This is a genomic window from Paenibacillus arenilitoris, from assembly GCF_014705655.1.
GTDB lineage: Bacteria > Bacillota > Bacilli > Paenibacillales > Paenibacillaceae > Pristimantibacillus > Pristimantibacillus arenilitoris.
On record NZ_JACXIY010000006.1, the window covers coordinates 57,672 to 153,598 of the forward strand.

General features: G+C 54.2%; 83 protein-coding genes, 3 tRNA genes and 2 pseudogenes (1 of these 88 only partly in view). 69 read left to right on the forward strand and 19 right to left on the reverse strand.

Annotated elements, in window-relative coordinates; translation table 11 throughout:
- From IDH41_RS31210 to IDH41_RS04890, 6 genes and pseudogenes are all read left to right on the forward strand, one after another.
- Window positions 1-716: pseudogene (locus tag IDH41_RS31210) on the forward strand (DUF2087 domain-containing protein); its annotated part reaches 49 nt to the left of the window's first position; the annotation flags it as partial.
- A gap of 553 nt (window positions 717-1,269) precedes the next feature.
- Window positions 1,270-2,532, forward strand: a complete 1,263-nt coding sequence (locus IDH41_RS04875; RefSeq protein WP_190858818.1) for an MFS transporter — start codon at window positions 1,270-1,272, stop codon at window positions 2,530-2,532.
- Between the two features lie 265 nt (window positions 2,533-2,797).
- Window positions 2,798-3,748 carry an S-layer homology domain-containing protein gene (locus IDH41_RS04880; protein WP_190858820.1) on the forward strand — a complete coding sequence of 317 codons (951 nt, stop codon included), beginning with the start codon at window positions 2,798-2,800 and terminating at the stop codon, window positions 3,746-3,748.
- 30 nt (window positions 3,749-3,778) lie between these two features.
- On the forward strand, window positions 3,779-5,038 hold the full coding sequence (locus IDH41_RS04885; protein WP_190858822.1) for an S-layer homology domain-containing protein: 1,260 nt from the start codon (window positions 3,779-3,781) through the stop codon (window positions 5,036-5,038).
- An 85-nt stretch (window positions 5,039-5,123) separates the two neighbouring features.
- Window positions 5,124-5,891, forward strand: a pseudogene (locus tag IDH41_RS32105) (Athe_2463 domain-containing protein); the annotation flags it as partial.
- 228 nt (window positions 5,892-6,119) lie between these two features.
- Entirely contained in the window at window positions 6,120-10,718 is a 4,599-nt protein-coding gene (locus IDH41_RS04890; RefSeq protein WP_190858824.1) for a hypothetical protein, read from the forward strand.
- Window positions 10,719-11,349: 631 nt separating this feature from the next.
- On the opposite strand, the gene IDH41_RS04895 is transcribed toward IDH41_RS04890, so the two are convergent.
- Entirely contained in the window at window positions 11,350-12,510 is a 1,161-nt protein-coding gene (locus IDH41_RS04895; RefSeq protein ID WP_190858826.1) for an ROK family protein, read from the reverse strand.
- Window positions 12,511-12,758: 248 nt separating this feature from the next.
- Here IDH41_RS04895 and xylA point away from each other — a divergent pair, with 248 nt between their 5' ends.
- From xylA to IDH41_RS04915, 4 genes are all read left to right on the forward strand, one after another.
- A complete protein-coding gene (gene xylA / locus IDH41_RS04900) occupies window positions 12,759-14,072 on the forward strand; it encodes a xylose isomerase (RefSeq protein WP_190858828.1) in 1,314 nt (437 codons plus the stop codon).
- A 19-nt stretch (window positions 14,073-14,091) separates the two neighbouring features.
- Window positions 14,092-15,588, forward strand: a complete 1,497-nt coding sequence (xylB, locus tag IDH41_RS04905) for a xylulokinase (RefSeq protein ID WP_190858829.1) — start codon at window positions 14,092-14,094, stop codon at window positions 15,586-15,588.
- Window positions 15,589-15,697: 109 nt separating this feature from the next.
- On the forward strand, window positions 15,698-16,108 hold the full coding sequence (locus IDH41_RS04910; RefSeq protein ID WP_190858831.1) for a hypothetical protein: 411 nt from the start codon (window positions 15,698-15,700) through the stop codon (window positions 16,106-16,108).
- Between the two features lie 203 nt (window positions 16,109-16,311).
- Entirely contained in the window at window positions 16,312-17,427 is a 1,116-nt protein-coding gene (locus IDH41_RS04915) for a chymotrypsin family serine protease (protein ID WP_190858832.1), read from the forward strand.
- 79 nt (window positions 17,428-17,506) lie between these two features.
- On the opposite strand, the gene IDH41_RS04920 is transcribed toward IDH41_RS04915, so the two are convergent.
- Window positions 17,507-18,766, reverse strand: coding sequence for a BaiN/RdsA family NAD(P)/FAD-dependent oxidoreductase (locus IDH41_RS04920; RefSeq protein ID WP_190858834.1), 1,260 nt, complete (start codon window positions 18,764-18,766; stop codon window positions 17,507-17,509).
- A gap of 62 nt (window positions 18,767-18,828) precedes the next feature.
- Here IDH41_RS04920 and IDH41_RS04925 point away from each other — a divergent pair, with 62 nt between their 5' ends.
- Together IDH41_RS04925 and IDH41_RS04930 are read left to right on the forward strand one after the other, a co-directional pair.
- A complete protein-coding gene (locus IDH41_RS04925; protein ID WP_190858836.1) occupies window positions 18,829-19,665 on the forward strand; it encodes an alpha/beta hydrolase in 837 nt (278 codons plus the stop codon).
- A gap of 126 nt (window positions 19,666-19,791) precedes the next feature.
- On the forward strand, window positions 19,792-21,477 hold the full coding sequence (locus IDH41_RS04930) for an ATP-binding protein (RefSeq protein WP_317890682.1): 1,686 nt from the start codon (window positions 19,792-19,794) through the stop codon (window positions 21,475-21,477).
- A 170-nt stretch (window positions 21,478-21,647) separates the two neighbouring features.
- Here IDH41_RS04930 and rsgA read toward each other — a convergent pair whose 3' ends face one another.
- The gene (rsgA, locus tag IDH41_RS04935) at window positions 21,648-22,766 is read right to left on the reverse strand and encodes a ribosome small subunit-dependent GTPase A (RefSeq protein ID WP_223829455.1); all 1,119 of its coding nucleotides are present in this window, start codon (window positions 22,764-22,766) and stop codon (window positions 21,648-21,650) included.
- Window positions 22,767-23,177: 411 nt separating this feature from the next.
- On the opposite strand from rsgA, the gene IDH41_RS04940 reads away from it, so the two are divergent.
- The 7 genes from IDH41_RS04940 to IDH41_RS04970 all read left to right on the forward strand — a co-directional run bounded on the left by IDH41_RS04940 (window position 23,178) and on the right by IDH41_RS04970 (window position 26,314).
- Entirely contained in the window at window positions 23,178-23,318 is a 141-nt protein-coding gene (locus tag IDH41_RS04940; protein WP_190858841.1) for a hypothetical protein, read from the forward strand.
- A 17-nt stretch (window positions 23,319-23,335) separates the two neighbouring features.
- Complete coding sequence (locus IDH41_RS04945) at window positions 23,336-23,737, forward strand: DUF3905 domain-containing protein (protein ID WP_190858843.1); 402 nt, start codon at window positions 23,336-23,338, stop codon at window positions 23,735-23,737.
- A 78-nt stretch (window positions 23,738-23,815) separates the two neighbouring features.
- The gene (locus IDH41_RS04950; RefSeq protein WP_190858844.1) at window positions 23,816-24,250 is read left to right on the forward strand and encodes a BrxA/BrxB family bacilliredoxin; all 435 of its coding nucleotides are present in this window, start codon (window positions 23,816-23,818) and stop codon (window positions 24,248-24,250) included.
- Between the two features lie 15 nt (window positions 24,251-24,265).
- Window positions 24,266-25,075, forward strand: a complete 810-nt coding sequence (gene nadE, locus IDH41_RS04955) for an ammonia-dependent NAD(+) synthetase (protein ID WP_190858846.1) — start codon at window positions 24,266-24,268, stop codon at window positions 25,073-25,075.
- A gap of 96 nt (window positions 25,076-25,171) precedes the next feature.
- Window positions 25,172-25,573, forward strand: a complete 402-nt coding sequence (locus IDH41_RS04960; RefSeq protein WP_317890681.1) for a ribosomal maturation YjgA family protein — start codon at window positions 25,172-25,174, stop codon at window positions 25,571-25,573.
- 54 nt (window positions 25,574-25,627) lie between these two features.
- On the forward strand, window positions 25,628-26,026 hold the full coding sequence (gene acpS, locus IDH41_RS04965; protein ID WP_190858850.1) for a holo-ACP synthase: 399 nt from the start codon (window positions 25,628-25,630) through the stop codon (window positions 26,024-26,026).
- A gap of 60 nt (window positions 26,027-26,086) precedes the next feature.
- Complete coding sequence (locus tag IDH41_RS04970; RefSeq protein WP_190858851.1) at window positions 26,087-26,314, forward strand: hypothetical protein; 228 nt, start codon at window positions 26,087-26,089, stop codon at window positions 26,312-26,314.
- Window positions 26,315-26,368: 54 nt separating this feature from the next.
- Here the strand turns inward: IDH41_RS04970 and IDH41_RS04975 are convergent, their stop codons facing one another.
- On the reverse strand, window positions 26,369-26,704 hold the full coding sequence (locus IDH41_RS04975; protein ID WP_223829457.1) for a c-type cytochrome: 336 nt from the start codon (window positions 26,702-26,704) through the stop codon (window positions 26,369-26,371).
- A gap of 169 nt (window positions 26,705-26,873) precedes the next feature.
- Here IDH41_RS04975 and IDH41_RS04980 point away from each other — a divergent pair, with 169 nt between their 5' ends.
- The 6 genes from IDH41_RS04980 (at window position 26,874) to IDH41_RS05005 (ending at window position 35,467) form a co-directional block, all read left to right on the forward strand.
- Complete coding sequence (locus IDH41_RS04980; RefSeq protein WP_190858853.1) at window positions 26,874-27,755, forward strand: helix-turn-helix transcriptional regulator; 882 nt, start codon at window positions 26,874-26,876, stop codon at window positions 27,753-27,755.
- Window positions 27,752-28,966 (forward strand): A/G-specific adenine glycosylase, encoded by a 1,215-nt coding sequence (gene mutY / locus IDH41_RS04985; protein ID WP_190858855.1) that lies wholly within the window; start codon window positions 27,752-27,754, stop codon window positions 28,964-28,966. The genes IDH41_RS04980 and mutY overlap by 4 nt, the downstream gene beginning before the upstream one ends.
- A 30-nt stretch (window positions 28,967-28,996) precedes the next feature.
- Window positions 28,997-29,629, forward strand: a complete 633-nt coding sequence (locus IDH41_RS04990) for a bifunctional 4-hydroxy-2-oxoglutarate aldolase/2-dehydro-3-deoxy-phosphogluconate aldolase (RefSeq protein ID WP_190858857.1) — start codon at window positions 28,997-28,999, stop codon at window positions 29,627-29,629.
- A gap of 19 nt (window positions 29,630-29,648) precedes the next feature.
- The gene (locus tag IDH41_RS04995; RefSeq protein WP_190858859.1) at window positions 29,649-30,575 is read left to right on the forward strand and encodes an alpha/beta hydrolase; all 927 of its coding nucleotides are present in this window, start codon (window positions 29,649-29,651) and stop codon (window positions 30,573-30,575) included.
- A gap of 979 nt (window positions 30,576-31,554) precedes the next feature.
- Window positions 31,555-33,972 (forward strand): RNA polymerase recycling motor HelD, encoded by a 2,418-nt coding sequence (gene helD, locus IDH41_RS05000; RefSeq protein ID WP_190858860.1) that lies wholly within the window; start codon window positions 31,555-31,557, stop codon window positions 33,970-33,972.
- A 328-nt stretch (window positions 33,973-34,300) separates the two neighbouring features.
- The gene (locus IDH41_RS05005) at window positions 34,301-35,467 is read left to right on the forward strand and encodes a transglutaminase domain-containing protein (RefSeq protein ID WP_190858862.1); all 1,167 of its coding nucleotides are present in this window, start codon (window positions 34,301-34,303) and stop codon (window positions 35,465-35,467) included.
- A gap of 134 nt (window positions 35,468-35,601) precedes the next feature.
- Here the strand turns inward: IDH41_RS05005 and IDH41_RS05010 are convergent, their stop codons facing one another.
- Complete coding sequence (locus tag IDH41_RS05010) at window positions 35,602-36,747, reverse strand: virulence factor (protein ID WP_190858864.1); 1,146 nt, start codon at window positions 36,745-36,747, stop codon at window positions 35,602-35,604.
- A gap of 278 nt (window positions 36,748-37,025) precedes the next feature.
- Between IDH41_RS05010 and IDH41_RS05015 the strand changes: the two genes are divergently transcribed.
- The 7 genes from IDH41_RS05015 (at window position 37,026) to IDH41_RS05045 (ending at window position 46,226) form a co-directional block, all read left to right on the forward strand.
- Complete coding sequence (locus IDH41_RS05015) at window positions 37,026-38,105, forward strand: MBL fold metallo-hydrolase (protein WP_190858865.1); 1,080 nt, start codon at window positions 37,026-37,028, stop codon at window positions 38,103-38,105.
- Between the two features lie 111 nt (window positions 38,106-38,216).
- On the forward strand, window positions 38,217-39,284 hold the full coding sequence (locus IDH41_RS05020) for a Gfo/Idh/MocA family protein (protein ID WP_190858867.1): 1,068 nt from the start codon (window positions 38,217-38,219) through the stop codon (window positions 39,282-39,284).
- A 271-nt stretch (window positions 39,285-39,555) separates the two neighbouring features.
- Window positions 39,556-41,175 (forward strand): ABC-F family ATP-binding cassette domain-containing protein, encoded by a 1,620-nt coding sequence (locus tag IDH41_RS05025; RefSeq protein ID WP_190858869.1) that lies wholly within the window; start codon window positions 39,556-39,558, stop codon window positions 41,173-41,175.
- 209 nt (window positions 41,176-41,384) lie between these two features.
- On the forward strand, window positions 41,385-42,389 hold the full coding sequence (locus tag IDH41_RS05030) for a LacI family DNA-binding transcriptional regulator (RefSeq protein WP_190858870.1): 1,005 nt from the start codon (window positions 41,385-41,387) through the stop codon (window positions 42,387-42,389).
- Window positions 42,390-42,559: 170 nt separating this feature from the next.
- Window positions 42,560-43,963, forward strand: a complete 1,404-nt coding sequence (locus IDH41_RS05035) for an ABC transporter substrate-binding protein (protein ID WP_190858872.1) — start codon at window positions 42,560-42,562, stop codon at window positions 43,961-43,963.
- Window positions 43,964-44,051: 88 nt separating this feature from the next.
- A complete protein-coding gene (locus IDH41_RS05040; RefSeq protein WP_190858873.1) occupies window positions 44,052-45,134 on the forward strand; it encodes a carbohydrate ABC transporter permease in 1,083 nt (360 codons plus the stop codon).
- Window positions 45,135-46,226 carry a carbohydrate ABC transporter permease gene (locus IDH41_RS05045; protein WP_190858875.1) on the forward strand — a complete coding sequence of 364 codons (1,092 nt, stop codon included), beginning with the start codon at window positions 45,135-45,137 and terminating at the stop codon, window positions 46,224-46,226.
- A 45-nt stretch (window positions 46,227-46,271) separates the two neighbouring features.
- Here the strand turns inward: IDH41_RS05045 and IDH41_RS05050 are convergent, their stop codons facing one another.
- Genes IDH41_RS05050 through IDH41_RS05060 form a run of 3 tightly spaced genes read right to left on the reverse strand, consistent with a single transcriptional unit; the run spans window position 46,272 to window position 49,201 of the window.
- Window positions 46,272-47,087: an ABC transporter ATP-binding protein gene (locus IDH41_RS05050; RefSeq protein ID WP_190858876.1), complete on the reverse strand. Its 816-nt coding sequence runs from the start codon at window positions 47,085-47,087 to the stop codon at window positions 46,272-46,274.
- 52 nt (window positions 47,088-47,139) lie between these two features.
- Window positions 47,140-48,192: a FecCD family ABC transporter permease gene (locus IDH41_RS05055; RefSeq protein ID WP_190858878.1), complete on the reverse strand. Its 1,053-nt coding sequence runs from the start codon at window positions 48,190-48,192 to the stop codon at window positions 47,140-47,142.
- Window position 48,193: 1 nt separating this feature from the next.
- On the reverse strand, window positions 48,194-49,201 hold the full coding sequence (locus IDH41_RS05060) for a FecCD family ABC transporter permease (protein ID WP_190858880.1): 1,008 nt from the start codon (window positions 49,199-49,201) through the stop codon (window positions 48,194-48,196).
- A gap of 187 nt (window positions 49,202-49,388) precedes the next feature.
- On the opposite strand from IDH41_RS05060, the gene IDH41_RS05065 reads away from it, so the two are divergent.
- The 3 genes from IDH41_RS05065 (at window position 49,389) to IDH41_RS05075 (ending at window position 52,865) form a co-directional block, all read left to right on the forward strand.
- Window positions 49,389-50,399, forward strand: a complete 1,011-nt coding sequence (locus IDH41_RS05065) for an ABC transporter substrate-binding protein (RefSeq protein ID WP_190858882.1) — start codon at window positions 49,389-49,391, stop codon at window positions 50,397-50,399.
- Window positions 50,400-50,600: 201 nt separating this feature from the next.
- On the forward strand, window positions 50,601-51,503 hold the full coding sequence (locus IDH41_RS05070) for a cation diffusion facilitator family transporter (RefSeq protein WP_190858968.1): 903 nt from the start codon (window positions 50,601-50,603) through the stop codon (window positions 51,501-51,503).
- A gap of 342 nt (window positions 51,504-51,845) precedes the next feature.
- Entirely contained in the window at window positions 51,846-52,865 is a 1,020-nt protein-coding gene (locus IDH41_RS05075) for a C40 family peptidase (protein ID WP_190858884.1), read from the forward strand.
- A gap of 47 nt (window positions 52,866-52,912) precedes the next feature.
- Here the strand turns inward: IDH41_RS05075 and IDH41_RS05080 are convergent, their stop codons facing one another.
- The 4 genes from IDH41_RS05080 to IDH41_RS05095 all read right to left on the reverse strand — a co-directional run bounded on the left by IDH41_RS05080 (window position 52,913) and on the right by IDH41_RS05095 (window position 57,906).
- Window positions 52,913-53,605 carry a YqaA family protein gene (locus IDH41_RS05080; protein ID WP_190858886.1) on the reverse strand — a complete coding sequence of 231 codons (693 nt, stop codon included), beginning with the start codon at window positions 53,603-53,605 and terminating at the stop codon, window positions 52,913-52,915.
- Window positions 53,606-53,829: 224 nt separating this feature from the next.
- Window positions 53,830-54,486, reverse strand: a complete 657-nt coding sequence (locus IDH41_RS05085) for a PDDEXK family nuclease (RefSeq protein ID WP_190858888.1) — start codon at window positions 54,484-54,486, stop codon at window positions 53,830-53,832.
- Window positions 54,487-55,291: 805 nt separating this feature from the next.
- Entirely contained in the window at window positions 55,292-56,707 is a 1,416-nt protein-coding gene (locus IDH41_RS05090) for an NAD-dependent malic enzyme (RefSeq protein WP_190858890.1), read from the reverse strand.
- Between the two features lie 83 nt (window positions 56,708-56,790).
- Window positions 56,791-57,906 (reverse strand): MGDG synthase family glycosyltransferase, encoded by a 1,116-nt coding sequence (locus tag IDH41_RS05095; protein ID WP_190858892.1) that lies wholly within the window; start codon window positions 57,904-57,906, stop codon window positions 56,791-56,793.
- Between the two features lie 203 nt (window positions 57,907-58,109).
- On the opposite strand from IDH41_RS05095, the gene kapB reads away from it, so the two are divergent.
- The 6 genes from kapB (at window position 58,110) to IDH41_RS05125 (ending at window position 66,287) form a co-directional block, all read left to right on the forward strand.
- A complete protein-coding gene (kapB, locus tag IDH41_RS05100; protein WP_223829458.1) occupies window positions 58,110-58,508 on the forward strand; it encodes a kinase-associated lipoprotein B in 399 nt (132 codons plus the stop codon).
- 340 nt (window positions 58,509-58,848) lie between these two features.
- Window positions 58,849-63,453, forward strand: a complete 4,605-nt coding sequence (gene gltB / locus IDH41_RS05105) for a glutamate synthase large subunit (protein WP_190858894.1) — start codon at window positions 58,849-58,851, stop codon at window positions 63,451-63,453.
- A gap of 229 nt (window positions 63,454-63,682) precedes the next feature.
- Window positions 63,683-64,114, forward strand: a complete 432-nt coding sequence (locus tag IDH41_RS05110) for a PilZ domain-containing protein (RefSeq protein WP_190858896.1) — start codon at window positions 63,683-63,685, stop codon at window positions 64,112-64,114.
- A gap of 185 nt (window positions 64,115-64,299) precedes the next feature.
- A complete protein-coding gene (locus tag IDH41_RS05115; protein ID WP_190858898.1) occupies window positions 64,300-64,437 on the forward strand; it encodes a hypothetical protein in 138 nt (45 codons plus the stop codon).
- 133 nt (window positions 64,438-64,570) lie between these two features.
- A complete protein-coding gene (locus IDH41_RS05120) occupies window positions 64,571-65,491 on the forward strand; it encodes an ABC transporter ATP-binding protein (RefSeq protein ID WP_190858900.1) in 921 nt (306 codons plus the stop codon).
- Window positions 65,484-66,287, forward strand: a complete 804-nt coding sequence (locus IDH41_RS05125) for an ABC transporter permease (protein ID WP_190858902.1) — start codon at window positions 65,484-65,486, stop codon at window positions 66,285-66,287. The genes IDH41_RS05120 and IDH41_RS05125 overlap by 8 nt, the downstream gene beginning before the upstream one ends.
- A gap of 153 nt (window positions 66,288-66,440) precedes the next feature.
- Here the strand turns inward: IDH41_RS05125 and IDH41_RS05130 are convergent, their stop codons facing one another.
- The 3 genes from IDH41_RS05130 to IDH41_RS05140 form a co-directional block, all read right to left on the reverse strand.
- Entirely contained in the window at window positions 66,441-66,890 is a 450-nt protein-coding gene (locus IDH41_RS05130; protein WP_190858903.1) for a bactofilin family protein, read from the reverse strand.
- Between the two features lie 5 nt (window positions 66,891-66,895).
- Window positions 66,896-67,909 (reverse strand): M23 family metallopeptidase, encoded by a 1,014-nt coding sequence (locus IDH41_RS05135; RefSeq protein WP_190858905.1) that lies wholly within the window; start codon window positions 67,907-67,909, stop codon window positions 66,896-66,898.
- Window positions 67,910-68,091: 182 nt separating this feature from the next.
- The gene (locus tag IDH41_RS05140) at window positions 68,092-70,350 is read right to left on the reverse strand and encodes an O-antigen ligase family protein (protein ID WP_190858907.1); all 2,259 of its coding nucleotides are present in this window, start codon (window positions 70,348-70,350) and stop codon (window positions 68,092-68,094) included.
- 321 nt (window positions 70,351-70,671) lie between these two features.
- Between IDH41_RS05140 and IDH41_RS05145 the strand changes: the two genes are divergently transcribed.
- From IDH41_RS05145 to IDH41_RS05235, 19 genes are all read left to right on the forward strand, one after another.
- Window positions 70,672-71,919, forward strand: a complete 1,248-nt coding sequence (locus IDH41_RS05145; protein ID WP_190858909.1) for a glycosyltransferase family 4 protein — start codon at window positions 70,672-70,674, stop codon at window positions 71,917-71,919.
- A gap of 1 nt (window position 71,920) precedes the next feature.
- Window positions 71,921-72,997 (forward strand): mannose-1-phosphate guanylyltransferase, encoded by a 1,077-nt coding sequence (locus IDH41_RS05150; RefSeq protein ID WP_190858911.1) that lies wholly within the window; start codon window positions 71,921-71,923, stop codon window positions 72,995-72,997.
- A gap of 25 nt (window positions 72,998-73,022) precedes the next feature.
- Window positions 73,023-73,982, forward strand: a complete 960-nt coding sequence (gene gmd, locus IDH41_RS05155) for a GDP-mannose 4,6-dehydratase (RefSeq protein WP_190858913.1) — start codon at window positions 73,023-73,025, stop codon at window positions 73,980-73,982.
- 6 nt (window positions 73,983-73,988) lie between these two features.
- Complete coding sequence (locus IDH41_RS05160; protein ID WP_190858915.1) at window positions 73,989-74,939, forward strand: GDP-mannose 4,6-dehydratase; 951 nt, start codon at window positions 73,989-73,991, stop codon at window positions 74,937-74,939.
- Window positions 74,940-74,988: 49 nt separating this feature from the next.
- Window positions 74,989-75,717: an ABC transporter permease gene (locus tag IDH41_RS32110; RefSeq protein ID WP_223829466.1), complete on the forward strand. Its 729-nt coding sequence runs from the start codon at window positions 74,989-74,991 to the stop codon at window positions 75,715-75,717.
- Between the two features lie 72 nt (window positions 75,718-75,789).
- Complete coding sequence (locus tag IDH41_RS05170) at window positions 75,790-76,551, forward strand: ABC transporter ATP-binding protein (protein ID WP_190858919.1); 762 nt, start codon at window positions 75,790-75,792, stop codon at window positions 76,549-76,551.
- Window positions 76,552-76,574: 23 nt separating this feature from the next.
- Window positions 76,575-77,747 carry a glycosyltransferase gene (locus IDH41_RS05175; protein WP_190858921.1) on the forward strand — a complete coding sequence of 391 codons (1,173 nt, stop codon included), beginning with the start codon at window positions 76,575-76,577 and terminating at the stop codon, window positions 77,745-77,747.
- 3 nt (window positions 77,748-77,750) lie between these two features.
- Window positions 77,751-78,758 carry a hypothetical protein gene (locus IDH41_RS05180; protein ID WP_190858923.1) on the forward strand — a complete coding sequence of 336 codons (1,008 nt, stop codon included), beginning with the start codon at window positions 77,751-77,753 and terminating at the stop codon, window positions 78,756-78,758.
- Window positions 78,759-78,829: 71 nt separating this feature from the next.
- Window positions 78,830-79,429: an adenylyl-sulfate kinase gene (cysC, locus tag IDH41_RS05185; RefSeq protein WP_190858925.1), complete on the forward strand. Its 600-nt coding sequence runs from the start codon at window positions 78,830-78,832 to the stop codon at window positions 79,427-79,429.
- A 27-nt stretch (window positions 79,430-79,456) separates the two neighbouring features.
- Window positions 79,457-80,200: a sugar phosphate nucleotidyltransferase gene (locus IDH41_RS05190; RefSeq protein ID WP_190858927.1), complete on the forward strand. Its 744-nt coding sequence runs from the start codon at window positions 79,457-79,459 to the stop codon at window positions 80,198-80,200.
- Window positions 80,201-80,215: 15 nt separating this feature from the next.
- Window positions 80,216-80,773 carry a dTDP-4-dehydrorhamnose 3,5-epimerase gene (rfbC, locus tag IDH41_RS05195; protein WP_190858929.1) on the forward strand — a complete coding sequence of 186 codons (558 nt, stop codon included), beginning with the start codon at window positions 80,216-80,218 and terminating at the stop codon, window positions 80,771-80,773.
- A gap of 9 nt (window positions 80,774-80,782) precedes the next feature.
- Complete coding sequence (gene rfbB / locus IDH41_RS05200; RefSeq protein ID WP_190858931.1) at window positions 80,783-81,805, forward strand: dTDP-glucose 4,6-dehydratase; 1,023 nt, start codon at window positions 80,783-80,785, stop codon at window positions 81,803-81,805.
- An 8-nt stretch (window positions 81,806-81,813) separates the two neighbouring features.
- Entirely contained in the window at window positions 81,814-82,653 is an 840-nt protein-coding gene (gene rfbD, locus IDH41_RS05205; protein WP_190858972.1) for a dTDP-4-dehydrorhamnose reductase, read from the forward strand.
- An 8-nt stretch (window positions 82,654-82,661) separates the two neighbouring features.
- Entirely contained in the window at window positions 82,662-83,600 is a 939-nt protein-coding gene (locus IDH41_RS05210; RefSeq protein WP_190858932.1) for a glycosyltransferase family 2 protein, read from the forward strand.
- Between the two features lie 111 nt (window positions 83,601-83,711).
- Complete coding sequence (locus IDH41_RS05215) at window positions 83,712-85,118, forward strand: undecaprenyl-phosphate glucose phosphotransferase (protein ID WP_190858934.1); 1,407 nt, start codon at window positions 83,712-83,714, stop codon at window positions 85,116-85,118.
- A gap of 19 nt (window positions 85,119-85,137) precedes the next feature.
- Window positions 85,138-86,103 (forward strand): glycosyltransferase family 2 protein, encoded by a 966-nt coding sequence (locus IDH41_RS05220; RefSeq protein ID WP_190858936.1) that lies wholly within the window; start codon window positions 85,138-85,140, stop codon window positions 86,101-86,103.
- A 121-nt stretch (window positions 86,104-86,224) separates the two neighbouring features.
- Window positions 86,225-87,655 (forward strand): cardiolipin synthase, encoded by a 1,431-nt coding sequence (gene cls / locus IDH41_RS05225; RefSeq protein WP_190858938.1) that lies wholly within the window; start codon window positions 86,225-86,227, stop codon window positions 87,653-87,655.
- Window positions 87,656-87,749: 94 nt separating this feature from the next.
- Window positions 87,750-87,932: a hypothetical protein gene (locus IDH41_RS05230; RefSeq protein WP_190858940.1), complete on the forward strand. Its 183-nt coding sequence runs from the start codon at window positions 87,750-87,752 to the stop codon at window positions 87,930-87,932.
- A gap of 45 nt (window positions 87,933-87,977) precedes the next feature.
- Window positions 87,978-88,166, forward strand: a complete 189-nt coding sequence (locus IDH41_RS05235) for an H-type small acid-soluble spore protein (protein WP_190858942.1) — start codon at window positions 87,978-87,980, stop codon at window positions 88,164-88,166.
- A gap of 36 nt (window positions 88,167-88,202) precedes the next feature.
- Here IDH41_RS05235 and IDH41_RS05240 read toward each other — a convergent pair whose 3' ends face one another.
- The gene (locus IDH41_RS05240; RefSeq protein WP_190858944.1) at window positions 88,203-88,514 is read right to left on the reverse strand and encodes a dehydrogenase; all 312 of its coding nucleotides are present in this window, start codon (window positions 88,512-88,514) and stop codon (window positions 88,203-88,205) included.
- A gap of 73 nt (window positions 88,515-88,587) precedes the next feature.
- On the reverse strand, window positions 88,588-89,037 hold the full coding sequence (locus IDH41_RS05245) for a cupredoxin domain-containing protein (RefSeq protein ID WP_190858946.1): 450 nt from the start codon (window positions 89,035-89,037) through the stop codon (window positions 88,588-88,590).
- 158 nt (window positions 89,038-89,195) lie between these two features.
- Here IDH41_RS05245 and IDH41_RS05250 point away from each other — a divergent pair, with 158 nt between their 5' ends.
- From IDH41_RS05250 to IDH41_RS05270, 5 genes are all read left to right on the forward strand, one after another.
- The gene (locus IDH41_RS05250; RefSeq protein WP_190858948.1) at window positions 89,196-89,804 is read left to right on the forward strand and encodes a DedA family protein; all 609 of its coding nucleotides are present in this window, start codon (window positions 89,196-89,198) and stop codon (window positions 89,802-89,804) included.
- A 77-nt stretch (window positions 89,805-89,881) separates the two neighbouring features.
- A complete protein-coding gene (locus tag IDH41_RS05255; protein ID WP_190858950.1) occupies window positions 89,882-90,448 on the forward strand; it encodes a thioredoxin family protein in 567 nt (188 codons plus the stop codon).
- 22 nt (window positions 90,449-90,470) lie between these two features.
- The gene (locus IDH41_RS05260) at window positions 90,471-91,124 is read left to right on the forward strand and encodes an MBL fold metallo-hydrolase (RefSeq protein WP_190858952.1); all 654 of its coding nucleotides are present in this window, start codon (window positions 90,471-90,473) and stop codon (window positions 91,122-91,124) included.
- Between the two features lie 22 nt (window positions 91,125-91,146).
- Complete coding sequence (locus IDH41_RS05265; RefSeq protein ID WP_190858954.1) at window positions 91,147-93,402, forward strand: Tex family protein; 2,256 nt, start codon at window positions 91,147-91,149, stop codon at window positions 93,400-93,402.
- Window positions 93,403-93,606: 204 nt separating this feature from the next.
- Window positions 93,607-94,278 (forward strand): nitroreductase family protein, encoded by a 672-nt coding sequence (locus IDH41_RS05270; RefSeq protein ID WP_190858955.1) that lies wholly within the window; start codon window positions 93,607-93,609, stop codon window positions 94,276-94,278.
- A gap of 79 nt (window positions 94,279-94,357) precedes the next feature.
- Here the strand turns inward: IDH41_RS05270 and cmpA are convergent, their stop codons facing one another.
- Window positions 94,358-94,504 carry a cortex morphogenetic protein CmpA gene (gene cmpA / locus IDH41_RS05275; RefSeq protein WP_190858957.1) on the reverse strand — a complete coding sequence of 49 codons (147 nt, stop codon included), beginning with the start codon at window positions 94,502-94,504 and terminating at the stop codon, window positions 94,358-94,360.
- A gap of 79 nt (window positions 94,505-94,583) precedes the next feature.
- Complete coding sequence (locus IDH41_RS05280) at window positions 94,584-94,946, reverse strand: hydrolase/acyltransferase (RefSeq protein WP_190858958.1); 363 nt, start codon at window positions 94,944-94,946, stop codon at window positions 94,584-94,586.
- A gap of 110 nt (window positions 94,947-95,056) precedes the next feature.
- On the opposite strand from IDH41_RS05280, the gene IDH41_RS05285 reads away from it, so the two are divergent.
- The 4 genes from IDH41_RS05285 to IDH41_RS05300 all read left to right on the forward strand — a co-directional run bounded on the left by IDH41_RS05285 (window position 95,057) and on the right by IDH41_RS05300 (window position 95,916).
- Window positions 95,057-95,536, forward strand: a complete 480-nt coding sequence (locus tag IDH41_RS05285; protein ID WP_190858961.1) for a SprT family protein — start codon at window positions 95,057-95,059, stop codon at window positions 95,534-95,536.
- Between the two features lie 27 nt (window positions 95,537-95,563).
- A tRNA-Asn gene (locus tag IDH41_RS05290) sits at window positions 95,564-95,639 on the forward strand.
- A 5-nt stretch (window positions 95,640-95,644) separates the two neighbouring features.
- A tRNA-Ser gene (locus tag IDH41_RS05295) sits at window positions 95,645-95,735 on the forward strand.
- Between the two features lie 106 nt (window positions 95,736-95,841).
- Window positions 95,842-95,916 (forward strand) — tRNA-Glu (locus IDH41_RS05300).
- Window positions 95,917-95,927: the final 11 nt, after the last annotated feature.

The window sequence follows — 95,927 nt, forward strand, 5'->3', positions numbered from 1 at the left end:
GGGGCTATGCTCACGATGAAGCCGAAGGCGTCTACTACTGCCTCGTATGCGGGGAAGGCTTTGAGGACGGGGAAGTGTTCCGGCACGAGCCGACAGGGCGTTGGTATGAGGCGCGCAAATACGCGGCCTATCATTTGCGGCAGGAGCACGGCTCCATGCTCGCCTTCCTGCTCGAGCTGGACAAGAAAGCGACCGGGTTGACCGACCTGCAGAAAGAGCTGATCGAAGGCTTTGCCGCGGATTTGTCGGACAAAGAGATGATGGCCCGCACCGGCGCCGGCAGCGCCTCGACGATCCGCAACCACCGCTTCGTGCTGAAGGAGAAAGCGAAGCAGGCGAAGCTGCTGCTGGCCATTCTGGAAATGATGGAGGCAGGAGCGCAGACGGCTCCGCGGTTCGTGCCCGTGCACCGCACGGCGACACGCGTCGACGAGCGTTACGCGATCACGCAGGAGGAGTACGAGGAGCTGCTGAAGCAATATTTGCCGGATGGGCCGGACGGTCCGCTCGCCGCGTTCCCGCGCAAGGAGAAGCGGAAGGTTGCCGTGCTTCGCCATATCTCTTCGTACTTTCGCAGCGGCGTCCGGTACTCGGAGAAGGAAGTGAACGAGCTGCTGAGCCGCTTCTGGTCGGAGGATTACGTCGCGCTGCGCCGCTATTTGATCGAGTACGGTTTTTTGGATCGCAAGGACGACGGGAGCGAGTACTGGGCGAAGGAGCCGGCCGGCGCAAGAGGTTATCATGAATCGGCATCAGGTGACGGAATTTCGGAGAAGAACGGCAGGGCACCAGGGAAGGAAGAGCCGCAGGACGTGGAGAACGGTGAAGGTCGAAGGGACGAGGATAGGTTGGATAAGGCGGACCGCAAGCGGCTGACGGCGGAATATCGGGAACACGAGCGGAAAATGGGCGTGTACCGGATTAAAAACGACGTCAACGGCAAGGTGTATATCGGCGGCTCGACGAATTTGGATCCGGTCTGGGGAAAGGAGCGGTTCGCGCTCAATCTGGGCAGTCACCGCAACGCGGAGCTGCAGAAGGAATGGAAGCAATTCGGCGGCGAGAATTACTCGTTTCTCATTCTCGAGACCGTTCAATCCGATCATCGGGTCCGCTATGATGATAAAGACGTGTCTGACCCGGAGGGGCGCGAGCTTGCGGATGCGGTGCGTCAATATAATCGGGAAGTAGCCGACTTGACGGAGCAATGGATCAAGAAGCTCCGGCCTTACGGGAATAAGGGCTATCATAGGGAGAGTGTAGAAGGAAATGTCGACTGAAGCAATGAAGGGAGCGGGCGGAAGCCTGTTCCGAAACAAGTTTTACCAAACGATTCTGTTATCGAACGTCCTGCTGCAAATCGGGATCTGGGTTCGCAATTTCGCGATCCTCATGTACGTGACGGACAAAACGAACGAGGATCCGTTCGCGATCAGCCTGATGGGCTTCGTTGAATTTTTGCCGATCTTCGTGTTCTCCTTCATCGGGGGCACGTTCGCGGACCGGTGGAAGCCGCGGCTGACGATGATCTGGTGCGACTTTTTATCGGCCGCGTCCGTCTTCATCGTACTGATCACGCTCATTTACGGGTCATGGCACATGGTCTATTTGGCCACGTTCGTATCGGCGATATTGTCGCAATTCTCGCAGCCTTCGGCGATGAAGCTGTTCAAGCAGCATATCCCGGCCGAGCAGCTGCAGTCGGCCATGGCGATGTTCCAGTCGCTTATCGCGATCTTCATGGTGCTTGGGCCGTCGCTAGGCGTCATTTCGTACCAAAAGTTCGGCATCGAAATATCGATCGGCGTTATGGGCGTCGCGTTCCTGCTGTCGGCGCTCGTCTTGTTCCGGATTCCGCGCGACCGCGAGGCGGAGAAGGCGGAAGCCGCAGTCGAACGCCGCTTCTGGCAAGAGCTGAAGGACGGGTTCGCCTACGTATGGCGCAGCCCGGTGCTGAAGTCGCTCGGCGGCACGTTCGCGCTTGCCGGTACGGCGGTCGGCATCGCGCAGACGCTCGGCCTGTTCATCGTGCTGGAGCGGCTCGGCCAGCCGAAGGAATTTTTGCAATTCATGCTGATGGTCAACGGCATCGCGATGCTGATCGGCGGCGGAGCGGTCATGGCCATCGCCAAAAAAGTAGCGCCGCAAAAGCTGCTTGCGCTCGGGATCTTCCTCAGCTCCGTCTGCATGGTCGGCGTCGGGCTATCGACGAGCATCCCGCTTACGCTGGCCCTGCAGTTCATTAGCGGGCTTGGCTTCCCGCTCATTCAGATCGGCATCAGCACGATGATCCTGCAATGGTCGGAGGAATCGTACGTCGGCCGGGTGAACGGCGTGCTCAGCCCGATGTTCATGGGCATGATGGTCATCATGACGCTCGTGGCCGGCCAGCTGAAGCTCGTCTTCCCGCTCGTCGGCATCTATTGCACCGCAGGCGTCATCATGTTTATCGGCATGCTGCTGCTTATTCCGCTCTTCAAGCATAAGCCGATCGCGGCGCAGGCGCAGCAGCAGCTCGCTGGAGGAGATTGACAGATTTCCCGGCATGAAGTAACATCTATTGTAGTTGATACGAGAAAAGCGAAGCACGCTTATTCCCTCGGAAGAGGGGGAAGTGTGCTTTTTTTGTTGTTCTGTTGCAGAGAGTCGGCCGGGAAGGGGATTTTCAAAGCCCGGCTTATTTCGCGACGGTTGTTCGTTATTGTCGAAAAGAGCAGGTTTTATTTCGTTTATCCAGAAATGGTATGAAGTTCCTGCGAGAAACGGCCGAAATAAGGAATAGGAGAGAAGGATCGTTATGCGCACAGGGAAGCTATTTGGTGTTTTTTTGCTCATTTTGGCAATCGCCGGCCTGCAGCCGGCAGCGTCGTATGCCGCCGAGAGGGCGGTTGTGACGAAAACCTACGAAATGAATGCGGCGGCCGACTTGATCGCGTTCCGGCTGGAGGGCTACGACGGCGAATTTTCGTCGACCTTGACGCTGCCGGACGGGCATGTGATCAAGACGGCGAGGAGCAACAAAATCAACGATGCCGGGAAGGCGGTCTGGACGAACGAATATACGGTCAAGCCCGCTCCGAAAGGGAAATACACCTTTACGATCGATGCGCCGAAGCGGGCGTATTACAATCTGCAAGCAACCGTTCCGTTATTTTCCGACGTTTCGAGCCATTGGGCGGAGCCGGCCATTAACGACTTTGTCCGTCGAGGGATCGTCGCGGGTTACGGCGACGGCCGATTCGGGCCGAACGATCTGGTATCGGGCGAAGCGTTCGTGAAGATGGTGGCGCTGGCGCTGACCGAGGAGCAGCCGAACGGGAAGCGGCAATGGCTGAAGACCTTCCGCTGGAAGGTGAAGGACGAGGAGCTAGGCAGGGCATTAGGCTTGCAGGAGTACAGCTTTGTTGCCGACAAGGGCGAGCCGTGGGCGAAGACGTATTTGGCGGCGGCGGGGGATCTTGGCTTGACGGGGAGCTGGACGGAGGAGGAGCTTGCCGGTCCGTTCAAGCGGAAGGACGTCGCGCTCATGGCGGCAACGGTGGTCGGCTTGACGAAGCCTGCTGCTCCGGAGCCCGCCGTCTTTCAAGACATCGGGCACTTGCCGGACCAATATCGGAAGGCGATCGATCTTGTCTGCAATTATGGCTTGCTCAGCGGCTATCCCGACGGCTTGTTTAAGCCGGAGAACCACGTAACCCGAGCCGAAGCGGTCAAAGCGTTATCGCGGCTCGTCGATTTTTTGAAATAGGCAGAGAGAACAACTTTGGGAGGAAGAACAATGGTTAAAAAAATGATCGTTTCCATGCTTGCCGTAACTTTGATGATCGGAGCGCTCGGGTTTACGGGACCGGGCGGCAAGGAGGCAGTGTCCGCGGCTTCCGAGGCGCCATTTTCCGATATCGAGAAGCACTGGGCGAGGGAAAATATTATAAAGGCGAGCGAAAGCGGCCTTGTCGACGGCTTCCCGGACGGCACGTTCCGCCCCGACGCCGTCGTAAGTGCGGATCAGTTCGTGTCGATGATGCTGCGTGCGTTCTCGGATGGGAATGGGAAGTTTGATCAGGGGTGGTTGGATGCTCTCTTTTATTTCCAACCTGCTTTTGCAGGGGATATTAAAACAGCAACTGAAAAACTGGGATTTAAATTTGAGAACGCCAAGACCGGCTATTGGGCCAAACCGTACATCGATATGTTGTATGAAATGTCACTTTTAATGACCTTTGATGATGTATACCCGAAGAAGTACGACATTTATAAAAAACAGCTTAAACGGGAGAATGCTTCTTATCTTTTGGGAGAATGGTTGTTCGATTACGAAGGAAATGAAGATGTTCTTTACTCTGAGTTCGTGGAGAACAATAGTGGCTTAAAGGATTTCAATTCATTTACAAATTCTACAGTCAAAATCTATAGAAGCAGCGTACTTATTGCAGGCGTTATGAATGGATACCCCAACAATTATTTTTATCCGCATCGATATGTGACGCGTGCTGAAGCATTAACAATGGTACAGCGCCTGCGTGATAAGAGCTTACGGACACCATTTAAACCTAATCTGACAGGTAAATATTATTCTGAAGTAGATGGGAGAATCACTCTATTTAGTGATAAAACAAAATACGAGTACTACATCAACTTTCTTAAACTTGCAAATCAGCATGTCACTACTGGATATAAAAGAGAACTAAGAAATGGTGTAGCTATTTGGGATAGTAAAGATTCGTTTGAAAAAAATGATTTTTTAATCCGGATAGGGGATTATGAATCGGCTCCCTTACCAGAATTCTCAATTGTTGTGCTACCAGGGACTGATCGTACAATTTCGATTATGTATCCTAAAGTCAAATCAACAAAAAACAGTGGTGCCTTTCAAAATGCAATATTTGATTTGCTTGTTGGCGCAGGTAAAGGGGACGATCTGAAATCAAAGCTTACTAAATATGAAAAAACAGGAGATTTAATTAATTTTAAATTCAACAACAAAAGCTTCAAATTTTACGGTACAGGCAAGCAATTCATATTACAAATGACTTACTAATATGAGGTGAAAAGGGTTGAAAAAACGTTACATGCGATGGGCATCAATCCTGATGATGCTTACGATGATTCTATCGCTAATAGCGATGTTTGATTATCCTTCAACTAGTAGTGCTGCTACATTAAAACCACCAACTACTATTAATGGCTTTCAAAACAAATGCGGATACGTCCCTGAAAGCGACGGTAGAATACCGACAGATGTTAGACCGTGTTCTGATCCGACTTCTTCAAAGAGCGTTGGATATAAGTTTAACTCAAGCTTCTATTACAGTAAGACGTGGGGGAATTTGGGCGTAAAAGAACGGAACCTTATCGTTTACGGTACGCCACAATCTGTTCCATCCAGAGTACAGGATTTTAAAAATGGTTGGCAATCTGCCGGACCAGAGACGGCGAAGAAAGATCAAGGTCATTTTTATGTTAATGGGCAGTACGGAGAATATCGTTACTTAGGATACACGCAAGACGGAAAGTTATTTTCAAATATTCATTTCATAGTCGATTCAAATTCAGGAAATGCTCTATCAGGGAAGCATTGGGTCATTGAACCATGGAAATACCTTCCTAATTCATATCCCTACAAACCGAGTGGACCAGGAACAGCATATGGAAGCAGTAATCAAGTTGATGTCATGTTGCCTGTATACAATAATTATAGAGATAATATTACTCGGTCTATAGGTTTTTCCATAACGCAAGGAGTAGCTTTCGCAGATAAATATGACGTTTTATCGCGAACACCATTTAACATGGACCCACGTAATTATATGTCCATCGACCAAGCCCCAACCGCCCGCGAAGGTGGGTTTGGCAACATGTATCATTATTCCTGGGATGCGCATAGCCTCTATTATCATACTTATGCTCTAAAAAAATTCGAACCGGATGAAAAGAATAAACCACCTGCCTCTTGTGTTGCGACTCCTGTAGGAAAGCAGCCACTTGCGCTCGGCAAAGAAAGCAAAGTAAAAGTACAACTTAAAATAACAGGAACAATAAAAGACGATTTATTCATTGGTAGCACAAAGGCAGAAGCCCTATACTACACCCGCAAAGACGTCGCCTTCTGGGACCTCAATTTGAAAAATCAAAACAACCAGGTGCAGACGATTTCCTCGCGAAGCCCGTCTCACGGCGTCTCAATCAACAAAAATACAGCCTCGGGCATCATCACGCTGGAAATCGATACGAACAAGCTGGATAAATCGGACCCGAACGTATGGAAGTACGAAAGATCGGCAAGAGAGGGAGGGGCGGGATTCGTTGCTTACTTTAATAACCACACCTCTGCAAAGCCGTCCAGCCTGTCCGTAAACTGTGATGTCGCCATTACCTTCGACGGGAACGGCTATAAAGGTCCGATGCTCAGCGATTTCGGCGTAGTTCCGGAAATTCATTTTGAGAAAAAGTCTGCTTTCGTGAAGGAACAGCTCGGCTATGAGGATTACTCTTACGGCAAAGAAGTCGACTCCTATACGTTCGAGATTATGGACGACAACGATAAAACAAAGGCCACGAAAACGTTCGATCCGGCCATACCGGAAATAAAGGCGCCGAAGCCCGGCTACTTGGATCAGAACGCGGTAGCGGCCTTTTTGCATTCGTTCATCGATTCGAAGTTTCCGACCGAGTCCGTGTCCGAAGCCGTCGTAAAAACGTTCCATATTAAGCAGACCATCATCGATAAGGATTCGACGGTGAACAACACGTCGGTCGCCTTAAAGACGGTCGTCGTCGTTCAAGTGCCGCGGCTCGTAGCCGGATGCGGCACGGTCAACGATTTGCAGCCGCCGGTGCCGGCGTATATTTCGCCGAAAACGACGTGGGTCTATGATTGGTACGACGTCGTGCCGTTTCCCGTTCAAGAAGCGGAGCCGGACCTGATTCCCTCCAAAATGTGCGACACGCCGCCGGACTATGACGAATTCGAAAAGCGGGTATATATTGACGGGGCGGAAATCGACGCCGATCAATTTTTTAATAGTCAATATACATTCGGCGAGGATGCGCAGGGTGTCCGCGAAGTGACGGTTACCTATACGGCGCCCGACGGTACGGTGTCGCACAAAACGCAGTACGTCGTCATTCACGAGTCGAAGCCTCGGGTCGCCATCAAGCTGGACGGGCTTTTCAAGCAAAACCGGACCATGAAAGCTTATGATCAGTCCGCCGAGAGCAACGACCCTTGGACGGAGCAGCATGCGCCGCTCGAAGTAACATCGTTCAGCTATGTGGACGCGGACGATCCGAAGCTCAAATGCAGGACCGGCTATTGCGAATCCAATCTTGCCGAGAAGCAGTACATGTACAAGGAAGTCGGCGTTTATAAGATAAGCATCGCGGCCAAGCGCGTCATTCGTTACCCCGGAGGAGAAATAACGAGATATTCGGATCCGTACGGGGTGGAATACGAGATTCTTCCGGATCATGAGCCGGCGATTATCGCGCATGCCTACAATTCGCAAATTAGCCGTTTGGACGAGCTGCAGCTGAATTATCAGGTTGAAAGCACGGACGGCGACTTCATTTCCGAGAAAAACATGGAAATTTTTTACGATGCCGATAACGATGGGACATTCGAAACGAAAGTTTACGAAACGAGCGAGAATGTTGCCGCCTTGCCGAAATTCGGCAAGCTGGGGCAATACAAAATCGTCGCGACCGCCAAGGAGGGAACGAACCAGGAGCGTTTGACCGAATTCGCAACGCCGGAAGACGACCGGACGCGTACTATCGAAGCTTATTTTTTCATCGATAATTACGCGCCTTCAAGCGATCTCTACCTCGACGTTCCGGTCGAAAAGCCCGATTTGGACATTTATTTTTTATTGGATTCCGCACTGACGCAAGCGAAGACGGATTACGTGAAAAATAATAAAGTGGCAATCACCAACCTGTTCACGACCGGCAATATGCTTGCAAACGTGGGCATCTGGGATATGAAAACCTACACGTACGAACAGCCGGGGAGCACGGCGAGAAACACGGGAACTTCGTATCCGCCGAGCGCAACGACGTATACGAGCCCCGACGGGTATTCCGGCACGCTCACTTTAACGTCCGTGTCCAACTCGCCCTATTCCAGGGATGAAGGGAGATATGTGTCCGTAACGGACAGCAAGACGGCGACCGACTCTTGTTCGAATACGGTTGTCACCTCGTATGGCCCGACAGGCTCCATTAGCAGCCAGACCTCAACAAGCGTCTGTCCGTCGAGCAAGTCCTATTCCGATGGAAAATATTCCGGGACGCTGAGCCGGTCTGGAGAATCTCCAGGCGGCAGTTGTCCGGGAACAAGCACGCCGAATAGTTCGTGCTCCAACACATGGACGGCGAATTATAGCGGAACCGTCCGCTGGACGCATGATGTGTGGGAACCGAAAATGGTCAGCTACGACAGCTACACCGGCTATTACAGCGGTACGATTTATAAGGACATCCGGCAGCCGTACGACGCTTCCTTCTTGAGGGCGGTCCAAGGAAGATATGTCGTTTACGTCTCGGACAATGTCGTGTCGCAGCTGTCGGACCTGCAATATGTCATGTCCAAGCAAAACGCCAAACTCATTCTGCTCGGCCAAGACGGCATTCGGTCGCAAATCGGCCATGACCGCTATATGACCAACGACAAACCAATCGAAGAGATGATCGGCGCCGTCATCTCCTATATCTCGGAGAGCAACCCGGCAATTCCGAAAGTGCTGAAGCTGGTCGGGGAGACGGTCGAAACGAGAACGGCCAGCTTCGATTACGAGAGCGACCCTATGCCGGCGGAGTCGGATGACATGCAAATGACGCAGGATGCGGACTATTACGATAATTCGATGGGCTACGATACTTTTGCGGGCAAGCTGCTATCATCGGTCAAGAGCGAAGCGAACTGGACGGCTTATCGGTCCGAAGCAACCTTGAACAAGCCGGGAAAATATATGATTTTCCGCAAAATTAAAGACAGGCCGACGACGGATCCGAATTTTCCGGGGTACGGTTATTATTCGAATGAAAGCGCGGTTGAAGTATTCGTCCATCGCAAGCCGATCGCGGACGTTACGCTTGATTTCGATTATGTTCCCGCCTCGAACACCTACCGGACGACATGGGTGGATCTATCCTACGATCTCGATCATAACGTGACGAGGGCGGATTCGGATCGCGGGATACAGGACCGTACGATTAAGTTCACGAATCAAGGGACGGGGGAAGCTTTTACCCGTATTCCGGACACGCTGCCGCCAGGCATTTATATGCTCGATTACATGGCGCAGGATATCGAAGGCGCATGGAGCGATCCGGTACAGCGGACGTTCGTCCTGCCGGATACGGTGCCGGTGCAGTTCAAAAGCAAGCTTAAGACGGAATTCGACGGCTTCTCGCTGGCGAGCGTCCCGGCAAGCGAAAATCTCGTCGCGTACGACATGTGGACAAGATACCCATATGCGGTATCGCTCGCCTTCTCGATGGGCGGTCATCTCTCCAGAACCGTCCCGTATTATGCGGGCGTTAAAAGCGGAAACGACGTTTCGTGGAGCAACGAGCATTTTACGATTCCAAGCACGACGCCGGACGGATTGTATACGTTCTCGATCGCGGCTAACGGTTCCGTTGCCGGCTCCAAAGCGGTGCAGTCGTACGCGGTTCGCGTCGCGACTCCGATTCAGCTGAGCGGCCGGATCGACAGCGCGGGCGGCAGCTCAAGCAACGTGTCCACCCTTGTCGTGAACGATGCATACAGCTTGAAGGCTGCGACGACAAAATATCCGAATGCGACGACCGTTACGGCGTTTAAGGGTACCGCGTATCAACGAACGATTACGCTTGCCTCTTCTACTGCCAGTACAACCGGGTATGGGCGAAAAAATTGGGCCGGCAGCTTGACGGTCGGCGGAATGCCGGATGGGAACTATATCTTCGAGTGGCGTTCGACGACACCGAACGGCAACGTCGAGACCGTGACCCAGACGGTTGCGGTCATCAATAACCGGCCGCCTAGCGCAGACTTTACCTGGCTGCCGGACCCGGTCTATGAAGGCGATAGCGTGCGGTTCAAATCCACGGTCAGCGATGCAGACCGGGACGTGCTCCGCGTTGCGTATGAAATCACTTCGCCGTCCGGCGCTAAGAGCAGCTTTGACTATACGATGGCTTATCCGTATCCGGATACGGGGCCATCCGTGAAAATGACGGTGCCAGGCAATTGGGTGGTGAAAATGACCGTCTCCGATGGAAAAGCACCTGCCGTTATCGTCAATAAAACGGTGCAGGTTCGTCCGCTCCACGTGGACGGGTTCGTAAAGCATACGGAGCTGTGGGATCAGCACCGCCGCAGCTATAACGTAAAGCAAACGGGAAATACCGATTCACCGCGCGGCTATTCGGTTTTCTGGGCGGGGGAGAAGTTCCTGCTGGAGGCGGATACGACGCTAACGGGCACGCTGACGAAGGCGGATCGGGTCGACGTACGAATGGGCGATTACTCGGTAACGCTCGCGAAGAGCGATCAGGCCGGAACGAGGTGGAAGGGCGAGCTTTGGGACGAGACGTTCTCGAAGCTGCCTGAAGGCGCGCTGTCCTTTACATTTACGGCGTATTACAGCAACGGAACCGTCAAGGTCGTAACCGTCCAGGTGACGATCGAAGGGGAGACGCTGGAAATCGTCGGCGTCCATCGCGTGCAGTAGTCCGCCAATTGTGGAAGTTCACGATGGTTACCGTAGTCAGATGAATGAAGTGATTTCGCTCGTGTTACGGTGTCCGTTGAATGAGGCGAATTCGCTCATGTTAGAGTAGACCGTTGAATGAGGCAAGTTCACTAGTGTTACGGTAGACCGTTACATGAGGCAGGTTCACTAGTGTTACGGTAGTCCGTTAAATGAGGCAGGTTCACTATTTAGTGAGCCTAGCCTCATAGATACTTCGAGCAAATTCGAGTAATTTACAAATAATGAGGAAAACCTCACTTGCCGTGAACCTAAGTTCATAGGTAGTGAGGTTTTCCTCATTATTTCGCGCATATGCGGGATAGAAGGCGGAAAGAGTGAGGTTCTCCTCATTTATTAGTGAGGTTGCCTCACTAATAAAGCTTGCTTGGCTCACTAAACTCAGCTTATGTGCCGCCAGAAGCTGATTTTAGTGAGCCTAATTCTCAGCTCATGCGCCGCCAGAAGCCCGCACTAATCACCTAGCACTCAGCTTATGTGCCTTCTAAAGCTCCGCACCGCTCGCCAAGCTCTCAGCTTATGTGTCGCTTGATGCGCCGCACTAATCGCCTAGCTCTCAGTCTACCTGCCGCCTAAAGCGCCTCACCCTCGCCTAGCTCTTAATCTTCGAAAAGAACTTGCTGATCGCGTAATAAGCGGCGCCGCGGACGGCCGATTGCTCCCGGAGCTCTGCGAACAAAACGCGCACGCGCTCACGGTGGTAGGGCAGCGCGCGCCGGTCGACGGCCGCTTGAATCGCGGGTTCCAGCCATTCTGCCGCGAGACTCATCCGGTTGCCGATTATGACGACGTTCGGATTGAACACGTTGACGATATTGGCAATGCCGGCGCCCAGGTAGTCGCCGATCGAGCGGAAGAGGGCGAGCACGCCTTCATCGCCGGACGCGGCGGCGGCCAGCAAGCGTTCCAAGCTGTCATGGCCGAGCGCGGCCGCACGTTCGAGCAGGGCGTTCTCCGAGGCGTACAGCTCCCAGCAGCCGCGATTGCCGCAGCTGCATGGCTTGCCGTCGTATTCGATCGACAAATGCCCAAGCTCGCCGGAGAAGCCGGAAGCGCCTTTGTACAGCTCCTTCTTCAAAACGATGCCCGTGCCGATCCCGATTCCGACGCTGACATAAATCTGGTTCGGTATGCCCCGCCCGGCGCCGTATTTCTGCTCGCCCTGCGCGCCTGCGTTCGCTTCGTTGTCGATCGTGACCGGCAGCCCGAACCGCTCTTCCAGCAGCTGCTGCAGCGCGACCTCGCGCCATTTCAAATTCGGCGCAAACAAAATCGTGCCGCGATCGTCGACGATGCCCGGCACCCCGACGCCGATGCCGACGATGCCGTAAGGGCTGCCCGGCGCTTCCCGGATGAGCCGCTCGATGCAATCCATAAGCTGGCCGAGCGCGAATTCGGCGTCTTGCCGCTTCAGTCCGCGTTCGAGCTCCGCGATGACGTTGCCTTCCAGATCGACGAGAAGGCCACGAATATAGTTTACGCCCAGGTCGATCCCGACCGCGTAACCCGCCGTGCCGTTGAACAGCAGCATGACCGGCTTGCGTCCGCCGCTGGACTCGCCGGGCCCGATCTCCAGCACGAGGTGGCTGTCGATCAAGTCCTGCACGAGACTCGATACCGTCGCCTTGTTAAGCCCGGTCAGCTCCGAAATTTGCGCCCGCGAGAGCGGCGCATGCTTAAGCACGGCTTCCAGTACGATCGATGTGTTTATTTTTTTGATGAGCGCAAGATCTCCCGTTGCTTTCTGTTTCAAAAGTCAAGCCTCCGTCCGATTGGCAATTCACTATTATTTTAACACGAATTAAGGAATAGCGAGAGTACTCCTACCGCATACTGTATACGGCGCAAAACGGTGTAATAATTATTTCTATTCTAACATAAAATCATTAGTTTGTTTAATAGACAAACTAAGTCCCCTCGTGTTATCCTGTGTATAGCGTCACCCGAACACGAAAGTCATGACAACCATTACGAAAACCGTGAAGGAGGATTTTTTTACTTATGAGTTACTTCAAAAATGTAAGCGCAATCCAATTCGAAGGCAAAGGCTCGGACAACCCGTTCGCGTTCAAACACTACGATCCGAAGCAAGTCGTGCTGGGCAAAACGATGGAGGAGCATCTCCGCTTCGCCGTTGCTTACTGGCACACGTTCAATGCGAACGGCACGGATCCGTTCGGCTCGGCGACGATGGTTCGCGGCTGGGATCAATTCAACGGTCTGGACCGCGCGAAAGCGCGCGTCGAAGCGAATTTCGAATTTATGGATAAGCTGAACATTCCGTTCTACGCATTCCACGACGTCGACATCGCGCCGGAAGGCGAGACGCTGCAGGAGACGAACAAGAACCTCGACGTCATCGTCGCGATGCTGAAGGACAACATGAAGCAATCCGGCAAAAAGCTGCTCTGGAACACGGTCAACATGTTCTCGCATCCGCGCTTCGTGCACGGCGCAGGCACGACTTGCAACGCCGACGTATACGCCTATGCAGGCGCGCAATTGAAGAAAGGTCTCGAGGTCGGCAAAGAGCTCGGCGCCGAGAACTATGTATTCTGGGGCGGCCGCGAAGGCTATGAGACGCTGCTGAACACGGACATGGGCTTCGAGCTCGACAACCTTGCACGCCTGTACCATATGGCGATCGCCTACGCGAAGGAGATCGGCTTCGACGCGCAGTTCCTGATCGAGCCGAAGCCGAAGGAGCCGACGAAGCACCAATACGACTTCGACGCGGCTACGACGATCGCGTTCCTGCAAAAGTACGGCCTGAAGGACCACTTCAAGCTGAACCTTGAAGCAAACCACGCGACGCTTGCCGGCCATACGTTCGAGCACGAAATCCGCACGGCCGCGATCAACGGCATGCTCGGCTCGCTCGACGCGAACCAAGGCGACCTGCTGCTCGGCTGGGATACCGACGAATTCCCGACGGACTTGTATTCGACGACGCTGACGATGTACGAAGTATTGAAAGCCGGCGGCCTCGGACGCGGCGGCGTCAACTTCGACGCGAAGGTCCGCCGCGGCTCGTTCGAAGCGGAAGACCTGTTCCTCGCGCACATCGCGGGCATGGACAGCTTCGCTTGGGGCCTGAAAGCGGCAGCGAAGCTGATCGACGAGAACATCCTCGACGGCATCGTCGAGAACCGTTACCGCAGCTTCAAGGAAGGCATCGGCGCGGATATCGTCGCCGGCAAAGCGACGCTTGCTTCGCTTGAGCAATACGCGCTGCAGAACAACCCGATCAAGAACGAGTCCGGCCGTCAAGAGCGTATCCGCCTCATGCTGAGCGAAGTTATTTTCAGCGTTTAATTCGGGAGGCGCCAGGCACATGAGCTATGTTATCGGGATAGATTTAGGAACGAGCGCGGTCAAGGCCTTGCTGGTCGACCGCAATGGCACGGTAGCGGCGGAAGCATCCCGCAGCTACCCGCTGTTCCACGAGCATTCCGGCTGGAGCGAGCAGCGGCCGGATGACTGGGTGGACGCGACGATCGAGGCGCTGCGCGAGCTCGCTTCCGCAAGCGGCATCGACGCCGGCGCCATCGAGGGCATCAGCTTCTCCGGCCAAATGCACGGCCTCGTGCTGCTGGACGGCGAAGGCAATCCGGTACGCAACGCGATACTGTGGAACGACACGCGCACGACGGAGCAGTGCCGCGAGATCGAGCGGACGCTCGGCGAAACGCTGCTGCGCGTGACGCGCAATCCGGCATTGGAAGGCTTCACCCTTCCGAAGATTCTGTGGGTTCGCCGGCATGAGCCGGAAGCGTTCGCGAAAGCGAAGCTGTTCCTGCTTCCGAAGGATTACTTGCGCTATCGCCTGACCGGCGAGCTGCACATGGATTATTCCGACGCGGCGGGCACGCTTCTGCTGGACGTGGCGGGCAAGAAGTGGAGCGGCGAGGTGCTCGAGGCTTTCGGCCTGCAGGCCGATTTCTGCCCGCCGCTCGTCGAGTCGCACGGCTTGGTCGGCACGCTGCTGCCGGCGGTTGCCGAAAGCACGGGCTTGCCTGCATCCGTGAAGGTATTCGCGGGCGGGGCTGACAATGCTTGCGGCGCGATCGGCTCCGGCATTTTGTCCGAAGGACTGACGCTTTGCAGCATCGGCACCTCTGGAGTCATCCTCTCCTACGAGAACGATAAGACGAAGGATTTCGCCGGCAAGGTTCATTTCTTCAACCATGGCAAAGAAGACGCGTTCTACGTCATGGGCGTTACGCTAGCGGCGGGCTACAGCCTGAGCTGGTTCAAGAAAACGTTCGCGCCGGGCGAGTCGTTCGACCAATTGCTCGAAGGCGTTGGCGACGTGAAGCCGGGCGCGGGCGGCCTGCTGTTCACGCCGTACCTCGTCGGCGAGCGGACGCCGCATGCCGACTCGGTCATCCGCGCGAGCTTTATCGGCGTCGACGGCGCGCACGAGCGCAAGCACTTCGCCCGCGCGGTTATGGAGGGCATCACCTTCTCGCTGAACGAGTCGGTCGACATGTTCCGCCGCGCCGGCAAGACGGTCGATACGATCATCTCGATCGGCGGCGGCGCGCAAAATCCGGTCTGGCTGCAAATGCAGGCCGACATCTTCGGCGCGACCGTCGTCGCGCTCGAGAACGAGCAAGGCCCGGGACTCGGCGCCGCCATGCTGGCCGCTTACGGGGCCGGCTGGTTCGACAGCCTCGAGTCGTGCGCGGATAAGTTCGTCAAGCATGCGGACTCGTATAAGCCGCAGCCGGAGGCGGTTGCCACATACGAGGGCATTTTCAAAGTGTATCAGCAGGTCTATGAGCAGACCCGCGGATTGAACGAGGCGATCGCGCCTTATCGCGGGTAAATCGCAAATGGCAGGTCCGGATCGAACCGGGCCTGCTTTTTTTATTGCATGAAACAGAGAGGCAACTGGCATCCTATAGCCTAAAAGGGATAGAAAGGAAGTTTGGCTTATGGCTTACAGCTCAGCCTTGCTGTTTGATTTCAACGACGACCAAAGCGCGGCGCTCGCCTGCGAAACGCTGCGGGAGCTCGGATATGAGACGGTGCTTCACGACGGGAGCCGGATGCATATTCATTTGGAGGGCGGCGATCTTACGTCGGCGCTCGAGATCGCGCAGGCGCACGGAGGCCAGCTGGTCGAGCAGGCGCCGATCACGTCGGACGCGCTGAACGGCAGCGCCTATTCGCTGGACGCGATTCCGATTCCGGCGCATCTCGTGAACGAGGAATGGTCGTCGGACTTTGGGGAACGGGAGGAGGGCGCCGGGCTGCGCAACCGAGACGAAGACGCGGATTACGGCGACGACTTCCTTCCCGATCCCGGCACGTACGACCATTTCTCCGGAGACGTCCGCATTTAACCGAGACGGGGACCGGCACCTTCCAAGAAGGGCCGGTCCTTTTTTCGTCAAAGCCCCGCACAAGCTCGCCACCCATCTTCTCCTTCCTGGGTTATTGTAATCGTCACATCAGCCTCCATCGTCATAGGATGTACCGTTCGGACACACCAGCGGCTACCGGTATTGCGAAATAGACATGCCTGCCGGGGAAAAGGAGATGGATAATGGCGACGTTTCTCGAAGCCTTGCAGCACAAAACGAAAATCGCCCCGGCTTTGCTGAAGCAAGCCGGCGTATCCGCGATCGGGGTCGGGTACGCGAGTCCCGACCGGCCTTCGCGCGGGGCGGCGGTTACCGTATACATGCAAAAAGCGATGCCGACGACCGCGTTGAGCGGCACGGTCAAAGCGTTGACCGGGGGCGGCATCCCGATCCGCATCATCCGCTCGGAGCCGTTCCGCCGGCATGCCGAGGCCGCTCCCTCGCCCTTGCTCGTGCATCAGAAGAAGGGGCGGCTCTCCCAAAGCCGCATTCGCCCGGTGCCGGCCGGCGCGAGCATCGGAACATTCGGCCCTCCTACGACCGGGACCGGCGGGCTCGTCGTGACGAAGAACGGCGCCCTCTATTTGCTCAGCAATAACCACGTCTTAGTCAAAGCGAACAGCCCGGCTTACTCCGAGACCGTTCAGCCGGGTCCAGCGGACGGCGGAGAGAAGGGCGTTGGCCGGATCGGGCAAGCGTTCGAATACGTCCCGCTGAATCCGGGCGGCGTCAACTTCATGGACGCGGCCATCGCCTCGCCGCTGAAGGAGAGCCTCCTGAACCCCCGCTACCTGGTGAGCGGAACCGGCCGGCTCGCGACCGTCCCGGGCTATTTGAACAGCTTCGGCATCGGCGAGCAATTCGTCAAATTCGGCCGAACGACCGGCTTCGCGTCGGGGACGGTCGAGTCGATCAACGTCGACGTCGAGATCGGCCCGTATGGGGAGCTGAACAATGCCGTGCTGCTGTTCCGGAATCAGACGGTTATTGCCGGTCAGGCCGCCGTCTCGCTGCCCGGCGATTCGGGCGGCGTATGGCTGAGGCAATCGGACCGTTACGCCGCCGCGCTTAACTTCGCGGGCAGCGGCAACCGCTCGATCAGCACGCCGATCGCGGCCGTCATGCAAGCGTTCGGCGTCCAAGTCGCCGTTCCCGCGGCGGGCCGCGCCTTCAAGCGCGGGAAGGCCAAGGGCGCGGTCGGCAGCGCCAATTACCGGTTCACGCGGACGCTTACGACGAAACAGCGGAAGCAGGTTCGCGTCGTACGGGTGAAGCGGCGGCGCCGCGGCCCGAAATAAAGGCTTTCGCGTCCTTGCGTCTCGCAAAATAGAAGGCTGACGCCGAAGTCGTCCCGACTTCCGGCGCCAGCCTTTTCGTTTACGTATTGTGTACGGCGTGCTCGCCCGCCGTGTATCCCGTGGAGAAAGCCGCGGTAATGTTGTAGCCCCCCGTATAGCCGTGAATGTCCAATATTTCGCCGCAGAAATAGAGCCCCCGCATCAGCTTTGACTGCATCGTCTTCGGATCGATCTCCTTCAGGTTGACGCCTCCGCCTGTGACGAACGCGTCCTCGATGGACAAGGTTCCGTATACGCGGATCGGAAAATGCTTGATGAGCCGTCCGAGGGCTAACCAATCCTGCTTCGGAATATGGTCATAAGTAAGACCTTCCGGCAGGCTCGCTTTTTGCAGGAGAAGCGGAATCATTTTGTCGGGCAAATAGCCCTTCAGCACGTTTTTGACCGACTTCTTCGCGTCCTGTTCGGCCAGGCCGAGCGATTCCTTGTACACCTCGTCGAGGCTCGCGTCGGGCTTTAAATCCACGGCGACCTCGATATTGCCCGTGCCGAACTGCTTCAACGCCTTCACCACGAACTGGCTGCAGCGCAGCGCGATCGGACCGGATAGGCCGAAATGGGTAAAGATCATGTCGCCCCTGTGCTCGATCAGCTTTTTGCCCTTCGGATTCCACACGGACAAGGCGACGTCGCGAAGCGATAACCCTTGCAGTTCTTTGCTCGTTATAAAAGGCTCGTTCGACGTCAGCGGCACCTCCGTCGGGAACAGCTCCGTAATCGTGTGCCCGGCCTGCTCGGCCCAGGCGTAGCCGTCGCCGGTCGAGCCCGTATGCGGAACGGATTTGCCGCCGGAGGCGACGATGACGCTTCTGCCGCGAATGACGCCGCCCGATTTCAGCCGAACGCCGGTTACGCGGCCGTCTTCATACAGGATGCGGTCGACGGGGGCGTTCAGCATCAGCTGCACGCCTTGCTTGCGCACCTGGCCGACGAGCGTATCCACGACCGTCTTCGCTTTGTCGGAGACGGGGAACATGCGGCCGTTATCCTCTTCTTTTAAAGCGATGCCAAGACGCTCGAAGAAGGATATAATATCTTTATTATTGAAGTTAGAGAAGGAGCTGTGCAGAAAACGGCCGTTGCCGGGTATATGCTTGATCAGCTCGTCCTGCTCCTTATTGTTCGTGACGTTGCAGCGGCCTCCTCCGGAAATGCCGAGCTTGCGGCCAAGCTTGTCCCCTTTGTCGAGCAAAAGCACGCTTGCGCCTTGCTTGCTCGCGGCGATCGCGGCCATTAATCCGGCGGAACCGCCGCCGACGATAATTGCGTCATATTGCATGTTTATCCACCTGTTTAATTAATAGTGATACCATCATACCACAAAAGAAAGGCGGTGTTCCGATGCAGCGAGAGGAATGGGGAATCATCGGCGCCAAGGGAACGGAACTTTTTGTTCGGGAATGGAATCCGGACGACCTTGAGGCTTCGGCGGTCGTATGCATCGTGCACGGCATAGGCGAGCATGGCGACCGCTACAGCCACGTCGCTTCGCTTCTGACGAAAGCGGGCATGGCGGCCATAGCGCTCGATCAGCACGGGCACGGCAGGTCTTCGGGCAAGCGCGGCCATATTCATTCGTTGGATGCCGCCGCGAGCGACGCCGCGCTCATTGTCGAGCAGGCAAGGACCAAGCATCCGGACGCTCCCGTCTTCCTGTACGGCCACAGCATGGGCGGGAACGTCGCGCTGAACTGCGCGCTGCGTCTAAGGCCGCGGATCCGCGGGCTGATCCTGTCGAGCCCGTGGCTCAGACTCGCCTTCAAGCCGAACGCCGCAGCGGAATGGCTCGGCAAGAAGCTGGTGCGGGTCCTGCCGGGTCTTCAGCAATCGACGGGCCTCAATTCCGCCGATCTGTTCCGGCCGGGCTATTCGGTCGCGCCACCCGTTGCGGGCGATCTGTTCTGCCATACGAAAATCACGCTCCGCACCTACGACGAGATCACCTCGGGCGGCGAGTGGGCGCTGGCCGAGTGCGGCCGGCTCCAGGTGCCGACGCTGCTCATGCACGGCACAAGCGACCGGATTACTTCCATCGAAGCGAGCAGGCAGCTCTCCGACAGCCTCGGCCCTTTGTGCGAACGGGTGGAAATCGAGGGGGGCTACCACGAGCTTCACAATGATCTCGGCGGCGAAGACACGATTTTAAAAATGATCGGCTGGATGAAGCGACAATTGTAAAAAAAGGTCGTTTGTGATTTAATCGGAGTAACAGTCCCATAGATTCGGCATCGGCGTGGAAGAACATAACAACATAGGTGACAGGTGACATGCATTCGGAACGCGAGTAGGGGGAACCGATTGTCCGTGTTAAAGGAGATGCTGCTGCAATTCATTTTGTCCTTGCTGCCTGTATTCGCCTTCCAAATTTGGTACGACAAAGATCAGGGGCGCCTGCGTATGTCCCTGTTCATGTGCATATTCTGCAGCATATCGATGGTGCTTTGCATGATGACGCCGTCAAGTATATTCGGGTACGACACGGATTTCCGCCTGATCCCATACTTGCTCGGCGCTTTGTACGGGGGAGCGCCCGCGCTCAGCGTCATGACGATTCTCTATGTCGCGATCCGGCTTCCGATGCTTGACGGCATATGGGAGACGATCAGCTTCGCGCTGTTTCTGGCGCTCTCCGTCCCGCTTATCGCGATGGCAATACGCCCGTTTCAAAAGGCGCGAGCCGTCGTAAAGGAACGTTACGCCATGCTGATTATGGCGATTATGGTGCTATATTTCATCATTTCGATCGTCGGTTACGCCGCTTTCCAGGGGGCGACCTGGACCACTCTCATGGCGACATCGCTCATGCTGGGCGCTTCGGCCGTGCTGTCGGGCACATGGCTGTCGGTCTTCATGGTCGAGTCCGTGAAGGAGAAGCAGCAGCTGCACAGCGAGGTGCTGCGCGTGTCGGCCGACTATCGGGACGAAGTGACGAAGCTGCAGCAATTCATCGACGAGACCGCCTTCGCCGTCATCGTAACGAACGGAGAAGGAACAATTACGCATGCGAACGAGATGGTGACGAAGCTGCTTGCGTTGAGACCGGAATACGCGGATGCGGGCAAGCTGGGCGGCGTGCCGTTCCTGCACGCGTTCCAGCCCGAGCCGGGCGATGTGTGCGTCGGCATGTTGAGTCAAGCGCTTACGGGGGAGAAGGCGAGCATGGTGCCTTACGAGAGCCGGGAGAGGATGCTTCTGCTCACGGCCTTCACGCTTCGCGGCGAGGCCCATGGGCAAATTGCTGGCGCCGCGCTTATTGCGCACGACGTAACGGAATTAAGCCAGCTGAGGAACGAGGTCGGCCGTATGGAGAGGCTCAGCCTGGTCGGTCAGATGGCGGCGAGCATCACGCACGAAATCCGCAATCCGATGGCGGTCATCCGGGGATTCGTTCAGCTCATCCAGGAGCGGAGCGCGAAGAGCGAGAAGGAGTACTTTCGCATTATTATGGATGAGCTGGACCGGGCGAATATGATTATTAGCGATTTTTTGTCGCTTGCCCAGAACAGGGCCCTCACGATGCAGCCGTCGTCGCTGCACGATATTATTAACGAGCTTATCCCGTTGATGAGCGCGGACGCGAACATGCGGGGGCAGACGATCGAGGTGGAATTATGTTCCGATGCGCCCCCGCTCATGCTGAACGACCGCGAGATCAAGCAGCTGCTGCTCAACCTCGTCCGCAACGGTATGGAAGCGATGGGGGACAGCGGGGTGTTGCGAATCAGCACCGGCTTGCTTGACGGCGCCGTCGAGCTGCGTATCGCGGACGAAGGCGCAGGCATTCCGGCTGAGCAGATGAAGCATCTGTTCGAGCCCTTTTTTACGACGAAGACGCGCGGAACGGGGCTCGGCCTGCCGCTGTGCCTTAGCATTGCCGAGCGCCATAACGGGCGGATCGACGTGGAATCGAAGGAGGGGGAAGGAACGACGTTCGTCGTTTCCTTCAACCTGCCGGAGATGGCGGGCGGCAAACCGGCGGAAAGCGCTTGAATGCGGCGCGGCAACCGGATCGAGAACGGCGCGAAGCGCGAATATGGCTGAGTATCGCCGTATAAGGACATAAAATGCACCATAACCGGCGCGGATCGGAGGATCGCGCGCAGGTCAGGTGCATTTTTGCTTTTACGTTTATGAAGAAAATGCTGTAGCGGGCTTGCCGCCTATTCCAGCTCAAGCAGGCGGACGCGCTTGCCGTCGCGAGCGTTCCGTCCCGCCTTGGCGCCCGACTGCTTGCCGGCCCTCTTCTCGTTTTTGCGGAGATGGGCCTGCTCCTTGCGGGCAAGATGGGCAAGCTCCCGCTCGGTTTTCTTATAATTCCCGTAGCGCCGGGCGTCAAGCGCGCCGCTCTCGAGCGCTTCCTTCACGGCGCAGCCGGCCTCCGATTCGTGCGAGCAGTCGTGGAAGCGGCAGTTCGCCGCCAATTCGGCGATGTCGGAGAACGTCGTCTCCCAGCCGTCGGCCGCGTCCCACAGCTGCAGCTCCCGCATCCCCGGCGTATCGATCATGATCGCGCCGGACGGCAAGAAGAACAGCTCGCGATGCGTCGTCGTATGCCTACCCCGCGAATCGCTCTCCCGAATGCCGTGCACCTGCTGCAGGTCGTCCTCGGCCAGCCAGTTCAGCAGCGTCGACTTGCCGACGCCGGACATGCCGGCGACCGCGACCGTCCGGCCGGGCCTAAGATAAGGGGCAAGCGCCTCCTTGCCCTGGTTCTTGTGCGCGCTGACGGCATGGACCGGCACACCCGGCGCGATGTCCTGCACCGCGGATACCTTCTCCTCCGCATCGTCGCACAAATCGGCTTTCGTCAGCAGGACGACGGGCCTCGCTCCGCTTTCCCAAACCGCGATCAAATATCTTTCGATTCGCCGAATGTTAAAGTCCTGATTGAGCGCGTTCGTAATAAACATCGTGTCGATGTTCGCGGCAATTACCTGCTCGTCGACGACGTTGCCGGCTTCCTTGCGCGTCATGGCGGAGAGGCGCGGCAGCAGCGAGTGAATGACGGCCCGCTGCTCTCCTTCGAGCGGCTGCGCGGCCACAAAGTCTCCGACGGCGGGAAAGTCGCTCCGCCCGCCGGCCTCGAACGCGTATTTCCCGCTGACGGCGGCGATTTTCTCCCCGCCTGCGGTCATGATCTTGTACTGCTTCGAATATTGCGCGACGACGCGAGCCGGTTCATAGGCCGCGTTCCCGCAATGCGGGTTATCCCGCCAAGCGGAGTCCCACGCGTCGTTCCATCCATATGCCGTTAATGCCGAAGATCGATTATTTTCCAAGAAAGGATATCCCCTTTTATTCATGTGATTTGAAAATACAAAAAAACCGCAGGCCAATAGCAAACAGCATGCGGTTCTACCCATAAAAAAACCGCAAGCAACCAATTGCGGTCGCTTGCGGAAAGCAGCCAAACGGATAACGTCCCCTGCCGGGCGTTACGCTGTCGTTATGGCGGATGCTTGTTCCGTAGAGACCGACGAACATGTAATCTTCCGAATCGAATGGTATCGCATATTACATCAGCCTCCTCGTAGTAAATGTTATCCGTATTATATGCATTTCCGCGTCAAGTGTCAAATGCTTCTAATAAGCCTGCCGCCTCCGGCGCATACTATCGACGTGGCAACGGGCTGCCGAAGGCTTGCCCGGGAAGCCGCCGGCAGCGCATGAAGAGAAGGAGGGGATCGCGGGTGACGCAGCATAGCGAAGACAAAAACCGCTCGGCCGAGCAGGCGAAGCAGGCGGAGCGGAACGCGGCCGGTACCGGCAAGGCGCCGGAAGCCGAAGGCTTCGACAAAAAGCTGGACGGACCGAACCGTCCGTCCATATAGAACGAGGGTGACCGAGCATGGCTGACGACGGTCGGAAGGAAGCGGCGGAGCTTCCGAAGGACGATCCGGCCCTCGATCCGTACGAGATCGAGTTTTTGCCGCAGTTCCGGGAAGGGCGGGGCGGCCGTGCGCCGTTCGTGAACAAGCACGGCGTCGTGATCGGCGATCATGAGTACGAATCGGCGCAATCGCCGCTGTCGCAGTGGAGTACGGAGACGGACCCGGCGGTCATGGCGGGCGACGAATGGGTGCATCCGTTCAAGGACGTGGGCTTTCTGACTGCCGAGAACCGCGCCGTTTTCGAAGAAGGACGCCCGCCGAAGGGCGGCATTTTTATGCATCCCTACAAAAACACCGCCTACCGCGCAGAGGAACCGGACAACGAGCCGGATTCGGCGGAAAAAGAGCAACCGGAGTGACTTCGCTCCGGTTGCTTTATTTTGATAACGGACGGTATAATAGTAGCTAAAAATAAGTAATTGAAGGAGTGTATTTCGATGTCGATGTCATTCGAACGATACATGCTGGATATGGTTCAGCCCATGCGCGACGATCTTACCCGCATCGGTATTCAGGAGCTTCGCACGGCGGAGGAAGTGGAAGCGAGACTGCCGAACGCAAGCGGTACGGCGCTAGTCGTCGTGAACTCGGTTTGCGGCTGCGCGGCCGGCCAATGCCGTCCCGGCGTGGCGCAGGCGCTTAAGCACGACTCCGTGCCGGATCATCTGTACACTGTGTTTGCCGGACAAGACAAAGAAGCGACGGCGAAGGCGCGCGAATATTTTGCCCCGTACCCGCCTTCTTCCCCTTCGATCGCGCTCATGAAGGACGGCGAGCTGGTGCACTTCATCGAACGCCACCAAATCGAGAACCGTTCCGCGGCGGAAATCGCGGCCGACCTGACCGACGCCTTCGATCGGTTCTGCCGGTAACCGGGGCGGTTTGCGATGAGCCTACAAACGGAGATCATTGAACGCCTCGGCGTGAAGCCGACGATCGATCCGGAAGCGGAAATCCGCCGGCGCGTCGATTTTTTGAAGGAATACGTGAAGAAGTCCGGAACGACCGGGCTGCTTATCGCGATCAGCGGCGGCATCGACAGCGCCGTGGCGACCGGCCTGTGCAAGCGCGCGACAGACGAGCTGAGCGAGGAGACCGGCCGCGAATATATGACGCTCGGCGTGTTCCAGCCGTACGGCGAGCAGCCGGATATCGCCGACAGCTACGCGGTCGCCGAAGCTTTCCAATTGAAGTACAAAGTCGAGACGAATATCGAGGAAGCGGTCGACGAGATCGCGCTCGAGGTCGAGCACGGCTTCAAGTCGATCGGCATGCCGCGCCATTTGAGCCGCGGCGGCAAGGGCAACATTAAGGCGAGGACGCGGATGGTCACCCAATACGCGCTGGCATTCGACCTGAACCTGCTCGTCGTCGGCACGGACCACGCGTCCGAGGCGATTACCGGCTTCTTCACGAAGTGGGGAGACGGAGCGGTCGATATTACGCCGCTCAGCACGCTGAACAAACGGCAGGTCCGCCAGCTGGCTTCCCATCTCGGCGTGCCTCAGAGCGTGCTCGATAAGGCGCCGACCGCCGGCCTCTGGGACGGTCAGACGGACGAAGGGGAGCTCGGCATCACGTACGGCGATAACAGCGACTATCTAGAAGGCAAGACGATTAGCGACGAAGCGTGCGAGAAGCTGGAGAAGCAGTATTTGAAGACCGAGCACAAGCGCTCTCCGATTCCGGGCATTTAAAGGCCGCCGCCATGCGCCATAGCAAAGACTGCCAGACACGCCTGGACGATGGCGGATGGCGGTCTTTTTTTTGTTTCATGCCAATACAGAAAGAAGGTGACGCGGTTGAAGGAGAGAATCCGTTATGCCGCCGCTGCGCTTGCCGTAATGGCGCTCGGCTTCTGTTCAAGAGAATTCGCGGAGCGGCTGCCCGCCTTCTTCGCGGAGCATGCCGGCGATGCGCTCTGGGCGGCTATGGTTTATTTTATCGTTCGCACGCTCTTCGCGCGGAAGGGCCTTATCTGGTCCGGACATGTCAGCGTCATTTTTTGCTTCGGCATCGAGTTCAGCCAGCTCTATCAGGCGGAGTGGATTGCCGGTATCCGGAGCACCCGGCTCGGCGCGCTCGTGCTCGGAACGGGATTTGTGGCGATCGATTTGGCAAGATACGCCGCAGGGATCGGCTTGGCGATGCTAGCGGACAAGTGGCCGAGCGGGCGCCTTCAAACACGCGCTTGACTTGACCTGCGCCTTCTGCTAATCTCACCTTCATAAGAAAAGGCGGGTGTTAGCGTGATCATCGGCATCGGGCACGATTTATCGGACATTGCGAGAATCGCGAAAATCGTGGAAGGCAGGACGGGCCGCAAGTTTCTCGAGCGGGTGCTTTCGCCCGGCGAGCGCGGGCTTGCGTCGCAGTACGCGGGCGAGCGGCTCCATCAATTCGCGGCGGGGCGGTTCGCGGCGAAGGAAGCGGTCGTGAAAGCCTTTGGCTGCGGCATCGGCAATATCGTCGGCTTTGCGGATATCGAGATCGGGCGGGGAGATTGCGGGAAGCCGGAATGCTTCCTCTCCGAAGCGGCATGGAGCCGCCTCGGCATGAGCGGCGAAGCCGTTCGGATCCACGTCACGATTACGCACGAGCGTGGACTTGCTTCCGCGTTTGCCGTTGCCGAGAGGATAACGTTGTAACCTTTGGCCTATACTTGGAATGTAATATACCAAGCCTATAGGCGAAAGGGGATGGCGGAGATGAAGGAGCGCGGACGGCAGACGGGAAAGCGCAGGTTCAGGTCGGGGCAATGGGTCGAATTCGACGGCCTTTATTCGGATGATTGGGGAGGCGATCTGATGCTTCTGCAGGGCGAGTCGTTCCCGGTTCATCCCGTAATGGGCGATACGCGCTGGACCTATGCGGGCCAGCCGGTCCACCGCTTCGCTAAGCCGCCGAAACTGAACGGACATCACATCAGCAATTAGTCTGGAATAGAGAAAAAATGCCGGGGGGCAGCAACGTCTGCTTCCGGCATTTTTTCATTTTTTGGCGGATAGCCATTCGGCGAGGCCCGCAATCTCCTCTTCGGTCAGCTTGTCTTCGAACGGAGGCATCGTCCTTCCCCCGTGCTCGATTTGGGCGCGCAGCTCCTCGGCGCTCATCCGGCCGCCGACTTTTTGCAAATTCGTGATTTGGCCGATTCGCCCCTGCAGCTCGGACCCGTGGCAGTTGACGCAATTCGCTTTGTAGACGGCCATCACCTCCGGCGGCCCGTCAAGCGCGGTTCCTCCGCCGCCGCAGCCCGCAAGGGCGAGCAGAAGCGCCGCAAACGCGGCAGCCTTGGCGCCGGCGCGCATCATTATCCGGCCAGTCATTTTTCCGGACCCTCCCTTCCAAACATTATTGTGGAAAATATAAGAATCGGCAGATTCATAGGACGTCCATATGCATCCGGGCTTTTAATCCGTATAATAGAATGGGCGGCATGCCTAAAACAGTGGACATGGACAACATTATACAGCAGTTTCGACAACAGGAGACATCATGAATACGACATTAGAGCGAATTTTGCAAAACCAATTGAACCACATTCACGCCGAAGTCATCATGTCCGCGTATACCGAAAGCTCGCCGGGATGGTCCGAGCATCGGGCGGAGCCGGATTTTTACCGGTTCTGCTATACGGACAAGGGGATGGGCTGGCTCGACATAAACGATAAGAGGCATGTTTTTAAGCCCGAAACGCTGTACCTGCTGCCGGCGCGCACGATGCAATCGTTCGGGACGGAAGGCGGCGACCCGTTCTGCTTCTATTGGTGCCATTTCCGCATGGAGCATTCGGATACGCAGTTCATTCAAGCGCTGCAGCTGCCGCCGTTCGTCTGCGTTCGGAACGGGCTTCCGATCCGCCAGCTGTTCGCCAAAATGATCGACGCGCAGCAGAGCAGCGCCATAACGAGGGAGCTGAGGCTGAAAGCCGTCCTGCTCGAGCTGATCGCCTTTTATTTGGATGAAAGCAAAATACAGCACGGCAAGCTGACCGAGCCTAACTTCGGCGTGAAATGGGACGAGCTGCTCGACTATATCGAGGAAAACCTGCATACCGGCATGCAAGTCGAGGAGCTCGCGAGGTTCGCGTACCTGCATCCGAATTATTTTATTTCGACCTTCAAGAGCGTTATGGGGTGCTCGCCGATCCAATACGTGACGAACCGCAGAATCGCGGCCGCGAAGCGGCTTCTCGCGGAGACGAAGCTGCCGGTTGCGGCCGTCGCCAAGCATGTCGGCATGCAAAATCATTATTTATCGCGCTTGTTCAAGCGGTATACCGGCATTACGCCGGTGCAATACCGCCGGATCGCCTGCCTCGGGCAGGACGAAGCGATTCGGGCATTGCGGAACGAAGAGGAGGGGAGAGGGCATTGACCGAACGGGAGGCGAAAGCTTTTTTTAGCGAAGAGTTACTTGCCTGGTATCGGCTTATCAAAAGAGAGCTTCCGTGGCGGATGAACCGCGATCCTTACCGGGTGTGGGTTTCGGAAATCATGCTGCAGCAGACGAGGGTGGATACGGTCATTCCGTATTACAACCGCTTCATGAATAAGTTTCCGACCGTCGGGGCGCTTGCCGAGGCGCCCGAGACGGAGGTGCTCAAGTGCTGGGAAGGGCTCGGCTATTATTCGCGGGCGCGCAATTTGCAGGCCGGGGCCAAGGAGGTTGTGGAGAAATACGGCGGTATCGTGCCGGACGACAAGGCGGCCGTCGCCGGGCTGAAGGGCGTCGGCCCTTACACGGCGGGGGCGATCATGAGCATTGCCTTTAACCGTTCGGAGCCTGCGGTGGACGGCAACGTGATGCGCGTCCTCTCGCGCTACTTCTGCCTGGAGGACGATATTGCGAAGCCCCGGACGAGGGTCGGGATCGAGAAGCTGGCGGCATCGCTCATTCCGGAAGGAGCCGCGGGTGATTTCAACCAGGCGCTGATGGAGCTTGGCGCTCTCGTCTGCACGCCGAAGTCGCCAAGCTGCCTGCCTTGCCCGGTAATGGAGCATTGCCTTGCCCGGCTGGAAGGCCGCGAGCATGAGCTGCCGGTGAAGACGAAGGCGAAGAAGCCGCGTCCGGAGCTTAGGGCGGCGGTCATTATTGCCGGAAGCGGCGAGCATGCCGGCAAGATGCTCGTGCGGCGGCGCCCGGATACAGGGCTGCTCGCGCAGATGTGGGAGCTGCCGCATCTGCTGCTTCCGCCTGAGCAGGAGCATCTGCTTGACGAGCGCGCGCCGAAAGAGAATGCGGAGCTCGCCATGCTGCTTGGACGAATGGTGCGCGAGGAGACGGGACTGCTTATCCGTCCGCGCGGATGGTTCATGGACGCGGATCACGTGTTCAGCCACATTCACTGGAAAATGCGCTTTTATTTGGCCGACTTGGGCGAAGGGCTGGACGCAGCTGCGGCTTCCGCTGCAAGTATGGAATCGGCGGTCGCCGAAACGGCCGCGGCTTATGATTCCGGTGCTTCCGCAAGCGCCGCTATAGCGGAAGGGCTGCCTCCCGATTACCGGTGGATCGGGAAAGAAGATAGGAACGTATTGCCGTTTCCGAATTTATTCGTACGCATGTTCAAGCAGTATTGGGATTAATTAACCTTAAGAGAGCGGAGGAGAATGAGGATGAGCGATATGCTGGAGCTGTTAACGGAGCACAAGATCGTTGCGATATTAAGGAGAATTGAGGACCGTCACGCGGACGACGCGGCGCGGGCGCTTATCGACGGCGGCATCCGCATAATGGAAGTGACAATGAACACGGACGGGGCGGCGGCGATGATCGAGCGCTGGCGCGGCAAGTTCGGCGGAAAGGCGGCGGTCGGAGCGGGCACGGTGACGGATATGGCGCGGGCCGAGCAGGCGGTGGCCGCAGGCGCGCAGTTTCTTATTTCGCCGAACTTGGACGAAGAGGTGATCGCCTATGGCCGCGAACGCGGCTTGTCCGTGTGGCCGGGCGTCATGACGCCGACGGAGATCGTCAAGGCTTGGAAGGCGGGCGCCGATGCGGTGAAGATTTTCCCGATGGGAACGCTCGGAACGGGCTACTTGAAGGAAATTCGCGCTCCGCTGGACGACATTCCGATGATCGCGACCGGAGGCGTCGATTTACATAACATCGCCGATTATTTCAAGGCCGGAGCCGTTGGGGTCGGCATGGGCGGCAAGCTCGTGAATCTGGAGTGGATCAGGGACGGCCGCTTCGATCTGGTGACGGAACGCGCCCGGCAGTTCGTAGACGCCGTGCAGACTTTGTAGGCGACTAGGAGGATCGGCAATGAGTGCAATCGGCTGGAGTCTGACCGCTGTTATCTCCGCCTCGCTGCTCGCGGCGCTTACGTGGCAGGCCGGCGCGCGCAGCCAGAGGCCGCGCAAGCTTGCCAACCCGGACGTGCCCGACATCGAAACGGCCTGGGAGCCTTATTCGTTCATGAGCGGCGGCTCGAAGCTGGAGGCCTGGCTGATCTGGCCGGCTGCCGGCTCTTCGGCGGAGAGGGAGAACAGCCCGGTCGTCGTCGTGGCGCACGGATGGGGTTCCAACCGGACAAGAGTCCTTCGCTATGCCCGCCCGCTCTATAAAGCGGGCTTTGCCGTATTGATTTACGACGCGCGGAGCCACGGGGACAGCGAGTCGATCAAAGCGCCGTCCGCGCTCATGTTCCGCGACGACGCGATGGCCGCCGTCGGGGCCGCGAGGCGGATTCCCGGCGTTGATCCGGAGCGGATCGCCGTGCTCGGCCATTCGCTAGGCGGCTTCGGCGCGGTGCTGGCGCTCGACCTCGGCATGAAGGTGCGCGCCGTCATCACGGATTCGATGCCCGTCCGCTTCGAAACGATGGTGCGGGCGGAGCTGAAGCGAAGGCGCATTCCCGCCCTTCCGCTCGCCTACCTGATTCCGCCGGTCTGGCTGCTGCGCGCCGGCATTACGTACGCTCAGTTCAAGGCGGCCGATATTCGGAGCGTGCTGTCAAGGCATGCGGGAGAGCCGCGGCAAGGCCGGACGCCGGTGCTGATGATCCATTCGGAGCGGGACGATTTCATAAGAGCGGAAGATTTGAGACGGCTGAAGGAGCAGCTCCCGGAAGGCACGATCGATACGCTGTTCGTCCGGACGGAGGGCCACAGCTCGTCGGAGCGGGAGCCCGCCTTCTGGGACAAAGTGATGCCGTTCCTGAACAAAAGCTTGCGTGGGCGCGGGGACTAGCTTCTAAAAGCAAGTATCGTTCTCGATTAAGCCGTGCATCCGCGCTTATTTATTCATTCGTCTGCCGCGATCGCTTACGGCCCGGCTCGAACCGGCGGTTTCCGAGGCTGACAGGGTCGCGTCACCAGCCCGTGCGGCTCCTGCCGCATGCTAACGGACACAGATGCCCTTATTTCGATGAATCGGACACCTTCACATTTCTTACGGACATGATAGACGTTATTAGTTCGAAATATCGGATTTCACGCCCCAATTAGGCGGAATAAAGTCCCTCATGTCCGTTACATTTTCCCACAGGCCATATGCGGACAATTAACGGCTTCTGTGTCCGTTAGAGTAACGCGAATGGCTAGTTGTCCAAAAAAAAGGGCCTGCGGCGCGAGGCTGCAGGCTGCAAGAGAGAATATATAATAAAGGGGGGTCATGAGTTCAGTATATAAGCGCAAGATGAAAGCAAGATGAGAGAAATATTACAGTTTGATTACAGGGATGTACCAATTTATTTCCAAACCGTGCAATGGTGATGCAGGCCATTCGTGGAATACGCGATTCTATTTCCCTCCGTTTGATTCTCCTTTGGTTCAACATGCTCAAGTGTTTTCATTCTTTTGCCTAAACAAATTAAGTTAACCATCCCCCATGAAAGAGTTCGAACGTTTCTCCGCTTACAACCTAACCAATTGCAATTCAGAGCCCACGGACATAAAAAAGACGACACCTGATGTATTCAAGGGTCATCTTCTGCAGGCTTAACTCCGCAATGGTTTGTATAAATATCCGCATCTGGGACAGCGCTCAGCGATGCCGCAGAAAAAAAGATTGAACACAAAATAACGCCATGATATAATCAATAGCGTTATTGACAAATTGAATAATGGATGTATCCAATTTTATTCCCACTTTAATTGTACATCTAGAATCTTGATTTGTCAATGCTCTTTTTTATCCCTAAAAACCCGGAAAAAAGGAGAGTGTTGAGATGGATACGAACGATTGGCTGCAGGAAGAGGAGCGGCTGGAGAGGGTCAGGAACAAGCTGGAGGCGAGAATCGCCGAACTGGAGCCGGAGGTTGCCGGACTGGGCGATCAGGCTGCGGACATCCGCAGGCGGTTCTGGGAAGAAGTTACGATCAACACCAGCACGCACGAAGATTTCGAAGAAACCTTCTATACGATTAACCAGCAGTCCGCGCTGCTCGCCGAACGGGAGCGCGGGCACAAGCTGCTCAAGCAGCAATGGAAGAACATGAACCGTCTGCTCCCTTCTCCGTATTTCGGACGCATCGACTTTCGGGAGGATGGCTTGGATCACCGCGAACAGATCTATATCGGCGTATCTTCCTTCGTCGACGAAGACGGATTGAACTTTCTGATCTATGACTGGCGTACGCCGATCGCGAGCATGTACTACGACCATTCGCCCGGCCGGGCGTCTTATGTCACGCCGGCCGGACGAATCGAAGGAACGATGGAGCTCAAGCGGCAGTTTCAGATTCAGAACGGGCAAATCCGCAACCTATTTGACGCGAACGAAACGATCGGAGACGAAATTCTGCAGCAAGTGCTCGGCAAAGGCGCGGACTCGCAAATGAAGAGCATCGTGGCCACCATCCAGAAGGAACAAAACGCCATCATCCGCAATGACAAAAGCCGGATGCTTATCGTGCAGGGGGCGGCCGGCAGCGGCAAAACTTCCGCGGCATTGCAGCGGGTGGCTTACTTGCTGTACAAACACCGCCAGACGATCAAAGCCGATCAGATCGTTCTTTTCTCGCCGAATCCGATGTTTGGCGGTTATATTTCCTCCGTCCTCCCGGAGCTCGGCGAAGAGAATATGCAGCAGACGACTTTTCAAGAATATATCGACTATTGGCTAGGTTCCTTGCTGCGGCCGGAGGATCCCTTTGATCAGATCGAATATGTACTGACCGAACAAGGAGCGCCGGGGTATGAGGCTCGGATTCAGGGGATCGGATACAAAGCTTCCGAGGCTTTCCTGCAAGCGCTGCAAAACTATGGGAAGTGGCTGGGACGGGAAGGCATGCGGTGGAGCGGTATTCGGTTTCGGGACCGCGATTTGATTACCGCGGAGCGAATGAGAGCGGAATTTTACGGTTATGACCGTTCCCTGCCGTTGTTCAATCGTGTCGTTCTCTTGCAGGAATGGCTGCTGAAGGAACTGGCATCGCTGGAACGGATGGAACGGGAAGCGGATTGGGTAGAGGAAGAGTTAAGTTACCTCGACGCCGATCAGTACGCGGAAGTGTTCGGAATGCTGCATAAAGAGAAGGAAGTATTCGACGTTGCGGAACAATACGCCGCAGTTCGCGAGAAGGTGGGCAACAAGCGACGGGAAGACGAAGGCGACTTCGACTTCGCCCGGAAGGAGGAAGATCTGCTCCGCCGCAGGATCGTGAAAGAAAGCTTTAAACCGCTAAGGAAAAAGGTGAAGAAACACTCGTTTATAGATATCAAAGCCATATATGGCCAATTGTTCGAGGGCGAAGCCGCTTATCGGGAGAAAACGAATGAGGCCGTCATCCCCCCGCTGTGGCCTGAAATATGCAGGCAAACCAACGAAGCGCTGCTCCGGAACGAATTGTTCTACGAGGATGCGACTCCGTATTTGTATGTTAAAGAACTGATCGAAGGCGTCCGGACGAACACGGAAATCCGGTATGTGTTCGTCGATGAGGGTCAGGATTATTCGGCGTTTCAGTATGAGTATCTTAAAAAGCTGTTTCCCCGTGCCCGGATGACGGTGCTCGGCGATTTCGGGCAAGCGATCTTCATGCAGGCCACAAGCCTCGACGCGGCCGATTCCCCGCTGATCCGCCTTTTCGGCGAAGCCGAAACAAGCCTTGTCCGACTGGTACGCAGTTATCGTTCAACCAGGGAGATCGTTGAATTTACGAAATCGATGCTTCCGGGCGGTGAAGAAATCGAACCGTTCGAAAGGGAAGGCCAGAAGCCCCTTTTGACGAGACTGGACGGCGGGGAGAAGCGCGATGCGCAAATTGCGGCGGACATCGCGGCGCTAAGGGCCGAGGGCTACGATTCCATCGCCGTCATTACGAAGACCGCAGCCGAAAGCCGGGAGGCCCATGAATCGTTGCGGATTCATGGAGGCGAGGCTCTGCAGCTCATTACGAAGGAGACGCCGGGTTTTGAAAAAGGAGCGATGGTCATTCCCGTGTATCTCGCCAAAGGCGTCGAATTCGATGCAGTCTTGGTCTACGATGCTTCGCCCGAAGCTTACGGCAGGGATAACGAACGCAAGCTTCTTTATACGGCGTGCACGCGGGCGATGCACCGGCTTCATCTTTACGCGACGGGCGATTGGTCGCCATTCGTGCGGGCATTGCCTGCGAATTTGTACGAGGAAGCGCCATATTGACGGATCGTAATCAACCATTGGAAAGAACCGCCGGGGGAACACCCCGAACCCGGTTACGACGATGGGGCGCTATTCGCGAATCGGCTGCGATTCGCCCGTATGCAAGCAGCCTTGGCCGTAAGTCGGCCAAGGCTATTTTTTTAGATGCGTAATAAAATGGTACGATTCGAGCGAGAACCGATTTCGAAATCCGATGTCTATGACGGTGCCGGGATGAATATACAATAAAAAGCGATATGCTCTTGCATTTGTTTCATTTGCTGAAAAAATGTTGATTTTAATGTACGATTATGAAAAGAACGATAGTATCGGAGGTCGGAGGTCAGTCATGCAAAGAGTAGCCTCGAAGTTGCTGTTGGCGGCCGTCATTGTCGCAGCCGCCTTTGTTCTCGATTTGAAGCTGGACTTATTTCCGGCCGCCGCGGAATCGGAAGAGGCGGCTGCCGTGAAGCAGACGAATCGACTGGAGCAATTGGAGCTGGCAATCGCGAAGGAATTCCAGCTTCGGTCCGAGAAAATTTCCGTCTCCTATACGGGGGACAAGCAGGAGCTGGCCGATCGGATGCCGGACGTGATCAAGGCGGCTTTGACGCATGACGACTATTCGGCCTATATCCTCGATTCCTATATTTACACGATCAGAAGCTGGGGGAACAAATCGAACGTGACGATCGACGCCAAATACCGCGAATCGAAGGAACAGACGGCGCTCGTCGACCGGAAGGTAGCGGAAGCGCTGGCGGAAGTCGTCGAGCCGGGCATGAACCCTCACGAGAAGGTCAAGGCGATCCACGACTGGATCGTCACCCATGTCGAGTACGACCAATCCTTGACCCGCTATACGGCGTACGAGGCCGTAACGACTGGCGAAGCGGTCTGTCAGGGCTATTCCCTGCTCGGGTACAAAATGCTGAAGGCAGCGGGTATACCGGTGCTCATCGCGGAAGGAACGGTCAATACCGGCGAGCATGCCTGGAATATGGTGCAGCTGGACGGCGTGTGGTACCACCTCGATCTCACCTGGGACGATCCGGTTATGAAGGATGCAAGCGGCAAGACGATCAAAGACGGCGGCGCGATCCGGTACAACTATTATTTGAAGACGGACGGGGAGCTGCGGGCGGACCACGGCTGGACGAAGACGTATCCGGCCGCCGTCGCGAATTACGCGGATGCCATCGGGGAGCTCGAGCGGCAAGGGTCGGAGAAGGAACGCGAGCGCTACGCCAAGCTGAAGCTGGCGCTTGGCTTGCACTGGCTCGATGCCGCGAATACGGTGACGGGTCCGGAGCAGCTGCAGGGCGTCATCGCCTCCGCGCTCGATTCCCGGACGGCCAGCCTGGAGTTCCGTTATGAGGATAGAGAGGGGTTCCCCGAGGCGCTGAAGGCCGCTTTCCGGGACGCCAAGGTCGCTGCCGGCTACCGGGCGAGCTACGAGCCGTATGCCGGCGGCAGCTCCCTGCTCGTGCGCATTCAGCTGGAGTATGCGAAGTAGGCGGAGCGTTGCGGGCGCTCCAAACGAACCGGATAGGATGCGATCGACAAGACAAAATAGCGAGGAAAATCTCTCCGCCATGAGCCTTGCTCTAGGGGGATGAGGTTTTCCTCGCTTTATTTTGCGGCTGCCGTCTACTGCTCGCGGCTCCGGGCAGCCGTCATCTGCTGCCAGACGGAACCGGCGGCTTCCTCGCCGCGCTCGATTCGCTCGAGCGCCATCTTGGCCTGCAGCTGGATTTCGAACTCGCCGTCCTGCGCGGCTTCGCGCAGCGCCTCGACGGCCGTCTCGTCGCCGGCTTCGTACAGGAAGCGGGCCGCGCGCCAGCGGACGAGCTTGTTCTTGTCGCGCAGCGCCTCGATCATCGGACCGATCGCGGCGGGATCGCCGAGATCGGACAGCGTGTCGCCGGCCGTGCGCCTGACGGACGCCGAGGAATCGCGCAGGGCGGCGAACAAGTACGGCATCGCTTCGGGCGACCTGAGGTCCCCAAGATAGACGACGGCGAGCCTGCGGATCGAGGCGTTCTCGTCCTTAAGCGCTGCGGCGAGCAGCGGAACGCCTTCGATGGCCGCGGTATAGCGCTCCAGCGCGGCGTATCGGATCTGCCATTCGGGCGAGCGGAACTGTTCCTGCGCTTCTTCGAGCGACAGCGGGGCGGGCCTGACCGCCGGCTGCGCATCTCCGCCGGCATCGGGGCCTAGCGCGATCGCCGCCTGCACGAGCGCATCGAGCCGCTCCTCCGTGTAGGTGGCTTCGAGCTCGCGGACGATCTCGGCCGCGATTTCCTCCGGCTCGCCGTAACGCACGCCGAACTCCTCGAGCTTGCGTTCGCGGATCATGCTCGAGCCCGCCGCCTTCAGCGCCGCGTCGCCGAACTTCTGCGGCAGCGCCGAACGGACCTCGCCGTCGCCCATCCTCACGCGTACCTGGATCGGGATGCCGCGGTACATTTGCACGAATACTTGCGCTTCGCCGTAGCTTGCCGAAGGCCCCTTGTCCGCTTGCCCGACCGCGTCCCGGTCCTTCTGCAGCAGCTCCCCGGCTTCCGCCAGAATGGCGGCCCAGTCGGCTCCCGGCATGCGGTCGAGCGCGATAAAGTCCGCCGTGCGGAACAGGCCGCGCACGCCTTTGATCTGCAGCAGCTTCCCGAGCAATTCGGGCGCATCCGCGGCTTCGCCCGCTTTATAAGTGAATCTCCGTCCGCGCGGCAGCGTCTCGTCGACGTTCAGCTTCATGGAATTCGGGCTCGGAGTAGGTTCGATCGATAACAGCTTCATGGGACACCTCCGGAATAATGGGTTCGAACGGGCCTAATTTGAGGGGAAAGGCCGTCTTTGATTGGCTCCGCGGTAACGTCGGCCGTTTCGGGAGCGTACTTTTAGTGTAATGCGTCTATAGCTTAGTGTACCTGATTTCGGGCATGGATGCGAACATCTTGCGGCCGCGAGGCCGTCATGAAAGGAAGTCAGCCTGGAGGCATGGCCGATTTGCAAAATACGTCTTCCGCTTGGTATCTTAATAAAATAAAGGCAAACTACGAGGGAGGAGAAGGCGGTTGAGGTTAAAACGATACGCCAACATCGATCCGGTCGAGCAGCATACGTCCTTGAAGCAGTTCAACAGATGGCGGCAAGAGCGCATCCGCAGGCAGCGGACGAAGGATTACTCGTATACCGTGCCGAACGTCCAGCCCGATCTCGATTATTTGACGGATAACCGGAAATGTCCATCCCTTACCTGGATCGGACATTCGACGTTTTTTATACAGCTTGGCGGCGTGAACATCATTACCGATCCCGTATGGTCGTCCCAGATGGCCTTTCAGAGAAGATTGACGCCGCCCGGCATTCCGATCGACGACATGCCTCCGATCGACGTCGTTCTTATTTCCCATTCGCATTACGATCATTTGAATATCGGCTCGCTGCGCAGGCTCATCGGCCCGAGGCAGCTGCTCGTGCCCGCGGGCCTCAGCCCGAAGCTGCGCAAGAAGGGCTTTATCCGCGTCAAGGAACTGCATTGGTGGGAATCCGTCACGCTGAACGGCATCAAGTTCACGTTCGTGCCTTCCCAGCATTCGACGCGCCGCAACCCGTGGGATACGAACAGCTCCCATTGGGGGGGCTGGGTCATCGAGCAGCAGACGTCCTTAAGCCGGAAGACGGTAAGCGGAACATTCGGGCAAACGGCGCAAATCGCCGGTGTGGCTGCCGGCGAAGCGGACCGGGAGACCGCGCGGCCGGATGACGGGGCAGCCGATGCGCGCGGCGCGGGCGAGCCATACGTGTCGGAAACGCCCACGATCTATTTCGCCGGCGACAGCGGCTACTTTCAAGGCTTCAAGGAGATCGGCTGCCGCTTCGCGATCGACGTCGCGCTGCTGCCTATCGGCGCTTACGAGCCGGAATGGTTCATGGGCCCGCAGCATACGACGCCCGAGCAGGCGCTGCAGGCTTTCGAGGATACCGGGGCCAAATGGTTCGTTCCGATGCATTACGGCGCGTTCAAGCTTGCCGATGATACGCCGCGGGAAGCGCTTGACCGGCTGGAGGCCTGCAGAATCAAACGGCGCATGGAGGCGGAACGCATCCTTGTTCAGCCCCTTGGACGGACATGGCGTTTATCGGGCAAATGACAAACGAGTACAAGAGCCGGCCAATTGCGTACAATGACGGCCGCAGCCGAAAAAGGTATACTGAGCTAGTCTAACCGCTTGATTAAATCGACCTTGAAGGAGGCAGCGAGAATGACTCAAACGAACATCCGTCTTGGCGTTATCGGCGCGGGCGCGATCGGCAACGTACACCTGAAGACGTTTCATCAAATCGAAGGCATCGAAGTCGCCGCCGTTGCGGACGTCTATGTGCCGCTGGCCGAGCAGCGCGCGGAGGAGCACGGCATTCGGACCGTCCATGCGAGCCCGCAGGCGCTGCTCGAGGACCGGTCGATCGACGCGGTCGTCGTCGGCGTGCCGAACCGGTTCCACGCGGAGCTGGCGATCGAGGCGCTCAGGCAGGGCAAGCACGTGCTGCTCGAGAAGCCGATGGCGATCGACTCCGCCGCGGCCAAGTCCATCGCGGAGGAGGCCGAAAGGTCGGGCAAGGTGCTCATGATGTCTCATCAGATGCGCTGGTCCGGACTTAGCCGGGCGATCAAGCAGCGCATCGATAACGGCGAAGTGGGCCGCATCTATAACGCCAAGGCGGGCTGGTTCCGCAAGAAAGGGATCCCCGGCTGGGGCTCCTGGTTCACGCGCAAGGATCAGTCCGGCGGTGGCCCGCTCATCGACATCGGCGTCCATATGCTCGACCTGTCGCTTTACCTCATGGGCAACCCGAAGCCGGTGTCGGTATTCGGCTCCACGTACGCGGAGTTCGGCCCGAACCGGCAAGGGATCGGCACCTGGGGGACGCCGAACTGGGACGGCTATTACGACGTAGAGGATCTTGCCTCGGCGCTGATCAAGCTCGACAATGGCGCGACCTTGTCGCTCGAGGTGAGCTGGGCGGCGCATTCCGCGCTTCTGTCCGAGGACCCGTTCATTCATTTGATGGGGACGCAAGGCGGCGTGGCGATGGTCGGCGGCAGCGGCAAGTACGTCACGCATGCGGATGATCAAGTCGTCGAGAGCGACATCGCGCCGCTGGAAGGGGACGAGGACCGGGTGCTGATGGGCAGCCATTTCGTACAATGCATCCGCGAAGGGAAGCAGCCGATTACGTCCGCCTTGTCCGGCTATACGAACAACCGGATCCTCGACGCCATCTACGAGTCGTCCCGCACCGGCAGCGAAGTGAAGCTGCGCTGGGACTAAGGGAACGAAAGGGAATTTCACGCAGCACAGCTTTAAGTAACGAGCCAAGCGATAGCCTCCGACGCCGCAATGACCAAGACGATTCGCCGGCGGGAGGCTATCGTTATTCGTGCGTCCTGCTAGATTGGGAGGCGGCCCCGGCGCCGCCAAGATCCGGCTTCCCCGCGGGCACGCGGCTTTCCGGGCAAAAGAAGGTTCGGATTTGCGGCCATCCTGTGATATAATAGTTCGAGATTAAGCGATTTTGTAGTGAAGGACGGGATTAAACGACATGATTAGTACGAGCGGCATAACGCTGCGTTACGGAAAGCGACCGCTTTTCGAAGACGTCAACATTAAATTCACGCCGGGCAACTGCTACGGTTTGATCGGCGCGAACGGCGCGGGCAAATCGACGTTTCTCAAAATATTGTCCGGCGAGGTCGAGCAATCCTCCGGCGAGGTTCATATTACGCCTGGCGAACGCCTTGCCGTATTGAAGCAGAACCATTACGAGTACGACGAGTTCGCCGTGCTGGAGACGGTGATTATGGGCCACAAGCGTCTCTACGAGGTTATGAAAGAGAAGGACGCGCTCTACGCGAAAGCCGACTTCACGGACGAGGACGGCATGCGCGCGGGCGAGCTCGAAGCCGAATTCGCCGACATGAACGGCTGGGAGGCCGAATCCGAAGCGGCCGAAATGCTGAACGGCCTCGGCATTACGCCGGATCTTCACGACAAGAAGATGGCGGAGCTGTCGGGCAACGAGAAGGTTCGCGTCCTGCTTGCGCAAGCGTTGTTCGGATCGCCGAACATCCTGCTTCTCGACGAGCCTACCAACCATCTGGACATCGAATCGATCCGCTGGCTGGAGGATTTTCTGGCGGGCTACGAAGGTACCGTTATCGTGGTCAGCCATGACCGGCACTTCCTGAATACCGTATGTACGCATATTGCGGACATCGACTTCGGCAAAATCCAGATGTACGTGGGCAACTACGACTTCTGGTACGAGTCCAGCCAGCTGGCTCTCCAGCTGCAGCGCAGCGAGAACAAGAAGAAGGAAGACAAGATCAAGGAGCTGCAGGCGTTCATTCAGCGCTTCAGCGCGAACAAGTCGAAGGCGAAGCAAGCGACGTCCCGGCAGAAGCTCCTCGACAAAATCACGCTCGACGACATTCGCCCGTCGAACCGGAAATATCCGTTCATTCTCTTCAAAGGGGAACGCGAGGCGGGCAAGCAGCTGCTCCTCGTGGACGGGTTGACCAAGTCGCTTGACGGCGACAAGCTGATCGACAATTTGACGATTGCGATCAACAAGGGCGACAAGGTCGCTTTCGTCGGGCCGAACAGCCTGCCGAAGACGCTTCTGTTCCAATTGCTCGTCGGCGAAGCCGAGCCGGATGCGGGCAGCTTCTCGTGGGGCGTAACGACGACCCGCGCCTACTTCCCGAAGGATAACTCCGAATACTTCGACGGCGTCGAATTGAACCTGGTGGAATGGCTGCGCCAATATTCGAAGGACCCGGACGAAACGTTCATCCGCGGCTTCCTGGGCCGCATGCTCTTCTCCGGCGACGACGCGATGAAGAAGGCGAGCGTGTTGTCCGGCGGCGAGAAGGTGCGCTGCATGCTGTCGAAGATGATGCTCGAGGGCGCGAACGTATTCATCCTCGACGAGCCGACGAACCACTTGGACCTCGAGTCCATCACGGCGCTGAACAACGGCCTGATCGACACGGACTGCACCGTGTTGTTCACGTCGCATGACCATCAATTCGTGCAGACGATCGCGAACCGCATCGTCGAAATTACGCCGAACGGCGTAATCGACCGGATGATGACGTACGACGAGTATTTGGAAAGCGACGAGATCAAGGCGCTTCGCGAGCGCATGTATGCGGTATAAGCGGCCATACATGGAAGGGAGCACCGCTCCGCCTGGGGAAACCTTTGCGGAGCGGTGCTTTTTTTATTTGCGTTGCAGGACCTTGCGCTTATTCGACCGCTTGTTGGAAATTATAGGTTGAAATGAAGCGGGAGTGCGGCTATAATAGCCTTGAAAAGGTTTTCTGAAAACCTTTTCAAATTACATTCTCACAGAAAGGCGTGCCGTTCATGAAACCGACAATCCGCGACGTTGCCAGCTACGCGAACGTATCCATCAGCACCGTATCCCGCGTCATGAACGCGCCGGAGACGGTGGCCGAGGAGAAGCGCGTCAAGGTGCTGGAGGCGATCGAAGCGCTCCAATACCAGCCGAACGCTTTCGCCCGCGGGCTCATTTACAAAAAATCCGACACGCTCGGCGTCATGATCCCCGATATCGAAAATCCGTACTACGCGGGCCTCATCCGAGGCATGCAGGATGCCGCCGTCGTGCTCGGCCACAGCCTCATGATCTGCAATACGGACCGCGACAAGGAGCGGACGCTCGCGTACGTCCAGAGCTTCTTCGAGAAGCAGGTGGACGGCATCGTGTTCGCAAGCGACTCCCTTCATAAGGAATATTACGAGGAGATGCAGCGTCTCCGGCTGCCCTACGTCCTGGCCTCGACCAACGCGCCGGAATACGAAATCCCGTCCGTCGACATCGACGACGAGCAAGGCGCGTACGAAGCCGTAAAGCACTTGATCGATTCCGGGCATCGCCGCATCGGCATGATCTGCTTCCCGCTCGATAAGACGATATCGGGCCAGCCCCGCTACGACGGCTTTGCGCGCGCGCTTCGCGAGGCGGGGTTGAACAAATTCGTTTCGTGCGTAGCTTATGCCGAGCACCGGTTCGAGGATGCCTACGAGGCCGCGTCGCAGCTGTTAGCCCGTCACCCGGAGCTGACGGCGGTATTCGCGGCGTCCGACGAATTCGCGATGGGCTTGATTTCGTATTTGCGCGACCGGGGCAGGTCCGTGCCGGAGCATGTGTCGGTCATCGGCTTCGACAACATCCGAATGGCGCATATGTTCATCCCGAAGCTGACGACGATCGAGCAGCCGACGTACGACATCGGCTACCGCTGCGTCTGCAAGCTTCACGAGCTGATTACGACGGGCGAGGTGGAGGTGCTGAGGGAGAAGCTGCCACATCGGCTCATTATTCGAGAGTCGACGAGGCGCCGTTAAGCGATTTTGGAGAGCGACTCCCGCCTTTTTGAAAGCGCTGTCTCGGGCTTGTCTCGAGCTGTTCGCCCGGTCAAGGCATAAAAAACGGCTGTAATGGCATTTTAAAGGGGGTGGTAGCTGCAACGCGTTATCCGGATTATTCATGGCTTCGAAACCAAACTACCGAAAGGATGAGGTCTGTGCGTACAAAAAGAGGAAAACAGGTATGGACAGCATTTATTCTGTTGCTGACGTTCATCATGCTTCTGACGGCATGCGGAGGCGGCGCGGGCAATACTACGACGAACGAGCCGTCTCCGACGGCCGCTGAGGGCGAAGAGGGCGAAGGCGGCGCGGCCGAGGGGGATACCGCGCTGGCCAAAGCGATGAACGGCGAATATAAAGGCAAGAAGGTGACGATGTTCGGTCCGTTCACGGACGCGGACGAAGTCAAGTTCAACGAAAGCATCAAGGCATTCGAGGAGCAGACGGGCATCGACATCTCCTACGAAGGCTCCAAGGAGTTCGAGGCGACGATCTCCGTCAGGGTGAACGGGGGCAACGCCCCGGATATTGCCGACTTCCCACAGCCGGGGCTGCTGAAGGGATTCGTGAAGGACGGCAAGGTCGTCGACGTGAAGACGTTCCTGAGCGACGAATATTTGAAGAAGCAGTACAACCAAAGCTGGCTCGACATGGGCACGATGGCAGGCCCGAGCGGCGACGTCATGGCGGGCGTGTGGGCGAGAAGCAGCGTGAAGAGCCTCGTCTGGTACAACAAGAAGGCGTTCGAGGAAGCGGGCTATACCGTTCCGGCCACCTGGGATGAACTGATGGCTTTGACCGAACAGATCGCCAAGGACGGCGATCCGGCCTGGAGCATCGGCATCGAGAGCGGCACGGCGACCGGCTGGCCGGCAACCGACTGGATGGAGGACATCATGCTTCGCACGACGTCTCCGGAAAACTACGACAAATGGGTAGCCGGCGAGCTGCCGTTCACGGATCCGATCGTGAAGAACGCCGCGCAAAAAATGTCCGACATCTGGTTTAACGAGGATTACGTATACGGCGGCCGGAAATCGATCGCCACGACTTCGTTCGGCGATGCGGTCAAGCCGCTGTTCGACAATCCGCCGAAAGCGTGGCTTCACCGTCAGGCCGGATTTATTACGACCTTCTTCCCGGAAGGGTTGACGGCGGACGACTATGACTGGTTCCCGCTGCCGCCGATCGACGAGCAATACGGCCAGCCGGCGCTTATTTCCGGCGATATCTACTCGATGTTCAACGATCGGCCGGAGGTACGCGCCGTCATGGAATTTTTCACGACCGGCGAATCGCTCAAAACGTGGATTCAATCCGGGGGCGTGACGGCGCCGATGAACGACGCCGATCCGTCGTGGTACGCGAACGACCAGGAGCGACGCATGGCCGAATTCATCCAGCAGGCGGACGCGATCCGCTTCGACGGGTCGGACCTGATGCCGGGCGCCGTCGGAGCGGGCACGTTCTGGAAAGGGATGACCGATTACGTAAGCGGAACGGTCGATCTGGACACCGCGCTGGAAGAAATTCAAGCCGGGTGGAAGTAACTTCAGCCCCGCAGGCGGTACTGCGGCCGGGATGGCCGCAGTACCGTCCGCCGGACTCGGCCTATGCTGACGAAGGAGGTTATCGGTTATGGAAATGAGGGCGAGCGGCGGCAATGCGCTGCGGCTTCTGTTGATTACGCTGCTGGTGCCGACGCTCAACATTGCCGTTCAATGGGTCATCTTCTTGTTTTTCCGCGACGCGGACCTGCATCCGATCGTCAAGGCTATACTTGCCGTGGCGTGGGGAGCGCTGGGCATTTACTTCATTTACTACTCGCTCAACTGGGTCGTCGAGCAATATCCGGACCGGTGGAAGCGTAGAATATTGCCGTTCGTCTTCATCGGCCCCGCCGTGCTGCTGCTCGGCTGGCTGCTTGTGTTTCCGACGCTTCGGACGCTTTATTTAAGCTTCTTCGATGCCGGCTCGGCGAATTTCGTTGGGCTGGCGAACTATGCGGCAGTTTTTACGGACCGGCTGCTCGTCATGGCGCTGCGAAATAACCTGCTCTGGGTATTTTTCGGGACGCTCGCCTGCGTCGGCATGGGGCTGCTGATCGCGATTCTGGCCGACCGGAGCAGCTTCGAGAAGCTGGCGAAAGGACTTATTTTCATGCCGATGGCGATTTCGTTCGTGGCGGCCGGCGTCATCTGGAAATTCATCTATTATTACCAGCCGGGCCAGGAGCAGATCGGCCTGCTCAACGCGATCGTCGTCTCGCTCGGCGGGGAGCCGCAGGCTTGGCTCAGCATGGTCCAGCCCTGGAACAACCTGTTCCTGATCGTCATTTTGATCTGGATGCAGACCGGGTTCGCGATGGTCATCTTCTCGGCGGCCATCAAGAGCATTCCGGACGATATTTTGGAGGCGGCGCGCGTGGACGGGGCGGGCGAGGTGCGCATTTTTTTCAGCATCATGATCCCGTATATTTCCGGCACGCTGCTCTCGGTAACGACGACGATCATCGTGTTCACGCTCAAAATTTTCGACGTCGTCATGATCATGACGGGCGGGCAGTACGAGACCGACGTAGTGGCCACGCAATTCTACCGGCAGCTCTTCATGTACCAGAACGCCGGCTACGGCTCGACGCTCGCCATCGTGCTGCTTGTCGCGGTCATCCCGGTCATCGTCATCAATTTGCGGCAGTTCCGCAGGGAGGGAGGCTTCTAAATGCGTGGAAGGAAGGGCATGCGCAGGTCCAAATGGCTCGTCAACACGGTGCTTGCGATCATCTGCGTCATTTGGACGATCCCGACGCTCGGACTGCTCGTCTCGTCGTTCCGTCCGGCGGCCGACATATTGGCTACGGGCTGGTGGAACGTTTTGCCGCATCGCGATTGGCAGACGACGGAGCAGCTGCAGCTGCCGAAGGACACGGACCTTCGGCAGCCGATCGAGGTAAGCGGAGCGACGTACACGGACGACCAGCTGCGGGCCGGCGTCGTCGCGGACGGAGAAAGGCTGATCTGGGAGAACCGCCGCGCGCGAACGATTAACGTGCAGGAGAAGAGCTGGACGTTCATCTCGCGCTTTACGACCCAGAACTACGAGACGGTGCTCGGCGGGAAGACGTATTCGATCACGATGCCGGACGGCAGCACGAAGACGGAGAAGGGCAGCGGCATGTCGCGCTCGTTCTGGAACACGGTGGCGGTAACCGTACCGGCAACGGTCATCCCGATCTTCATCGCTTCCTTCGCCGCGTACGCCTTCGCCTGGCTGCGGTTTCCGGGCCGCAAGACGCTGTTCGTCGTCATCATCGCCCTGCTCGTCGTGCCGCTCCAGGTCGCGCTTATCCCGATATTGCGGGATTACACCTCGCTTGGCCTGAACGGCACGTACTTCGGCATCTGGCTCGCCCATACCGCCTTCGGCCTGCCGCTCATTACGTACTTTATGTACACCTCGATCAGCCAGCTGCCGAAGGACCTGTTCGAGTCGGCGTTCATGGACGGGGCAACGAACTTTACGATCTTCAGCAGGCTCATCCTGCCGCTGTCCGTTCCCGCGCTTGCTTCGATCAGCATTTTTCAGTTTTTGTGGGTATGGAACGACTATTTGGTGTCGCTTATCTTCCTCGGCAGCCAGCCGGAGGTTCAGGTGCTGTCGATGAACATCGCGAACCTGGTCGGGTCGAAGGGGAACGATTGGCATTTGCTGACCGCAGCCGCGTTCGTGTCGATGCTTATGCCGCTGGCCGTATTTTTCGCGCTGCAAAAGTATTTCGTCCGCGGCTTGCTCGGCGGGTCGGTCAAAGGTTAAAAAAAGAAGAAGAGCCGTTCCCTTGCCGGGACGGCTCTTCTTCCGTTAGAAGGCGGCGACGGCCGCTTTGGCGATTTTGCGGCCTTTGCCGTACGGGATGCACAGCGGCGTGCCGAAGATCGGATCGTACGTCACCTGGCATTCCATATCGAACACGCTGCGGATGAGCTGCTCGTTCATGATGGTCTCCGGCGCTCCTTGGGCGTAGATTTGGCCGTCCTTGACGGCGACGATCTGATGGGCGTACCGGCAGGCAAGATTAATGTCGTGCAGCACCATGACGACGGTGCGGTTCTCCTGTTCGTTGAGGTCGAACAGCAGATCGAGCACTTCGATTTGATGCGTCATGTCAAGGTAGGTCGTCGGCTCGTCGAGCAGAATGGCCGGCGTGTTCTGGGCGAGCGTCATCGCGATCCAGGCGCGCTGCCTCTGACCGCCGGAGAGCGAATCGACCGGCCGGTTCGCCAGCCCGTCCATATCCGTCACTTCAAGCGCGTTGTTCACCATTCGTTCGTCCTCTTTCGACCATTGCTGAAGCCAGCTTTGGTACGGGTAGCGGCCCTGCTTCACGAGCTGGTGCACGGTCAGTCCTTCCGGCGCGACCGGTCCTTGCGGAAGAATGGCGAGCCGTCTGGCGATTTCCTTGCTCGAGAGCTTGGCCATCTCGGTGCCGTCCAGCAGGATTGAGCCCTCCTGCGGCTTGAGCAGCCTGGCGAGCGAGCGCAGCAGTGTCGATTTGCCGCAGCCGTTGCTGCCGATGAGGACGGTAATTTTGCCCGGCGGAACCGATAAGTCGAGCCCGGAGAAGACGGGCTTCTGCCCGTAGGACAAGGTGAGGCTTTTTGCTTCGATGACGGACATGAGGTCCACTCCCTTTTGATTAGTCGAATATAGGCAGAGATCAGGCTATCCGTTAAGATGCGCCGTTGCGGTGACGATACAGCAGATAGATGAAGAACGGCGCGCCGATCGCCGCCGTAAAGACGCCGGCCGGAATATCGAGCGGGATGAAGGCGACCCGCGCGACGAGATCGGACAGCAGCAGCACGAGGGATCCGATCAGGGCGGAGACCGGAATGACGCCGCCGTAGGCCGGACCTACGAGCTTGCGGGCAATATGCGGTGCCATCAGGCCGATGAAATTGATCGCCCCGCCGATGGCGACGGCCGCGCCGGCAAGCGCGACGCTGATGAACAGCAGTATCGTGCGTTTCGCTTGAACCCGGCTGCCGACGCTGGCGGCCACGTCGTCGCCAAGCTCCTGGACGTTCAAGTGTCTGGCGTAAAGAAGCGCGACCGGCATGAGGACGACGAGCCAAGGCAGGAGCGTCGCCACGTCCCTTTCCCAGGATACGCCGTAAATGCTGCCCGTCATGAACGTGAACGCCTTAACCGCCACGGCGGTAGGCGTGAATGAAGCCGTAAGGATAAGCATGTACGTGAATGCCGTTATCGCGGTAGCCATGCCGATGCCGATCAGCACGAGCCGAAGCGGCGTAATGCCGCGGCGGTAGGCGAACAGATAGATGAGGAACGCCGCGGCGAACGCGCCGGCAATGGCGCTGACCGGCATGAACCGGATGCTCACATGCGAGAAATACAGGATGAACACGACCGTGCCGAGCGAAGCGCCGCCCGAGATGCCGATAATGTCCGGCGATGTAAGCGGGTTGCGGACGATGCCCTGGAGCAGGGCGCCCGATACGGCAAGCGCCGCGCCGACGAGGACGGCGATCGCGATGCGCGGCATGCGAAGCGACATGACGATCATGGATTCGGACGGATCCCCCGCGCCGAATATCGCACGTATGACGCCGAGCGGGCCGATCGTCTGGCTGCCGAGGCCGACGCAGACGATGATAGCGGCCAGATTGGCCAGCATCAATAGCGCGATCACGGTAAGCGTTCTCCGGCTTATTTGAAACGAATGCTTCCGTCCCCTTATCGTAATTTCAAGCTTGCTCATGTTAGGATCGGCCTCCTCTTCTGGCGATGTACACGAAGAACGGAACGCCGATGATGGCGGTCATGACGCCGACGGGCACTTCCTGCGGAAACGATATGTACCGGGAGCCGATGTCGGCCGCCAGAAGCAGATTGGCGCCATACACCGCGCAGTACGGGATGCCCCAGCGATAGTCGGTGCCCACGAGATAACGGGTCAGGTGGGGAATGATGATGCCGACGAAGGCGATCGGCCCCGCCATCGAGACGGATCCGCCGGCGAGCAGAATGATAACGATGCCGGCCGCAAGTTTAATGTAGATCGTTTTCTGGCCGAGGCCGGAGGCCACGTCCTCGCCGAGCGCCAGCACGTTCATATGTCTGGCAAGGACAAGCGCGGCGATCAGGGCGACGCCCATGTATGGGGCAGCCGCGCCGAATATGCCCATGTCGCGGCCCGCGACCGAACCGACGAACCAATATAACACCTGGTCGAACGTCTGGCCGCCCGTCAGCAGGATGCCGAGCGATAGCGAGGAGAAGAACGCCGTCAAGGCGGAGCCGGCCAGCGTTATTTTGAGCGGCGTAAGGCCGTCGTTGCCGATGGACCCGAGCACGTATACGAGCGCAGCCGTAAAAGCCGCTCCAACGAAGCCGAGCGTCGCGAACGTCGACATGCCGCTTGCTCCGAAGAAAGCCGAGCCGGTGACGATGAAGAAAGCGGCGCCGGCGTTGACGCCGAAGAGACTCGGCGAGGCCAGCGGGTTGCGCGTGATGCCCTGCATGAGGGAGCCGGCAACGGCCAGCGCCGCGCCGGCCGCGGCGGCGATGAGCGCGCGCGGCATACGCGCCGTCTTTATAATGAGATGCTCCTGCGAGCCGTTAAAATCGGTATAGGAGGCAACGATCGTTCGCCAGCCGATGTTCGTGACGCCGAAAGCGACGCTGCATGCGATGCCCGCAGCCAAAATAATGAAGCCGACGATCAGTCCCGCGGTCTTCCGGGAACGCGTTGATAGTAGTGTGTCCATGGCTTCCTCTTTCCCAATAGATAAACGATGTATGATTAACTACTAGAACATTTTATGGGATGCGCCCGGCACTGTCAATGAATTTGAAAATCATTATCATTTCCTCATTGACATCGTCCGGAGCGCCTGTTATAGTTTCGAAGGAGACATTGTGAGAATGATTTTCAATGAAGGAGAGTAAAGGAAAATGCTGCAAAGTTTTAAACGTAAATTGACTTGGACGGCTTCGACGGTCCTGCTCACGCTGGCGGTTGTGATTAGCGGCTGCGGCGCTCAGGCCGGCAACAATAACGGTGCTTCAAATACGGAAAGCCCGGCGCCGGAAGCTTCTTCACCCGCTGCTTCGGATGCGGCCCGGAAGGTTACCCACGCGATGGGCGATGCCGAAATCAAGGGCACGCCGGCACGCGTCGTCGTGTTGACGAACGAAGGAACGGAAGCCTTGCTGGCGCTTGGCGTTACACCGGTCGGCGCGGTCAAGTCGTGGACGGGCGATCCATGGTACCCGCATATCGCGGATCAAATGAAAGACGTAACGGTCGTCGGCGAAGAAAGCCAGCCGAACCTGGAGCTGATCGCGAGTCTGAAGCCGGACCTTATTATCGGAAACAAGCTTCGCCAGGAGAAAGTATACGAGCAGTTGAAGGCGATCGCGCCGACCGTGTTCTCGGAGACATTGCGGGGCGCATGGCAGGACAACTTCAAGCTGTACGCGGAAGCGCTCGGCAAGACGGCGGATGGCGACAAGGTCATCGCCGATTACGATAACCGCGCGGCGGACTTTAAGGAGAAGGCCGGCGACAAGCTGAACCAGAAGGTTTCGGTCGTTCGTTTTATGGCGGGCAAAACGCGTATTTACTTGAAAGACACGTTTACCGGCGTTTTATTCGACAAGGTCGGCATTACCCGTCCTGAAAGCCAGCAAAATTACAAAGATACGTTCGTCGAAGAAATTACGAAGGAGCGCCTGCCCGAGGTGGACGCGGATATCCTGTTCTACTTCACGTACGAGACCGGCGACGGCAAAGGCACGGCGATGGAAGAGGAGATGCTGAAGGATCCGCTGTGGCAAAGCCTTAACGTCGTGAAGAACGACAAGGCTTACCAGGTGAACGACGCGATCTGGAATACGGCCGGCGGCGTTATCGCAGCTAATCTGATGCTCGACGAGCTGTACAAAATTTACGAAATCCAATAATGAAGGATGAAGCAGCGGACGGCCTTTCGGGGCGCGTTCGCTGCTTCTTTTTATAATAATATTGTTGCCCTCGTCCATAAAAGTGCGCCCCGAGTCAACACTGTTTCTCTAGACCCACACGGATTCGATCGGGTATGATACCGTTATGAAAATTGGAAATAATAGAAAGCATACGCATTTGTGCTTGGGAGGGTATGGAAACTGAATCAGTATGACGAGATCAAACAAGGCGAGAAGGGCGCATGGGTCAGCATCGGCGCGTATTTGGTGCTGTCCGCGTTAAAGCTGGCGGCAGGGTACTGGTTCGTGTCGGGGGCGCTTGTGGCGGACGGCTTCAACAACTTGACGGACATCGTAGCTTCCGCAGCGGTATTGATCGGATTGCGCATCTCGCAGAAGCCGCCCGACAAGGACCATCCGTACGGCCATTTCCGCGCGGAGACGATCGCGGCTCTCATCGCTTCGTTCATTATGGCGACGGTAGGCATCCAGGTGCTGATCAGCGCCGTCAAATCGCTATTCTCGCCGGAGCATTCCGTTCCGGATTTAACGAGCGCCTGGGTCGCGCTGTTCGCGGCGCTCTGTATGGCCGGCGTCTACATGTACAATCGCAGGCTGGCTCTTCGCATCAATAATCAAGCGCTGCTTGCCGCGGCAAAAGACAATTTATCGGACGCGCTCGTGAGCACGGGCGCGGCCATCGGCATCATCGGAGCGCAGTTCGGCCTGCCATGGCTCGATCCGGTGGCCGCCTTCGCCGTCGGCGTCATCATATGCAAAACGGCGTGGGAAATTTTCTACAGCTCCACGCACGCGCTGACCGACGGCTTCGACGCGAACGAGCTGTCGACGATGCGCTCGACGATCGCGAGGACGAAGGGCGTCAAATCGATCAAGGACATTAAGGCGCGCGTTCACGGCAGCCATGTGCTGGTCGACGTCATCGTGCAGGTCGATCCGGAGCTGACGCTTGTCGAAAGCCATCAAATCTGCGACGAAATCGAGAACCGGATGGGGCGCAAGCATAATATTATGAGCGTGCACGTTCACGTCGAGCCGCATGATATCGCCGAGGAGTTCGAGTACATGGCGGATAAAAAGTAACGAACGGAAGCGGTAATTGTTGCCAAATACGAGCTGCCTATAAGGTTTATAGGACTTTCGGTTTAATTTTCCAGCACGGCTTCCGGTCCTGCTTCGCGCAAGCGGGCTTCGTTTTGCGCAAGCAAACGCAGGCGCGGCCTGCTATGGCGGCAAGCCGTAAGGCATCTCCATTCCGGAGATGCCTTTTTTGCATTATTTTACAGCGGTTGAATATGTCTGCCAGCTCAATTTGCCAAAAAAGGAAATAGGAACGAGGGACGATGCTTGCCAGCGCCCGCCGAACTTACAATGAGACCAGCACCGTCGCGATTGACTGGTCACACATCCAAGGAGGCGCAAACCATGAATTACACCGTGAAGCAAAAAATCGCAACCGCAACGTTAACGGCCGCATTGCTGTTCAGCTCCGTTTCGGTACCCGCAGCCCAGGCCGCGCAATCGGCCGAGGTGCAAGCGGGCGTCAACATGCGCACGTCGCCGTCGACGTCGGCCAAAGTCGTCCGCACCCTAAAGAGGGGCGAGAAAGTCACGATCGTCGAGAAAGCGAATGCGTATTGGTACAAAATAACCGATTCCACGGGTAAAACCGGCTATATCTCCACGTCATCGAAGTATGTTGAGGTCACCGGCTCCTCCACGGCTCCTTCCCAAGATCCGAACCCGGACCAAATGCAAAAAGCCAACGCCGTCATCAAAGCGTCGGTCTCCTTCCGCAAGAGCGCGTCGACCTCGGGGACGTTTATCCGTTATTTGAAGAAAGGCGAGAAAGTGGTCGTCCTGTCGAAGCCGAACGGCTACTGGTACGAGGTGCAGGACGCAAGCGGCGTGCGCGGCTACGTCAGCTCGAGCGCGTCTTACATAACGGTGACCGGCCCGATCGCGGGCGGAGGGGCGAGCAAGCCGGACGAGACGGTCGATCCCGCACTGGCGGTTGAAAAGGTGATCGCGGCGGGTATGAAATATTTGGGCACGCCGTATGAATACGGGTCCAGCCGAAGCAACACGGCTACGTTCGACTGCTCCGACTTCGTGAGACAAGCCTTCCTGGACGGCGTGGGCATAAAGCTGCCCGCCGATTCCCGCTCTCAGGGCGCCTACGTGAAGAACAAGGGCGGGGCGAAGACGGATTGGCGCGGACTGAAGCGAGGCGATCTCATCTTCTTTATGTCTTACAAGGGTTCGAAAGCCTCTGCTTACGCGGGCGTTAACAAAGGGACGGCGACGATTACGCACGACGGCATCTATTTGGGCGACGGCCAAGTGCTGCATACGTATTCCAAGGAAAGCGGCGGCGTGAAGATCAGCAGTATCGAAGGCACGCAGTGGGAATACCGCTTCCTGTTCGGCGGCAGCGCGCTGTAACGCAATAAGGGCCGGTCAGCGATAAGCTGGCCGGCCCTTGTTTATCGTTACGAGCTAACGTGAATCGACTCTTCCGGAAGCTGCTTCTTCGGTCGAGGATGCTGATCTTGTTCGTATTGGTCATGCTGCGAGTGCTGTTCCTGCTGCCGTTCCCGTTCTTCGGCTTTCATGGCCGATTCCTTTTTCTTGCGGCTCCTTCTGCGAAGGAGCAAATAAGCGACGACAATCGGCACGGCTCCGAGGAAGATATACAAGGAAACGTCTTTCACCATGCTCTCGGCGGCTTGGCCGTAGAGATAGAACAACAGGCCGACGATGTAAAATTTAAGGCCTCGCCCGAGCGCGGCGTAAGCGATCAACCGCCACAACGGAAAATTCAAGACGCCGGACAGGATCGTGAACACCTTGAACGGAATCGGCGTGAAGGAGCCGATTAAAATCGCGGCTTCGCCGTTTTTTTGAAACTTGTCGGTGGCGGCGTCGATCCATTCTTTCTTCAGAAACTTGTAGAGAACGGACTTGCCCATGACTTTCCCCAGATAGTAGCCGACCGGCGTGCCGAGGAGGCAGGCGATATAGCCGACGGTAGCGAGCCACAGCGCGGTGGACGGATTAAGGATGCTTAACGACACTTGAAGGAAAAATGCCGGAATCGGAAAAATAATCGCATCGAGAAAGGAGTGAATGACTAGCCCCCAAGGCCCGAAATCCTTTAAAAAATCGACAATAGCTTGAAACATGACCAGGCTCCTTTTCCGTCAACTAGCCTGCACATAAAGCCTGCTTAACGAGCAAAGCCAAGCGGGAAAAACCTTATATGCTAACTTATGCCCCAGTTGGATGAATAGGCGCGCATGTCGCCCGAATTTAATTATAGCACATTTAAAACGGTTAAAAATATGATAGGTGTCATGTCTTTTGTGTAAAGATGAAGGAAATGCTAGAATTTGCTTGACATGCGCTGTTAAAACGAATGCATGCGTTCTAGTTCATAAGACCGAATACGCAAGTCGCCGCCGGAAGGTTTCAACCTTTTTTTGTCGACCAGGCCGCGCAGCCATTTCCGCGCCGTTTTGTTGTCGATCCCGAGATGGCGGCCGACGTCGCTAGGCGTGATCGGGCCATGCGTCCTCATGGCGAGGCGGATGATCTCTTTCTCCAAATAGCCGATATCCTCCTCGTGCGGATGAGTCCCAAGCAAACGGCCCATAAGCTGCTGAAGCTTCTGCTGGCAGAACCGGGGATGCTCTTTGATATCGTCGTAGCTGAAACGCAATACGATCCAGCCGTCGATGACTAGATCGTTCTGGCGGCGAAGCTGGTTTGCGAATTGCGTTCGGTCGAGGTTTCTCCAATGGGGGCCGTAGCCGTCAATCTCGATTGCCAGCCTTATTCGGGAACGGATATAGCCGAAATCAATATAACGGTTCCCGTCTTTATAATCGTAAGTTTCATATTCCGGGTGCAGGTCGTTGAAGTCGCCGAACGCAGGCCACCAAGCCTGCTGAAGGAAGAGCTTCTCGGCATGATCATGGCCGGTTTTCAGTCTTCTTAACGCTTCACCCTTGCGGGCGCTCAAATGCTTCTGGATAAATAACGCGTGCGCTTCCTCGAAATTCATCGGATCATCCTCCTTATTGGCTCGAAATCTGCGATATAACAAGAAAAGCCGCTTGGCTACGGGCAATCCGTAAGCAAGCGGCGCGTTCTTCGCGTCGTATTTTCTATAATATAATGGTACCTTATGAATCAATCGTTGGCAATACAGCCTTGCGACGAAGACCGTTAAAGGAAAAAAGGTTTCTTATTTCACACTTGATCGGCCTCAATCGGGAAATAGGGGAACAAATTGGCGTTATTGCAGCTCCAGAAGGGAGCCGCTGGCTATGATCGGCGCAATAAGACCGATTGTTACCGCTATTTCGCGCAGTCTCGGCTTTGCGGGCGGAATAGCGGAACAAATTGGCGTTATTGCGCTCAAAATAGGCGCTGCAGACTAAGATCGGCACAATAAGACCAATTGTTTCCGCTATTCTGCGTAATCCCGGCTCTGCGGGCGAAATAGCGGAACAAATTGGCGCTATTGCGGTTCCAAATGGGCGCTGCAGGCTAAGATCACCACAATAAGACCAATTGTTACCGCTATTTCACGCAGTCCCAGCTTTGCGGACGGAATAGCGGAACAAATTGGCGTTATTGCAGCTCCAGAAGGCTGCATCTGGCTGGAATCGGTGCGATAAGACCAATTGTTTCCGCTATTCTGCGCAATCCCGGCTCTGTGGGCGAAATAGCGGAACAAATTGGCGCTATTGCGGTTCCAAATGGGCGCTGCAGGCTGGAATTCGGCTCGGCACATTTGGACACGCTGGCAGACTGTCTGCGCCGGCACATCCGGTCTGACCTTGGCCGATCGGCCAGCCAACTGCCTATTCGCGCGTCTGGCGGCGGGAGACGCCGCTCTGCTGGGCCGCTTGAATGACGCGGCGGCGGACCTCCTCGACGATCCGCCCGTTGAAGACGCTCGGAATAATGTACAGCCGGTTCAACTCGTCATCGCTGATCACCGAAGCGATCGCTTCGGCGGCGGCGAGCTTCATCTCTTCGTTGATGGTCGTCGCCCGGCTGTCGAGCGCGCCGCGGAATATGCCGGGGAAGCACAGCACGTTGTTGATTTGGTTCGGGTAATCGGACCTGCCCGTCGCGAACACCGCGACGATGTCCTCCGCCAGCTCGGGCCGAATCTCCGGCTCGGGATTGGCCATCGCGAAGACGATCGGGCCCTTCGCCATCGTCTCGATGTGGGCCCGGGTCAATATGCCGCCGGCGGACACGCCGATGAAGACATCCGCGCAGGCGAGCGCCTCCGCCAAGCCTCCGCTGCGCCGTTCGGCGTTCGTGTTCTCGGCGTACCATTGCCACATCGGATTATCGTAGGTCCTCTCGGAGGTCAAGATGCCCTCGCGGTCGACCCCGATAATATGCTGCGCCCCGCCTGCGAGCAGCATCTTCGTGCACGCCGTGCCCGCGGCCCCGATACCGCAAACGACGATGCGGGCTTCGCGCAGGGTGCGCCCCGTCAGCTTGAGCGCGTTGAGCAGGCCGGCATAGAGCACGACCGCCGTCCCGTGCTGATCGTCGTGGAAGACGGGGATATCGAGCTCCTGCCGCAGCCTTTGCTCGATTTCGAAGCAGCGGGGGGCGGAGATGTCCTCCAGGTTGATGCCGCCGAAAGCCGGAGCGAGGTTTTTGACGGCGGTAATGATCTGCTCCGTATCCTGCGTGTCCAGGCAGATCGGGAAGGCGTCCACGTCGGCGAATTGCTTGAACAGCATCGCCTTGCCCTCCATGACCGGCATGGCGGCGTAAGGGCCGATGTTGCCGAGTCCGAGAACGGCGCTGCCGTCCGATACGACGGCCACCGTATTTCGTTTGATCGTCAACGTATAAGCTTTGGAAGGCTCCTCGTGTATCGCTTGGCACACTCTGGCCACTTCGGGCGTATAGACGCGCGACAAGTCGTCGCGGTTCTGGATAGGCGTTTTGGGCTGGATCGTGATTTTGCCGCCCAAGTGAAGGAGGAAAGTCCGGTCGGATATATGAAGCAGCCGGATGCCGGGCACCGATCGCAGCGCGGCGGTGAGCCGTTCGGAGGCGCCTTGCTCCGCGATTTTGACAGTCAAGTCGCGAATGCTCTTGTTTCGATCCGTATGAATGACGTCGATGGCGACGATGTCGCCCCTTGCCTGCTCGATCGCGGTGGCGGCCTGTCCGAATTGCGCGCGGTCCGTATCGAGCTCGATCCTCAGTATAATCGTTTTGCCGTCGGCCAGTCGTGAACTCATGGGTAACAGCTCCCTTCATCATATATACTATGTGGAATAGGGCGTTTAAATTATGCCTCCCGTCCGGATGAAAAAGACAGCCGTCACTGCATGAGGCGCAGGACGGCATTCGGACAGCTCACCGGGTTGTATTGTTCGTTTCGTTTGGCGAGCAGGTCGTCCCGGAATCGTCCGGAGGCGTAAGGCTCGTGGATGAGCTTGAACCACCGGTCGACGGTATCGTTCGAATCGAGCATCTCGCCGAAGCCGTTATTGATGAAGTATTCGCAATTCTGCTCCTCCTGGCCGGGAATCGGCTCGTAGAACAGCATCGGTATGCCTTTGCTCATTCCTTCGGTGCAGGTCATGCCGCCGGGCTTCGTTACCAATAAATCCGAGGCGTCCATCAGCTTGTGGACTTCGCGGGTAAAGCCGAGAACGTGAATATTCGGATGCTGGAAGAGCGGATCGGCGAGCATCTTCTCCTTCATCTTCTCGTTCGTGCCGACGCAGTAGATCAGCTGCGTCGTTTCGCGCCATTTTGTCATATATTCAAGCGCGTTGTCTTCGTACATGATCCCCCAGCCGCCGCCCATGACGAGCACGGTCGGCATCGGCTTCAAATTGAATTGCTTGCGTACTTCCTCTTTGTCGTATGTATGCCAGAAGTTCGGATGCACGGGTATGCCCGTTACTTCGATCTTATCCTCGGCTACGCCCTTCTCGAGCAGCCGATCCTTGACGATGGAGGTGGAGACCAAATATTTGTTCACCTCGTTGTTCACCCAAGAACCGTGCGCGTCGTAGTCGGTGATGAGCGTGTAGAGGGGCATGTCCAGCCCGAGGCGCTTGAGCCTGCCGACGACCGCGTTAGGCACCGGATGGGTACAGATGATGACGTCGGGCTTCAGCTGCGAGATCACCTGCGACGTATGGGTGTAGAACATGCGGTGCAGCGCAAGCTGAGTGAAGCGGTTGAGCGATTTTTTATAATTGCTGCGGTACATGAGGCCGACCATCTTAGGCTGTCTGCTAACGGTTTTGCGATATGCGGACATGATTAAAGGGCCAAGGACCGGGTTCAGGAATTTTCCAAGCTCGATGACGCGGGTCTGAATACCCGGACACAGCTGCTTCAATCCGACCGCGAGCGCATAGGCAGCCTGCGTATGGCCGGAGCCAAAGCCTTCGGAGAGCAGAAGCACTCTTTTCTTGCGCATTCATTCCACCTACTTTTCTAATTCCATATTACGATGCAAGGGCGAGTAACACAAGCGATTCCTGCATGCTTGCGCATCGTATGGAGGATAATTTATTCTGAATGCAGGCTAGCTTAATGATAAGATATGTCTTCCTTGATCGAACTATATTTACAAAAATTTGACAAGAGCGATTAAATTGAAAATAAAGGTGAGGATAAAGCATGATGGAGAACGCAAATGGAAATAATCAGGGCTTTCAGGTCGGAGATTTGGTCGGGGCGGCGGTCCGTTCCGGCCAATACGCAGGCGAGCTCGTCGAAATAAACGGGCCGAGGGCGGTATTGAAGGTGCTGGCCGTCCTGAAGCATCCGGAGCAGGGAGACATGCATCATCCGTACGACCCGGACGTGCCGATGTTCCATGAAAGAAGGGCGCTTAGCTATACGGAGAAAACGACGGTGCTTCTTCGCGACGTCAGGCGGTTCGCCGGCGCCGTGCCCGACTACAAGGAATCGCTGCAAAAAGCGGTAGCGGACGAAATCGCCGCCCTCGACAAGCTGCGGCGCTGGGCGGCCCAAGGGATCGAGCAGCTGGAGCAGCTGCGGCGGGAATATAAATGAAGGCAAAGATTGGCACGGCGCACGGCCGCGCTTCCGTAAAAAAGTGCAAACAATTATGAAAATATTAAATTGATTCCGTTTTGGCCCGGTGTTAAAATGATATAATAATCGCATTGACGCGGTATAGGCCCGGTATATGGTTAACTAAACGGAAGCGCTCGGAAGCGGTGCGGCTGAACCGTTTAGCTTCTGGATGGGATAGGGCAGGCCGATGCGCCTCGCTAACTTCCATTCTATGATAAAACAAGCCAAAAATGAAGCGAATCCGCGCATTCATCCGTGCTTATTTACAACAAGATCACGCTTACCCAAAAATCTTCTCATAGAAAGGTTGCACACAATGAAAGAACATATTTTGGGATTGCCGCCGAAGCAAGGGCTCTATGATCCGCAGTTCGAGAAAGACGCTTGCGGCATGGGCTTTGTGGCCAACATCAAGGGAGTCAAATCGCATAAGGTCATCCGCCAGGCGCTGATGCTGCTCGAAAACATGGAGCATCGCGGCGGTCAAGGCAGCGAACCGAATACGGGAGACGGAGCGGGCATATTGCTTCAAATTCCGCACGCTTTTTTTGCATCCGAGCTGAAGAAGCAGGAGATCGAGCTTCCTCAGGAAGGACACTATGCCGTCGGCATGATCTTCATGCCGCAGGATGAAGCCGCCCGCGGCGCGATCGAGCGCGAAGTGGAATCGATCGTGCGGGAGGAGAACCAGACGGTGATCGGATGGCGCACCGTTCCGACGGACGACCGGAAGCTGGGCGAATCCGCGCTGGCCGTGAAGCCGTTCGTGCGCCAGCTGTTTATCGGCAAGAACGAGGCGCTGAAGGACAACATGTCGTTCGAGCGCAAATTGTACGTAATCCGCAAGCGCGCCGAGCTTGCGATCCGATATGCCGGCAAGGAAGGCGGCAGCATGTTCTACTTCTCGAGCTTGTCCTCGAGGAAGATCGTATATAAAGGGATGCTCACGACCGAGCAGGTACGCTCGTTCTACAGCGAGCTGAACGACGAGTCGGTCGTATCGGCGATGGCGCTCGTCCACTCCCGGTTTAGCACGAACACATTCCCAAGCTGGGAGCGGGCGCATCCGTTCCATTATCTGATTCATAACGGCGAGATCAATACGCTGCGCGGCAACGTCAACTGGATGCATGCGCGCCAGACGCTGTTCGCCTCGGAATTGTTCGGCGACGATCTGGAGAAGATCAAGCCGATCATCAACCCGGACGGATCCGATACGGCGATGTTCGACAACACGCTGGAATTTCTGTTCCTCGCCGGACGCCCGATGGCGCATGCCGCGATGATGATGATTCCGGAGCCATGGTCGAACCACGAGAGCATGAGCGACGAGCGCAAAGCGTTCTACGAATACCACAGCACGCTGATGGAGCCGTGGGACGGCCCTGCGGCGGTAGGCTTCACGGACGGCGTGAAGATCGGCGCGGTGCTTGACCGGAACGGCCTGCGTCCTGCCCGTTACTACGTGACGAAGGACGATCATATCATTCTCGGTTCGGAAGCGGGCACGGTAGAGCTTCCGCCGGAGGACGTTTTGTACAAAGACCGCCTGCGTCCGGGCCGCATGCTGCTCGTCGATACGGAGCAGGGCCGCATCATTTCCGACGAGGAAGTGAAGAAGGAAATCGAGTCCGAGCATCCATACCGCGATTGGCTGAACGAGCATCTGGTCGATCTCGAAGATCTACCGGAAGCGCCCGAGCTGCCGGAACCGGATCACGCGACCGTGCAGAAGCGGCAGCAAGCGTTTGGCTACACGTTCGAGGACATCCGCAAAGTGCTCGAGCCGATGGCCGGCAGCGGAGCGGAGCCGATCGGCTCGATGGGCTACGATGCCCCTCTCGCCGTTCTGTCCGAGCGCCCGCAGCGTCTGTACAACTATTTCAAGCAATTGTTCGCCCAAGTAACGAACCCGCCGATCGACGCGATTCGCGAAGAGATTATTACGGCGACAGGCACGACGATCGGTCCGGAGCGCAACCTGCTGAATCCCGAGCCGGAGAGCTGCCGCCATATTAAGCTGGAGACGCCGATTTTGTCCAACGAGCAGTTCGCCAAGCTGCGCCATGTGCGCCGCCCGGGCTTCCGCTCGATCACGCTGCCGATCTTCTTCCCTGCCGATCAGGGCGAGGAAGGATTGCGCGCGGCGCTGAAGCAAATGTGCGAAGCGGCGGACCGCGTCATTGACAAGGGGCATAACCTGCTCATTCTGTCCGACCGCGGCGTCGACAAGGACAATGCCGCCATTCCGGCATTGCTGGCCGTATCGGCTTTGCATCACCACCTGATCCGCCAAGGAACGCGCACGAAGGTCGCCCTGCTGCTCGAATCGGGCGAGCCGCGCGAGGTGCATCACTTCGCGCTGCTTCTCGGCTACGGCGTGAGCGCGGTCAATCCGTACTTGGCGTTCGAGACGCTCGACGACATGATCCGCCAAGGCATGCTTCGCGGCATCTCGCACGACAAAGCGGTCAAGAACTTCATTAAAGCCGCGACCAAAGGCGTTATCAAAATTTTATCCAAAATGGGCATTTCGACGATCCAATCGTACCGCGGCGCGCAGATTTTCGAAGCGCTCGGCTTGAAAGAGGAAGTCATCAACGAATACTTCACGTGGACGCCGTCCCGCATCGGCGGCATCGGCCTCGACGTCATCGCCGAAGAGACGCTGAAGCACCATATCCGGGCTTTCGCGGAGCAGGAAGGCGGCGAGAAGGAGCTCGACTCCGGCGGCGAATACCAATGGCGCAAAGACGGGGAAGACCACTTGTTCACGCCGCAAACGATTCATACGCTGCAGATGGCGTCGCGTACGGACGATTACAAGCTGTACAAGAAGTTTTCGGCGCTCGTCCAAGGCGAGGACAAGAAGCATCTGACGCTTCGTTCGCTCCTGCAGTTCAAGCAGGGACGCCAATCGGTTCCGCTGGACGAGGTTGAACCGGTAGAATCGATCGTGAAGCGGTTCAAGACCGGCGCGATGTCGTTCGGTTCGATCAGCAAGGAAGCGCACGAGAGTCTGGCGATCGCGATGAACCGCCTCGGCGGCAAGTCGAACACGGGCGAGGGCGGGGAAGATCCCGCGCGCTTCACGCCGGACGAGAACGGCGATTCGAGACGAAGCGCGATCAAGCAGGTCGCTTCCGGACGCTTCGGCGTAACGAGCAACTACTTGGTCAACGCGGACGAGATTCAAATCAAGATGGCGCAAGGCGCGAAGCCGGGCGAGGGCGGTCAGCTGCCAGGCCTGAAGGTATATCCTTGGGTTGCCGAGGTTCGCGGCTCGACGCCGGGCGTCGGCCTCATCTCGCCGCCTCCGCATCACGATATTTATTCGATCGAGGATTTGGCGGAGCTCGTGCACGATCTGAAGAACGCGAACCCGCGCGCGCGCATTAACGTGAAGCTCGTATCCGGCGTCGGCGTCGGAACGATCGCGGCAGGGGTAGCAAAGGGCCGCGCGGACGTCATTATGGTCAGCGGCTACGACGGCGGTACGGGCGCGTCCCCGATGGGCTCGATTCGCCACGCCGGCTTGCCTTGGGAGCTCGGACTCGCGGAGACGCATCAGACGCTTATGCTGAACAAGCTGCGCGACCGCGTTGTTCTGGAAACCGACGGCAAAATGATGAACGGGCGCGACGTCGCGATTGCGGTACTGCTCGGAGCGGAAGAGTACGGCTTCTCGACGGCTCCGCTCATCGTGCTCGGCTGCATCATGATGCGCGTATGCCAGCTCGATACTTGTCCGGTCGGCGTCGCGACGCAAAATCCGGAGCTTCGCAAGAAGTTCATGGGCGATCCGGGCCATGTCGTGAACTATCTGCGCTTCATCGCGGAGGAACTGCGCGAGATTATGGCGGAGCTTGGCTTCCGCACCATTCAGGAGATGGTCGGACGCGTCGACCTGCTCGAGACGAAGGCGCTTCGCGAGCATTACAAAGCGAAAGGCATCGATCTATCCGGCTTGCTGTATGAAGCGGACTTGCCGGCGGATGCCGCCCGCTACAACATTCAAGAACAGAACCACGGTCTTGAGCTGTCGCTTGACGTGCAGAAGCTCATTCCGCTGGCGCAGCCGGCGCTGGAGAGCGGTGAAAGCGTACGAGGAACATTCCCGATCCTCAACACGAACCGCGTAGTCGGAACGATTCTCGGGAGCGAAGTGACCCGCCGCTACGGCGCGGCAGGCTTGCCTGAGGATACGATTTCGCTCCATTTCGTCGGAACGGCGGGCCAGAGCTTCGGCGCCTTCGTACCGAAGGGCATTACGCTTTCGATCGAGGGAGATTCCAACGACTACGTCGGCAAAGGCTTGTCGGGCGGCAAGATCGTCGTCGCTCCGTCGCCGAAGGCAACGTTCGTCGCGGAAGAGAACGTCATTATCGGGAACACGGCATTCTATGGCGCTACAAGCGGCCAGGCGTACATTCGCGGCGTTGCCGGCGAGCGATTCGCGGTGCGGAACAGCGGCGTGAACGTCGTCGTCGAAGGCGTCGGCGATCATGGCTGCGAATATATGACTGGCGGACGCGTCGTCATCCTCGGCGGCACCGGACGCAACTTTGCGGCGGGCATGTCGGGCGGCGTCGCTTACGTCCTCGACGAGAAAGGCGACTTCTACAACCATTGCAATCTGGAGATGGTGCTGCTGGAGCGTCTTGAGAACGAGGAGGACGTCTCGGAGCTTCGCGGCATGATCGAAGCCCACGTTCAGTATACGGACAGCGCGGCAGGCGCCCGCTTGTTGAACGATTGGGAAGCGTCGATCGGCAAATTCGTCAAAGTCATTCCGAAGGACTACAAGCGCATGCTTGAGCAAATCCGCAAAGCGGAGGACAGCGGTCTGAAGGGCGATGCGGCACTGCTCGCAGCGTTCGAGACGAACAAGAAGGAGCTTGCTCGCGCAGGCGGCAAATAACGTCAAATCGAATAGGACTGTTATCTGGAGCCGAAGAACGGCTGCAGGTGACAGTCCTTTTTGTTTTTCGACAAAAACGAACGAAAATAGAACTAGTACGCGCCCACTAACCGACATTATCCATCTGCATGCTCAGGTATAATAGGGATACTATTCATTTCGATAGAATTCAATGCTAGATTTATTCGTTCTTGTTAAACGATAAGTCGTTCGGGTGGAGGATCGATGCATGGCGATGTTTGATCAAGATGATTTGCGCTCGGGCATCAGGCTGACCTTCACGGAAGGCGAAGAGGCCGAGCTTAGGCTTACGGGAATTAACGGGCAATTGCTGACGAATGCGACGACGAAGGTCCGGCTGCTGAACATGAGCCCGGACGGTTTATGCTTCGCCTCTGACCTGCAGCTGCCGATTCAAAGCAACTATTTGGCGGAGTTTCGCTTGTGCATATCGAAGGTCCATCTTAATGTGCGGGGGCGGATCGTATGGCGATCCGTCGAAAACGGTCAGCATGTGCACGGCGTCGAATTCCAATGCACGGACACGCTTCGTTCCCTTATAATCGGCGTGATGAATCAGGAGCTGATCGACAGATACCCGCAGCAGCAAAAAATTCATCATTTATACAGCAGATTGTTACATAAAAAGCGAATGGGATAAATAAACTACAACATCATACATAATTCCGCACAAGAATGTGATTCCGGACAATCATTACGAAGAGAGAGGGAGCGATCTATCGGATGATCAAGGACCGTTTTTATTGTGTAAGTTGTGGAGAGATGGTAGCGAATCCAGACGCGGATATTTTATTTCGGACAGGTTTTTTTCAAGTGGTCCATCCCATGGGCTATTGCTTGGCGTGCAGCTTGCAGGAGGACAAAGAGGACGCGATGGCGGAATCGAACGGCAAAAACTACGACTACAAAATGTTTCTGCGCGCAGACGCGAAGGCGGCCGATCATTCGGTTCAGCCGTTTTAGGCCAAGGACGATAGAGGGCCTCCGCTTTACGGCGACGACCGTAGGGCGGAGGCTTATTTGCTGCGCGAACTTCCAATAGCTTCCTAGAACGATTATAATAAGAAGGATATGGACTGGAGGAGGGGCTTTTGAAATGGCGCAGCCCGTAGTAAGATTGCAAAACGTATCGAAACGAATCGGGGGACGGACGATTATCGACCGGCTTACGCTCGATTTGCCGCTTGGTGAAGTATTCGGCTTCCTGGGCCCCAACGGTTCGGGCAAAACGACGACGATCCGCATGATGGTCGGCTTGATGTCGATGACGGAAGGCGACATATGGATTAACGGGCACAGCATCGCGAAGGAGTACGAGAAAGCGATCCGCTATGTCGGCGCCATCGTCGAAAATCCGGAAATGTATAAATATTTAAGCGGCTACGACAACCTTATGCATTACGCGCGGATGATTCCGGGCATTACGGAGCACCGGGTCCATGAGGTCGTGAAGCTCGTCGGACTAGAAGGACGCATTCAGGATAAAGTGAGAACCTATTCCCTTGGCATGCGCCAGCGGCTTGGCGTAGCCCAGGCGATTCTGCATAAGCCGCAGCTGCTCATTCTCGATGAGCCTACGAACGGTCTCGATCCCGCTGGCATACGCGAGCTCCGCGATTACTTGCGCTTGTTAGCGAAAGAAGAAGGAATCGCGATATTCGTATCCAGCCATTTGCTCTCCGAGATGGAGCTGATGTGCGACCGCGTCGCCATTATTCAGGGCGGCAAGCTGATCGACGTAAGGACAATTCGGGGCGCCGAATCGCGCGCCGAAACCGCCCGCGTCATCATCGAAGTCGACCGTCCGCAGGGCGCGATCGAGGCGCTGCAGGCGAGCGGGCTCGCTCCCGTGCAGGAAGGCGAGCAGGCCATTGCCATCGAAACGGACCGGGAAGGGATTGCGGCGGCTAACGCGGCGCTCGTGGCGGGCGGGATTAAAGTTTACGGCATAAGGGCGCATGTGAAGTCGCTGGAGGATCAGTTCTTGGAAGTAACGGGAGGAGAGAGCATTGGGTAATTTTTTGCAGCTGGTCCATAACGAGAACATCAAAATTTATAAGCGGGCGCGCTCGTGGGTGATGCTCGGCATTCTGGTCGCGTCGGCGATCCTCATTTCGATCCTATGGCTGTCGTTCGGCGGCAGAGATACGTCCATGTGGGAGGTCATGTCGACGGAAAGCATGATTCTGTTCATGCTGCTAACGATATTCGCCGTCGTTATCGCGGCAAGCAGCGTCGCCGAGGAATTCGCGAGCGGGACGATCAAGCTGCTGCTTATCCGGCCGTGGTCGCGTTCCAAAATTTTGCTGTCGAAATACGTGTCGATTATGCTGTTTGCCGTATTGTTGGCCGCTGTCTTATTCGCAAGCACTTGGTTAATCAACTGGATCTGCTTCGGGATTAATTCGGCGGTATCGCTCGACGAGACGCAGCAGATGCTTCTATTCCCCGGCTCTTCGGGGCCGTTCGCCTACATGCTTATGTATTACGGGATGAAGCTGCTGTCGCTTGCCGTGACGTTGACGCTGGCGTTCATGATCTCGACGATCTTCCGTAGCGGCGCGCTTGCGATCGGGCTGTCGCTGTTCCTGCTGCTCGGCGTCAACAACTTCGTCCTGCTGCTCGGTTACTTGGAATACGAGTGGATCGATTACTTGCTCTTCATGCATTTGGACCTGACGAAGTATATCGGGGCGACCCGCTTGGAGGACGGCTCGAACCTGTGGTTCTCGCTCGGCATCCTGGGCGCGTATTACGTCATTTTCGTAGCGTTGACCTGGTATGTGTTCAATAAGCGTGACGTTGCCGCATAAAAAAAGCAAAGCCGTTCCTATAGGGGAACGGCTTTGCTTTGTTGCGACGCGGGCTGGCAGCGGTTCAAGGGCGACGCGATGCTACATCGATTTAGCTTAACATGCAGTTGACGGTTCGCGCGTGCCGGTTACCCGGTTGCATGACCGTCAACTTCAGCCGGCTTGCCGCGCTTTTTCCTTGGCCTCTTTTCCGTTCGGTTCATTGACGGGAAGCTGCGCCGGGTCCGCCTCCGGGCGTGGGCGCTGTTTAGGGTCGTGTGCGTGTTCCATCCGGCAATGGCCGTCCAGCTTGCCCCCGTCTTGAACGATAAGCGTCGCCGCCGTAATATTTCCCGTCAAATGGCCTGTGGCGGTAATGACGAGGCGGCCCTTCGTGACGATATCGCCGAACACTTTGCCGGCAATCGTAATTTCGCTGGCGGTAATGTTCGACCGGGCCACGCCGATCTCGCCGACGATGACGTCGCCCTTGCAGTCGATGTCTCCGCGATATTCCCCTTCGATGCGAAGGTTCGCCTCGCATAGGAGCGTTCCTTCGCCGAGCGTTCCCTGCCCGATCAACGTATCCGTCGTCGCCGAAAGCCGCTTGTTCTCCTTAAACATCCGATTTAGTCCTCCTTTACGAGAGCAAGATATTTGAGCGGATTGACGGGTTCGTTCTTCTGCATAATTTGAAAATGTAAATGAGGCCCCGTGCTTCTGCCGCTCGAGCCTAACTGTCCGATTTTGTCTCCTTTGGCGACGGCGTCGCCTTCATTGGCCGCAATTTGCTTAAGATGCATGTAGCCGGTTTGCAGCCCGCCGGCGTGATCGATGATGACGTACCTGCCATAGATGCCGTCATAGCCGGTTTCCGATACGGTTCCGTCCGCGGCGCTGTACACCGGATCGCCAAGCTTGCCCGTAATGTCGATGCCCGCATGGAAGGCGGCGCGCCCCGTGAACGGATCGCTCCGGTAACCGAAGCCCGACGTCAGCAGCTTGGAGCGGGTCGGCCACCCGGACGGGTAACCGTCGACGGCGGCTCTTCTAGCTTCGGCCCGCATAAGCGTGAGCTCCATCGACTGCTCCATCGTATCGACCATCCGGCCAAGCTCCTTCAGATTAAGGCCGGTTCGATTGGCGATCCGGGCCAGCTCCAACGCGTTCCGCGCTTCGGCAGCGTCTTCGAGCCGCGGCGTAACGGACAGTGTACGTACGGCACTGGCGCTCTGACTTCGCGGACTCGTACTGTACGACTGCGCCTGCGGCACGCCGCTTCCGTACTTATCGATGAACCGTTTCAGCTTAAGCTCCAGTTCATGCAGCTCGCCAACCTTCGCTTCAAGCTCCTTCGCTTGGCGCGACAGCTCGACAACTTCCTGCTGCAGCGCACGGATCGCCTCGTCCTTTCCGGATACGGTCTGCGTGAAATGGGCGGTCTGCCCGGACAATTGCTCCTCCATCAGGCGCAGCTCGTAGGCCGATTTGATCTGCAGTCCGACAATGCACCCCGAAACCGCAAGCACGGCCGCGGTAGGGGCCGCCAATACCGATCGTTTCGAGACATGAAACTGCATGACGGATTTGTCGGCGCCGCGCATCACCACGAAAGACCATTTGGGATTCCGCGCTCGTTTCAAGGGCGTTCTCCTTTCCGCCTTATTGCGACACAAGTCCTTCACGACGTACTCTATGCTATTTATTCTTGGAAGCTTTAAAACATGCCATGAAACTTGCGGGGAAAAGAAGAAAGACTGCCGGGGGCGCATTGGTTATGCGTCCTTAGCAGTCTAAGAGGAAAGCGTCAGAAACGCTTTGTGTCTTATTCGTTTTTGGCAATGGCCAGTTCGGCAAGCGCCTGCTCCATGGCCGGTGTGAAGGCGAAGGCGCGGCCTTGCTGCTGCTCCGGAGGAAGCGCGGCAAGCTGGTCGATTCTCCGCTGTACTTCGTCAGACAGGGTTTGGATACGGTCTTTATACTGTTGGGCTCTCGCGTCATCTTGCTTGTCCGCAGCAGCTTTGGCAGCCGCGGCGTAAGAGGTGATGGATGCGTCATACATGTTAATATCCCAAGGGAATTTCGTCACGCCTTCATCCAGAACCTTGAGCGATTCCTCGAGTTGTCCGTTCTTCTGCAACAGACTATACTGAGCTTTGATAATATTGCGGTTGTACGGGTCGTAGGCTTTGGCTTGCTCAAGCGACTCCAGCGCCTCTGTGAGCATCTGCTGATCATTGGTTTGCGCATAGCCTTGCTGAAGCCAATCGGCTTTCGTAAGGGCGAATGCCGTATGCTTCGGCGAACCCTTGACGGCTTCGTTCAAAACATCGAGAAGCTCGTTCAGCGGCGTTTGCTTGACCGCCAAGTCGAACGCCTTGTCATATTTTTGAATGGCGCTTGTCTCGCGAACCGTCATGATCAGAAGAACTATGGATAGAACAGCCAGTACGGACGGATAGGCGAATCGATGCCATTGTTGGCTTGCCGGTTTATCGAAGCGTTCGATAATCAGCCTGTCTTTAAACGGCGCGATCATACAGCCGAGCGACAGAAATACGAGAGCGCTTATAAAGACGTAGCTCATATCGAAATCGATCGCGCTGTGGATCAAAAGCGTCAACGACAGGATGAAGAAGACGATATGGCTGCCTCTTCGGTCCGGATTTCGGATGAAGGAACGGATATATATGTAATAGACGAAGGCTAGAAACAGGACCAGGGCGATTAAACCGATCCAACCGGTCTCGACGAGCACTTGAACGAAGAAGCTGTGCGCCTGCCGGCTCCAATACGGGTTGTTCTGATACTGCTCGTACATCGCTTGCCATGCCCCACCGCCACCTCCAAGAAGCGGATAATCCTGAGCGACCCGAAGGCCGTCCTTATAAAACGTAAATCGTTCAAGCACGCTGTGCTGCTGAAGATTAATATTTTCGAACCGGGACGCAATCTTGTCAGGCAGCATTCCGCGAATCGCGCTGCTGCTCAGTAGGATGACCGCGGCGGCTGCCGTAACAACAATAATGAGTCCGGGAACGGCCGCGAATGACCATTTTCGAGAAGAAAGCTTCTCCAGCTTGTATTCCAGGAAGGCATTGACCTTGGCATGGTAGAGCATGATAAGCCCGGTTGTAACGGCGATGCCCAGAAGAAGCAATCCCCAGCATTGCAGCGGCAGCGAACTGAAGAGAGAAATCGGGCTTTGCGCTTTCTCGGCCGTTGGTTGAACGAGCTTCGCGATCTCATCGGCATTAACCGTCAGTTTTCCGAGAATAGCCATAGATATAATGACGGAGAGCCCCATAAATGCGATATAAGCGATTTGCTTCGTCAAGCGCAGGAAAGGCATCAAGATCAGCACCATGACCGGGATAACGACGATAGCGCCGCGAGAATAAGTGAACATGAACGAGATCCAGATGGGAACGAGCATCGCCGCATGTATGATTCGCGCGGAAGGCCGGATACAATGCACGGCGTAGTACAGACTGACGAGAAACAGAGCGGCAAGGAACGCAGCGTACGTGTTGGAATATTGGAATACGGAAGTTAGGCGATATCCATCATGCGCGAGCCACAAAGCGTCGCGAGAATAAACCTGGCCGAACAAATTAAGTAATCCGAACAAAACGACGATATAAGAAGAGAGCATCAACGCATGTTCAATGATTTTGCGCGATTGGTTCGATTGTGCGAAGTAAAGGCCGGCTACGAACAAGGCAGCGAGCAGAAAGAAGATCAGCGTCATGAACTTCGCGTAGTAGTCCGATACGGCCTGGAAAGAAGCGAGCCAATAGATAATAGGAAGCGCCATGACAGCAATCGACAAAATACTGGCATAGCTATTCAACCGCCAGCTGCGGAACAACAAGGCGGCTATAACGAGAAGCAGCACAAAACCGTAAATAACCGCGCCATAAATCGCCGATTCGAAACCAAGTTCATAGCCGTTAAACAAGCCTCGATCGTAGGGGAAAATAATAAGAAAAAGCGCGATCCCAATCGTACCGAGCCATCTGAAGAGCGGAAAATCCCCTTCCAAGGGCGAATTGCTGCTGCTTGAACTCTTTCGTGTACTCATTCGTAAATACTCCCCATCCATATGTATGTGTATATGAAACTAGTTGTTCTCTGTGTATTTTAGCAAATGAGAGTATGGAATGCTATAAGTTTGAGTGATAAAATTGTATGGAGTTTACAAATCTGTAGACATTGGGATTTGTCGAAATGGGACTAGAGGTACTAGAATTCTACAAAATATTCGGTTTTGGTAGGAGATTGTGGTGTTATTCTGGGGGGATTTTTGGTAAGATAGCTAGGGTGGATTTAACATAATTTATTAAGTAAAGTAGTTGTGGCGGTGGTTAGAATCAAGAAACTGATTTTTAGAGGCTTGTATAGAATGGCAATTCCAGCAAAAAAAGTAGCGTCTTTATTCATCCCTGCACATATGATGCAGGAGGTGAAGAAAAAATTGCTAAAATCAGCTTTTCCTATTGAGCAGAATAAAAGAGTGCAAACGCATATTGAAGCTAAAGGAATGAATTTAGTTGGATATGCAAGAGCTGAAATGGGAATAGGCGAATCCTGCAGAATTGCTGCTAGATCATTATCGGCAGCAGATATTCCTTTTGGAATTATTAATTTTACTGGGACCAATGATGCAAGGATGTCTGACCATTCCTGGGCTCATAAAGAAGTAAAAGAGCCTTTATATGATGTAAATGTTTTTCATATTAACGCAGAGCAAATGTTGGAGATCTATGCTCATTACGGAAGTTCTATTTTCAATAAAAGATATAATATCGGTTACTGGCATTGGGAACTTCCGGATTTTCCGGAGAAATGGGTGGAAAACTTCAATTTTGTTGATGAGATTTGGGTGCCTTCCAATTTTGTTGCTAAGGCTATCTCGTTAAAAAGCCCTGTGCCGGTTGTGCGTATTCCGCATGGGATTGAGGTTAAGATAGAACAACCGCGAAGCAGATCTTACTTTAAACTTCCTGAGGCAAATACATTCCTGTTCTTAACGATGTACGATGTGAAGAGTTATCAAGAACGTAAAAATCCGCAAGCTTCAATAGAAGCGTTTAAGCAAGCTTTCGAGAAAGATGATATGACTGTCGGGTTGATCGTTAAGGTTAATATAAATCATGCGGAATTAAAAGAAATGAAACAGCTTGAAGAGATTATTGGAGACTATCGAAATATTTATTTAATTAAAGAGGTATTATCAAGAAACGATGTTAATGCGCTTTTAGTAACATCTGATTGTTATATCTCTTTACATCGCAGTGAAGGCTTTGGACTTGGATTGGCAGAAGCCATGTATCTTGGTAAACCAGCTATAGGTACAAATTGGTCTTCAAATACAGATTTTATGAACCATAATAACTCATGTCCTGTAAACTATGAATTAGTTTCACTAGGCAGTACATATGGTCCATATGAAGCATATCAGATTTGGGCTGAACCTGATGTATCCCATGCGAGTTACTACATGAAAAGATTAGTGGAGGATACTGATTATCGAAATAAGATTTCGAAGAATGGCGAGCAGACTATAAAATTAGAATTCTCACCTCAAAAAGTGGGGCATTTAGTAAAGAAGCGCCTCGAGTATATTAAAATATGGAATGCTGGAGGTTAATATGACAATTACTTGCGTAATAATGGCAGGAGGAAAAGGGGAGCGGTTTTGGCCTAAAAGCCGAACTAACTTACCCAAACAATTTTTAAATATTTCAGGAAACAAATCTATGATTCAACAATCGATTGAGAGACTAGAGTTGCTAATCGACATTAGTAAGATTTTTATTGTTACCAATGAGCTGTATGCAGAGTTACTTAAAGCACAGATTCCTCATTTGCCACATGAAAACATTATTATCGAACCAGTCGGGAGGAATACAGCTCCTTGTATTGGACTTGCTTCGATTCTAATAGAAGAAAGATATCCGGATAGCACCATGATTGTCATGCCTTCCGATCATATTATTCAGAATGACACAGGTTTTATTGAGATTCTTAAAACTGCTGTTAAAGTCGCTAATGATAATGGAAATATAGTCACATTAGGCATTGAACCTGCATATCCAGAGACAGGGTACGGATATATTGAAAGTACTGGAGTTAATGAGCCTGTCAATGATGTTAACGTATATAGAGTAAATAAGTTTGTCGAGAAACCCGATATCGAAAAGGCACAAGCCTATTTAGAGTCTGGGAATTATTATTGGAATAGCGGGGTTTTCATATGGCAAACTGCAGTTATTAGAAAATATATAAAAGAGCTTATGCCAGAAATGCACGATATATTGCAAACTATGAAATACGCATTCGGAAAATCTGATCAAAATGAAATTATCGCAACGGAATTTATTAAGATGCCGGATCAATCCATCGATTATGGGATAATGGAAAAAGCTAAAGATATCTTCGTTATTCCATGTTTATTCGGATGGGATGATGTAGGTAGCTGGACTGCATTAGAACGAATCGATGAACTGGACGAGAATGGGAATGTTATCAAAGGTAATATTCTCAATCTGGATACAAAACGGTGTATCATAGAGAGCAATGGAAAATTGATTGCAACCTTAGGAATAGAAGATTTGATTATAGTAGACACAGAAGATGTAACTTTAATTTGTACCAAAGAAAAGGCGCAGGAAGTAAAGCTGCTGCTAAAAGAATTACGTATGCAGAAGCTTGAACAATATTTATAATCATACAAAGGGGTAACGAATTTACATGACAAAAAATGCACTTATTACAGGGATTACAGGGCAAGACGGATCGTATTTAGCAGAGTTATTGCTCGAAAAGGGATACAAAGTTTTTGGCCTGCGCAGAAGAACAAGCGTCCCTATATTGGAAAACATTGAACATATCAAAAATGAGATTGAGTTTATCGATGGAGATCTGTTGGATCAAGGCTCGCTTATTCAAGCAGTACGTGTATCAAATCCAGATGAAGTTTATAATTTGGCAGCACAGTCATTTGTCGGTACTTCTTGGATTCAGCCTGTCCTTACGGGTCAATCTACCGGAATCGGTGTAACGAATATGCTAGAAGCAGTTCGTTTGACAAGACCAGAAGCAAGATTTTATCAAGCATCCAGCAGCGAAATGTTTGGTAAAGTAGTCGAAACGCCGCAGAAGGAAACAACACCGTTTTACCCGCGGAGTCCATATGGCGTAGCGAAACTATACGGTCACTGGATTACAGTAAACTATAGAGAGAGCTTTGATATGTTTGCTTGCTCCGGAATTTTATTTAATCATGAATCTCCTCGCCGTGGTGTAGAGTTTGTAACAAGAAAAGTAACGGATGCTGTTGCAAGGATTAAACTGGGATTGCAGAATGAACTTCGAATGGGAAATCTTGATGCAAAGCGTGATTGGGGCTTTGCGGGTGATTATGTAAAAGCTATGTGGCTGATGCTGCAGCAAGACAAACCAGATGACTTTGTTATTTCCACAGGAGAGACTCATACAGTTGAAGAACTCGTTGAAATTGCATTTGGCCACGCAGGTTTAAACTGGAGAGAATATGTTGTTATCGATCCAAAGTTTGTGCGTCCTGCTGAAGTGGACTTGTTGCTAGGTGATTGTACAAAAGCGAAAGATAAGCTTGGCTGGAAACTTGAGGTTGGTTTTGAAGAATTGATAAAAATGATGGTTGACGCTGATTTGAAAAGATTGAGGTGATAATAGTTGAAGGCACTAATAACTGGGATATCAGGATTTGTGGCCGGGCATTTAGCTAATCTACTCATAGATAAAAATATTGAAGTATGGGGAACTACCAGACATAGTTCCCCATACTTGTCGAAGGAATCAAAAGTTAGTATCGTGAAAATTGATTTGGAATCAGAGGAAAAAATTTTGTCTTTGTTAAATGAAGTGGAACCAGACTATATATTCCACTTATCAGGAGTAAGTAATGTTAAATACTCATGGGAAAACAAACAAGAGACAATTGAAAGTAATATCATCACCACAATTAATTTATTTGAAGCGGTAAGGAAAAGTAATAAGGTGCAAAAGATGAAAATTATTTCAGTAGGTTCAGCTGAAGAATATGGTAAAGAACTTTTGGGGAATAAATTAATTACCGAATATGATGTAATAAATCCTAGTTCTCCATACGGTATATCAAAAGCGACAGTTTCACTTTTAGCAAAACAATATTATGATGCATATAAGCTGAACATAATTCACGTTCGACCATTCAATCATATTGGACCTAATCAAAAAGATGGGTTTGTAGTAATTGATTTCGCAAAACAAATTATTGAAATTGAACGGGGACTTAGAGAGAGTACTGTATATACTGGAAATCTAAATGCTTATCGGGACTTTACTGATGTAAGAGATATTGTAAAAGCATACTACTTATTAGTGAGCACACCAATGAGTGAGTATGGATTTAATGTTAATGTCTGTTCTGGAAAAGGGGTATCGATAAAGAGTATTTTGGAAAAATTAGCTAACCTATCCAGGGTAGATATCGATATAATGATAGATCCCAGTAAATTTAGACCTTTAGATATTCCATACTTAGTAGGCGACAATTCTAAATTAATTCAACTTACTAATTGGAAACCTTCATATGAATTAGAACAAACTTTAAAGGATATTTTGGAATTTTTAAGGGAGAAATGAGGAGTTTAGATTGTTCAAAAAGTATCAGCATGACTTTTCGTTATTATGGATGATAGCAAAGAGAGACCTGGTAACTCGATATAATAATACTTACCTTGGTTTCTTCTGGACCCTTCTACAACCTCTTTTTTTGGGGGGGACATACTACTATGTTTTTAAATATATTTCGAAGATTGAAATACCGAATTTCTTTATTTTTTTATTAGCGGGTCTATTTCCTTGGGTTTGGCTTCAATCTGGAATCGCACAGTCATGTGGTTCAGTAATTGGAAATACAGGCATTGTTAAGAAGGTTAAATTTAATAGATCAATTCTACCAATGGCAACTATTGTCCAAACAGGTGTGCACTTTTTACTTTGTTTCTTAATATTGGTGATATTTATGTTGTTCAATGGATATTTTCCGAGGTTAAATTGGGTAATTTACATTCCTGTCTTATTAGTTCAGCAATTTTTACTAATGCTTGGAATTTCGTTTATAGTTTCATCTGCCAATGTGATTTATAGGGATCTCGATTATATTATTACGACAATGCTATCTATCTTGTTTTTCTTTACTCCGATCGGTTACAGTATCGAAAACGTCCCGGAATCAATAGAAAAATTTGTTTCACTTAATCCATTCACGGGATTGATAGAAGGATGGAGAAGTATTATTTTGTTTAATGAATCTCCTGTGCCCTATTTGTTAATACCATTTTTGTTCTCATTACTTTTCCTGTTAATTGGATACTTTATCTATAATAAAATTCAGAAGGATTTTTCTGAGTTACTATAAAAAATGTACTTTAATGTTTGTTATAACTTTGAGTGCTCTGATTTAATAATTAGTAATTATAGGGGATGCGAAATGGATTGTGATAACCAAGTTGTAATTAATGTGAAAGATGTAACTAAAGATTTTCCGCTAATAGCTACAAATCGTGAATCTCTTAAATCGACTTTGCTTAATATGCCTAAAAAGCTTTTTAATAAAAAAATGAATTTTATTCCAAAACATTCAGGGTTGAAAAATATTAGTTTTTCTTTGAAAAAAGGAGAAACTTTAGGGATAGTCGGGAGAAATGGATCAGGTAAAAGCACACTTGCTAAGCTACTTGCAGGTGTTACGTATCCGACGACTGGGAAGATTGAAATCGATGGAAGAGTTGCAGGATTACTTGAACTTGGAGCTGGATTTCATCCTGAACTTTCTGCTAAGCAAAATATCTTTCTTAACGGAATGTTATTAGGATTAACTAGAAAAGAAATAGAATTAAAAGTCGACGAGATATTATCATTTGCTAATTTAGAAGATAGGGTTAATCAACCAATTAGAACCTTCTCATCTGGAATGCAAATGAGATTAGGTTATTCAGTAGCTACCCATGTAGAAGCAGATTTATTGATAATCGATGAAGCGCTCGCGGTTGGAGATGAGGAGTTTCAAATTAAATGTAAAGCTCATTTAAATAAACTCAGGGACATAGGTACAACAATGGTTGTAATAACTCATGATATGAGTTTTATCGAAAAACACTGCAGTACCGCCTTATTAATAGATCACGGATCATTAATATTAAATGGAACACCGAATGAAGTGATTAGTAAATATAAAAATCTTATCGAATAGATAACTAGCCGGAGGGAAATATATTGAAAGTTGCAATGATTGTATCTGATAATCCTCAATGTGGAATTACAACTCATGCGAATTATGTAACAAGTGAGTTTGGTGAAAACTGTGAAGTCGATATCATTAAAACTAAGCTATCAGTTATAAGAAGTAGAGGAATACTAGAACAGTCTAAATACTATAAGACGATTGCATTAGAGCTAAATACTAGATATGATATCGTACACATACAACACGAGTATGGTCTATGGGGGAGGAAGATATTCTATTATCATTTTAATCTATATAACTTCTTAAAGAATCTTACTCTTCCAGTCGTGATTTCGCTGCACTCTATTGTTCCTGATCTTATATCTCCAGATTATGTACTACATGAAAAAAGTGGAGGATTAATAAGAAGGAACCCGCTATTTAAGTATAGTAAGTATTGGGCATATATTAAAATGTTAAATTATATTTCAAATAGAGTAAACCGATTTATTATCCATTCTGATGACTCATATACAATTTATAAAAGCTCTAATGGTAATGGGAACATCAAAATTTTACCACTGGGGATCCCAGGGGTAAGAAAAATATCTTTAGCCGATAAACTCGAAGCTAAAGCAAGAAAGGGGTTTCTAGGAAAAAAACTCTTAGTGTTATTTGGATTTGTTTCATCGTACAAAGGTCATGAAACTGCTATTCATGCATTGTCCAATTTACCTCCTGAATATATTTTAATAATTGCTGGAGGCTCACATCCATTAAATCCAGATAGTAATGAATATATGAAAAGGCTTTTACGACTTGCACATAGATATAATATCAGGGACAGAGTAATTATTACAGGATTTCTTAGTGAAGAAGAGATTGATGAATGGCAAATAGCCGCTGATTTAGTTTTAGCTCCTTACCTTGAAGTCGGTTTATCTGCGAGTGCAGCGATATCAAGAGCTTTTGCGATGTCAAATGCAGTTGTTGCATCAGATATTTCTGCATTTTTAGGTATAGCAGAACAAACAAAAGCTATTAAAATATTTCCTAGTACTGAAGCATTACTATTGGTTGATTCTATTTTAGAAATAGAGAAAAATAAAGTGCTACTGAATAGAATGAGAGAAGCAAGCTATGAATATGCAGAAAAAAACTCAATGTATACAATAGCAAATGAACATATCAAGCTATACAATACAATTTTATCGGAAAATTGAAAGATGTTGAAAACAAAGAAAAATTTAAAACCAATATTTCTTCATAGCAGCTGGAGGACTTCCAGCACATATTTATGGAATAAATATCGATCACATTCATATATTACAGCATATTATGAACCATTTCATGAGATATTAAATACGATATCGCATTCAGAAGTCGAACTATTAACTCATAAATCCTGGGAATCGAAACATCCAGAATTAGTTAGACCATACTTTTCGGAATATTTACCTTTGATTCAAATAAGAGGTGTAGAAGGATTTAAGAATGATTTTTCATATAGTAATTTTTTTGTGAATAATGAAGAATTAATTGAACAAAAGTTTTATATTGAAAGACTACTTGATTCAGCAATTGCTTCACAGCAAAAGCCTGTCCTAGGTTTTTGCCGATCCACAGGAAGAACGAGGTGGATGAGGGAGATGTTTCCAAATGCAGTACATATTCTGCTTATGAGAAATCCTATACAACAGTGGTTATCGGGTTATCAGCAAAAAATTAAGAATGACAATGATGCTTTTATAATTATTTATTTACTTTTAATGGGTCTGGTGAAAGAGAACAAGTATATTATATGTGTTCGAAATTATTATGGAATCCCTCAATTAAACTCAAATGACATGTCAGAGTTGATGAATTTTTATAGGCAACAAAAATTAAGTGATGAGATATTATACGAAATTTTTTTACATATATATATATTTACAATGATAGAATCTTATAATCAGGTTGATCTAGTTATCGATATCGATAAGTTATCAAAATCTAAATTATATAATAAGTATATTGGTTTATTGCAAAGAAGTTTAACGGGAGTGAATTTGGATTTTAGTGATGCTTCTGTAAATTATACTGATCATATGTCATTTAATATTGATTTTAATCAGTGTAATATTAATGTGATTGAATTTTTTTCAAAATGGTTATCTAGAAATAGAAGGGAAATTCATGCTACTAATAAGGAAATTAAAAATATTATCAAAATAATAAATTATTGTATTACTTAACTATCTTTTCTCAAAGTTAATTGTCAAGTTTGATAGGGTCCATAGTTAATGAATCATCAAGGAGGGCAAAAATGGATTCAAGAGAACTGTTATATTGGCAAGAAGGAGCAGTATCAAGGAAGGATCGGAATCAATTAAATCAACACAAAAGTTTCATGATATGGATGACAGGATTATCTGCATCTGGTAAATCTACAATTGCAATAGAAGTTGAGAAAGAACTTCATAAGAGAAAGATACGTTCATTTATCTTAGATGGTGATAATATTCGACTAGGATTAAATAAGAATCTAACATTTAGTGAAGAAGATCGTAAAGAGAATGTAAGAAGAGTTGGAGAAGTAGGTAAGTTATTCGTTGATGCTGGAGTAATAACTATATCAGCGTTTATCTCGCCTTATCAACAAGATAGAGAAATGGTACGTAATATGTTTAATAAAGAAGATTTTATTGAAATATATATTAAATGTAGTGTCGAAGAATGTGAAAAACGAGATCCTAAGGGATTATATAAAAAAGCAAGAATTGGTGCGATTAATGATTTTACAGGAATTTCTTCTGTTTATGAAGAACCTCTAAATCCAGAGATAATTATTGATACTGAGCACTATTCAAAAGAACAATCAGTAAAAATGATATTGGATTATCTAATCAAGTTTATGTATCGATGATAAAAACTTTTTATTGGAGGATTTTTTTTGAAAGGAATCATCCTTGCAGGAGGAACAGGATCTCGTCTTTATCCATTAACTAAGGTTACTAATAAACACCTACTCCCTGTCGGAAAATACCCTATGATATTCCACGCAATTGCAAAGATGAAAGAAGCGGGTATCTTCGATATTCTAATTGTAACTGGAAAAGACCATATGGGTGATGTTGTCAATCTGCTTGGTAGTGGTAAAGACTTTGACCTTACTTTTACCTATAAAGTTCAAGATGAAGCTGGTGGAATAGCACAAGCTCTAGGCATGGCGGAGCAGTTTGTTAGTAATGACCGAATGGTAGTTATTTTAGGGGATAATGTATTTGCTGACAGCATCTCAAGTATTGTCTCAAAGTATTGCGATCAGGACAGTGGTGCAAAAATTCTCATTCAAGAAGTACACGATCCAGGTAGATACGGAGTGCCTGAGTTAAGTGGAAGTAATATTATTTCGATTGAGGAGAAGCCTCAGCATCCCAAAAGCAAATTTGCGGTTACAGGGATTTATATGTACGATAGTCGAGTTTTCGATATCATCCGGAAGCTAAAGCCATCTAGCCGTGGAGAACTTGAGATTACGGATGTTAATAATGCATATATCAAAACAAATGATCTGACATATGATGTGTTGAACAATTGGTGGACAGATGCTGGTACACTCTCTTCGTACAGTAGGGCTAATGAGCTTGCAAAAGACATTATTTACGGAGAGGAATTTGGCAAATTCAAAATGTAATCGGCGGTGAATTCGTTGAAAGTTAATGGAACCAATCTCTTTGGAGTGAAGATGATTGAACCTGAAGTTTTCGGAGATCATCGCGGTTACTTTATGGAGAGTTACAATGAACTAAAGTTTTTTCAACATGGTCTAAGCTATAAATTTGTTCAAGATAATCATTCGTTATCTGTCGACAAAAATGTAATACGAGGTCTGCATTTTCAGCTTGAACCTAAGGGTCAAACAAAGCTTATAAGAGTAACAGCCGGAGAAATATTTGATGTTGTTGTTGATATCCGCAAAGGCTCACCTACATTCGGCCAATGGCAAGGGTTTATCCTCAGTGCATCCAACAAACGACAGTTACTCGTTCCGCAAGGCTTTGCACACGGCTTTTGTACCCTTGTCCCTAATTGCGAAGTACAATACAAAGTTGATGCTCTTTACTCGCCGGAGCACGACCGGGGGATCGCCTGGGACGACCCTGCTCTCGGAATCAACTGGCCGACATCGAATCCGGTCTTGTCGGACAAGGATGCCAAGCATCCCGTGTTGGCCGAGGCGGAAATCAACTTTGTATATGAAGGGTGAGCTAGATTTATGAAATTACTTATCACCGGCGGGGCCGGCTTCATTGGCAGCAACTTTGTCTTATATATGATCAACCAATATCAGCATTATGAAATCATTAATGTGGATGCGCTGACTTACGCAGGTAACCTTGAGAATTTGCGGTCCGTTGAGAATCACTCCAACTATCAGTTCGTTAAGGCCGACATTGCCGAACGGAGCTCGCTGGAGCCGCTTTTCCAGACCGGCATTGATGCCGTCATTAACTTTGCCGCCGAATCGCATGTGGACCGGAGCATCCTGCAGCCGGATATTTTCGTAAAGACGAATATTCTCGGCACGCAGACGCTGTTGGATTTGACTAAGCAATATAGCGTCAATAAGTTCGTGCAAGTGTCGACGGATGAGGTTTATGGCACGCTAGGCGAGACAGGGCTTTTCACCGAAGAAACACCGCTCGCGCCTAATAGTCCTTATTCCGCTAGTAAGGCGGGGGCTGACCTGCTAGTACGCGCTTATCACGAGACTTTTGGTTTGAATGTGAATATTACGCGATGCTCGAATAATTACGGTCCTTATCAATTCCCGGAGAAGCTCATTCCATTGATGATCCAAAATGCGCTTCAGGACAAGCCACTCCCTGTCTATGGTGACGGACTGAACGTGCGCGATTGGCTGTATGTGGAGGATCATTGCAGCGCGATCGATCTGGTACTCCACAAAGGGAAAAATGGCGAGGTTTACAACGTAGGCGGCCGTAACGAACGGAACAACTTGCAGGTTGTACGTACGATCCTTGAAGAGCTCGGAAAACCCGAGTCGCTTATCACTTACGTCAAGGACCGCCTCGGACATGACCGCCGGTATGCGATAGATGCGGACAAAATCCGTCATGAGCTGGGCTGGCAGCCGAAGTACGACTATGAGAACGGCATTAAGGAAACGATTCGATGGTATCTGAACAACGCGCAGTGGATGGATCAGGTCGTGTCGGGTTCCTATCAGCAATATTATGATCTGCAGTATAAGGAGCGCCTGGAGGCGAGCAACTGATGTCAAAGCTGAAAATTGTCGTTACCGGAGCGAACGGTCAGCTCGGACGCGAGCTAACGGAGTGGGAGACGGATGCCGCGGATATCATTGGCTTCGGCCGAGAGACGCTCGATATTACGAGCATCGAACAATGCCGACAAGTTATTACGCTTCATCAGCCTGACATTGTCATCCATTGCGCGGCCTATACCACCGTTGATAAAGCCGAGTCCGAGCCGGACGAGGCTTTTCGCGTGAATGCCGCTGCAACAAGGAACGTGGTCATTGCCGCGCGCGAAGCGGGAGCGAAGTTCTGCTACATTAGTACCGATTATGTGTTTGACGGCAAAGGCTCGTCGCCTTATAACGAATACGACCAAACCAATCCACAGACGGTTTATGGGAAGTCCAAGCTTGCGGGCGAGTTAATGGTTCAAACGTTGCATGATCGTTACTATATCGTACGTACCTCATGGGTATACGGAAAGTACGGCAATAACTTCGTGAAGACGATGCTGAAAATGGCGGGCGAACGCGATCAATTAAAGGTCGTTTCCGATCAAATCGGCTCACCGACCTATACGTATGATTTGGCTGCTTTTCTATTGGAACTAGTAGCGACCGACCGCTATGGCGTTTATCATGCATCAAATAGCGGAATTTGCTCCTGGTACGAATTTGCAAAAGCCATCTTCGAGGACAGCGGCATAACGATTCGTCTCGATCCTTGTTCGACTGCGGATTTCCCGAGGCCTGCCCCAAGGCCGGCCTATTCCGTTATGGATCACACCGCGATCCGAAGCAATGGCTTCCGCATGCTACGGTCATGGAGAGAAGCGCTTAACCATTATCTCAAAGACAGCGAGTGATAGAAGCTATGCCAACGGTTAGTGTATGTATCGTCACGTATAACAGCGCGAATGACATTGAGGCATGTCTGAACGCCGTATTGATGCAGACTTGCCCGGTCCAACAAATTATCGTGATCGATAATGCATCTGCCGACGATATCGCAGAGCGAATAACACCCTATCGCAATCAGGTTCATTTCATAGCGAACAAGGTAAACAACGGGTTTGCGGGCGGCCAGAATCAGGCCATCCGCCAAACCCGTTCCGACTATGTGCTCGTTCTGAATCCGGATGTTACGTTGTCGCCGGACTATTTGTCCGAAACGATCGCCTTCATGGAGCGGCATCCGAAAGTCGGAAGCGCGACAGGAAAGCTTGTGCTTGCCGATCATCCAGGCATTATGGACAGCGCCGGAATCGGCATGAAGCGGAACAGGCAGGGCTATGATCTGGCAGCCGGCGAACCGGCGGCGGACTGGATGGAGTCAAAGGAAGTGTTCGGCGTATCCGGAGCCGCAGCCGTATATCGCAGCGCCATGATAAGGCATATCGAGTTCGAGGGGCAGTTTTTTGACGAGCAGTTTTTTGCTTATAAGGAAGACGTCGATGTGGCATGGCGCGCACGAAAGCTCGGTTGGACTTCCTATTATGTAGCGACCGCACTGGCGACGCATCACCGCGGCTGGAAAAAGGGTAGACGAGGCAGCATGCCTCTATTCGTTCGTAGGCATTCTTATCAGAATCGCTTTTTCACTTTGATCAAAAATGAAACATTCGGATTGCACTCCTTCTTAACGATCCCGCTCATTCTGGTATCGGAAGCCGTTAAGCTGGGGTATATCGTTTTACGAGAGCCTGGTCTATTGGCGTGCTGGCCTTTTATTATGAAGTCCCTGCCAAGCATGCTTCGCAAACGGAAATGGATAATAAATAAAGCGCGATTGTCCAATAGTCATAACCGATAAATTTAACCATTTTTTATTTAAGTGGCAATATATGGGGTTCTATTCTAAAACTACTTTTGATACAATGCAAATAGAGTCGAAAAATAAGAGAATGCAGGTGAGATCGGAGATATGCTTCGACAAAACCAAAGGTTTCTGACGCAATTATATATGCTTGCGGATTTGCTTGTCACATTAATTGCGTTCCTGGCAGCCTATTGGCTTAAATTTTACAGCGGGGTGCTTCCGAGCATTAATTCGGTGCCATTCTCGACCTATCTGCTCTGGGGCACGATTTATTCCTTCTCGGCCGTGCTAGTTGGCTTCTACCTGCAGTTTTACTCGCCGAAGCGGCGCAGAAATTTTTCCCATGAAATTATCAAAATCGTTCAAATCCAATTGTTCAGCTTCCTTGGGCTGCTCAGCTTGTTCTTTATTACGAGAGAGGTACATATTTCCCGGGAATTTCTCGCGATCTTCTTCGCGTTGAATGTGATCGCGATCGCGACGTACCGCTACTGGGTGAAGGCTACCCTTTCCTCGTTCCGCCGCCGCGGCTACAATAAACGGTTTGTGCTCATCGTTGGGGCAGGCTCGGTCGGCAGAAGCTTCTATACCAATCTGCAACTGTACCCGGAGCTTGGCTATGAGGTTGTAGGCTTCCTTGACGATTACCAGACGGAGCACGCCCCCGAGCATGGCGACCTCAAGCCGATTATCGGCAGACTGGATGATTTGAAGAAAAAACTGAACAAAAACCCGATCGACGAAGTCATTATCGCCCTCCCTCTGGAGGCTCACGCGAAATATGCGGAAATTATTGAAACCTGCGAGCAGTCCGGCGTCAAGACGCTGATCATTCCCGATTTCTTCGACCTGCTGCCGGCCCGGCCTTTCTTTGATAATTTTGCGGGCATACCACTCATCAACGTTCGCGACGTGCCGCTTGACGAGCTGAGCAACCGGATTTTGAAACGGTGGTTCGATATTGCATTCTCGATCTTTGCCATTATTTTAACTTCTCCAATTATGCTCTTTATTATAATCGGCTTAAAGCTTACTTCTCCGGGCCCGATTTTGTTCAAACAGGAACGGATGGGGCTTGACCGCAAGACGTTCCCGATGTACAAATTCCGTTCGATGCATGTGTCCACGGATGCGGTGTCCGATACGCAATGGACGGTGGAGAACGATCCGCGGCGTACACGGTTCGGAGCCTTCCTGCGTAGAACGAGCCTGGATGAGCTGCCTCAGTTCTTCAATGTGCTGCTCGGACATATGAGCGTCGTCGGACCGCGCCCGGAACGGCCTTACTTCGTTCATCAGTTCAAGGAAGAAATTCCGAAATATATGATCAAGCATCAGATCCGCCCCGGCATTACGGGTTGGGCGCAGACGAACGGCTTGCGCGGCGACACGTCGATTCAGGACCGCATCATGCACGATATTTTTTACATTGAGAATTGGACGTTTTTATTCGATATCAAAATTATTTTTAAGACCATACTGAAAGGCTTGATCAACAAAAATGCTTACTGACAACGGATCAACGCCTAAAGTGTCCGTCATCATTCCTACATTAAATGCCGGAGCCGAGTTGACCGAGCTTCTCGCAAGATTGCAACGGCAGACGGTCCGGCCTCATGAAATCATCATTATGGATTCGGAGTCTATCGACGGAACGCAGGATAGAGCCCGGGAAGCGGGAGTACGGCTCTTATCCGTTGCGCGCAGCGAGTTCGACCATGGCGGGACGAGAAATCGTGCGGCAGAGCATGCGGAAGGCGACATCCTGATGTTCATGACGCAGGATGCGCTTCCCTATGATGACAGGCTTATCGAGCAACTAACGAAGCCGCTTATTTCTAGCGAGAAGGTCGTATATGCTTATGCCAGACAGCTGGCAAGACCGGACGCGAACGTACTTGAACGGCTGGCGAGGGAGCACAATTACCCTGGTCAGTCGGAAATCAAGTCTTATGAGGATATTGAGACGCTCGGAATCAAAACGTTTTTCTGCTCCAACGTTTGTTCGGCGATTAAGCGAGACGTTTTCGAGGAAATGGGGCGTTTTCAGGAGCCCGTCATTTTCAATGAGGATTTGTTCATGGCGGCTAAATGTATTCTATCCGGCTACAGCACGGCTTATTGCGCGGAAGCCATCGTTTATCATTCGCATGATTACTCGATCAGCCAGCAGTTCAGAAGATATTTCGATAACGGCGTATCGATGAGCTTGAATACATGGATTATTCCATATAGCGCCGTTGGCAAGGCAGGCTCCAAGCTGGTGAAGCTTCAGTTGCTGGAGCTTATGCGCGCCGGCAGGTGGTTTCTCGTTCCAAAGCTGATCGGGGAAGCAGGCGCGAAGCTGATCGGCTACAAGCTCGGCATGAATTACCGCCGATTGCCGGCTTTTTTAAGCAAACGATTCGTCATGCACCGAGCCATCTTCAAGCAGCTCGAGAATAAGACTGGCGGAGCTTCTGCAGGCGGAACGATAAGCAAACAACAGGCTAGATAAGCTCGTTCCATTCGTGAAGAATCGGACGGGCTTTTTGTATGTTGCATACCGCCCCACCGACTAGCTCACACTAGAGAAACCTGCAATCTGCATCGGGATACGGGAGGAGAGGTGATCGGACATGGGGACGTGGCTCATCTGGCTGTTAGCCGCGCTTTGCCTATATATTGCGCAATTGGGCGTCATCCTCTGGCTCGAGCATCGCAAGCCCGCGCAATTGACGGCTTGGCTGTTCATCGCTTTCGTATGCCCGATTATCGGCTTTGTCGCCTATGTCTTTCTGGGCAGCGAGTTTACAAGACGGAAGCGCATCGACAGGTACCGGCTGGAGGCGATGGAAGCGGCGATCGGCAGGTCGGATCAGGTACGGGAAGCCGGGAACGCCGGCAATCCGCAGCTCGCGGAGCAGGAGAAGCTGTTCGCGATGCTGACGGCTCTGGCTCCGTTCCCGATTACAGCCAGAAATCGGACGAAGGTGCTGACGAACGGCAAGGAAACGTTCGAGGCCATCCTGCTGGCGCTTGAGGGAGCTCGGCATCATATCCACCTGGATTATTATACGATCCGGGACGATGGGATCGGCCGCCGCTTCCAGGAGCTGCTTGTGCGCAAGGCGCGCGACGGCGTGCAAGTACGCGTCATTTACGACGGTATTGGCAGCATGAACTTGAGCGACGCATACGTGGAAAAGCTGCGCTCGGCGGGAGTGCAAACGAGCTGCTTCCTGCCGCCTCGGCTCGCTTTTTTCGACAGGCGGCTCAACTTCCGCAATCACCGTAAAATCGTCGTCGTCGACGGATTGGTCGGATTTATCGGCGGCATCAACATCGGAGACGAGTATTTGGGCAAAGATCCGAAGCTCGGCTTTTGGCGCGATACGCATTTGCGGCTCGAAGGGGACGCCGTTTATTTTTTGCAGGAACTGTTCCTGAATGATTGGGCATTCGCGGCAAAGAAGAAGCTTGAAGGCGAAGCCTATATGCCTGCGCATCGGTGCGAAGGAGGAGAACGGGTTCAAATCGTGTCAAGCAAGCCCGGGCATAACGACCAGCAGATCAGAGACGTGCTGTTCGCGGCGATCACGGCGGCCAGAAGCCGGATTTACGTGACAACGCCGTACTTCATTCCCGATCCGTCGCTCATGACGGCACTACGAACGGCCGCGCTCAGCGGCGTCGACGTCCGGCTCGTTATTCCGGGGAGAAGCGACTCCCGCCTTGTCCTCCTGGCTACTCTATCCTACATACAGGCTATGCTCGAAGCCGGAGTGAAGGTGTACCGGTACGAGAAGGGGTTCGTTCACGCCAAAGTGATGATCGTCGACGAAATGCTTGCGACGCTCGGCACGGCGAACGTCGACATGCGCAGCTTGTACAGCAATTTCGAAATTAATGCGGTGCTGTTCGACGAAGCGGCGATCAGGCGGCTGGAGCGGGACTTTATGGACGATTTGGCGAACAGCCGGGAGCTGTCGCCGGAAGCGTTCAAGCGTAGGCCGCGGCGTCAGAAGACGGCCGAATCGATCGTGCACATCCTCTCGCCGCTGCTGTGACCGATGCATGACGCGCCGCCTTTTCGGGCATATTTGACGTGATGGCTTTCGCTTAAGCCGATCGAATACAAAGCTTTCATACGGGAGGACGACAATGACCGATACGAACGAACAAGTTAAGCCTACATCGGCCGAGCCGAAAAATGAAGGCAGAGACGACTATTTTATGGATATCGACAGAATGGTCAACGAAGGTTTGGGCGGCGGCAATGTTACGATGCAGAACGGTCTGATCGACGAATCGACCACCGATACGATGGATCGGGAAACAAAATAGACAGAAGCCGCGAATACAGAATAGGGATTTGGGAGGATAATCGCAATGGAAACGGCACGCGCGATGGAAATTTACAATTCGGAGAGAACGCACAAGGTGAAGCTGGACGAGGATTCGGTGTGGATCGAGAACGTTGACGAATCGAACGGGATGGCTACCGTCATGGTCAATAACAACCCGGTCAACACGAAGACGGTGTCCTGCGACCGGCTCGTCGAGGTCGACGATCAGTAAAAGAAAACCTGGCTGCGCCGGCAGCCAGGTTTTCTTTTATCCTCCGTACGCATCGCGGAATGCCGCGCACAGCGCCGCGCGGTCAACCTCCCACAGCTCGGCGATCTCGGCGCTGACGTTCTCCTCCCACCAGTCGGCCTGCAGCTTGCGGTTGCTCCGGTTCTCGTAGATCCAGATCAAATTCGGAATGACCTTCTTGTAGTAGATCGATTCGGCCTTCTCGATCTTCTCTTTCGGAATCCATACCTTCATCCGCTTGACGGTGCGGTACAATTCGTTGCTGCAGGCTCTGCGAATTTTGCGTGCGGTCGGAAGGCCGGCGGTATGCTTCTGCTCGTTCGCTTTCACGGTAACCGACTCCTCTCTACCCCATATGTATGCGCATAGGGAAGAGGAGGTCACTAGCCTGAACTTAACAAGCTTATTCGTCCACGACGATATAGCCGACCATCGGGCCGCCATGGCGCATATCGGTGTGTGTCAGGCATTGGATCGGATAGGTTCCCTCTTTATCGGCCGAAAATCGGACGGTCGTCGTTTTCCCCTTCGTCACTTCGCCGCGGAGACCGAGCCCTTCGACGACGAAAGGATGGCTGCTGCCGTTCACGCCGCTGATTTGCAGCTCGATGAGCTCGCCTTTTTCCACGTGTATGGTTCCCGGGTCCCAGCGGTATACCTCGAGCTCCTTGCCGTCTGCCGTCGTCGTTTTGAATTCGCCCGTCACGAGCTGGATGACTCGGGCTTCCCGGGCTTGTCCGCCGACCGTGCGCGACTGGCTCCAGCTTAAGTAGACGGCCGCCAGAACGATGAGTGCCGCGACGACGATCGCGAGCTGGATATGCCTTTTGTTAACGATAAACACTTTGGACATATTAGGATCACCCCACCAGTTTATATAAGCTATGGCTAGTCTATGCCGGAGCTTGTCAGGCCATGACAAAAGTGGAAGGCTCTTGCGCGCGTATGGTAAAATAACGGGAGCGAACGCGCGGCTTGTCCGCGCCCGCACGTCATTCATGGAGGTTGGGTATGGAGAGCTGGATTACAGAGATTATGGAGCAGTACGGTTATTTCGGCATTTTATTTTTGATTGCGCTTGAGAACTTATTCCCGCCGATTCCTTCGGAAGTCATTTTGACCTTCGGGGGCTTCATGACGATCAATACGAGCCTCACGCCGGTCGGCGTCATCGTCACGGCCACGCTCGGTTCGGTCATCGGAGCCATTATTTTGTACTACGTCGGCAAGCTGCTTGGCGTCGAAAGGCTGGAGAAAATCATCGACCGGTGGGGACGCGTGCTTCGGGTGAAGAAGGAGGACATTCGCAAGGCGGACGCCTGGTTCGAGAAATACGGCTACTGGGCGGTATTCCTCTGCCGGATGGTTCCGCTCATCCGCAGCCTGATCTCCTTGCCGGCCGGCATGTCCCACATGAAGTTCGTTCCGTTCCTGCTGTTCACGACGATAGGAACGCTGATCTGGAATTCTATCCTCGTGTCCGTCGGCGCGGCGGTCGGCGACAACTGGACGGAAATCGTCGAATTCATGGACGTCTACTCCAACATCGCTTACGCGATTATCGCGATATGCGTCGTCATCGTGCTTTTTCTCTACATTCGCAGGGCGAAAAAGTTTTAAGGTATAATGGAGATGCGCAAAACGAAAAAGAAGCTACATAGCAGCTATCATAAAATAAGAGGGAAAGAGGGATATTCATGAGCAAAAGCGTAGCGGATAAACTGGGCAAAGGAATCAGCCCGAAGCAATTCATTGACGGCATGACCAAAAACCGGGAGGCTTTCATCGGCTGGTCGGACAAATTCGAATGGACGGACGAGAGCGACAAGGAATACTTCGAATCGCTGAACAATCGCGACGATCTTCGCTGCCTTATCCTGATGGCGGATTGGTGCGGCGACGTCGTCCGCAATATCCCGGTCGTGTTCCGAGCGCTGGAGAACAGCGGCATTCCGATCGACGTGCTCATTATGGAGGAGCATCTGGACACGATGGACCAGTTCTTGACGATGGGCGGACGCTCCATTCCGGTCGTCATCTTCGCGGATACGGGCGGTGCCGTGCTCGGACAATGGGGACCGCGCCCAACTCACGTGCAGGAGGCGATGATCGCGTTCAAGCAGGCGAATCCGGACCGCGACGCAGCCGATTACCAAGACAACTTGGCGGCTACGCGGCAGGAGATGGGACGCCGGTACGGCGAAGGAACGGGCTACCAGTCCGTTATCGTCAAAGAGCTCCGCACGCTGCTGGAGTCGTTCTAAACCGAATAGGAGCCTAAAACATATGCGAATCGAAACCTTTACGTTAGGACCGTTGCAAACGAACGCTTATTTCATTTCGGTAACGGAGCCTCCCGCCGAGGAAGGCGGGAAGTCGCGGGAGAGGGCGATCGTCATCGATCCGGGCATGAATCCGAAGCGGCTGCTCGAGCGTCTCGAAGGCGCGGAAGTTGAAGCGATTCTGCTAACCCATGCCCACTTCGATCATATGGGCGGCGTGGACGAGGTGCGGAAGGCAGCGGGCTGCCCGGTCTATATTCATGATTTGGAGGCGGACTGGCTGACCGACCCGCGCAAGAACGGATCGATGCGGTGGCAGGACGTTACGCCTCCGCTGTCTACGGATGCCGCGGAACACGCGCTGGAGGAAGGCCAGACGCTGAAGCTGCTCGGCCGCTCCTTCAAGGTCATGCATACGCCGGGACATTCGCCGGGGAGCGTCAGCTTCCTGTGCGGCAATCATCTGTTCTCCGGCGATGTGCTGTTCCGGTTATCGGTCGGACGGACCGACCTGCCGGGCGGGCGGGAGCGGGATTTGTACGATTCGATCCGGAACAAGCTGTATAAGCTGGATCCGGACGTGATCGTATACCCCGGACACGGCGGAAGGACGACGATCGGTTACGAGATGGCGAACAATCCATACACGGGAGCATGAAGCATAGGAAGGAGCAGTACGTTTGGCGGATACGAAAGTACGGCAGCAGGAGCAATTGGAAGAAAGCGCGGGCAGCGCAAAGCTGACGGCCGAGCAAAAGGCAGCCGAGAGTGAAAGGATCATCAAAGGAATCGCGTCGCAGCTGGCCATTCCGGTGACGAAGGTGAAGGCGGCGGTCGGATTGCTGGACGAAGGCAACACGATCCCGTTCATCGCCCGCTACCGGAAGGAAATGACGGGCGAGCTCGACGAGAACGACCTGCGGTCGATCGAAGAGAAGCTGCAGTACATGCGCAACCTCGAAGAGCGTAAGCGCGAGGTCATCCGGCTGATCGACGAGCAGGGCAAGCTGACGGACGAGCTGCGGGCAGGCATTAACGGCGCGGTCAAGCTGCAGGAGGTCGAGGATTTGTATCGTCCTTACCGCCAGAAGCGAAAGACGCGCGCCAGCGTGGCGAAGGAAAGAGGCCTCGAGCCGCTCGCGGACTGGCTCTGGTCGCAGCCGCGGCAAGGGGAGCCGCTGGGCGAAGCGGCCCGGTACGTCGATGCCGATAAAGGCGTTGCGACCCCGGAAGAGGCGCTGCAGGGCGCCATGGACATCATTGCGGAAAATATCGCGGACGATGCCTCAATCCGCTCCTGGGTGCGCAAATTTACGTTCGATCAGGCGCTCATGAAGACGGATGCCAAAAACCCGGACGCGGAAACGGTATACGAAATGTACTACAGCTACCAGGAGCCGGTCAGGAAGCTGCCGCCGCACCGGATATTGGCAATTAACCGGGCGGAGCGGGAGGACGTGCTGCGCGTAAGCTTCGAGGTGCCGGTCGAACGCATTCACGAGCATATCGCGCGCAAGCTGCTGAGGAACGGCACGGCGCAGCCGATCAGAGACGTTCTGACAGCCGTCATCGAGGATTCGTACAAGCGGCTTATCGCTCCGTCCATCGAGCGCGAGGTGCGCGGCGAGCTCACGGAGAAGGCGGAGGAGCACGCGATTTCGATTTTTTCCGTCAACTTGCGCAATCTTCTTCTTCAGCCCCCCGTTCGCGGCCAGATCGTACTCGGCGTCGACCCTGCGTTCCGGACGGGCTGCAAGCTGGCGGTCGTCGACGACACGGGCAAGCTGCTCGAGGTCGCAGTCTCCTATCCGACGCCGCCGAACAACAAGATTGCGGAAGCGGAGAAGCTGATCAATGGTTTAATCGACAAGTACGGAGTCGAATTGATCGTCATCGGGAACGGGACGGCTTCGCGCGAGACGGAGCTGTTCATCGCCGGGCTGATCGGCAAGCGAAAGGCTTCGGCGGCCGGCGGCGCCGAGCTGAAGTATATTATCGTGAACGAAGCGGGGGCGAGCGTCTATTCCGCCTCCAAGCTGGCGCAGGAAGAGTTTCCGACGCTGGATGTCGCGGAGCGGAGCGCGGTTTCGATCGCGCGACGGCTTCAGGACCCGCTGGCCGAGCTCGTCAAGATCGAGCCGAAGGCGATCGGCGTCGGCCAATACCAGCACGATGTCAGCCAGAAACGTCTCGACGAGACGCTCGGCGGCGTCGTCGAATCGGCCGTCAACCATGTCGGCGTCGACGTGAACACCGCTTCGGCATCGCTGCTGTCCTATGTCGCGGGCATTAACGCGACGATCGCGAAGAACATCGTCAAATACCGCGAGGAGAACGGACGCTTCGCGAAGCGGGCGCAGCTGCAGAAGGTGCCTCGTCTAGGCGCGAAATCGTACGAGCAGAGCATCGGCTTCCTCCGGATCCCGGAGGCGGGCAATCCGCTCGACGGCACGCCGATCCATCCGGAATCGTACGACGTCGTGGACAAGCTGTTCAAGGAGCTGCAGCTGGATCTGAAGCGGCTGGGCACGGAGGAGCTGAAGGCGAAGCTGTCGCAGCTCGATGCCGCGGCGATCGCGCCGACGCTCGGGGTCGGCGTTCCGACGCTGCGCGATATCGTGGACAGCCTGCTGAAGCCGGGACGGGATCCGAGGGAGGAGCTGCCTCCTCCGATCTTCCATACCGACGTGCTCGGCATCGAAGATTTAACGCCGGGCATGGAGCTTCAAGGCACGGTGCGCAACGTCATCGACTTCGGGGCGTTTGTCGATATCGGGATCAAGAACGACGGCCTCGTGCACATATCCCAAATGAGCGATAAATTCGTCAAGCATCCGATGGAGGTCGTGTCGGTCGGAGACAACGTGACCGTATGGGTGCTTAACGTCGACGAGAAGAAAGGCCGCGTAGGCTTGACGATGCGGAGGCCAAGTTAGACCCTGCAAATGAACAGACCTCGCCTGATTTCAGGCGGGGTTCTTTTTATTACCGAGCTTATTCCACCAAGGGACGGGTCGGCCTCGCTTATCAAAAGTAAGTTAATTGACAAACGCGTTTCGATGACCTATACTGTACATCAAGTGATTACAGTATTAATAATGAATACAGTTAGAGAGAATAAACATTCGGAGGGAAACCAAATGACAAATCCGCAAATCGATTCGCCCGTGAAAGTGCAAACCAACGAGAAAGACGCCTTGTTCTTCGACGTGCTGAACGAGCGCCGTTCCGTGCGCAAGTACGACAGCAGCGCTGTAATTTCGGAGCAGGAGCTGCGCGAAATTTTGGATATCGCGACGAAGGCTCCTTCTTCCTCGAACTTGCAGCCTTGGCGCTTTCTTGTCGTTACGGATCCGGAATTGAAGCAGAAGCTGCTTCCGATCGCGAATAACCAGCAGCAGGTCGCGGAAGCTTCCGCCATCATCATCGTTCTCGGCGACTTGGAAATGTACGGCCTGGCCGACAAAATTTATGGAGCCAGCGCAGCGGCAGGCTATATGACCGAAGAGGTGGCTAACAACTTTATCGCGAATTCGACGCGTCTTTACTCGTCCCTGCCGGCCGAACGGCTGAAGGAAATCGTCGTATTCGATACGGGGCTCGTCGCGATGCAAATTATGCTGACCGCCCGCGCCAAAGGCTACGATACGGTGCCGATGGGCGGCTACAACCGCGACCTCGTGAGAGAGATGTTCCAAATCCCCGACCGTTACTTGCCAACGCTGATGCTGCCCGTCGGCAAAGCGTCCGCGCCGGGCCATCCGACGACTCGTCTGCCGCTCGACGACATTTTGTTCATGAACGGCCTGTAATAGTTCCGCAAAATCATAAACCGGCCCTGCGCGAGAAGCGGGGGCCGGTTTTTTCGGATCGATTCTATGCGGCGGCGCATCATAAAAAAAATTCGGTGCCGCTTCCTTGCTCTTTAGGACCTTGCTTGTTGCGGTAAAAATACCAGCAGTCGTTAAGCAGCTTGATCTGCCGGCGGTCTTTCTTCTGAAAAGCGCGCATCAATTGATTGCACAGCCACTGCGGCATACGCTTCGTCCTCCTCCCAGAGCCCAACTTGTTGTACTATTACCATATGGGAAAGGGCGTATGTCCGTGCAGGTCCAATCTAATTGACGTTCTCCTCTTCGTACTCCTCGTACCATTGCTCCAGCTGCGCCTGCAGCGCGCGGATTTCCGTCAGCAGCGAGATGAGCGGGTACGACTTCTCCTGCACGCCGGCAAAATCCCGCTCGAGGCCGTTAATGTAATCGAGGCCGGAGACGATGGAAACCGACGAGGCATGCAGCTCGACGTCGTTGCACTCGGCTACGGCGTAAGGAAGGTTCGGCACGTCCGCCGCCGTCAATTTATCGATTTCTTTATGGAGCCGCAGGTTCAGCGCGCTTAGCTGGTAAGCGTGCGATTGGGGCATTTCGACGAAAAAGATGTGATCCTGCCGCTTGAACAAAACGTAACGCATAGTTGCCATTATCGCTTAATATCTCCCCTCGGTTTGCTTCCGTGCTTCACTAATAATTCCTACTTGACAGTGTAGCGTATAGAGGCTTTAAAATTCAAGTAGTTGGGGGAGATTAATCGATGAACGACGAAACGTTGCAGCAGTGGGTCGAGCAGCTATCGCTTGCCTTTTTCGGCCGTCCTTTCCTGCATCGGGCGACCTTTAACGGCCGGCTGAAGGCGACGGGCGGCCGTTATTTCACGAAATCGCACAACATCGAGATCAGCCCGCATCAGCTGGCGGCGTTCGGGCGCGAGGAGACGGAGAAGATCATCAAGCACGAGCTGTGCCATTATCATCTTCATCTGTTGAAGCGCGGCTACCGGCACCGGGACGCCGATTTCAAGACGCTGCTCGCCCGCGTGGGCGGTTCGCGTTACTGTCAGGCGCTTCCCGACCGCGAGCAGAGAAGGGCGCAGCCTTACCGCTACAAGCTCGTCTGCGGCAAATGCGGGACCGAATATTTGCGCAAGCGCAAGCTTGACCCCGCCAAGTACGCATGCGGCAAATGCCGCGGAAAATTGTCGCTGCATGTGCTTGACATCAAAAATCAAACATGATACATTATTAAATGTCACTTTTACTTTTCCCTGATAGCTCAGTTGGTAGAGCACTCGACTGTTAATCGAGTTGTCACAGGTTCGAGTCCTGTTCGGGGAGCCAATTTTGGAGAGATACCCAAGTGGCTCAAGGGGACCCTCTGCTAAGGGGTTAGACTGCGTAAGTGGTGCGAGGGTTCGAATCCCTCTCTCTCCGCCACGAATTCATCCATAAGCGAGTGCAACGGGAGGACCGTTAAGCCGGTCTTTTTTATTTGCCGGTAGCGACGCAGCATTGATGGATAGGCAATTATTGAAGTGAATACGGCCCGTTGGTCAAGGGGTTAAGACACCTCCCTTTCACGGAGGTAACAGGGGTTCGAATCCCCTACGGGTCACCATTTTTATTCAG

Excerpts from the sequence above, each read along its gene's own strand:
- xylA (WP_190858828.1), top strand. The coding sequence starts at position 12,759 with ATGAGTTACTTCAAAAATGTAAGCGCAATCCAATTCGAAGGCAAAGGC.
- rfbB (WP_190858931.1), top strand. The coding sequence starts at position 80,783 with ATGAAATTACTTATCACCGGCGGGGCCGGCTTCATTGGCAGCAACTTT.
- IDH41_RS05055 (WP_190858878.1), bottom strand. The coding sequence starts at position 48,192 with ATGAGCAAGCTTGAAATTACGATAAGGGGACGGAAGCATTCGTTTCAA.
- IDH41_RS05005 (WP_190858862.1), top strand. The coding sequence starts at position 34,301 with ATGCAAAGAGTAGCCTCGAAGTTGCTGTTGGCGGCCGTCATTGTCGCA.
- IDH41_RS05050 (WP_190858876.1), bottom strand. The coding sequence starts at position 47,087 with ATGTCCGTCATCGAAGCAAAAAGCCTCACCTTGTCCTACGGGCAGAAG.
- cmpA (WP_190858957.1), bottom strand. The coding sequence starts at position 94,504 with ATGCCGCAGTGGCTGTGCAATCAATTGATGCGCGCTTTTCAGAAGAAA.
- IDH41_RS04920 (WP_190858834.1), bottom strand. The coding sequence starts at position 18,766 with ATGCAATATGACGCAATTATCGTCGGCGGCGGTTCCGCCGGATTAATG.
- IDH41_RS05115 (WP_190858898.1), top strand. The coding sequence starts at position 64,300 with ATGGGCTATTGCTTGGCGTGCAGCTTGCAGGAGGACAAAGAGGACGCG.
- IDH41_RS04945 (WP_190858843.1), top strand. The coding sequence starts at position 23,336 with ATGGCTGACGACGGTCGGAAGGAAGCGGCGGAGCTTCCGAAGGACGAT.
- IDH41_RS05060 (WP_190858880.1), bottom strand. The coding sequence starts at position 49,201 with ATGGACACACTACTATCAACGCGTTCCCGGAAGACCGCGGGACTGATC.
- IDH41_RS05140 (WP_190858907.1), bottom strand. The coding sequence starts at position 70,350 with ATGAGTACACGAAAGAGTTCAAGCAGCAGCAATTCGCCCTTGGAAGGG.
- IDH41_RS05180 (WP_190858923.1), top strand. The coding sequence starts at position 77,751 with ATGTTGAAAACAAAGAAAAATTTAAAACCAATATTTCTTCATAGCAGC.
- IDH41_RS04980 (WP_190858853.1), top strand. The coding sequence starts at position 26,874 with ATGAATACGACATTAGAGCGAATTTTGCAAAACCAATTGAACCACATT.
- IDH41_RS32110 (WP_223829466.1), top strand. The coding sequence starts at position 74,989 with ATGATAGCAAAGAGAGACCTGGTAACTCGATATAATAATACTTACCTT.
- IDH41_RS05250 (WP_190858948.1), top strand. The coding sequence starts at position 89,196 with ATGGAGAGCTGGATTACAGAGATTATGGAGCAGTACGGTTATTTCGGC.
- IDH41_RS04915 (WP_190858832.1), top strand. The coding sequence starts at position 16,312 with ATGGCGACGTTTCTCGAAGCCTTGCAGCACAAAACGAAAATCGCCCCG.
- IDH41_RS04975 (WP_223829457.1), bottom strand. The coding sequence starts at position 26,704 with ATGACTGGCCGGATAATGATGCGCGCCGGCGCCAAGGCTGCCGCGTTT.
- helD (WP_190858860.1), top strand. The coding sequence starts at position 31,555 with ATGGATACGAACGATTGGCTGCAGGAAGAGGAGCGGCTGGAGAGGGTC.
- IDH41_RS05215 (WP_190858934.1), top strand. The coding sequence starts at position 83,712 with ATGCTTCGACAAAACCAAAGGTTTCTGACGCAATTATATATGCTTGCG.
- IDH41_RS05255 (WP_190858950.1), top strand. The coding sequence starts at position 89,882 with ATGAGCAAAAGCGTAGCGGATAAACTGGGCAAAGGAATCAGCCCGAAG.
- IDH41_RS05095 (WP_190858892.1), bottom strand. The coding sequence starts at position 57,906 with ATGCGCAAGAAAAGAGTGCTTCTGCTCTCCGAAGGCTTTGGCTCCGGC.
- IDH41_RS05260 (WP_190858952.1), top strand. The coding sequence starts at position 90,471 with ATGCGAATCGAAACCTTTACGTTAGGACCGTTGCAAACGAACGCTTAT.
- IDH41_RS05245 (WP_190858946.1), bottom strand. The coding sequence starts at position 89,037 with ATGTCCAAAGTGTTTATCGTTAACAAAAGGCATATCCAGCTCGCGATC.
- IDH41_RS04970 (WP_190858851.1), top strand. The coding sequence starts at position 26,087 with ATGAAGGAGCGCGGACGGCAGACGGGAAAGCGCAGGTTCAGGTCGGGG.
- kapB (WP_223829458.1), top strand. The coding sequence starts at position 58,110 with ATGATGGAGAACGCAAATGGAAATAATCAGGGCTTTCAGGTCGGAGAT.
- IDH41_RS05080 (WP_190858886.1), bottom strand. The coding sequence starts at position 53,605 with ATGTTTCAAGCTATTGTCGATTTTTTAAAGGATTTCGGGCCTTGGGGG.
- IDH41_RS05065 (WP_190858882.1), top strand. The coding sequence starts at position 49,389 with ATGCTGCAAAGTTTTAAACGTAAATTGACTTGGACGGCTTCGACGGTC.
- IDH41_RS05085 (WP_190858888.1), bottom strand. The coding sequence starts at position 54,486 with ATGAATTTCGAGGAAGCGCACGCGTTATTTATCCAGAAGCATTTGAGC.
- gmd (WP_190858913.1), top strand. The coding sequence starts at position 73,023 with ATGACAAAAAATGCACTTATTACAGGGATTACAGGGCAAGACGGATCG.
- IDH41_RS04995 (WP_190858859.1), top strand. The coding sequence starts at position 29,649 with ATGAGTGCAATCGGCTGGAGTCTGACCGCTGTTATCTCCGCCTCGCTG.
- IDH41_RS04925 (WP_190858836.1), top strand. The coding sequence starts at position 18,829 with ATGCAGCGAGAGGAATGGGGAATCATCGGCGCCAAGGGAACGGAACTT.
- IDH41_RS05035 (WP_190858872.1), top strand. The coding sequence starts at position 42,560 with ATGAGGTCTGTGCGTACAAAAAGAGGAAAACAGGTATGGACAGCATTT.
- IDH41_RS05280 (WP_190858958.1), bottom strand. The coding sequence starts at position 94,946 with ATGGCAACTATGCGTTACGTTTTGTTCAAGCGGCAGGATCACATCTTT.
- nadE (WP_190858846.1), top strand. The coding sequence starts at position 24,266 with ATGAGCCTACAAACGGAGATCATTGAACGCCTCGGCGTGAAGCCGACG.
- IDH41_RS05285 (WP_190858961.1), top strand. The coding sequence starts at position 95,057 with ATGAACGACGAAACGTTGCAGCAGTGGGTCGAGCAGCTATCGCTTGCC.
- IDH41_RS05040 (WP_190858873.1), top strand. The coding sequence starts at position 44,052 with ATGGAAATGAGGGCGAGCGGCGGCAATGCGCTGCGGCTTCTGTTGATT.
- IDH41_RS05170 (WP_190858919.1), top strand. The coding sequence starts at position 75,790 with ATGGATTGTGATAACCAAGTTGTAATTAATGTGAAAGATGTAACTAAA.
- IDH41_RS05145 (WP_190858909.1), top strand. The coding sequence starts at position 70,672 with ATGGCAATTCCAGCAAAAAAAGTAGCGTCTTTATTCATCCCTGCACAT.
- IDH41_RS05150 (WP_190858911.1), top strand. The coding sequence starts at position 71,921 with ATGACAATTACTTGCGTAATAATGGCAGGAGGAAAAGGGGAGCGGTTT.
- IDH41_RS05090 (WP_190858890.1), bottom strand. The coding sequence starts at position 56,707 with ATGAGTTCACGACTGGCCGACGGCAAAACGATTATACTGAGGATCGAG.
- IDH41_RS05075 (WP_190858884.1), top strand. The coding sequence starts at position 51,846 with ATGAATTACACCGTGAAGCAAAAAATCGCAACCGCAACGTTAACGGCC.
- IDH41_RS04885 (WP_190858822.1), top strand. The coding sequence starts at position 3,779 with ATGGTTAAAAAAATGATCGTTTCCATGCTTGCCGTAACTTTGATGATC.
- IDH41_RS05235 (WP_190858942.1), top strand. The coding sequence starts at position 87,978 with ATGGAAACGGCACGCGCGATGGAAATTTACAATTCGGAGAGAACGCAC.
- cls (WP_190858938.1), top strand. The coding sequence starts at position 86,225 with ATGGGGACGTGGCTCATCTGGCTGTTAGCCGCGCTTTGCCTATATATT.
- IDH41_RS04875 (WP_190858818.1), top strand. The coding sequence starts at position 1,270 with ATGTCGACTGAAGCAATGAAGGGAGCGGGCGGAAGCCTGTTCCGAAAC.
- cysC (WP_190858925.1), top strand. The coding sequence starts at position 78,830 with ATGGATTCAAGAGAACTGTTATATTGGCAAGAAGGAGCAGTATCAAGG.
- IDH41_RS05210 (WP_190858932.1), top strand. The coding sequence starts at position 82,662 with ATGCCAACGGTTAGTGTATGTATCGTCACGTATAACAGCGCGAATGAC.
- IDH41_RS05045 (WP_190858875.1), top strand. The coding sequence starts at position 45,135 with ATGCGTGGAAGGAAGGGCATGCGCAGGTCCAAATGGCTCGTCAACACG.
- IDH41_RS04910 (WP_190858831.1), top strand. The coding sequence starts at position 15,698 with ATGGCTTACAGCTCAGCCTTGCTGTTTGATTTCAACGACGACCAAAGC.
- IDH41_RS05030 (WP_190858870.1), top strand. The coding sequence starts at position 41,385 with ATGAAACCGACAATCCGCGACGTTGCCAGCTACGCGAACGTATCCATC.
- xylB (WP_190858829.1), top strand. The coding sequence starts at position 14,092 with ATGAGCTATGTTATCGGGATAGATTTAGGAACGAGCGCGGTCAAGGCC.
- IDH41_RS05020 (WP_190858867.1), top strand. The coding sequence starts at position 38,217 with ATGACTCAAACGAACATCCGTCTTGGCGTTATCGGCGCGGGCGCGATC.
- IDH41_RS05130 (WP_190858903.1), bottom strand. The coding sequence starts at position 66,890 with ATGTTTAAGGAGAACAAGCGGCTTTCGGCGACGACGGATACGTTGATC.
- IDH41_RS05010 (WP_190858864.1), bottom strand. The coding sequence starts at position 36,747 with ATGAAGCTGTTATCGATCGAACCTACTCCGAGCCCGAATTCCATGAAG.
- IDH41_RS05120 (WP_190858900.1), top strand. The coding sequence starts at position 64,571 with ATGGCGCAGCCCGTAGTAAGATTGCAAAACGTATCGAAACGAATCGGG.
- IDH41_RS05110 (WP_190858896.1), top strand. The coding sequence starts at position 63,683 with ATGGCGATGTTTGATCAAGATGATTTGCGCTCGGGCATCAGGCTGACC.
- IDH41_RS05025 (WP_190858869.1), top strand. The coding sequence starts at position 39,556 with ATGATTAGTACGAGCGGCATAACGCTGCGTTACGGAAAGCGACCGCTT.
- IDH41_RS04990 (WP_190858857.1), top strand. The coding sequence starts at position 28,997 with ATGAGCGATATGCTGGAGCTGTTAACGGAGCACAAGATCGTTGCGATA.
- IDH41_RS05230 (WP_190858940.1), top strand. The coding sequence starts at position 87,750 with ATGACCGATACGAACGAACAAGTTAAGCCTACATCGGCCGAGCCGAAA.
- IDH41_RS05270 (WP_190858955.1), top strand. The coding sequence starts at position 93,607 with ATGACAAATCCGCAAATCGATTCGCCCGTGAAAGTGCAAACCAACGAG.
- IDH41_RS04880 (WP_190858820.1), top strand. The coding sequence starts at position 2,798 with ATGCGCACAGGGAAGCTATTTGGTGTTTTTTTGCTCATTTTGGCAATC.
- IDH41_RS04950 (WP_190858844.1), top strand. The coding sequence starts at position 23,816 with ATGTCGATGTCATTCGAACGATACATGCTGGATATGGTTCAGCCCATG.
- gltB (WP_190858894.1), top strand. The coding sequence starts at position 58,849 with ATGAAAGAACATATTTTGGGATTGCCGCCGAAGCAAGGGCTCTATGAT.